108 protein-coding genes, 3 pseudogenes and 1 riboswitch (2 of these 112 only partly in view) are annotated in these 111,531 nt (G+C 73.0%); of the genes and pseudogenes, 63 read left to right on the plus strand and 48 right to left on the minus strand.

Translation table 11 applies throughout. From position 1 onward, the window contains the following. The 4 genes from ACQPYE_RS22420 to ACQPYE_RS22435 form a co-directional block, all read left to right on the plus strand. Positions 1 to 161, plus strand: partial view of a sigma-70 family RNA polymerase sigma factor gene (locus tag ACQPYE_RS22420; RefSeq protein ID WP_498714162.1) — the 3' portion only. Its footprint begins 730 nt before the window's first position; the window shows 161 of its 891 coding nt (coding positions 731-891); the start codon falls outside the window, past its left edge; the stop codon is at positions 159 to 161. 45 nt (positions 162 to 206) lie between these two features. Beyond that, complete coding sequence (locus ACQPYE_RS22425; RefSeq protein ID WP_498714163.1) at positions 207 to 1,595, plus strand: glycosyl hydrolase family 18 protein; 1,389 nt, start codon at positions 207 to 209, stop codon at positions 1,593 to 1,595. A gap of 102 nt (positions 1,596 to 1,697) precedes the next feature. Next, on the plus strand, positions 1,698 to 2,642 hold the full coding sequence (locus tag ACQPYE_RS22430) for a DNA polymerase domain-containing protein (RefSeq protein WP_498714164.1): 945 nt from the start codon (positions 1,698 to 1,700) through the stop codon (positions 2,640 to 2,642). Positions 2,643 to 2,826: 184 nt separating this feature from the next. Next, positions 2,827 to 4,125 (plus strand): M28 family peptidase, encoded by a 1,299-nt coding sequence (locus tag ACQPYE_RS22435; RefSeq protein WP_498714166.1) that lies wholly within the window; start codon positions 2,827 to 2,829, stop codon positions 4,123 to 4,125. Positions 4,126 to 4,173: 48 nt separating this feature from the next. Here the strand turns inward: ACQPYE_RS22435 and ACQPYE_RS22440 are convergent, their stop codons facing one another. Beyond that, a complete protein-coding gene (locus tag ACQPYE_RS22440; protein ID WP_498714167.1) occupies positions 4,174 to 4,578 on the minus strand; it encodes a VOC family protein in 405 nt (134 codons plus the stop codon). Between the two features lie 135 nt (positions 4,579 to 4,713). Between ACQPYE_RS22440 and ACQPYE_RS22445 the strand changes: the two genes are divergently transcribed. From ACQPYE_RS22445 to ACQPYE_RS22465, 5 genes are all read left to right on the plus strand, one after another. Further along, entirely contained in the window at positions 4,714 to 5,424 is a 711-nt protein-coding gene (locus ACQPYE_RS22445; protein WP_498714169.1) for a TetR/AcrR family transcriptional regulator, read from the plus strand. 86 nt (positions 5,425 to 5,510) lie between these two features. Beyond that, complete coding sequence (locus tag ACQPYE_RS22450; RefSeq protein ID WP_498714171.1) at positions 5,511 to 6,056, plus strand: PadR family transcriptional regulator; 546 nt, start codon at positions 5,511 to 5,513, stop codon at positions 6,054 to 6,056. Beyond that, positions 6,053 to 8,068: an FAD-dependent oxidoreductase gene (locus ACQPYE_RS22455; RefSeq protein WP_498714174.1), complete on the plus strand. Its 2,016-nt coding sequence runs from the start codon at positions 6,053 to 6,055 to the stop codon at positions 8,066 to 8,068. The genes ACQPYE_RS22450 and ACQPYE_RS22455 overlap by 4 nt, the downstream gene beginning before the upstream one ends. 13 nt (positions 8,069 to 8,081) lie before the next feature. Then, positions 8,082 to 8,468: a nuclear transport factor 2 family protein gene (locus ACQPYE_RS22460; protein ID WP_498714176.1), complete on the plus strand. Its 387-nt coding sequence runs from the start codon at positions 8,082 to 8,084 to the stop codon at positions 8,466 to 8,468. A gap of 38 nt (positions 8,469 to 8,506) precedes the next feature. Beyond that, positions 8,507 to 9,109, plus strand: coding sequence for an HD domain-containing protein (locus ACQPYE_RS22465; RefSeq protein ID WP_498714177.1), 603 nt, complete (start codon positions 8,507 to 8,509; stop codon positions 9,107 to 9,109). Between the two features lie 85 nt (positions 9,110 to 9,194). Here the strand turns inward: ACQPYE_RS22465 and ACQPYE_RS22470 are convergent, their stop codons facing one another. After that, positions 9,195 to 10,577 carry an alpha/beta hydrolase gene (locus tag ACQPYE_RS22470; protein ID WP_498714179.1) on the minus strand — a complete coding sequence of 461 codons (1,383 nt, stop codon included), beginning with the start codon at positions 10,575 to 10,577 and terminating at the stop codon, positions 9,195 to 9,197. 342 nt (positions 10,578 to 10,919) lie between these two features. Here ACQPYE_RS22470 and ACQPYE_RS22475 point away from each other — a divergent pair, with 342 nt between their 5' ends. After that, entirely contained in the window at positions 10,920 to 12,053 is a 1,134-nt protein-coding gene (locus ACQPYE_RS22475; RefSeq protein WP_498714181.1) for a hypothetical protein, read from the plus strand. On the opposite strand, the gene ACQPYE_RS22480 is transcribed toward ACQPYE_RS22475, so the two are convergent. Both ACQPYE_RS22480 and ACQPYE_RS22485 read right to left on the minus strand, forming a co-directional pair. Continuing rightward, entirely contained in the window at positions 12,054 to 12,734 is a 681-nt protein-coding gene (locus ACQPYE_RS22480) for a response regulator (RefSeq protein WP_498714185.1), read from the minus strand. Continuing rightward, positions 12,731 to 15,283 carry a DUF4118 domain-containing protein gene (locus ACQPYE_RS22485; RefSeq protein ID WP_498722965.1) on the minus strand — a complete coding sequence of 851 codons (2,553 nt, stop codon included), beginning with the start codon at positions 15,281 to 15,283 and terminating at the stop codon, positions 12,731 to 12,733. The genes ACQPYE_RS22480 and ACQPYE_RS22485 overlap by 4 nt, the downstream gene beginning before the upstream one ends. Before the next feature lie 197 nt (positions 15,284 to 15,480). Between ACQPYE_RS22485 and ACQPYE_RS22490 the strand changes: the two genes are divergently transcribed. After that, positions 15,481 to 17,172, plus strand: a complete 1,692-nt coding sequence (locus tag ACQPYE_RS22490; RefSeq protein WP_498714187.1) for a PHP domain-containing protein — start codon at positions 15,481 to 15,483, stop codon at positions 17,170 to 17,172. Then, the gene (locus ACQPYE_RS22495; protein ID WP_498714190.1) at positions 17,172 to 17,717 is read left to right on the plus strand and encodes a hypothetical protein; all 546 of its coding nucleotides are present in this window, start codon (positions 17,172 to 17,174) and stop codon (positions 17,715 to 17,717) included. The genes ACQPYE_RS22490 and ACQPYE_RS22495 overlap by 1 nt, the downstream gene beginning before the upstream one ends. On the opposite strand, the gene ACQPYE_RS22500 is transcribed toward ACQPYE_RS22495, so the two are convergent. The 3 genes from ACQPYE_RS22500 to ACQPYE_RS22510 form a co-directional block, all read right to left on the minus strand. Then, a complete protein-coding gene (locus tag ACQPYE_RS22500; protein WP_498714191.1) occupies positions 17,637 to 18,083 on the minus strand; it encodes a DUF6010 family protein in 447 nt (148 codons plus the stop codon). The two genes, ACQPYE_RS22495 and ACQPYE_RS22500, sit on opposite strands and share 81 nt — an antisense overlap. A gap of 172 nt (positions 18,084 to 18,255) precedes the next feature. After that, the gene (locus tag ACQPYE_RS22505; RefSeq protein WP_498714193.1) at positions 18,256 to 19,812 is read right to left on the minus strand and encodes an MDR family MFS transporter; all 1,557 of its coding nucleotides are present in this window, start codon (positions 19,810 to 19,812) and stop codon (positions 18,256 to 18,258) included. Beyond that, entirely contained in the window at positions 19,809 to 20,291 is a 483-nt protein-coding gene (locus tag ACQPYE_RS22510) for a MarR family winged helix-turn-helix transcriptional regulator (protein ID WP_498714195.1), read from the minus strand. The genes ACQPYE_RS22505 and ACQPYE_RS22510 overlap by 4 nt, the downstream gene beginning before the upstream one ends. 166 nt (positions 20,292 to 20,457) lie before the next feature. Between ACQPYE_RS22510 and ACQPYE_RS22515 the strand changes: the two genes are divergently transcribed. Both ACQPYE_RS22515 and ACQPYE_RS22520 read left to right on the plus strand, forming a co-directional pair. Next, positions 20,458 to 21,714, plus strand: a complete 1,257-nt coding sequence (locus ACQPYE_RS22515; protein ID WP_498714197.1) for a cytochrome P450 — start codon at positions 20,458 to 20,460, stop codon at positions 21,712 to 21,714. Positions 21,715 to 21,946: 232 nt separating this feature from the next. Further along, positions 21,947 to 22,735: an MBL fold metallo-hydrolase gene (locus ACQPYE_RS22520; RefSeq protein ID WP_498714198.1), complete on the plus strand. Its 789-nt coding sequence runs from the start codon at positions 21,947 to 21,949 to the stop codon at positions 22,733 to 22,735. Positions 22,736 to 22,792: 57 nt separating this feature from the next. Here ACQPYE_RS22520 and ACQPYE_RS22525 read toward each other — a convergent pair whose 3' ends face one another. From ACQPYE_RS22525 to ACQPYE_RS22540, 4 genes are all read right to left on the minus strand, one after another. Next, a complete protein-coding gene (locus ACQPYE_RS22525) occupies positions 22,793 to 25,210 on the minus strand; it encodes a DUF7617 domain-containing protein (protein ID WP_498714200.1) in 2,418 nt (805 codons plus the stop codon). A 226-nt stretch (positions 25,211 to 25,436) separates the two neighbouring features. Beyond that, a complete protein-coding gene (locus tag ACQPYE_RS22530) occupies positions 25,437 to 26,069 on the minus strand; it encodes a TetR/AcrR family transcriptional regulator (protein ID WP_498714201.1) in 633 nt (210 codons plus the stop codon). A gap of 100 nt (positions 26,070 to 26,169) precedes the next feature. Beyond that, positions 26,170 to 27,705, minus strand: a complete 1,536-nt coding sequence (locus tag ACQPYE_RS22535; RefSeq protein WP_498714202.1) for an MDR family MFS transporter — start codon at positions 27,703 to 27,705, stop codon at positions 26,170 to 26,172. 68 nt (positions 27,706 to 27,773) lie between these two features. Beyond that, positions 27,774 to 28,391 carry a TetR/AcrR family transcriptional regulator gene (locus tag ACQPYE_RS22540; protein ID WP_498714204.1) on the minus strand — a complete coding sequence of 206 codons (618 nt, stop codon included), beginning with the start codon at positions 28,389 to 28,391 and terminating at the stop codon, positions 27,774 to 27,776. A 230-nt stretch (positions 28,392 to 28,621) separates the two neighbouring features. Here ACQPYE_RS22540 and ACQPYE_RS22545 point away from each other — a divergent pair, with 230 nt between their 5' ends. Continuing rightward, a complete protein-coding gene (locus tag ACQPYE_RS22545) occupies positions 28,622 to 28,906 on the plus strand; it encodes an isoamylase early set domain-containing protein (RefSeq protein WP_498714206.1) in 285 nt (94 codons plus the stop codon). Here the strand turns inward: ACQPYE_RS22545 and ACQPYE_RS22550 are convergent. Together ACQPYE_RS22550 and ACQPYE_RS22555 are read right to left on the minus strand one after the other, a co-directional pair. Next, on the minus strand, positions 28,887 to 30,287 hold the full coding sequence (locus tag ACQPYE_RS22550; protein ID WP_498714207.1) for a carotenoid oxygenase family protein: 1,401 nt from the start codon (positions 30,285 to 30,287) through the stop codon (positions 28,887 to 28,889). The genes ACQPYE_RS22545 and ACQPYE_RS22550 overlap by 20 nt on opposite strands. A 57-nt stretch (positions 30,288 to 30,344) precedes the next feature. Then, positions 30,345 to 30,662 (minus strand): winged helix-turn-helix transcriptional regulator, encoded by a 318-nt coding sequence (locus tag ACQPYE_RS22555; protein WP_498714209.1) that lies wholly within the window; start codon positions 30,660 to 30,662, stop codon positions 30,345 to 30,347. A 90-nt stretch (positions 30,663 to 30,752) separates the two neighbouring features. Here ACQPYE_RS22555 and ACQPYE_RS22560 point away from each other — a divergent pair, with 90 nt between their 5' ends. The 3 genes from ACQPYE_RS22560 to ACQPYE_RS22570 all read left to right on the plus strand — a co-directional run bounded on the left by ACQPYE_RS22560 (position 30,753) and on the right by ACQPYE_RS22570 (position 33,204). Beyond that, a complete protein-coding gene (locus ACQPYE_RS22560) occupies positions 30,753 to 31,364 on the plus strand; it encodes an NADPH-dependent F420 reductase (protein ID WP_498714211.1) in 612 nt (203 codons plus the stop codon). 29 nt (positions 31,365 to 31,393) lie between these two features. Continuing rightward, positions 31,394 to 32,317, plus strand: coding sequence for a prolyl aminopeptidase (gene pip, locus ACQPYE_RS22565; RefSeq protein ID WP_498714212.1), 924 nt, complete (start codon positions 31,394 to 31,396; stop codon positions 32,315 to 32,317). 71 nt (positions 32,318 to 32,388) lie between these two features. Next, on the plus strand, positions 32,389 to 33,204 hold the full coding sequence (locus ACQPYE_RS22570) for a Clp protease N-terminal domain-containing protein (protein WP_498714214.1): 816 nt from the start codon (positions 32,389 to 32,391) through the stop codon (positions 33,202 to 33,204). Here the strand turns inward: ACQPYE_RS22570 and glyA are convergent. Beyond that, entirely contained in the window at positions 33,180 to 34,436 is a 1,257-nt protein-coding gene (glyA, locus tag ACQPYE_RS22575) for a serine hydroxymethyltransferase (protein WP_498714216.1), read from the minus strand. The genes ACQPYE_RS22570 and glyA overlap by 25 nt on opposite strands. 29 nt (positions 34,437 to 34,465) lie before the next feature. Continuing rightward, positions 34,466 to 34,552, minus strand: a riboswitch (ZMP/ZTP riboswitch). Positions 34,553 to 34,723: 171 nt separating this feature from the next. Between glyA and ACQPYE_RS22580 the strand changes: the two genes are divergently transcribed. Beyond that, positions 34,724 to 35,575: a hypothetical protein gene (locus ACQPYE_RS22580; protein WP_498714218.1), complete on the plus strand. Its 852-nt coding sequence runs from the start codon at positions 34,724 to 34,726 to the stop codon at positions 35,573 to 35,575. Continuing rightward, positions 35,572 to 36,231: a hypothetical protein gene (locus ACQPYE_RS22585; protein WP_498714220.1), complete on the plus strand. Its 660-nt coding sequence runs from the start codon at positions 35,572 to 35,574 to the stop codon at positions 36,229 to 36,231. Before ACQPYE_RS22580 ends, ACQPYE_RS22585 begins: the two co-directional genes overlap by 4 nt. Before the next feature lie 43 nt (positions 36,232 to 36,274). On the opposite strand, the gene ACQPYE_RS22590 is transcribed toward ACQPYE_RS22585, so the two are convergent. From ACQPYE_RS22590 to ACQPYE_RS22605, 4 genes are all read right to left on the minus strand, one after another. Further along, positions 36,275 to 37,360: a VanZ family protein gene (locus ACQPYE_RS22590; RefSeq protein WP_498714222.1), complete on the minus strand. Its 1,086-nt coding sequence runs from the start codon at positions 37,358 to 37,360 to the stop codon at positions 36,275 to 36,277. Between the two features lie 145 nt (positions 37,361 to 37,505). Continuing rightward, the gene (locus tag ACQPYE_RS22595) at positions 37,506 to 37,985 is read right to left on the minus strand and encodes a DinB family protein (RefSeq protein ID WP_498714224.1); all 480 of its coding nucleotides are present in this window, start codon (positions 37,983 to 37,985) and stop codon (positions 37,506 to 37,508) included. Between the two features lie 100 nt (positions 37,986 to 38,085). Continuing rightward, a complete protein-coding gene (locus tag ACQPYE_RS22600; protein ID WP_498714226.1) occupies positions 38,086 to 38,832 on the minus strand; it encodes an ATP-dependent DNA ligase in 747 nt (248 codons plus the stop codon). A gap of 162 nt (positions 38,833 to 38,994) precedes the next feature. After that, positions 38,995 to 39,840: a helix-turn-helix domain-containing GNAT family N-acetyltransferase gene (locus ACQPYE_RS22605; protein ID WP_498714228.1), complete on the minus strand. Its 846-nt coding sequence runs from the start codon at positions 39,838 to 39,840 to the stop codon at positions 38,995 to 38,997. Between the two features lie 101 nt (positions 39,841 to 39,941). Here ACQPYE_RS22605 and ACQPYE_RS22610 point away from each other — a divergent pair, with 101 nt between their 5' ends. From ACQPYE_RS22610 to ACQPYE_RS22620, 3 genes are all read left to right on the plus strand, one after another. Next, on the plus strand, positions 39,942 to 41,255 hold the full coding sequence (locus tag ACQPYE_RS22610) for an FAD-dependent oxidoreductase (RefSeq protein ID WP_498714230.1): 1,314 nt from the start codon (positions 39,942 to 39,944) through the stop codon (positions 41,253 to 41,255). Positions 41,256 to 41,281: 26 nt separating this feature from the next. After that, positions 41,282 to 41,410 (plus strand): hypothetical protein, encoded by a 129-nt coding sequence (locus tag ACQPYE_RS22615; RefSeq protein ID WP_498714232.1) that lies wholly within the window; start codon positions 41,282 to 41,284, stop codon positions 41,408 to 41,410. A gap of 156 nt (positions 41,411 to 41,566) precedes the next feature. Then, entirely contained in the window at positions 41,567 to 41,926 is a 360-nt protein-coding gene (locus ACQPYE_RS22620; RefSeq protein WP_498714234.1) for an MmcQ/YjbR family DNA-binding protein, read from the plus strand. Positions 41,927 to 41,975: 49 nt separating this feature from the next. Here the strand turns inward: ACQPYE_RS22620 and ACQPYE_RS22625 are convergent, their stop codons facing one another. Then, positions 41,976 to 43,586, minus strand: a complete 1,611-nt coding sequence (locus ACQPYE_RS22625) for a peptide chain release factor 3 (RefSeq protein WP_498714236.1) — start codon at positions 43,584 to 43,586, stop codon at positions 41,976 to 41,978. Between the two features lie 132 nt (positions 43,587 to 43,718). Between ACQPYE_RS22625 and ACQPYE_RS22630 the strand changes: the two genes are divergently transcribed. The 7 genes from ACQPYE_RS22630 (at position 43,719) to ACQPYE_RS22660 (ending at position 50,180) form a co-directional block, all read left to right on the plus strand. Then, on the plus strand, positions 43,719 to 44,090 hold the full coding sequence (locus tag ACQPYE_RS22630; RefSeq protein ID WP_498714238.1) for a MerR family transcriptional regulator: 372 nt from the start codon (positions 43,719 to 43,721) through the stop codon (positions 44,088 to 44,090). A 63-nt stretch (positions 44,091 to 44,153) separates the two neighbouring features. Continuing rightward, positions 44,154 to 45,830, plus strand: coding sequence for a ribonuclease J (locus ACQPYE_RS22635; protein ID WP_498714240.1), 1,677 nt, complete (start codon positions 44,154 to 44,156; stop codon positions 45,828 to 45,830). A 107-nt stretch (positions 45,831 to 45,937) separates the two neighbouring features. Continuing rightward, positions 45,938 to 46,615, plus strand: coding sequence for an arsenate reductase/protein-tyrosine-phosphatase family protein (locus ACQPYE_RS22640; RefSeq protein WP_498714242.1), 678 nt, complete (start codon positions 45,938 to 45,940; stop codon positions 46,613 to 46,615). 13 nt (positions 46,616 to 46,628) lie between these two features. Next, positions 46,629 to 47,342, plus strand: a complete 714-nt coding sequence (locus tag ACQPYE_RS22645) for an aquaporin (RefSeq protein ID WP_498714244.1) — start codon at positions 46,629 to 46,631, stop codon at positions 47,340 to 47,342. Further along, positions 47,339 to 47,752: an arsenate-mycothiol transferase ArsC gene (locus ACQPYE_RS22650; RefSeq protein WP_498714245.1), complete on the plus strand. Its 414-nt coding sequence runs from the start codon at positions 47,339 to 47,341 to the stop codon at positions 47,750 to 47,752. The genes ACQPYE_RS22645 and ACQPYE_RS22650 overlap by 4 nt, the downstream gene beginning before the upstream one ends. 73 nt (positions 47,753 to 47,825) lie before the next feature. After that, positions 47,826 to 48,548: a spermidine synthase gene (locus ACQPYE_RS22655; RefSeq protein ID WP_498714247.1), complete on the plus strand. Its 723-nt coding sequence runs from the start codon at positions 47,826 to 47,828 to the stop codon at positions 48,546 to 48,548. A gap of 75 nt (positions 48,549 to 48,623) precedes the next feature. Then, positions 48,624 to 50,180 (plus strand): serine/threonine-protein kinase, encoded by a 1,557-nt coding sequence (locus ACQPYE_RS22660; protein ID WP_498714249.1) that lies wholly within the window; start codon positions 48,624 to 48,626, stop codon positions 50,178 to 50,180. A gap of 24 nt (positions 50,181 to 50,204) precedes the next feature. Here the strand turns inward: ACQPYE_RS22660 and ACQPYE_RS22665 are convergent, their stop codons facing one another. From ACQPYE_RS22665 to ACQPYE_RS22680, 4 genes are all read right to left on the minus strand, one after another. Next, positions 50,205 to 50,600 carry an ATP-binding protein gene (locus ACQPYE_RS22665; RefSeq protein WP_498714251.1) on the minus strand — a complete coding sequence of 132 codons (396 nt, stop codon included), beginning with the start codon at positions 50,598 to 50,600 and terminating at the stop codon, positions 50,205 to 50,207. 92 nt (positions 50,601 to 50,692) lie between these two features. After that, entirely contained in the window at positions 50,693 to 51,055 is a 363-nt protein-coding gene (locus ACQPYE_RS22670) for an STAS domain-containing protein (protein WP_498714253.1), read from the minus strand. A 48-nt stretch (positions 51,056 to 51,103) separates the two neighbouring features. Continuing rightward, positions 51,104 to 51,499 (minus strand): ATP-binding protein, encoded by a 396-nt coding sequence (locus tag ACQPYE_RS22675; protein ID WP_498714255.1) that lies wholly within the window; start codon positions 51,497 to 51,499, stop codon positions 51,104 to 51,106. A gap of 83 nt (positions 51,500 to 51,582) precedes the next feature. Then, the gene (locus tag ACQPYE_RS22680) at positions 51,583 to 53,262 is read right to left on the minus strand and encodes a sigma-70 family RNA polymerase sigma factor (RefSeq protein WP_498714258.1); all 1,680 of its coding nucleotides are present in this window, start codon (positions 53,260 to 53,262) and stop codon (positions 51,583 to 51,585) included. Positions 53,263 to 53,488: 226 nt separating this feature from the next. On the opposite strand from ACQPYE_RS22680, the gene ACQPYE_RS22685 reads away from it, so the two are divergent. Next, complete coding sequence (locus ACQPYE_RS22685; protein WP_498714259.1) at positions 53,489 to 54,523, plus strand: LacI family DNA-binding transcriptional regulator; 1,035 nt, start codon at positions 53,489 to 53,491, stop codon at positions 54,521 to 54,523. Between the two features lie 125 nt (positions 54,524 to 54,648). Here ACQPYE_RS22685 and ACQPYE_RS22690 read toward each other — a convergent pair whose 3' ends face one another. Then, positions 54,649 to 55,806 carry a trans-sulfuration enzyme family protein gene (locus ACQPYE_RS22690; RefSeq protein ID WP_498714261.1) on the minus strand — a complete coding sequence of 386 codons (1,158 nt, stop codon included), beginning with the start codon at positions 55,804 to 55,806 and terminating at the stop codon, positions 54,649 to 54,651. Between the two features lie 63 nt (positions 55,807 to 55,869). On the opposite strand from ACQPYE_RS22690, the gene ACQPYE_RS22695 reads away from it, so the two are divergent. Then, positions 55,870 to 57,267 carry an aminotransferase-like domain-containing protein gene (locus ACQPYE_RS22695; RefSeq protein ID WP_498714263.1) on the plus strand — a complete coding sequence of 466 codons (1,398 nt, stop codon included), beginning with the start codon at positions 55,870 to 55,872 and terminating at the stop codon, positions 57,265 to 57,267. A gap of 79 nt (positions 57,268 to 57,346) precedes the next feature. Here ACQPYE_RS22695 and ACQPYE_RS22700 read toward each other — a convergent pair whose 3' ends face one another. The 3 genes from ACQPYE_RS22700 to ACQPYE_RS22710 form a co-directional block, all read right to left on the minus strand. After that, positions 57,347 to 57,589: a heavy-metal-associated domain-containing protein gene (locus ACQPYE_RS22700; protein ID WP_498714265.1), complete on the minus strand. Its 243-nt coding sequence runs from the start codon at positions 57,587 to 57,589 to the stop codon at positions 57,347 to 57,349. A 174-nt stretch (positions 57,590 to 57,763) separates the two neighbouring features. Next, positions 57,764 to 59,017, minus strand: a complete 1,254-nt coding sequence (locus ACQPYE_RS22705) for an SGNH/GDSL hydrolase family protein (RefSeq protein WP_498714266.1) — start codon at positions 59,015 to 59,017, stop codon at positions 57,764 to 57,766. A gap of 12 nt (positions 59,018 to 59,029) precedes the next feature. Beyond that, complete coding sequence (locus ACQPYE_RS22710) at positions 59,030 to 59,677, minus strand: polysaccharide deacetylase family protein (protein WP_498714268.1); 648 nt, start codon at positions 59,675 to 59,677, stop codon at positions 59,030 to 59,032. Between the two features lie 217 nt (positions 59,678 to 59,894). Here ACQPYE_RS22710 and ACQPYE_RS22715 point away from each other — a divergent pair, with 217 nt between their 5' ends. Then, the gene (locus ACQPYE_RS22715) at positions 59,895 to 60,422 is read left to right on the plus strand and encodes an MmcQ/YjbR family DNA-binding protein (protein WP_498714271.1); all 528 of its coding nucleotides are present in this window, start codon (positions 59,895 to 59,897) and stop codon (positions 60,420 to 60,422) included. A 4-nt stretch (positions 60,423 to 60,426) separates the two neighbouring features. Here the strand turns inward: ACQPYE_RS22715 and ACQPYE_RS22720 are convergent, their stop codons facing one another. After that, positions 60,427 to 61,206, minus strand: a complete 780-nt coding sequence (locus ACQPYE_RS22720; protein WP_498714273.1) for an endonuclease/exonuclease/phosphatase family protein — start codon at positions 61,204 to 61,206, stop codon at positions 60,427 to 60,429. A 55-nt stretch (positions 61,207 to 61,261) separates the two neighbouring features. On the opposite strand from ACQPYE_RS22720, the gene ACQPYE_RS22725 reads away from it, so the two are divergent. From ACQPYE_RS22725 to ACQPYE_RS22735, 3 genes are all read left to right on the plus strand, one after another. Next, a complete protein-coding gene (locus tag ACQPYE_RS22725; protein WP_498714275.1) occupies positions 61,262 to 62,155 on the plus strand; it encodes a LysR substrate-binding domain-containing protein in 894 nt (297 codons plus the stop codon). Between the two features lie 74 nt (positions 62,156 to 62,229). Continuing rightward, on the plus strand, positions 62,230 to 63,135 hold the full coding sequence (gene kdgD / locus ACQPYE_RS22730) for a 5-dehydro-4-deoxyglucarate dehydratase (protein ID WP_498714277.1): 906 nt from the start codon (positions 62,230 to 62,232) through the stop codon (positions 63,133 to 63,135). Positions 63,136 to 63,163: 28 nt separating this feature from the next. Continuing rightward, on the plus strand, positions 63,164 to 64,300 hold the full coding sequence (locus ACQPYE_RS22735) for an L-talarate/galactarate dehydratase (RefSeq protein ID WP_498714279.1): 1,137 nt from the start codon (positions 63,164 to 63,166) through the stop codon (positions 64,298 to 64,300). Positions 64,301 to 64,349: 49 nt separating this feature from the next. Here the strand turns inward: ACQPYE_RS22735 and ACQPYE_RS22740 are convergent, their stop codons facing one another. Continuing rightward, positions 64,350 to 65,861: an alpha/beta fold hydrolase gene (locus tag ACQPYE_RS22740; RefSeq protein WP_498714281.1), complete on the minus strand. Its 1,512-nt coding sequence runs from the start codon at positions 65,859 to 65,861 to the stop codon at positions 64,350 to 64,352. 151 nt (positions 65,862 to 66,012) lie between these two features. On the opposite strand from ACQPYE_RS22740, the gene ACQPYE_RS22745 reads away from it, so the two are divergent. Next, a complete protein-coding gene (locus ACQPYE_RS22745; RefSeq protein WP_498714283.1) occupies positions 66,013 to 66,732 on the plus strand; it encodes an alpha/beta fold hydrolase in 720 nt (239 codons plus the stop codon). A gap of 68 nt (positions 66,733 to 66,800) precedes the next feature. Here ACQPYE_RS22745 and ACQPYE_RS22750 read toward each other — a convergent pair whose 3' ends face one another. After that, a complete protein-coding gene (locus ACQPYE_RS22750; protein ID WP_498714285.1) occupies positions 66,801 to 68,360 on the minus strand; it encodes a pectate lyase family protein in 1,560 nt (519 codons plus the stop codon). Positions 68,361 to 68,685: 325 nt separating this feature from the next. Continuing rightward, positions 68,686 to 69,534, minus strand: a complete 849-nt coding sequence (locus ACQPYE_RS22755) for a PaaX family transcriptional regulator (protein ID WP_498714288.1) — start codon at positions 69,532 to 69,534, stop codon at positions 68,686 to 68,688. A 28-nt stretch (positions 69,535 to 69,562) separates the two neighbouring features. On the opposite strand from ACQPYE_RS22755, the gene ACQPYE_RS22760 reads away from it, so the two are divergent. Both ACQPYE_RS22760 and ACQPYE_RS22765 read left to right on the plus strand, forming a co-directional pair. Next, positions 69,563 to 70,930 (plus strand): endoglycosylceramidase, encoded by a 1,368-nt coding sequence (locus ACQPYE_RS22760; RefSeq protein WP_498714290.1) that lies wholly within the window; start codon positions 69,563 to 69,565, stop codon positions 70,928 to 70,930. 121 nt (positions 70,931 to 71,051) lie between these two features. Further along, positions 71,052 to 72,185: a hypothetical protein gene (locus ACQPYE_RS22765; protein WP_498714291.1), complete on the plus strand. Its 1,134-nt coding sequence runs from the start codon at positions 71,052 to 71,054 to the stop codon at positions 72,183 to 72,185. Between the two features lies 1 nt (position 72,186). Here the strand turns inward: ACQPYE_RS22765 and ACQPYE_RS22770 are convergent, their stop codons facing one another. The 3 genes from ACQPYE_RS22770 to ACQPYE_RS22780 form a co-directional block, all read right to left on the minus strand. Further along, positions 72,187 to 73,095, minus strand: a complete 909-nt coding sequence (locus tag ACQPYE_RS22770) for a bifunctional methylenetetrahydrofolate dehydrogenase/methenyltetrahydrofolate cyclohydrolase (protein WP_498714294.1) — start codon at positions 73,093 to 73,095, stop codon at positions 72,187 to 72,189. Further along, complete coding sequence (locus ACQPYE_RS22775; RefSeq protein WP_498714296.1) at positions 73,092 to 73,712, minus strand: cyclodeaminase/cyclohydrolase family protein; 621 nt, start codon at positions 73,710 to 73,712, stop codon at positions 73,092 to 73,094. Before ACQPYE_RS22775 ends, ACQPYE_RS22770 begins: the two co-directional genes overlap by 4 nt. An 86-nt stretch (positions 73,713 to 73,798) precedes the next feature. Further along, entirely contained in the window at positions 73,799 to 75,295 is a 1,497-nt protein-coding gene (locus ACQPYE_RS22780; protein ID WP_498714297.1) for a DUF8189 domain-containing protein, read from the minus strand. Positions 75,296 to 75,438: 143 nt separating this feature from the next. On the opposite strand from ACQPYE_RS22780, the gene ACQPYE_RS22785 reads away from it, so the two are divergent. Then, a complete protein-coding gene (locus tag ACQPYE_RS22785; RefSeq protein WP_498714298.1) occupies positions 75,439 to 76,395 on the plus strand; it encodes a LuxR C-terminal-related transcriptional regulator in 957 nt (318 codons plus the stop codon). Between the two features lie 4 nt (positions 76,396 to 76,399). Here the strand turns inward: ACQPYE_RS22785 and ACQPYE_RS22790 are convergent, their stop codons facing one another. After that, positions 76,400 to 76,618 (minus strand): hypothetical protein, encoded by a 219-nt coding sequence (locus ACQPYE_RS22790; protein WP_498714300.1) that lies wholly within the window; start codon positions 76,616 to 76,618, stop codon positions 76,400 to 76,402. Between the two features lie 217 nt (positions 76,619 to 76,835). Between ACQPYE_RS22790 and ACQPYE_RS22795 the strand changes: the two genes are divergently transcribed. Then, the gene (locus ACQPYE_RS22795) at positions 76,836 to 77,033 is read left to right on the plus strand and encodes a hypothetical protein (protein WP_498714302.1); all 198 of its coding nucleotides are present in this window, start codon (positions 76,836 to 76,838) and stop codon (positions 77,031 to 77,033) included. Positions 77,034 to 77,077: 44 nt separating this feature from the next. On the opposite strand, the gene ACQPYE_RS22800 is transcribed toward ACQPYE_RS22795, so the two are convergent. Beyond that, positions 77,078 to 78,145 carry a serine hydrolase domain-containing protein gene (locus ACQPYE_RS22800; protein WP_498714304.1) on the minus strand — a complete coding sequence of 356 codons (1,068 nt, stop codon included), beginning with the start codon at positions 78,143 to 78,145 and terminating at the stop codon, positions 77,078 to 77,080. 139 nt (positions 78,146 to 78,284) lie between these two features. On the opposite strand from ACQPYE_RS22800, the pseudogene ACQPYE_RS22805 reads away from it, so the two are divergent. Beyond that, positions 78,285 to 78,685 (plus strand): annotated as a pseudogene (locus tag ACQPYE_RS22805) (LuxR C-terminal-related transcriptional regulator); the annotation flags it as partial. A gap of 11 nt (positions 78,686 to 78,696) precedes the next feature. Here the strand turns inward: ACQPYE_RS22805 and ACQPYE_RS22810 are convergent. Both ACQPYE_RS22810 and ACQPYE_RS22815 read right to left on the minus strand, forming a co-directional pair. Beyond that, positions 78,697 to 79,869: an MFS transporter gene (locus ACQPYE_RS22810; RefSeq protein WP_498714306.1), complete on the minus strand. Its 1,173-nt coding sequence runs from the start codon at positions 79,867 to 79,869 to the stop codon at positions 78,697 to 78,699. Between the two features lie 153 nt (positions 79,870 to 80,022). Further along, positions 80,023 to 81,246: a YncE family protein gene (locus tag ACQPYE_RS22815; RefSeq protein ID WP_498722966.1), complete on the minus strand. Its 1,224-nt coding sequence runs from the start codon at positions 81,244 to 81,246 to the stop codon at positions 80,023 to 80,025. A gap of 267 nt (positions 81,247 to 81,513) precedes the next feature. Here ACQPYE_RS22815 and ACQPYE_RS22820 point away from each other — a divergent pair, with 267 nt between their 5' ends. The 3 genes and pseudogenes from ACQPYE_RS22820 to ACQPYE_RS22830 all read left to right on the plus strand — a co-directional run bounded on the left by ACQPYE_RS22820 (position 81,514) and on the right by ACQPYE_RS22830 (position 83,513). After that, the gene (locus ACQPYE_RS22820) at positions 81,514 to 82,677 is read left to right on the plus strand and encodes a PucR family transcriptional regulator (RefSeq protein WP_498714308.1); all 1,164 of its coding nucleotides are present in this window, start codon (positions 81,514 to 81,516) and stop codon (positions 82,675 to 82,677) included. A 271-nt stretch (positions 82,678 to 82,948) separates the two neighbouring features. Continuing rightward, positions 82,949 to 83,215 (plus strand): annotated as a pseudogene (locus tag ACQPYE_RS22825) (SDR family NAD(P)-dependent oxidoreductase); the annotation flags it as partial. Positions 83,216 to 83,303: 88 nt separating this feature from the next. Next, a complete protein-coding gene (locus ACQPYE_RS22830) occupies positions 83,304 to 83,513 on the plus strand; it encodes an SDR family oxidoreductase (RefSeq protein WP_498722967.1) in 210 nt (69 codons plus the stop codon). Positions 83,514 to 83,568: 55 nt separating this feature from the next. On the opposite strand, the gene ACQPYE_RS22835 is transcribed toward ACQPYE_RS22830, so the two are convergent. After that, positions 83,569 to 84,426, minus strand: coding sequence for an SDR family oxidoreductase (locus tag ACQPYE_RS22835; RefSeq protein WP_498714310.1), 858 nt, complete (start codon positions 84,424 to 84,426; stop codon positions 83,569 to 83,571). 91 nt (positions 84,427 to 84,517) lie between these two features. Here ACQPYE_RS22835 and ACQPYE_RS22840 point away from each other — a divergent pair, with 91 nt between their 5' ends. After that, entirely contained in the window at positions 84,518 to 85,351 is an 834-nt protein-coding gene (locus tag ACQPYE_RS22840; protein WP_498714312.1) for a LysR family transcriptional regulator, read from the plus strand. 75 nt (positions 85,352 to 85,426) lie between these two features. After that, positions 85,427 to 85,657, plus strand: a complete 231-nt coding sequence (locus tag ACQPYE_RS22845; protein ID WP_498714313.1) for a hypothetical protein — start codon at positions 85,427 to 85,429, stop codon at positions 85,655 to 85,657. 56 nt (positions 85,658 to 85,713) lie between these two features. Here the strand turns inward: ACQPYE_RS22845 and ACQPYE_RS22850 are convergent, their stop codons facing one another. Further along, the gene (locus ACQPYE_RS22850; RefSeq protein ID WP_498714314.1) at positions 85,714 to 86,430 is read right to left on the minus strand and encodes a zf-HC2 domain-containing protein; all 717 of its coding nucleotides are present in this window, start codon (positions 86,428 to 86,430) and stop codon (positions 85,714 to 85,716) included. Between the two features lie 63 nt (positions 86,431 to 86,493). Here ACQPYE_RS22850 and sigC point away from each other — a divergent pair, with 63 nt between their 5' ends. From sigC to ACQPYE_RS22865, 3 genes and pseudogenes are all read left to right on the plus strand, one after another. Then, a complete protein-coding gene (gene sigC / locus ACQPYE_RS22855; protein WP_498714315.1) occupies positions 86,494 to 87,063 on the plus strand; it encodes an RNA polymerase sigma factor SigC in 570 nt (189 codons plus the stop codon). Positions 87,064 to 87,065: 2 nt separating this feature from the next. After that, positions 87,066 to 88,265 carry an MFS transporter gene (locus ACQPYE_RS22860; protein WP_498714316.1) on the plus strand — a complete coding sequence of 400 codons (1,200 nt, stop codon included), beginning with the start codon at positions 87,066 to 87,068 and terminating at the stop codon, positions 88,263 to 88,265. A gap of 34 nt (positions 88,266 to 88,299) precedes the next feature. Continuing rightward, positions 88,300 to 88,431: pseudogene (locus tag ACQPYE_RS22865) on the plus strand (class A beta-lactamase); the annotation flags it as partial. Positions 88,432 to 88,463: 32 nt separating this feature from the next. On the opposite strand, the gene ACQPYE_RS22870 reads toward ACQPYE_RS22865, so the two are convergent. Next, the gene (locus ACQPYE_RS22870; RefSeq protein ID WP_498714318.1) at positions 88,464 to 88,829 is read right to left on the minus strand and encodes a DUF1330 domain-containing protein; all 366 of its coding nucleotides are present in this window, start codon (positions 88,827 to 88,829) and stop codon (positions 88,464 to 88,466) included. A 296-nt stretch (positions 88,830 to 89,125) separates the two neighbouring features. On the opposite strand from ACQPYE_RS22870, the gene ACQPYE_RS22875 reads away from it, so the two are divergent. The 4 genes from ACQPYE_RS22875 (at position 89,126) to ACQPYE_RS22890 (ending at position 93,082) form a co-directional block, all read left to right on the plus strand. Continuing rightward, positions 89,126 to 91,282 carry an amylo-alpha-1,6-glucosidase gene (locus tag ACQPYE_RS22875; RefSeq protein WP_498714319.1) on the plus strand — a complete coding sequence of 719 codons (2,157 nt, stop codon included), beginning with the start codon at positions 89,126 to 89,128 and terminating at the stop codon, positions 91,280 to 91,282. Further along, positions 91,279 to 92,358 (plus strand): glycosyltransferase family 4 protein, encoded by a 1,080-nt coding sequence (locus tag ACQPYE_RS22880; RefSeq protein ID WP_498714321.1) that lies wholly within the window; start codon positions 91,279 to 91,281, stop codon positions 92,356 to 92,358. Before ACQPYE_RS22875 ends, ACQPYE_RS22880 begins: the two co-directional genes overlap by 4 nt. Before the next feature lie 75 nt (positions 92,359 to 92,433). Beyond that, positions 92,434 to 92,685, plus strand: coding sequence for a putative antibiotic biosynthesis monooxygenase (locus ACQPYE_RS22885; RefSeq protein WP_498714323.1), 252 nt, complete (start codon positions 92,434 to 92,436; stop codon positions 92,683 to 92,685). A 271-nt stretch (positions 92,686 to 92,956) separates the two neighbouring features. Then, complete coding sequence (locus tag ACQPYE_RS22890) at positions 92,957 to 93,082, plus strand: hypothetical protein (RefSeq protein WP_498714324.1); 126 nt, start codon at positions 92,957 to 92,959, stop codon at positions 93,080 to 93,082. A gap of 40 nt (positions 93,083 to 93,122) precedes the next feature. Here ACQPYE_RS22890 and ACQPYE_RS22895 read toward each other — a convergent pair whose 3' ends face one another. Then, entirely contained in the window at positions 93,123 to 93,539 is a 417-nt protein-coding gene (locus tag ACQPYE_RS22895) for a cold-shock protein (RefSeq protein ID WP_498714325.1), read from the minus strand. Positions 93,540 to 93,663: 124 nt separating this feature from the next. Next, positions 93,664 to 94,470: an SAM-dependent methyltransferase gene (locus tag ACQPYE_RS22900; RefSeq protein WP_498714327.1), complete on the minus strand. Its 807-nt coding sequence runs from the start codon at positions 94,468 to 94,470 to the stop codon at positions 93,664 to 93,666. A gap of 182 nt (positions 94,471 to 94,652) precedes the next feature. Between ACQPYE_RS22900 and dacB the strand changes: the two genes are divergently transcribed. Then, positions 94,653 to 96,203, plus strand: a complete 1,551-nt coding sequence (dacB, locus tag ACQPYE_RS22905; protein WP_498714328.1) for a D-alanyl-D-alanine carboxypeptidase/D-alanyl-D-alanine endopeptidase — start codon at positions 94,653 to 94,655, stop codon at positions 96,201 to 96,203. Between the two features lie 114 nt (positions 96,204 to 96,317). Here the strand turns inward: dacB and ACQPYE_RS22910 are convergent, their stop codons facing one another. Further along, the gene (locus ACQPYE_RS22910; protein ID WP_498714330.1) at positions 96,318 to 97,055 is read right to left on the minus strand and encodes a FadR/GntR family transcriptional regulator; all 738 of its coding nucleotides are present in this window, start codon (positions 97,053 to 97,055) and stop codon (positions 96,318 to 96,320) included. A 111-nt stretch (positions 97,056 to 97,166) separates the two neighbouring features. Between ACQPYE_RS22910 and ACQPYE_RS22915 the strand changes: the two genes are divergently transcribed. The 4 genes from ACQPYE_RS22915 (at position 97,167) to ilvD (ending at position 101,767) form a co-directional block, all read left to right on the plus strand. Further along, positions 97,167 to 97,706 carry a gluconokinase gene (locus ACQPYE_RS22915; protein ID WP_498714331.1) on the plus strand — a complete coding sequence of 180 codons (540 nt, stop codon included), beginning with the start codon at positions 97,167 to 97,169 and terminating at the stop codon, positions 97,704 to 97,706. Positions 97,707 to 97,741: 35 nt separating this feature from the next. Next, entirely contained in the window at positions 97,742 to 99,127 is a 1,386-nt protein-coding gene (locus tag ACQPYE_RS22920; protein WP_498714332.1) for a GntP family permease, read from the plus strand. 88 nt (positions 99,128 to 99,215) lie between these two features. Then, positions 99,216 to 99,977, plus strand: coding sequence for a hypothetical protein (locus tag ACQPYE_RS22925; RefSeq protein ID WP_498714334.1), 762 nt, complete (start codon positions 99,216 to 99,218; stop codon positions 99,975 to 99,977). 92 nt (positions 99,978 to 100,069) lie between these two features. Then, on the plus strand, positions 100,070 to 101,767 hold the full coding sequence (ilvD, locus tag ACQPYE_RS22930; RefSeq protein WP_498714336.1) for a dihydroxy-acid dehydratase: 1,698 nt from the start codon (positions 100,070 to 100,072) through the stop codon (positions 101,765 to 101,767). A gap of 71 nt (positions 101,768 to 101,838) precedes the next feature. Here the strand turns inward: ilvD and ACQPYE_RS22935 are convergent, their stop codons facing one another. From ACQPYE_RS22935 to ACQPYE_RS22950, 4 genes are all read right to left on the minus strand, one after another. Further along, positions 101,839 to 103,713: a pectate lyase-like domain-containing protein gene (locus ACQPYE_RS22935; protein WP_498714338.1), complete on the minus strand. Its 1,875-nt coding sequence runs from the start codon at positions 103,711 to 103,713 to the stop codon at positions 101,839 to 101,841. Positions 103,714 to 104,144: 431 nt separating this feature from the next. Continuing rightward, entirely contained in the window at positions 104,145 to 105,176 is a 1,032-nt protein-coding gene (gene sigJ / locus ACQPYE_RS22940) for an RNA polymerase sigma factor SigJ (protein ID WP_498714340.1), read from the minus strand. Further along, complete coding sequence (locus tag ACQPYE_RS22945; protein WP_498714342.1) at positions 105,173 to 105,910, minus strand: SDR family oxidoreductase; 738 nt, start codon at positions 105,908 to 105,910, stop codon at positions 105,173 to 105,175. The genes sigJ and ACQPYE_RS22945 overlap by 4 nt, the downstream gene beginning before the upstream one ends. Before the next feature lie 83 nt (positions 105,911 to 105,993). After that, on the minus strand, positions 105,994 to 108,009 hold the full coding sequence (locus ACQPYE_RS22950; protein ID WP_498714343.1) for an MMPL family transporter: 2,016 nt from the start codon (positions 108,007 to 108,009) through the stop codon (positions 105,994 to 105,996). A gap of 74 nt (positions 108,010 to 108,083) precedes the next feature. Between ACQPYE_RS22950 and ACQPYE_RS22955 the strand changes: the two genes are divergently transcribed. From ACQPYE_RS22955 to ACQPYE_RS22970, 4 genes are all read left to right on the plus strand, one after another. Continuing rightward, a complete protein-coding gene (locus tag ACQPYE_RS22955) occupies positions 108,084 to 108,575 on the plus strand; it encodes a MarR family winged helix-turn-helix transcriptional regulator (protein ID WP_498714345.1) in 492 nt (163 codons plus the stop codon). A 49-nt stretch (positions 108,576 to 108,624) separates the two neighbouring features. Further along, positions 108,625 to 109,770, plus strand: coding sequence for a glycosyltransferase (locus ACQPYE_RS22960; RefSeq protein WP_498714347.1), 1,146 nt, complete (start codon positions 108,625 to 108,627; stop codon positions 109,768 to 109,770). A gap of 122 nt (positions 109,771 to 109,892) precedes the next feature. Beyond that, positions 109,893 to 111,038: a glycosyltransferase gene (locus tag ACQPYE_RS22965; protein ID WP_498714349.1), complete on the plus strand. Its 1,146-nt coding sequence runs from the start codon at positions 109,893 to 109,895 to the stop codon at positions 111,036 to 111,038. Between the two features lie 224 nt (positions 111,039 to 111,262). Next, positions 111,263 to 111,531, plus strand: partial view of an SGNH/GDSL hydrolase family protein gene (locus ACQPYE_RS22970; protein ID WP_498714350.1) — the 5' portion only. The gene runs 949 nt beyond the window's last position; the window shows 269 of its 1,218 coding nt (coding positions 1-269); its start codon is at positions 111,263 to 111,265; the stop codon falls past the right edge of the window.

The raw sequence follows: 111,531 nt of genomic DNA on the forward strand, positions 1-111,531 counted from the left end.
TCGTCGTCGCACCGGCCGGGCGGCTCCGGCTCGTCCTCGTCGTCACGGTCCGGGCCGACCGGATCGCCGCCTACGACGTCATCGCCGACCCCTCCCGCCTGCGGCGACTCACGATCGCGATGCCGGCCGACTTTTATCGTGACTTGAATCAAGTGCGCTAGTAAGGTCGGCCCCGGCTGCCAGACCGGTGAAAGGACCCCACGTCCATGCCGTCCCCCGCACCATCACGACACGCGTCCACCCGGTGGGGCGCCGCAGGCCTCGCCCTCGCCACGGTGGCGGCCGGCCTCGCGGTGGCCGTCGCCACCGCGCCGGCGGCACAGGCCACCGCCCTGCCCAACGGCTTCAAGAGCGTCGGCTACCTGCCGTCGTGGGCAGGCAGCGTCAACGCCGTCCAGTACACCAAGCTCACCCACGTCAACTACGCGTTCGCCCTGCCCAACGCCAACGGCACGCTCCAGGCCATCCCCGACCCGGGCAAGCTCTCGTCCCTGGTCACCCTGGCGCACGACAACGGCGTGCGCGTCTCCCTCGCCATCGGCGGCTGGAACGACGGCAACGACTCGGCGTTCGAGGCCCTGGCCGCCAACGCCACCAGCCGCACCACGTTCGTCAACGCCGTCGTCACCGCGGTCAACCAGTACAACCTCGACGGCGTCGACATCGACTGGGAGTACCCCGACCCCGGCGCGTCGGCGACCAACTTCACCGCCCTCATGGGACAGCTCAGCACCGCCATGCACAGCCGGGGCAAGCTCCTCACCGCCGCGGTCGTGTCCGGCGGCGGCACCGCGGAAGGCGTCCAGACCGCCGTGTTCGGCCAGGTCGACTGGCTCAACATCATGGCCTACGACGGCGGCAGCCCGCACGCCAACTACGACTGGTCCATCGGCGCCGTCAACTACTGGAAGTCGCGCGGCCTGCCCGCCGCCAAGGCCGTGCTCGGCGTGCCGTTCTACAGCAGGCCGAACTACTACACCTACGCGCAGCTGGTCGCCATGGACCCGGCCAACGCCAACCGCGACTGCGTCACCGTCAGCGGCGTGCAGCAGTGCTACAACGGCGTGCCCACGATCAAGCGCAAGACCCAGTGGGCCACGGCCAACGCCGGCGGCGTGATGAACTGGGAGCTGTCGCAGGACACCACCGGCGCCACCTCCCTGGTCAGCGCCATCTACGACACCGTCATGGGCGGCACGACCCCACCCGGCCGCACCGGTCCCATCACCGGCATCGCGGGCAAGTGCGTCGACGTGGCCGGCGCGTCGTCCGCCAACGGCACCGCGATCCAGCTCTGGACGTGCAACAGCACGACCGCGCAGAGCTGGACCGTCGCCGGCGACGGCTCGCTGCGCGCCCTGGGCAAGTGCCTGGACGTGACCGGCGCCGCCACCGCCAACGGCACCACCACCCAGCTGTGGGACTGCAACGGCACGGGCGCGCAGAAGTGGCAGGCCGCCTCCGACGGCACGCTGCGCAACCCCGCCTCGGGCCGCTGCCTCGACGCCACCGGCCCCAGTTCGGCCGACGGCACCCGGCTCCAGCTCTGGGACTGCTTCGCGGCCACCAACCAGGTCTGGCGACTCCCCGCCTGATCCGACGCGGACACGGCCCGTTCCCCTGCGGAGCGGGCCGTGTCCCGTGGAGCGGGCCGTGTCCCGCTTGCCTGCGGCACGGTCAACCGCAAGGGTGGTGCGATGGGTGAAGAGCGGGACGGCGTGGCGCTGACCAACCTCGACCAGCCGTTGTTCGACGGCGCCGACGCGACCAAGGGCGACCTCGTCGACTACCTCGACGCGGTGCGCGACCGGATCATCCCGGCCCTGGCCGGGCGACCGCTGTCGGTGGTGCGGGTGCGGCCGGGCCAGGAGCCGTTCACCCAGAAGAACCTGCCGAAGTACACGCCGCCGTGGGTGCGGACCGTGGCGCTGTGGGCGGAGACGTCCAAGCGGGAGATCCGGTACGCGCTGTGCGAGGACCGGCGCACGCTGCTGTGGTTCGCCAACCAGCGCGCGGTCGAGTACCACGTCACGCCGGCGCCCGCCGGCGCGTTCGAGCGGCCCGACTTCCTGGTGCTCGACCTCGACCCGCCGGAGGGTGCGGGCTTCGACGTGGTGGTGGCGGCGGCGAAGCTCGTGCGGCGGGCGTTGGCCGACGACGGGCTGTCCGGTCTGGTGAAGACCAGCGGGTCCAAGGGCGTGCACGTGTTCGTGCCCGTGACGGGCGTCGACCACGACGTGGCCGCCGCGACCCGGGCGTTGGCGGCGCGGGCCGAACGGCTGGACCCGGAGCTGGCCACCACCGCGTTCATCAAGGACGACCGGGGCGGGCGGGTGTTCCTCGACTCCACGCGGGCCTACGGCTCGACCGTGGCCGCCGCGTACAGCCCCCGGATCCGGCCGGGCGCCACCGTGTCGTTCCCGGTGGACTGGGACGACCTCGACGCCGTGACGCCCGCCGACTTCACCGTGAAGACCGCGCCCGCGTTGCTGGGCGACGACGACCCGTGGCACTCGCGGATGCCCGCGCCGCAGAAGCTCCCGGACGACCTCGTCGCCGAGGGGCGCACCATCCCGGTGGCCCGCGTCCAGGCGATGCACGAGGGCAAGCGGCGGGCTCGCGCTCAACGCGCTCAGCAGTAGCCCGTAGTCCCGGCTTGCCGCACGTCCGGGTCTTGTCGACTAAATTCTGTCCACACTGAAGTAATCGAGTAGCCAGAGATCAACTGGTCTGCGTCCGAACGTGCCACGACGAAAGGCGCTGGCGCGGGGATGGCACAGCCCGCACGCTCGTGCGTGGCCATCCCTATACCCTGCGGAGGCAGCCATGTCCTTGAGAAGGACGACCCCGGTGGCGAGCGCGCTGTTGCTCGCCGCCGCCCTGTTGAGCCCACCCGTCGCCACCGCCGCCCCGGTGAGCACGTCGGCCGTGCCGGACATCCCGGTGGCCAACGTCCAGGCGCACCTGACCGACCTCCAGACCATCGCCACCAACAACGGCGGCAACCGGGCGCACGGCAGGCCCGGCTACCTGGCTTCGGTCAACCACCTCAAGGCGAAGCTCGACGCGGCCGGGTACCAGACGTCCGTGCAGCAGTTCACCAGCAGCGGCGCGACCGGGTACAACCTGATCGCGGACTGGCCGGGCGGCGACCCGAACGACGTGCTGATGCTCGGCGGCCACCTGGACAGCGTGAGCGCCGGTCCGGGCATCAACGACAACGGCACCGGGTCGGCGGGCCTCCTCGAGGTCGCGCTGACCGTGGCCCGGGAGGGCCTCGCGCCGACCAAGCACATCCGGTTCGGCTGGTGGGGCGCGGAGGAACTGGGCCTGGTCGGCTCCACGTACTACGTGAACAACCTGCCGACGACCGAGCGGTCGAGGATCAAGGCGTACCTGAACTTCGACATGATCGGCTCGCCGAACCCGGGCTACTTCGTCTACAGCGCCTCCGGCCAACCGACCGGGTCGTTGCTGTTGCAGCAGACGTTGCAGGCCGCGTTCAGCGTGCCGACCGAGTTGACGTCGGTCGGCGGGCGGTCCGACCACGCGGCGTTCGCCAGGGCGGGCATCCCCGTCGGCGGCACGTTCACCGGCGCCGAGGTCACCAAGACCTCCGCGCAGGCGCAGAAGTGGGGCGGCACCGCGGGCGTCGCCTTCGACCGCTGCTACCACCGCTCGTGCGACACGATCACCAACGTCGACGTGACCGCGTTGGACCGCAACAGCGACGCCATCGCCCACACCCTGTGGACGCTGGCCGGCTCCGGCGGCAACCCGCCCGGACCGCGGTTCGAGAACCCGGCGGACGTGACCATCCCCGACCTGACCACGGTCGAGAGCCCGATCACCGTGTCCGGGGTCGCGGGCAACGCGCCGTCGGCGCTGGCGGTGGGCGTGGACATCACCCACACCTACCGGGGCGACCTGGTGATCGACCTGGTCGCGCCGGACGGCACGGCGTACCGGGTGAAGACGTCGAGCAACGACAGCGCGAACGACCTCGTGACGACGTACACCGTGAACGCGTCCACCGAGCTCGCCGACGGCACGTGGAAGCTGCGCGTGCAGGACGTCGCGTCCGCGGACACCGGCCGGATCAACGGCTGGTCCTTGCAGTTCTGAGAGACGAGGGTGCCGGCGACCGGCCGGCACCCTCCCCTGCGCCCCGGCTCAGCCCTGCGCCGCGGACTCGTCCATCCAGAACAGGTTCCACACGTGGCCGTCGAGGTCCTCGAAGCTGCGGCCGTACATGAAGCCGTGGTCCTCGGCCTCCTTCACGAACCCGCCGCCCGCGGCCAGCGCCTTGTCCGCCACCTCGTCGACCTGCTCGCGGCTGTCCAGCGACAGCGCCACGATCGCCTCCGTGGTGGTGGCGGAGTCGGCGATCTCCTTGGTGGTGAACGTCGTGAAGAACGGCTTGGTCACCAGCATCGCGTGGACGGTGTCGCTGAACACGACGCAAGAGGCGTTCTCGTCGGTGAACCGGGGGTTGTGCGCGAAGCCGAGTGCGGCGAAGAACTCGATCGACTTGGTCAGGTCGGTCACCGGCAGGTTCACGAAGATCTTCACGGACATGGCCTTGAGCCCCCATTGCGAGACGAGCGGACACCGGCGTGTCCAGTGGATACTTGAGTGTCCGTCGGACACTGGGTGTACGTTAGACACAGATCGACAACGTGAGCAACCCCCGATTTCGGAAGCCGGTGAGCGATGGCGAGCGAGGACCAGGGCGTGGACCTGCTGTGGGGTTCGCGGGACAAGCCCGCCCGGCCACCCAGGCTCGCGCTCACCGTCGACCGCATCGCCGCCGCCGCGATCGAGGTGGCCGACGCGGAAGGCCTGGCGGCGGTGTCGATGCAGCAGGTCGCGGCCAGGCTGGACGTCACGAAGATGGCGTTGTACCGGCACGTGGCGAGCAAGGCCGAACTGGTCGCGGTGATGACCGAGTCGGCCGTCGGCGAGCCGCCGGACCTGCGCGCGGTGCCCGGCGGGTGGCGGCCGAGCCTCGTCCGGTGGTCCGACCTGATGCGGGAGACGTGGCGACGCCACCCGTGGCTGCCCGCCGCCACGACCGGTGAGCGCGTGACCGGTCCGCGCGAGGTGGGCTGGACGGAGGCCGCGGTGGCCGCGCTCGACGGCACCGGGCTCGACGGCGGCGAGCGGATGGACGCGGTGTTCCTGCTCAGCGGGCACATCCGCAACACGCAGTCGGGTGCGACGGCCGGCACGCAGCCGTCGACCGCGGAGAAGCGGCTGCGAACGGTCCTGCACGAGCACCGCGACCGCTTCCCGGCGCTGCACGAGGCGGCGCGGTCGACCGGTGACGCGCCCCGGGACAACGGCTGGGCGTTCGGCCTGGGCCGGATCCTGGACGGCATCGAAGTGCTGATCGAGAGCCGCCGCACCGGCACGACGGGCTGACCGGAGCCGGTTCGGCCGCTCGCACGTGGCCGGTCACCTATGCAACTAGTTGCACTGCACCTCGTTGCACAGCTACGGTCACCGCCATGGCGTTGGAGCACGCGATCCTCGTGTCGCTGGACGAGCGCTCGGGCTCGGGCTACGAGTTGGCCCAGCGGTTCGAGAAGTCCATCGGCTTCTTCTGGGCCGCCACCCACCAGCAGATCTACCGCACGCTCAAGCGCATGGTGGAGCTGGGCTGGGTGTCGTGCGACGAGGTCGCCCAGGACGGCCGCCCGGACAAGAAGGTCTACGAGGTCGCCGACGCCGGTCGCGCGGAGCTCGCCCGCTGGCTGGCCGCGCCCGGCGAGCCGGAGACGATCCGGCACGACCTGTCGGTCAAGGTCCGCGGCGCGTCGTCGGGCGACGCGGGGGCGTTGGTCGCCGAGGTCGCCCGGCACCGCGACCTGCACACCGAGCGCCTCGACGTCTACCTCGCCATCGAGAAGAAGGACTTCCCGGACCCGTCGGCCCTGTCCGGCCGGCGGCTGCACCAGTACCTGGTCCTGCGCGGCGGCATCCGGGCGGAGCGGGCGCTGGTGGAGTGGTGCGACGAGGTGCTGGCCGCGATGCGAGAGGACGACCGGCGATGACCGCCTACCCCACCCTGCTCAAGCCCTTGGACCTGGGCTTCACGACCCTGCGCAACCGGGTCCTCATGGGCTCGATGCACACCGGCAACGAGGACCGCGCCAAGGACTTCGACGCGCTGGCCGCCTACTTCGCCGAACGGGCCCGCGGCGGCGTCGGCCTCATCGTCACCGGCGGCTTCTCGCCCAACCGTGCGGGCTCGCTCTACCCGTTCGCCTCCAAGCTCACCACGCACCGCGAAGCGCGCGACCACCGCGTCATCACGCAGGCCGTGCACGAGCACGACGGCAAGATCGCCCTCCAGCTGCTGCACGCCGGCCGGTACTCCTACCACCCGTTCAGCGTGTCCGCGTCCGCCCTCAAGGCCCCGATCGCCAAGTTCCGCCCCCGCGCGTTGTCCGACCGGGGCGTGCGGGCGCAGGTCGACGCCTTCGCCCGGGCCACCGCGCTGGCCCGGGAGGCGGGCTACGACGGCATCGAGATCATGGGCTCCGAGGGCTACTTCATCAACCAGTTCCTCGCGCCGCGCACGAACAAGCGCACCGACCGCTGGGGTGGCAGCGCGGAGAACCGGCGGCGCGTCGCGGTCGAGGTCGTGCGCCGCTGCCGTGAGGCGGCGGGTCCGGACTTCGTCATCGTCTACCGGCTGTCGATGATCGACCTGGTGGAGGACGGCCAGACGTGGGACGAGGTGGTCGCGCTCGGCCAGGAGGTCGAGGCGGCGGGCGCGACGATCATCAACACCGGCATCGGCTGGCACGAGGCACGGGTGCCGACCATCGTCACGTCCGTGCCGCGCGCGGCGTTCACGAACGTCACCGCCAAGCTGCGCCCGCACGTCGGCATCCCGGTGGTCACGTCGAACCGGATCAACATGCCGGAGGTCGCCGAGGAGGTGCTGGCGCGCGGTGACGCGGACATGGTGTCGATGGCGCGGCCGTTCCTGGCCGACCCGGACTGGGTGCGCAAGGCCGAGACCGGCCGCGCCGACGAGATCAACACCTGCGTCGCGTGCAACCAGGCGTGCCTGGACCACACGTTCTCGCTGAAGAAGGCGACCTGCATGGTCAACCCGCGTGCGGGCAACGAGACCACGCTCCGGCTGCTGCCGACCCGCCGCGTCAAGCGGGTCGCGGTGGTCGGCGCGGGTCCGGCGGGGCTCGCGGCGGCGACCTCGCTGGCCGAGCGCGGCCACGAGGTGGAGCTGTTCGAGGCCGACGACGACATCGGCGGCCAGTTCGCCATCGCCCGCCGCATCCCGGGCAAGGAGGAGTTCGCCGAGACGATCCGCTACTACCGGCGGCGGATCGAGCTGACCGGCGTGACGCTGCACCTCGGCGCCAAGGTCACCGCCGACGACGTGGCGGGCTTCGACGAGGTCGTGGTCGCCACCGGCGTCGCGCCGCGCCTGCCCGCCATCCCGGGCGTGGAACGCGCCCTGTCCTACGTGGACGTCGTCCGCCACGGCGCGCCGGTCGGCGACCGGGTCGCGGTGATCGGCGCGGGCGGGATCGGCGTGGACGTGACCGAGTTCCTGACCCACGCCTCCTCCCCCGCCCTCGACGTGGCCGAGTGGCGTGCCGAGTGGGGCGTCACCGACCCCGAACTGGTGCGCGGCGGCGTCACCGCGCCGAAGCCCGCCAAGCCCGCGCGCCAGGTGTACCTCTTGCAGCGCAAGGCGTCCCGGATCGGCAAGGGCCTCGGCAAGACCACCGGGTGGGTGCACCGGGCGGCGCTCGCGGCCAAGGGCGTCGAGCAGCTGACCGGGGTGAACTACGAGCGGATCGACGACGCCGGCCTGCACATCACGTTCGGGCCCAAGCGCGAACGACCGCAGGTGCTGGACGTCGACACGGTCGTCGTGTGCGCGGGCCAGGAACCGGTGCGCGACCTCGTGGACGCGCTCGCCGGGCGCGGTGTCGTCACGCACGTCATCGGCGGCGCGGACGTCGCCGCCGAGCTCGACGCGAAGCGCGCCATCGACCAGGGCACGCGGCTCGCGGCCACGATCTGACCAGGAGGCACGGGTGAACGCGGCACTGCGGTTCAAGGCGGCGGTCGAGGCGGGCGACGTCGTCGGCGCGACGGAGTTCTTCAGCGACGACATCACGTTGCACAGCCCCGTGAAGTTCCGGCCGTTCGAGGGGATCGACACCGTGCGCGCCCTGTTCGGCGTGCTCCAGCGGACGTTCGAGGACTTCCGGTACGTCGGCCAGTACGACGGGCCGACCGGCCACGTCCTGCACTTCCGCACGGTGGTGAACGGCAAGCAGGTCGAGGGCATCGACCTGATCGAGCTGGACGAGGACGGCCGGATCGGCACGTTCACCGTGATGATCCGGCCCCAGTCGGCGGTGACCGCGGTCGGCGAAGCCATCTGGGCGGGTCTGGTCGCCGACGGCGTCGTGTCGTAGCGGCCCCGGCGGGCGCACCTGCTCGTAGGCTGCACGACGTGGACTTCATCTTCACCCGGCCGGACTCCAAGGCCGCCGCCGCCGCGCTCGAGGTCTGCCACGAGTACGCCGAGCCGTGGCTGCTGAACCACTCGTTGCGCGCCTACTCGCTGGCCGCCGCGTACGCGGCCGACGTGGACATCGCCCACGACGGCGAGCTGCTGTACGTCGCCGCGCTCCTGCACGACCTCGCGCTCACACCGCCGTTCGACAGCCACACGCTGCCGTTCGAGGAGGCGGGGGCGCACGTGGCGTGGGTGTTCGCGGCCGGAGCCGGGTGGGGACGGGTGCGGCGGGACCGGCTGGCGGAGGTCATCGTGCGGCACATGCGCACCGACGTGCCCGCCGAGCAGGACCCGGAGAGCCACCTGTTGCAGGTCGCGGTCGGCGCCGACGTGTCGGGGCGCGGGCTGGACCGGTTCGCCGAGCGGGTCAAGGACGGCGTCGTGACCCGCTACCCGCGGCTCGGGTTCGCCGACGCGTTCCTGGGCAGGGCCGAGGAGCAGGCCGAGCGCAAACCGCGCTGCGCCGCCGCCGAGCTGATGCGCGACGGCTGGGCTGGGCGGGTGGCGGGCAACCCGCTGGACGCCCCCGGCCGGTGACCGGGCGCGGCCGGCGGTCGATCACGTCGGCCCGCGGGCCCACAGGTCCGGGGGTCGGGTCGACACAGGTGTCCGGGACCGCACCCTAGGGAGCGATGCCCACTCGGCCGAGCCGGCCCCACAGCCACTCCTGCCGGGCCGTCATCGCCGGCCACCGGGTGCCGCCGGGCCGCGGGTACACGTGCGTCGAGTAGGGCGCGGGCCGGTAGGCGGGGTCGAAGAAGCAGCCCGTGGCGTGCACCGCGTCGGCGGCCGGGCAGTCGGCGGCGATCGACGCGGGCGTGGGCTTGCGGCCGGTGCCCTCCCACGTCACGAGCGCCCGTAGCGCGGCGGCGTACTCCGAGTCGCTGAGCGCGCTGTGCTCGTCCTCCCGGGTGAACGCCTGCACGAGGTTCGCCCCCGTCCCCGCGCCGACCCGGCTCGCCCGGTACGCGGCCTCGTGCTCCACGAACACCGTGGGGTCGCCGATCGCGTGCAGGGTGATCACCGGGATCGACACCGCGCCGGTCGGATCGCTGTCGTAGGACAGGTCCCGCGCGGCCGACGGCGTGGCGCTGAACCGCTCGACGCCCGCGTTCAACGCCTCGTCGTCGTGCGAACCGGTGTACCGCACTCCCCTGTTCCCGAACGGGTTCCGCCCGCCGAGCCGGTGGTGCACGATGTCGCGGAACGTGAACGTGGCGAAGGTGAGGTGCGACGCGAGCGCGCTCTCGGGGACCTTGGTGACGGCGAGGATGTCGTCCAGGTTGCGCTGTTGCGGCGCGCTGCGCTCGGCGGACGGCGACTGGTGGCCCGTGCACTCCTGCAACCGGGCGCGCAGCTCGGCGGTGGTCATGGTGGAGTCGGCGCGCAGCCCCATCCACAACGGGTACCGCGGCTCGTCCGGCCGCGGGTGGTTGCCGCAGTAGTACTGGTAGACCACGCGCAGGTCGACCCGGTGGTCGTAGCCGCGCGACCCGCCCGCGAGCACGCCGCTGGTGAGCAGGGCGGCGTCGTAGGAGTCGTGGACCTCGATGGTCTTCGCGGCCACGTTCCCACCCCACGACTGGCCGTGCAGGAACGTCTTGTGCGGCCGGCCGAACCGCTGCCCGAACAACTTCCGCGCGTTCTCGGTGTCCTCGGCGGCCATCCGGGCGCCGTAGCCGCCGCGCCGGTAGGACGAGCCGGCCAACGCGAACCCCTCGCGCACCACCACCGCCCAGCGGTCCAGGTCCTCGACGGGGTGGTCGGCGGTCGGCGCGGCCAGGTTGGGTCCACCGTGCGCGTGCACGACCAGCGAGCCGTTCCAGTCGGCCGGGATCGCGAACGCGTGGAACGCGCCGGTGGCGTCCTGCCCGCCGTAACAGGTCGTGCCCGCCGGCAGCCGTGCGGGACAGGGGACCTGGCCGGTGCCGGCGGACGCGGGCGGGGCGGCGAGCGCCGCGGTCAGCGTCACGGCGAGCGCCGCGCTCAAGCCGGAGCGGTTCACGGACGACCTCCTCCGAAGAGCGGCGGCGCCTCGTCGCGCCACGGTGCACGTCGTGTGCGCGTCCCCCCAGGTGGGTCACGTCGGGGGAAACTTGGGGTTGCCCTGACATCGCGGGGCAAACGCCCCGGTGGAACGGGCGCGGGTGGTCCAGCGCACCCCGGCGGTCGAGCGGGCGAACCTCGCGGCAGGCGTCGAAGAGCCGGACGGCGTTCTCGCTCAACCGGGCCAGGACTTCCGGTGCGGTCAACGGTCCCCCTGATTCCGCTGTCCGGCCGACGCCGGCGGTCCCGCCCGGGACTAGCGTTCGAATCGATTCAGCGGACATCTCGCACTGGAGCGACCATGCCCAAGTTACGCACGCCCGCAGCCGCCCTCGCGCTGGCCGTGGCCCTGCCGCTGGTGATCGCGCCCGCCGCGCGGGCAGCCGTCCTGGTCACCGAACTCCCGGGCCTGCCCGGCTACCCCACCCACCGGACCGTCGCGGTCAACGACCTCGGCCAGGTCATCGGCTTCACCAGCGGGAACGGCGCGCCGCACACGGTGCACTGGTCACCCGGCGGCGCGCACACCGACCTCGGCCTCGGCATCCCGTCCGGGCTCAACCAGGCCGGCCAGGTGCTGATCCAGGAGGCCGTCAACGGTGCGGGCCCTTACGTCCAACGGCCGCGGATCTGGCACGCGGGCAAGGTCACCGACATCTCGCCGGGCGGCGGCTGGGTCATCGCGTCGGCGATCAACGCCAAGGGCTCGGTGCCGATGACGTACTCCACGTCGTCGTCGGGCTACCACCAGGAGCGGGCCGTCGTGTGGCAGGACGGCAAGCACACGGCGTTGCCGTTGACGGGGCCCCACCTGTGGCTGAGCGCGATCAACGACGCCGGTGTGGTCGCGGGCAACAAGCTGCCCATGTTCAGCGGCGACGCGTACGCGTTCCGCTGCGTGGACACCACCAGGTGCGAGCCGCTGGCCACCGTGCCCGGCTCCGGCATGTACTCCGTCGAAGCGGTCAACGAGGCCGGGGTGATCGTCGGCAACGAGGGCGCGCAGGCGTTGCGCTGGGAGGGGTCGGAGGTGACGGTGCTGAGCAAGTCCGGCGGCGTGGCGAACGGCCCGCAGGCGATCAACGAGCGCGGCGACGTCGTCGGCTGGACCACCGAGTTCAACGGCGACCGCAAGGCCGTGCTGTGGCCCGGTGGCGGCAAGCCGGTGGACCTGGGCGTGCCCAGCCCGTCCGAGGCGGTCGCGGTCAACGAGCGCGGTGACGTGATCGGCTGGAGCTCGGCGGACAACCCCGACGCGCCCCGCGCGTTCCTGTGGCGCAACGGGAGGGTGACCTACCTCGGGTCGCTCGGCGGCGCGCACAGCCTCCCCACCGCGTTGAACGACCGCGGCACGATCGTCGGCGAGAGCACCACCGCCGACGGCACGCTCAAGGCCGTGAAGTGGAACCTGATCACCACCACGCCGAGGCGCTGATCACGGCTGGAAGCGGTAGCCCCGGCCCGGTTCGGTGACCAGGTGCCGCGGGTGGGCGGGGTCCGGTTCGAGCTTGCGGCGCAGCTGGACCAGGTAGACGCGCAGGTAGTGGGTGGCCGACGTGTGGTTCGGCCCCCACACCTGCGCGAGCAGCCGTTGCGCGCTGAGCACCTCTCCGCCCGCCCGCACCAGGGCCTCCAGCAGACCCCACTCGGTCGGCGTCAGGTGCACCTCGGCGCCGTCGCGGTGGATCTTCTTCGCGGTCAGGTCGACGGTGAACGACGCCGCGCGCACCGGCGGCTCGTCGGCCTCGGCCCGCCGCCTGCCCGACCGGCGCACGGCCGCCCGCAGCCGGGCCAGTAACTCGTCCATCCCGAACGGCTTGGTCACGTAGTCGTCGGCGCCCGCGTCCAGCGCGCGGACCTTGTCCGCCGGGTCGAGCCGGGCGGACAGCACGACGATCGGCGCGGACGTGACCCGGCGCAGGCCGGTGATCACGGCGAGGCCGTCCAGGTCCGGCAGGCCGAGGTCGAGCACCACCACGTCGGGCCCGTCCTCGGCCGCGCGTAACGCCGACGCGCCGTCCGACGCGGTGAGCACCTGGTAGCCGTGGGCGTGGAGGCTGATCCGCAGCGCGCGCACGATCTGCGGGTCGTCGTCGACGACCAGGACCGTGGTCATGCCGTCGTCACCCCGGCGATCGGCAGCGAGATGACGAGCGTCAGGCCGCCGCCGGGTGTGTCCTCGGCCGTGATCGCGCCGCCCATGGCGTCCACGAACCCCTTCGCCACGCTCAGCCCGAGGCCGACGCCCGGCGTGGCGTCCCGGTCGCCGAGTCGCTGGAACGGCGCGAACACCGCGTTCGCCGTGTTCTTCGGCAGCCCTTGCCCGTGGTCGACCACCCGCAGCTCCACCCGGTCGCCGTACGCGCTGGCACGCACCGCGACCTCCGGCTCGTCGGCCTCGATCCGGCCGTCGCCGTCCACGTCGACCAGGCGGCGCGGGCTGAGCCTGCCGTGCCGCAGGGCGTTGTCGATCACGTTGGCCACCACGCGTTCGAGCAGGCCGAGGTCGGCGAGCACGGGCGGCAGGTGCTCGGCCACGTCCACGGACACCGTGCGGCGCTCGTCGATGCCGGCCAGAGCGCGCGCTACCACCTCGTCGTACGTCACCGCGCGCAGTTGCGGCACGACCGCGCCGGTGGCCAGCCGGGACGAGTCGAGCAGGTTGTCGATCAGGCCGGTCAGCCGGTCCGCGGACACCTCGACGGTCTCCAGCAGCTCGGCGGTGTCCTCGTCGGACAGCCGCAGGTCGGTGTCGCGCAGGCTGCCGATCGCGGCCTTGATGGACGTCAGCGGCGTGCGCAGGTCGTGGCCGACGGCGGACAGCAACGCGGTGCGCAGCTCCGTGGTCTCCGCGCGGCGCTGCGCCTCGGCCGTCTCGACGGCCATCCGCTGCTGCCGCAACGCCATCAACGCCTGACCGGCCGCCGCCTCCAGCGCGCGCTGGTCGGCCGCGGGCAGCGTCCGGCCGCGCAGCGCCAGGTGCACGTCCGCCGTCACGGGCACGTCCACGTCCGCCTCGTCCGGCTCGGCGCACGGCCGCGGCCCGACGCACGCCACCCGTTCCCAGTCCCCGTCGCGCCGCTCCAGCAAGGCCACCGACTCCAGCGCGAAGTTCTCCCGCACCTTCTCCAACAGCCGGGCCAGCGGGAACGGGCTGGTCAGCACCGTGCGCGCGTAGGAGGCGAGCAGCGCGGCCTCGGTGCGGGCCCGCGCGCCCTGCACGGCCAGCCGCGCCGCGTGGTCCACCACGAACGCGACCAGCACCGCCACCACCAGCATCGCGACGAGCGTGACCAGGTTCGCCGGCGTCGCCACCGCCAGGGTGTAGTAGGGCGGGGTGAAGAAGAAGTTCAGCAGCCCCGCGCCGAGGAACGCCGCCACGACCGCCGGACCTTGCCCGCCGACCAGCGCGACCACGACCGTGGCCAGGAAGAACCCGACCAGGTCGGTGGAGAACGCCAGGCGGTCGCCCAGCAGCAGCCCGATCCCGGTCACCGCGGCGGGCAGCAGCACCGCCAGGACCCAGCCGAGCGTCCTGCGGTGCCGGGGGTGCGCGGCGGGCGCCCACCGCCGGCGCGGGCCACGACGTGCCTCGTCGTGGGTGACCATGTGCACGTCGATCGGTCCGGACGCCTGGACCGTCGCCGCGCCGATGCCCTCGTCGAACACCCTGGCCAGCCGTGATCGGCGGGACGTGCCGAGCACGAGCTGGGTGGCGTTCACGCCGCGGGCGAAGTCGAGCAGCGCGGTCGGCACGTCGTCGCCGACCACGGTGTGGAACGTCGCGCCGACGTCCTCGGTCACCCGTCGGAACCCGGCCACCAGCTGCGGCGGCACGCCTGCCAGCCCGTCACCGCGCATGATGTGCACGACCAGCAGCTCCGCGCCCGCGCGGGCCGCGACGCGCCGGGCGCGGCGGATCAGCGTCTCGCTCTCCGGACCGCCGCTGATCGCGACCACGACCCGTTCCCTGGTCTCCCAGGTGTCGGTGATGCTCTGCTCCGAGCGGTAGCGCTGCAACGCCACGTCGACCTGGTCGGCCAGCCACAGCAGCGCCAGCTCGCGCAACGCGGTGAGGTTGCCGACCCGGAAGTAGTTGCCCAGCGCCGCGTCGATCTTGTGGGCGGCGTAGACGTTGCCGTGGGCGAGGCGGCGGCGCAGCGCCTCCGGCGTGAGGTCGACCAGCTCGACCTGCTCGGCGCGCCGCACGACCTCGTCCGGCACGGTCTCGCGCTGCCGCACGCCGGTGATGCGCTCGACCACGTCGTTGAGGGATTCGAGGTGCTGCACGTTGACCGTGGACAGCACGTCGATGCCCGCTTCCAGCAGCTCTTCGACGTCCTGCCACCGCTTGGCGTTGCGGGAGCCGGCCGCGTTGGTGTGCGCGAGCTCGTCGACCACCGCCACCTCGGGCCTGCGCGCCAGGAGCCCGGCGAGGTCCAGGTCGTCGTCGACGTCCCGGCGGGGCAGCTGTGCCAAGCCGTCGAGCAGGGCCGCGGTGTTCTCGCGGCCGTGCGTCTCGACCAGGCCGACCACGACGTCCGTGCCCCGGTCCTGACGCCGGTGCGCCTCGCCGAGCATGGCGAACGTCTTGCCGACACCGGGCGCCGCGCCGAGGTAGATCCGCAGCTCGCCGCGCTTGCGCTTGCCTTCCACGGGTCCCAGTGTGCGCGCGCCCCGCCTGCCCGCGTGGCCCAACCCCGGTCCTTTACGCGGCCTTGACGGTCCGGCGGCCCGCCCCGGGACCCGCCGGCGGCAGTGCCGAAGTGTTCACCCGGAGTTCGACTCCGCGCACCACCCGGCGCACGCCCCGAAAACGATACTTCGGCCTGCCGCCGTTCGGGTCATGATCGGAGTACCGCATGTCGCACGACCACCGCCACGGCCACACCCACGAGCACCACGAGGAGGTGGAGGGCAGCTGGCGCGACGCGCAGGACGACCGGCCGCTCTCGGTGGCGCGACGGCGGTTCCTGGCCGGTCTGGGCGCGGCCGGTGTGGCGACCACCATGGGCGCGCTCCCGGCGCACGCGCACGGCGACCGGCCGGCCACGCCGGTGAACCCGTGGGACGGACGCGGGCGCTGGTACGCGGGCGACCACCACATCCACACCAAGTACTCCAACGACGCCCAGTACGAGGTCGCGCAGCAGGTCGCCAAGGCGCGCGAGCACGGGCTGGACTGGGTCGTGATCACCGACCACGGCGGCGTCGCGCACGAGAAGTTCTCCATCGACCAGGTCGCGCCCGACATCGAGCGCGCCCGCAGGTCGCACCGGGACGTGCTGGTCTACCAGGGTCTGGAGTGGAACATCCCGGGCGCCGAGCACGCCACCGTGTTCCTGCCGCCCGGCCGGTCCACCGTGGACATCCTGCGCGCGTTCGAGGCCGCCTACGACGGCGGTGTCCTGGCCACGCCGGTCGCGAGCGGCGGCAAGGGCCTGCTCGCCCGCTCCACGTCGGCCGACGGCGAGCCGTACGCGTTGGCGGCACTGCGGTACCTGGAGGCGCAGGTGCTCGCCGGCCGCACGGAGATCGCGCTGATGTTCGCCAACCACCCGGCCCGGCGCGGGGTGGACAGCCCGCACGAGTTCCGCGGCTGGCGCGACGCGGCGCCCGGCGTTGCGGTGGGCATGGAGGGCGCGCCCGGCCACCAGGCGTCGGGCATCCCGGCCGCGAACGGCGGCCGGGGCGCCGCGCGCGGGCTGTACGACGCATCGCCGAACCAGGACAGCTTCCCGGGCTTCGCGCCGACCGCGACCGAGAACCCCTACCGCACCTACGGCGGGTTCGACTGGATGACCGCCAAGGTCGGCGGCCTGTGGGACTCGCTGCTGGCCGAGGGCAGGCCGTGGTGGGTCACCGCCACGTCCGACTCGCACCGGGTGCACCTGGACACGCACAAGCAGGGCGCAGGCGACCACGACACGACCGGCAGCCGGGGTGCGCCCGTCGACACCGGCGTGCCGCAGGTCGAGAGCGACTACTGGCCGGGCTTCTACAGCTCCACGCTCGTCGGCGCGGCCTCCAAGTCCTATGTGGACGTGATGCGCGGCATGCAGGGCGGCAAGGTCGTCGCGGTGCACGGGCGGATCGTCGACGGGCTGAACCTGCGGGTGCGCTCGCTCGGCGAGGGCGACAACCGGGGCGTCACGATCGGCGGTCGCACGTTCGTCCGGCGCGGCCAGGACGTCGAGGTGGTGGTCGAGGTCGACCTGGCGCGTGGCGCGAACTTCGCGGGTGTCGTGCCGCGCCTGGCGAAGGTGGACCTGATCGCCGGCCCGGTCACCGGCCCGGCGGCGGACCGCGACGCGTTCTCCGCGCCCGCCACGGCGGTGGTGAAGTCGTTCGAGGTCGCTCGTGCCGCGCGCGGCACGGTGAAGTTCACGCACACGTTCCGCCGCGTGGAAGGCGCGTTCTACCTGCGGCTGCGCGGTTCGGACGGCAACCGGCTGACCTCGGACGGCCACCCGGTGATGGACGTCCTCGGTGACGCCGACCCGTGGGCGGACCTGTGGTTCTACGCGAACCCGGTGTTCGTGGACGTCATCTGATGACCTGGCTCGGCGCCGTGCCCGCCCTGCCCGGCGAGCACGGCGCGGCGCACGTGGACGCGCTGCTGCTGGCGGCGTTCGACGGCGTGGCGGCGGACTTCGTGTGCACGCACACCGACCGGTCCGGCGAGGTCGCCGTCACCGCGTTGTCCGCCCACGTGACCGGCGAGGTGGACGTGGACCGGTTGGCGGCGGCGCTGGGCGGGCCGGTGGTCGTGCTCGACGACTCCGACACGGCCGACACGGCCGCTGTCCGCGCCGCCCGGGCCGGTCGTGACCGCGCCGAGGGCCGTTGTGTCCGGTTCCCGGGCCAGTCGGCGCTCACCGGCACGCACCCCGCCGCCGAAGTGGTGGCCGTGTCGGCGATCGACCGCGTGGTCGGCATCGGAGTCCAGGTCGCGCCGACCGACCCGGTGCGGACGCTCGGCTTCCTGCGTCCCGTCCACCACGACGGCGAGCTGCTGCTACTCGTGGAGCCCGCCGTCGGCGGCGTGCTGCGTCCGGCGGAGTCGGAGAGCCCGCACCAGTGCCGCGGGGGCCATTGACCGGAAGCCGGGTCCGCCCGCGAACGCCCACAGGGCGATCACCGGGTCGCAGACCGCGCAGCCCAGCGACGAGTGCTCGGCGAACGGCACGATCGGGTTGCCGTACAGGTGGTGCGCCACGTCGGCGGCCGTGTGCACGAGCCACCCGATGCCGATGAACGTCCAGGACGTCAGGCCGCGGTAGGCGCAGAACGTGATGACGGCGGTGATGGCGAACTCCCACGCGCCCAGCCCGCCGCCGCTGAGGTACGCCGCGCCGGCGCCGCCGACCATGACCGCGTTGAGCGGTCGGCGGTGCCGGTCGGGGATGAGGGAGTTCAGGAGCACGTACAGCACGCCGATGAGCAGTGCCGAGACCACGACCATGGTTGGCGGTCCTTGTCGTCGCAGGTGATCGTTCCACCTGGACGCTAAGAGCACGGCGGCCGGCGCGGCAGTGGCCGGCGTGCCACACCCCGACGGGTTCTCGCCAACACCGCGCGTGGCGCGACGGGGCCGGTGGCGCTGATCGCACCACCGGCCCCGGTTCCCCTCGGCGTCAGACGCCCGTCTCGACCTTGGGCTTCTCCTCGGCCAGGTCCAGGCTGGTGCGCAGCGTGATCGGCTTGAGCAGCAGGGCCGCGACCACACCGATCACCGCGATGGCCGACGAGATCAGGAAGATGTGGCCGGTGGCGTCGCCGTACGCGTTGCGGACGATGTGCTGCACCGCCTCCGGCAGCACGTTCAGGTTGAGGCTGCCGCCGCCCCCGCCGCTGACGGGGATGCCCGCCGCGGTCAGGTCGCGGGTGATGGCGTCCTCGACCCGCCGCGCCAGCACCGCGCCCAGCACCGACACGCCGATCGTGCCGCCGAGCGACCGGAAGAACGCGATGGTGGAGCTGGCCGCGCCGATGTCCTTCAGCGGCACCGTGTTCTGCACCGCGAGCACCAGGTTCTGCATGCTCAGGCCGACCCCGGCGCCCACCAGCAGCATCGCGCCGCCGACCAGCACCAGCGACGTGTCGTGGTCGACCTGCCCCAGCGCGAGGAACCCGAGCACCAGGGTGGCCGCGCCGGCCACGATGTAGGGCTTGACCCGGCCGGTCTTGGTGATCAGCCGCCCGGACACGATGGACGCGCCGAGCACGCCGACCATCATCGGGATGGTCAGCAGGCCGGCCTCGGTCGGGCTGTAGCCGCGGCCGATCTGGAAGTACTGGCCGAGGAACACCGCGCCGCCGAACATCGCCATGCCCACCGCCACGCTGGCCAGGATCGCCAACGCCGTCGTGCGCTGCTTGACGATCCCCAGCGGCACCACCGGCTCCGCGGCACGCGCCTCGACCGCGACCGCGCCGCCCAGCAGGACCACCGACGCGCCGACCATGGCGAAGCTCTGCCACGACAGCCACGCGAACGAGCTGTCCACGAACGAGATCCAGACCAGCAGCACGCTCACGCCGACCGCGATCAGGCTCGCGCCCAGGTAGTCGATCTTCACGTTGTCCCGCCGGACCGTCTTCACCTTCAACGTGGCCTGGAGCACGAACAGCGCGATCACCGCGACCGGCACGCCGATGAAGAAGCACCAGCGCCAGCCCAGCCACGAGGTGTCCACGATGAGGCCGCCCAGCAGCGGGCCGCCGACCGTGGCCAGCGCCATCACGCCGCCGAGGTAGCCGTTGTACCGGCCGCGCTCGCGCGGCGGGATCATCGCCGCGATCACCACCTGCACCAGCGCCTGCAGACCGCCGACGCCGATGCCCTGGAACGCGCGGGCCGCGATGAGCTGGCCCGCGCTCTGCGCGAAGCCGCTGACCACCGAGCCGACCACGAAGATCACGATGGCGACCTGGACCAGGGTCTTCTTGTCGAACAGGTCCGCGAGCTTGCCCCACACGGGCGTGGTGGCGGTCGCGGTCAACAAGGTCGCGGTGACCACCCAGGTGTACTGGGTCTGCGAGCCGTTGAGCGCGCCGATGATCTGCGGCAGCGCCGTCGAGACGACGGTGCCGCTGAGCATCGCGACGAACAGCACCAACAGCAGACCGCTCAGAGCCTCCAGGACCTGGCGGTGGCTCATCGTGCCGTTGGTGGTGGCGGGTGCGCTCATCGCGCGGCCTCCAAGGTGGAGCCGAGGGCTCCTTCGACGTCAATGGTCAGGCGCCCCAGGGAGCTGGTCAGCGCCTCGACCTCTTCAGGGCTCCAGTCGGCAAGCGCGCGGCTCAGGAGCTGGTCGTACCAGTCACGGGCGACGGCCAGCTCGGCGTGACCGCGTTCGGTCACCACGAGGATGCTGGCGCGGCCGTCGTCGGGGTCGGCACGTCGTTCGACCAGGCCGTTGGCGACCAGCGCGGCCACCGCGCGGCTCACCGTGGACGGGTCGAGACCGGCGTGGACGGCCAGCTCCTTGGCGTGGCACCCGGTGGGGTTCGCGCCGGCCCGGGCGATCAGGGCGAGCGTCCCGATCAGGCCGGGAGGCAGCGCGTGGTGTCGCTGCTTGACCATCCGCACGACCCTCAGCAGGTCGCGCACCCGGTCTTCGAGCTCCCGCGCGACGGCGTCCATGCCGTCCCCCCATCTCTCCCGCATTGCTTGCCACATACAACTATCACCCAAACTTGCACGACGTGCAAGTTTTCGCGGTGTGCGGTGAGTTACACCAAAAAGCTGCACAGCGTGCATGTTTTGGTACCGTGGGTCATCTCCACCACGCCGAGCAGCGGCCCGGTCACGCCGGGTCGGGAACGGACCGTCGATGACCACCGCTTCCCGGGGGAAACGACCCCCCACCGGCCGACCGACCGTCCCCCTGCCGCCCGAGCTCACCCGCCGCGACGCCGGCCCGTTCAACCCACCGGACGCCCTCACCCGCCTCGTCGAGCAGGGGCCGGTGCACCGGATGACCATGCTCGACGGCGACCCGGTGTGGATCGTCACCAGCCACGAGCTGGCCCGCACCCTGCTCGGCGACCCGCGGCTGAGCTCGGACCGGTTCCGCAGCCGCCGCGTGCTGGAGAAGCTGCCCCAGCCGGTCCGCGCCCGGTTGACCGACGCGCGGGCGCGGGCGGGCAACTTCATCACCATGGACCCGCCCGAACACACCCGGTACCGCAAGCTGTTGACCGGCCAGTTCACCGTGCGCCGGATGCGGCAGCTCGAACCGCGCGTCCAGCGGATCGTCGACGACCACCTCGACGCGATGATCGCCGCCGGACCGGGCGCCGACCTGGTGCGGGCGTTCGCGCTGCCGGTGCCGTCACTGGTCATCTGCGAGCTGCTCGGCGTCGAGTACGCCGACCGCGACGAGTTCCAGGAGCGCACCGGGCAGCTGCTGCGCCTGGACCAGCCCGTGGCCGAGGTGATGCGGCTCGCCGACGAACTGCGGGCGTTCATGCACGGCTTGGTGCTCGGCAAGCGCGCCGAGCCGACCGACGACATGCTGTCCGGCCTGATCGAGGCCGACCCGACGCTCACCGACGACGAGCTGATCGGCATGGCGACCCTGCTGCTGGTCGCGGGTCACGAGACGACGGCCAACATGCTGGCGCTGGGCACGTTCGCGCTGCTGGAGCACCCCGAGCAGCTCGCCGCCCTGCGCGCGGACCCGGCGATGACCGGCGGCGCGGTCGAGGAGCTGCTGCGCTACCTGTCGATCGTCCACCTCGGCGTCGTGCGCACCACGCTGGCGGAGGTGGAGATCGCGGGCGAGGTCGTCCCGGCCGACTCGACGGTGCTGGTCTCCGTGCCCGCGGGCAACCGCGACCCGTACCACTACCCCCGGCCGGACGTGCTGGACGTGACCCGCGCCCGCGGGCCGCACCTGGCGTTCGGGCACGGCGTGCACCAATGCCTCGGCCAGCAGTTGGCGCGGGTGGAGATGACGATCGGGTTGACCGGACTGCTGACCAGGCTGCCCGGCCTGCGGCTGGCCGTGCCGGCGGCGGAGGTCCCGATGCGCGACGACATGCTGGTGTACGGCGTGCACGCGCTCCCGGTCACCTGGGACGCCTGAGACCCCCGAACCGACGGCCGGTGAGCGCACACCGACCGCGCCCCGATCGGCGGCGTTTGGCCGACTTTCGCCACGGGCACTCCGAGATGGGCTGCCCGCCGGTGTCGACTTCACCCGCCGATGGGGCCGAAATCCGGGCGGTGACCACAAAGGACACTCCGGGTCGTGGCTCCGCCCTGCCCGAGAGGGTCGGCGGAGCCACGACCGCCACTCCCATGAATCGAGGTCATCCGTGACGACCGACATCCACGTGACCACCCTGGGCCACTGGTCGAATTCGAGCGCCGGCCCGACCACGTCGTTCCACTTAGCCGTGGACGACGCCGAGGTGATGCTCGACGTCGGCGTCGACCCCGTCGGCAGGCTCCAGGCCGCCGGGCTGTCACCGACCGACGTCACGCACGTGTACGTGTCGCACCTGCACTCCGATCACGTCGGTGGGTTCGCCAACTTCGTGTTCACCCGCAGCCTGCTCAACCGGGAGGGTGACGTCCCGCTGCTCAAGCTCACGGTCGTGGGACACCCGTCGGTCCTGGCCGGGCTCAAGGAGCTGCTGCGGGTCCAGTACCCGGAACGGGCGTTCGACCTCGCGTGGGTCGAGTGCGCCGAGGAGCCCGTGGCCCTGGGCGGGCAGCTGAAGATGCGCCTCGTGCCGACGGACCACCCGGTGCCGTGCTACGGCGTCGTGGTCGAAACCGGTCGGGCGAAGATCGGGTTCACCGCCGACACCGGCCCGGTGCCCTCGCACCAGCACGACTTCGCCGGCTGCGACGTCCTGATCGGTGAGGCGTTCGGCTTGACGAGCGACGTGGGCGAGAGCATCCACCGCCGCGGCCACATGACGGCCGAGGACCTCGGCGAACTGGTGGCGGCCATCCGGCCGAAGTTCGTGCTGCCGTTCCACTTCGGCCAGGAGTACGCGGACGCGGCCAAGCGCGCCGAGCTGCTGAGCGCCTGCGGCGCGGCGGACGTCACCACGGTCGACCCGGTCGACGCCAAGCCCATCACCATCGGCGACTGACCACACGCGCCCCGGCCGGTGGGGACGGACGTCCCCACCGGCCGGCGTGTCCCGCGCTCAGCCCAGCAGGCAGAGCAGGGAGCAGGCGGTCGCCGACGACCACGCCGAGTACGACGGCGGGGTGGCGGCGGGCGAGTTGCGCGGCGTGTACTTCGCCTTCGCCTGGTTGGTCAGCGGGTACAGGGTCAGGAGGGCGTACGTCGAGCAGTAGAAGGTCTTGGTCTCACCCGGTTGGAGGGTGAACGTGCCGGCTGCCGCCTCGCACGCGGGCTCTTCGTAGTCCACGACACGCGCGTCGGTGACCGCCACCGGACCCTGGTTGGTCACCGTGATCCGCCAGTACGCGGTGGCGTTGAGCAGCCCCAGCACGCCCACGGGCGCCTTCTTGGCCCACGGCCCCGACCCGCCGGGTCCGCAGTGGGACGCCGTCTTCGAGGCGCAGATCTCCTTGTTCACCGTCACCACCGGCTGGCACGCCGCGCCGGGCGCGACCGGGACGGTGACGGTGTTGGAGGTGAACGCGCCGGTCGTGTCCGTGCCCGTGGCGGTGTTGGCGACGTCGGCCACGGCGCAGGCGGCGCTGATCGTGGTGCGGAAGCACACCTGCGGCGGGTCGCCGGTGAAGTCGACCACCAACCGGGGTTGGTTGCCGCCGCCGAAGTCGGCTCCGCTGGTCAGCACCAGCATGGTGGTGACGGCGATGGTCGGGTGCGCGGTCGGTGACACGCCGCTGAGGTCGACCGAGCCGTCCGGCGCGAAGCCGGGCGTGGCCACGGTGGCGCCGTCCTGGTCCACCACGGTCACCCGGGATGCGCCGAAGTCGACGTTGCCGGGCGTGACGCCGACGAGCCGCGCGGAGCCGTAACCCGTCACGTGGTCGGTGTCGCCGTCGCAGTAGAACTCGCCCGGGGTGAGCGAGACCTGACCACCGGAGCGCACGCACGGCGAGCTGCCCGTGAGCGGGTCCATCGAGAACAGCACGCCCGCGTCACCCAGACCGATCAGGCAGCCCGTCGGGGTGTCGTAGGCGTACCCGTAGTCGCGGGTGGCGCCGCCGTTGACGCCGGGGTGGGTGATCGGGTTGGGCAGTCCCGCGCACGCCGCCGCGGTCGTCCAGTCGTGGCAGACCGCCGCGCCCTGGTACGGGCCGCCCCAGATCGCCAGGTAGCTGCGGAGGTGGCCGTTCGGGTCGGTGATCACCTCGGGGTTGAACGCGATCACGCCGGCGGGCAGCGCGGCCACCGAGGACGGCGCGGGCAGCGCCGAGCCGTCCAGGGCGTAGCAGGTGGTCACGTCGGGCGACCCGGTCGTGGTGGAGCAGGCGCCGACCTGCGCGCCCGTCGTGCCGTACGCGGTGTAGGCGTTGTAGGTGTAGTTGCCGGCCGCGCCGAGGGGCCGGGGTGAGGCCCACCCGGCGCACGCGGCGGCGGTGGCCGGGTCGAAGCAGCCCATGGCCGCCTGGAGGCCGGTGTTGGGCCGGGACGACGAGGCGAACACCTTGCCGGCCACGACCGTCATCGCGCCGTAGAAGTACAGGCTGCTGGGCGTGTCGCCGCTGGGCGGGACGATCGGCGCGTACGGCTGGCCGGGGCAGGCCGCGCGGGTGGCGACGGTCCAGCAGGTGACCGCGCCCGTGCTGGCCACGCCGTAGAGGTTGCCGCCGACCTCGACCAGGCCGGCGAGGCTGTACACCCCCGAGGGCGAGCCGCCGGCGGCCACCAGGGGCCAGTAGCCGCAGTTCGCGGCGGCGGCCAGGTCCAGGCAGCCGACTCCGACCGACGAGGGGGTCACGGCGGCGTAGAGGACCTGCGAGGTGTTGGCCGGGTCGCGGAAGTACTGCTGCGCCATCCCGCTGCCGATGTCGCCGGTCGCGCCGCTGCCGAGCGGTCCGGGGGTGGTGTTGAGCGGTCGGGGCCACGGCCCGCCCGCGCAGGGCTGCCCGGTGGCCAGGTCGCTGCACACCACCTTCGCCACGTTGGGGGCCGCGTGGTGGTAGATGTTCCACGCCTGGAGGGCTCCGGTGGGCGTGCGGTGCAGCAGCGGGGTGAACCCGTCGCCGCCGGTCGCCGTGGTGGTCGCCTGGACGGGCGGGGTGAGCAGGCCGGACAGCGCCGTGCCGCCGGGTCGGGCGTCGGGGTTCTGCGCGCGCACCGCGACCACGCCCGAGGCGGGCTCGGTCGCCTGGAAGGTGCTCCCGTCCGCGGACCAGGACGGCGACCACCCGGGCGGCACGTCCAGCGAGCCGGCGACGTAGGACTGCCCGGCGCCGACCGCGTCGGTGATCGTCGCCTGCCCGGCGGCGGCGGCGTTGTTGTCGTAGTCGACGACCCAGGTGGCCGTGGCGCCGTGATCGGCGGGCGAGGAAACCCCTCGGACGGATTTCGTCAACGTCGACACGGCTGCCGCGGCGGGGTCGGCCGCCGCGCCGGGCACCGCGATGGCGAAGGCCACGAGCGCGCCCGTCGTCAAAACCATGACCACACGTCTTCGCATGACGGTTCTTCTTTCCCACAGCCGGAACTCGGGTCGTCCGGGACCCCAGGCACGCTAGGGACCTGCACCGATGCCGAGGCCGCGGGTCACCCGGCTGCGGCGCACGAGCATCCCGACAGCGCAGCGCCCGCGCCGTCCGCCCCTACCGGGACACGTCATTCCACGCGGGCGGTGCGCGCCGGTTCACCCGGGTGCGCCCGAATTCGGCCTACCGCGCCCCGGGCGGGAGCGATAGGGGGTCCCGGTCCCCGCTCGGGTGGACGGCGGCGAAACCCGCGTCCAGCCGGTCGATCATCACGCCGATCAGCTCCGACAGCTCGGGGCGTTCGGTGGCGTCCAGCCACCAGCCGACGACCACCCGCAGGGTGGCCATCACGGTGGCCGCGAACATCGCCGGGTAGAGGTCGGTGGCCGGGTCGACGCCGACCCGTGCGGCGACGACGGCGGCGAGCTCCCGTTCCTGCACGGCGAACGCCGCGATCTGGTGCGGCAGCAGGGCGGGCGTGCGGCGCAACGCGCGCAGCTGCGCCACCCGTTCCGGGTCGATGCGGTCGGGCACGACGTCCACCAGGGCCGCCCGCAACGCCGGCAGCACCGGCTCGTCCTCGGGCCGGGCGGCGAAGGCTTGGACGAACGCGGCGGCCGTGGCGACGTCACCCGCGACCACGGCCTCCTCCTTGGAGGAGAAGTAGTTGAAGAAGGTGCGCAGCGAGACGCCCGCCTCGTTCGCCACTTGCTCGACGGTCACGCCGTCGAGGCCGTGCTCCACGCACAGCCGCAGGGCGGCGTCGGCCAACGCCGTCCGGGTGGCGAGCTTCTTGCGTTCACGCAGTCCTGACACGCGCGAAAGTGTCGCACCTGTCCGACCGTGGGCCGGACAGGTGCGACACCGTGTCTTCCCGCCGTCGAGCCGCGGGGCGGCTGGTGCCGCCGGTGGCCCGCTAGTGGCCGGCGGCCGTCTCCGCCGCCAGCCGCTCGTCACCGCTGAGCGTCTTGAGCGGCTTCTCCTTGATGAACAGCACCGCCACCAGCGCCAGCACCGCGATCGGCGCGCCGATCAGGAACAGCTCGGCGGTGGCCGTGGCGTAGATCTCGCGCACGATCACCCGCACCGGCTCGGGCAGCAGCGACAGGTCGGGCACGGTGGCCTCGCCGCCGGTGGGCGCCGGGCCGAACTTCTCCTCGCTCAACGCGGTCACCCGGTTCGCCAGCACCGCGCCCAACGCGCTCACGCCGATCGCGCCGCCGAGGCTGCGGAAGAACGTGAGGGTCGAGGTCGTGGCGCCGAGGTCGCGGGCGGGCACGTCGTTCTGCGCGGCCAGCACCAGGTTCTGCATCAGCATGCCGACGCCGACGCCCAGCACGGCCATGTGCACGCTGACCAGGAACACGCTCGTGTTCGCGTCGATCGTGGCCAGCAGCAGCATCCCGCCGACCATGATCACGCCGCCGGCGACGAGGAACGCCTTCCACCTGCCCCACTTGGTGATCAGCTGGCCGGCGACGGTCGACGAGACCAGCAGGCCGAAGATCATCGGCAGGCTCATCAGGCCCGCCTGCGTCGGCGTCTTGCCCAGGCCGATCTGGAAGTACTGCGACAGGAACACCGTGCCGCCGAACATCGCCACCCCGACCAGCGCGCTGGCCAACGTCGTCAACGCGACCGTGCGGTTGGAGAAGATCGTCAGCGGCACGATCGGGTCGGTCGCCCGCGACTCGACCCACACGGCCAGGCCCAGCAGCACCACGCCGACCGCCACGAGCACCGCGGTCCACGCCGAGGCCCACTCGAACTGGTGACCGGCCAGCGTCGACCACACCAGCAGCGTGGAGACACCGCCGACGATCAGCACCGCGCCCAGGTAGTCGATCTTGACTTCCTTGCGCACGACCGGCAGGTGCAGCGTGCGCTGGAGCAGGAGGATCGAGGCGAGGGTGAACGGGACTCCGATGAAGAAGCACCAGCGCCAGCCCAGCCACGAGGTGTCCACCATGACACCGCCGATGAGCGGGCCGGCGACCGTGCCGACGCCGAACACCGCGCCGAAGATGCCCGCGTAGCGGCCCATCTCGCGCGGCGGGATCATCGCCGCCATCACGATCGTGGCCAACGCCGTCATGCCGCCCGCGCCGAGGCCCTGCACGACGCGGCTCGCGATGAGCACCTCGACGTTCGGGGAGAAGCCCGCGATGAGCGAGCCGACCACGAACAGGCCGAGCGAGAGCTGGATCAGCAGCTTGCGGCTGTAGAGGTCGGCGAGCTTGCCCCACAGCGGCACGGTCGCCGTCATGGCCAGCAGCTCGGTCGTGACGACCCAGGTGTAGACGGACTGCGAGCCGTGCAGGTCCGCGATGATGCGCGGCAACGCGTTCGACACGATGGTCGACGCGAGGATGGCCATGAACATGCCCAGCATGAGGCCGGACATCGCTTGCACGACGTCCCGGCGCGAAGTCGTGCCGGTTTCGGTGGACATCGGATCCCCCAGTTTGTCTTCGACTTTGACGCGGTGTTGCGGATCGGTGGTGCGCCGCGGCCCGTGATTCAGCCGCGGTGGCCGCGAGGCGGGTCGGCGAGCCCCGCGGCGATCAGGTCGAGCGTCTCGGCGAGCAGGTCGTGCAGCGGCGCGTCGGTGCTCGACCAGCGGGCCACCGCCACCCGGAACGCCGCGCCCGCCGCCGCGCCGAGCAGCAGCGGGTAGGTGTCGTCGGCGGGCAGGCCCACCCGTTCGGCGATGCCGGCGACCAGCTCGCGCTCCAGTGCCTCGCCGCCGGAGAACAGCCGGGCCAGCAGCACGGGGTGCTGCTGGACCACCCGCATCCGCCGCGACCAGAACTCCCGGTCGTCCGCCAGTTCCGCCGCGATCTCCGCCAGCAGCGCCTCGCGCACCGCCGCGCCGGCGGACAGGTCCGCCGGTTGGGCGAGCACCCTGGCGCGGACGCGCGGGCCGGCGTCCGGGTCGGGGCCCAGGACGGCGTCTTCCTTGCTGGCGAAGTAGTTGAAGAAGGTGCGCGGCGAGACGTCGGCGGCGGCGCTGATGTCCTCGACGGTCACGTGGTCGAGGCCGTGCTCGGCGACCAGGCGCACGGCGGCGTGGCCCAGAGCCGTGCGGGTCTGCCGCTTCTTGCGGTCGCGGAGCCCCTCGGCCGCCTGCGTGGTCACTCGATCAGGGTAGGGAAAAATCTGCACTTACTGCAACTTTGCAGAGACTGCACAGTTTGTGATCCCGCTCTCGCGAGCGGTCCGACCAGTCCATCCCGCACCCTGGGCGTTCACGTCACACCGACGGGTGACCATCGGCTCCGAACAGGTGCGCCGGCTTGAAACGCCGCCACCGCACCGCGACGCTGGTGGCCCGAAGGCATGGCAAGATCGACTCGCGAGGGAGAACGATGCTCCGCAGCACTCGCCTGTTCGGCCCGAAGCGCCGCGTGACCTTCTCGCTGCCCCTCGATCAGCCGCGCGGGCCGGTGAGCGTGGTCGGCACGTTCAACGACTGGACCCCCGGCGTCCACGAACTGGTCCCCCGCCGCGACGGCACGCGCACGGTGACCGTGATCCTCTCCCCCGGCACGCACCGGTTCCGCTACCTCGGCGACGGCGGGCTCTGGTTCGACGAGCCCGACGTGCCCACCGTCGACCCCGACGGCTGCGTGCTCACGGTCGACGCGACGTGAACTGACCGTGGAAGCCGAACGGGATGGCGTGCGGCACGTCGGCCCGCGCGATCTCCGCGAACGTGGCCGCGTCGAGCACCAGCAGCCCGGACCGCCCCGCCCCGGGGTCGAGCACCACTGACAGCAGCACGCCGTCGTCCTCCGCCCGGGCTCCCGGCGCGGGCACGAACACCGGTTCGCCCGGGTACCGGCCGGGCTCGTGCCACACGGTCGTCCGCCCGCTGGAGACGTCCAGCTTGACCAGCTGGTTGAGGAAGTCGCGCGTGCCGTTGTCCCGGGAGCCGACGCCGTAGGCGTACCGGTAGTCGCGGCCGTTGTGCGTCCCGTACGCGATGCGCGGCAGCTCGAAGGAGTCCGACGCCAGCCGCCGCGACCGGATGCCGCCGCCCGAGAGGTCGACCTCGTACCGCGTCGGGAACGCCGACGGCAGCTCCCCGTCACCCCGCACCTCGTCCAGGTACAACGCGTCGACCACCGTGGAGTCCGGGTAGGCGGCGATGTCCACGACGACCCGGCCGTCCTCGTCGTAGGCGTTGATGTGGTGGAAGGCGAAGAACGCGTCGGTGCGCTCGTCGGCGACCACCGAGCCGTCCCGCTGGTCGAACACCACGAACCGGGTGCCCAGCTCCGGTCGCCACCGGTAGTTCTCGATGAACGGCTTGGCGCGCAGCAGCAGCGACAGCGGGTTGACCACGAGCGGGAACACGGCCAGCACCACGTGCCGCTCGGTGACGGCGAAGCTGTGCATGTAGCCGGGGCGGTCGACGGGCAGGGAGGCGAGCAGCTCCCGGGTGAGGCCGCGTTGCCGGTAGATCCGGTAGACGCTGCGCCGGCCGAACTTCAGCACGTAGTTGACCAGGTCGCCGGTGAGCGGCGCCCGGTGCGGGTGCGCGGTGGTGACGTGGCCGGTGATCGCGTCGTCGTAGTCGGCGAGGCCCACGGTCGCCAGCGTCTCGCGGTCGAACTCCACCGCGAGGGGCGTCTCGGTGAGCGCGAAGTCCCGGTCGCCGTCGGACGTCACGTTGACGTTGGCGTTCGACGTGCGGCGCAGCCGGGGGTGGGTGAAGAAGCGGCTGAAGATGGAGCGGCACGGGTCCGTGGCGAACTCGCCGAACGCGATGTGGCCGTCGTCGCGCGCCGCGCGGAAGCTCGGCGTCTCCAGGTAGCGGTTGCGGTAGGTGACGGCGCCGTCGGCGAAGCCGAAGCGGTGCAGCATCGCCAGGCCGTCGAACCAGTGGCGGAACGACCCCTTCTCGGTCTCGAACTTGGCCGGGCCGTTGCGCACCAACGTGCCGGCCAGCCAGTGCGGCAGCTCGCCGCGCACCTCCAGGTCGACGACGACTTCCCGGTCGAGGGTCTCGAACCCGGCCCGCACACCCATCACGAACCACCTTCCGGAACAGTGTTACACAACAACGTTATAAAACACCGTTTTGCTTCAGCCGTCAAGCGTGACCTCGTCACCCCGCTCGTGCGCCCAGCGGCCGAGCGCGTCGATCGGCTCCAGCAGGCTGCGCCCGAGGTCGGTGAGCCCGTACTCGACCCGGTCGCGCGACACCGTCCGCACCACCAGCCCGGAGCCCGCCAACCGGCGCACGGTCTCGGTGAGCACCTTCGGCCGGATGCCGCCGATCACGCGCCGCAGCTCGGCGGGCCGGCGCGGGCCGTGCCGCAGCGCGTGCAGCACCACCGGGTTCCAGGTGTTGGCCAGCAGGTCGAACGCCTGCCTGGCACGGCAGTCGGCGAGGAAGTCCACGAGCGGTCCCCTGGGTCGTGGACACCGTTCGGTGCCCGTCGGGCTCTCTAGCGTCGGTTCCAGCCAATCACTTCGGTCGAGGAGGAGAACGTGCGGATCGGTGTGCTGGGTTCGGGTGGGATGGCCGACGCGCTGGGTGGCCGGTGGGTCGGGGCGGGGCACGAGGTGGTGATCGGCGGGCGTTCGCCGGAGCGTTCGAGGGAGGTGGCGACCAGGATCGGCGCGGTCGCCGGGTCGCCGGCGGAGGCGGTCGCGTTCGGGGACGCGGTGCTGCTCGCGGTGCCGGCGGCGGTGGCGGCCGAGGTGCTCGGGCACGCCCCGGGACAGGTGGTGGTCGACTGCACCAACTCGGTGGTGCCCGGCCGGTTCGTGCTGGACGAGCCGCGTGCCGCCGCACGGCTCGCGGCCGTCTCGGGGGCGCACGTGGTGAAGGGGTTCAACCTGTGCCACGTCGACGTGTGGCGGCGGCCGTCGTTGACGTTCGAGGGACGGCCGCTCGGGGTGCCGCTGTGCGGCGATTCGGCCGACGCCCTGGACGTCGTGCGGGACCTGGCATGGTCGATCGGGTGCGTGCCGGTGGACGGCGGACCGCTGGAGCGGGCCGAGTTGCTGGAGGCGATGACCGCGTTCGCCATCGGGCTCTGGGTGGGCGGCGCGGACGTGCGGTCGATGTTCCCCACCGTTCCGCGAGGACTAATATAACAGCACTGTTGTATTCCGAGGGAGGAACCGTGCTGTACCCGGAGATCGAGCCGTACGACCACGGCATGCTCGACGTCGGCGACGGGCACCACGTGTACTGGGAGGTGTGCGGCAACCCGGACGGGAAACCGGCCGTGGTGCTGCACGGCGGGCCGGGCTCGGGCTGCACGCCCCGCGCCCGGCGGTACTTCGACCCGGCCGCCTACCGGGTGGTGCTGTTCGACCAGCGCGGGTGCGGCCGGAGCACGCCGCACGCCGGCCGACCGGTCGTGGACCTGTCCACCAACACCACCGATCACCTGATCGGCGACCTGGAACGGCTGCGCGAGCACCTGGGCGTCGACCGGTGGCTGGTGTTCGCCGCGTCGTGGGGCTCGGTGCTCGGGCTCGTGTACGCGGAGCGGTTCCCGCACCGGGTCTCGGAGATGGTGCACGCGGGCGTGGCCACCGGCCGCCGGTCGGAGACGGACCTGCTGACCACGGGGTTGGCGCCGATGTTCCCGGAGGCGCACGCGCGGTTCCGGGAACTGGCGCCCACCGGCGACCCGGCCGCCGGGTACCGGGAGCTGCTCCTCTCCCCCGATCCCGCCGTGCACCTCCGGGCGGCCGACGAGTGGTGCACGTGGGAGGACGCGTTGCAACCGCTGTCAACCGGTGGGATGCGCTTCGAGAACCCGGAGCACGGGCTGGCGTTCGCCCGGCTCGTGACGCACTACTGGGCGCACGGGTCGTGGCTGCCGGAGGGGATCGTGCTGGCGGAGGCGTGGAAGCTCGCGGGCATCCCGGGCGTGATCGTTCAAGGAACGCTCGACCTGGGCAATCTCATCGGCACGCCGTTCGACCTCGCGCACGCGTGGCCGGACGCGGAGCTCGTCCTGATCTCCCAGACCGCGCACGGCGGCAGTGACGCGATGACCGAGATGAGGCGCGCGGCTGCTGACAAATTCCGGTAACACCCGGAAACTCGGTGCGATGCACTGGTTGCAGCCTGGTCCCGGGGCTGGTCGACGGTGGCGAAGGATTGATGTTGGAACGGTTCACCGAGAGCGCGCGCCGGGTCTCCGTGATGGCTCTGCAGGAGGCGCGGGGGTTCGCCCACACCGCGATCGGCACCGAGCACCTGCTGCTCGGGCTGATCGGTGAGGGCGGCGCGGCGGCGTCGGTGCTGTCGTCGGTCGGGGTGTCGCTGACCGGGTGCCGGGCGCGGGTGCTGGAGGTGTCCCGGTGGGGAGCCGCGCCCGTGTCCGGCCGCCTGCCGTTCACGCCCGGCGCGAAGCGGGCGTTGGCGTCGTCCGTGCGGGAGTCGCTGGCGTTGGGGCACCGGCACGTGGGCACCGAGCACCTGCTGCTGGGCGTGCTCGCGGAGGACGAGGGCGTGGCACTCGACGTGCTGGCCCGGTGCGGGGTGGACCCGGCCGAGGTGCGCGACCGGGCGTTCGCGGCGTTGGCCGGGATCGAGCTGTCCCCGGCGGCACGGGCCGCGCGGCTGTTCCTCAGCTACCGGCGCCCGCACGACGTGCACCTCGCCGGGCGCATCGCGGACCGGCTGGACGACTTCGGCCGGGCGGTGGTGGGCGACGTCGGCGAGTGCGACGTGCTGCTCGCGGTCGTCGGGCCCGGTTGGACGCCGACGGACCTGATGCGCACCGAGGTCGCACGGGCGGCGGAGCGCGCGGTGCCGGTGATCCCGGTGCTGGTCGACGGGGCGGTGCTGCCCGTCGACCAGCTGCCGGGGACCGGTCACGTCGCCGACCACGTCACCGTCCGGCACGAGACGTTCCGGGCGGACGTGGCGCGGTTGGCCGACGCGGTCCGCTACGCCCAGCCGGGCATCGGGTAGCCCGCCATCAGGTCGGCGACCTCGGCGGCGATCCGGTCGAGCGCCCGCGGGTCGTCCGCCGCCCGGACCGCCCGGTCGATCCAGTCCGCGACCTGCGGCATGTGCTCCTCGGTGAGGCCGCGGGTGGTGACGGCGGCCGTGCCGAGGCGGACGCCGGACGGGTCGAACGGCTTGCGCGGGTCGAACGGGACGGTGTTGTAGTTGGCCTCGATGCCCGCCCGGTCCAGGGCCTTGGCGGCGGGCTTGCCGCCGATGCCCTTGCCGGTCAGGTCGACCAGGACCAGGTGGTTGTCGGTGCCGCCGGAGACCAGGTCGAAGCCGCGGTCGAGCAGGGCGGTGGCCAGCGCGCGTGCGTTCTGCACGACGGCGTGCGCGTAGAGGCCGAACGACGGCTCCGCCGCTTCGCCGAGCGCGACCGCGATGGCCGCCGTGGTGTGGTTGTGCGGCCCGCCCTGCAAACCCGGGAACACCGCCCTGTCGATCGCCTTCGCGTGCTCGGCGTCGGTGAGGATCATCGCGCCGCGCGGGCCGCGCAACGTCTTGTGGGTGGTCGTGGTGATCACCTGGGCGTGCCCGACCGGTGACGGGTGCGCCCCACCCGCCACCAGACCCGCGATGTGCGCGATGTCGGCCGCGAGGACCGCCCCGACCTCGTTCGCGATCTCGGCGAACGCCGGGAAGTCGATGGTGCGCGGGATGGCCGTGCCGCCGCAGAAGATCACCTTGGGGCGTTCGGCGCGGGCCAGGTCGCGGACCTGGTCCAGGTCGACCACGCCGGTCTCCTTGGTCACGCCGTACTGGACGCCGCGGAACCACTTGCCGGTGGCCGAGACGCCCCAGCCGTGGGTCAGGTGCCCGCCGGCGGGCAGGGCCATGCCCATCACGGTGTCGCCGGGGTCCAGGAACGCCAGGTACACGGCGAGGTTGGCCGGTGAGCCGGAGTAGGGCTGGACGTTGGCGTGGTCGACGCCGAACAACGCCTCGGCCCTACCGACGGCCAGTTCCTCGACCGGGTCGACGACCTGCTGGCCCTCGTAGTAGCGGCGGCCGGCGTAGCCCTCGGAGTACTTGTTGGTCAGCACCGAGCCGGTGGCTTCGAGGACGGCGGTCGAGACGTAGTTCTCCGAGGCGATCAGGCGGACCTTCTCGAACTGGCGGCGTGCCTCGGCTTGGACCAGGCGGGCGACTTCGGGGTCCGCTCCGGTCAACGACGGGATCGCGGGTTCGTGCATGGGGAACCTCCACGCGCGCGGGAGCGCTGCCGCAGCACCCAGGCGCGCGGTGCATCTCGGCTCAACGCTCCCCGGTGGTCGTTCCCACCCTCGGCACGCCAGTCGCGAACACCGGGATCGTACCCCAGCCGTCCTCGGTGACCGGCCGCTTTCCCGGTCGGCGGCAACGCTTTGGGCGGAACGGGCCATTGCCGCGACGGGCTGGTCACCCATACTTTGTGGGTTGGAAAACTTCCAACCGGCCATGCGCCACGTCAGCACTTCCCCCTGCCCCCGAAAGGACTGACGTGCTCGATCGGCGAACGTTCGTGCTGGGTGCCGCCGCGACCGCGGCGCTCACCAGCGCACTACCGGCCCACGCGGCTGCCCCGGCGCCCGCGTCGGGCGCAGCGGCGAACCCGCGCAAAGCCGCGGGCGTGTTCCTCGCGCCCGACGGCACCCCCCTCATGTTGACCGAACAGGACGGCCGGTGGGTCGTCGCGGACGAAGGCGGTTCGGTCCGCATCACCACCGGCCTCGCCGGCGCGGACCTGGTCGACGTCACCCGCGACGGCTCCACCTGCCACGCGGTCGGCGCCCTGGGCGGCGACCCGATCGCCACGATCTGGGAGTCCGCCGACGGCGTCACGTGGCGCGAGGCACGCCGCCTGCACGGCGTGCGCTCGGAGTTCACCGCGGTCGGCGGCGGCCTGGCGTTCGGCTCCGTGCTCAAGCACGAGCGCGCCTCGGTGGTCCGCATCGCCGCCCGCCGCACCGCGTCGGGCTGGAACACCGTGCCCGTCCGGGGATTGGAGTGGACCGACGGCCTGTCGGCCACCGCCGTCGCCGCGACGCCCGACGGCTGGGTCGTGGCGGCCGTCGACATCTCCGGCACGGTCCTGCACACCTCGCGCGACGGCGTCACCTGGACGACCCGTCCCCGGCTGGACGGTGTCGCCGTGCGGGGTCTGACCTCGGTCGCCGGCCGCGTGCACTGGGTCGGCAACGAGCTGGTCGACGCCACCCCGCTCACCGGCGTGCTCGACGCGGACCGGACCAGTCCGGCCGTGCCGCGCGACGCGAAGGCGCTGGGCGTCGCCGGCACCCGTTCCGGCTGGCTCACCGCCGGCCGGCTGATCACCGCGGAGGCGACCCGATGATCACGTTCCAGCGGATCGACGGCACCCCCGTCTACTACTGGCGGTCCAGCCGCGGCAACACGACGCTGCGCAACTGGCAGGCCACGCAGGCGTTCTACGACTCCCTGGTGCTGTGGGTCCGGGACCTGCGGTCGCTGTCGTCGGCGTACGGCAGCATCACGTACCTGGTGTCGGCGGGCTTCTACGTGAACAAGCCCGGCGAGCACGGCGCGGGCACCGCGATGGACCTCGACCACGTGCGGTGGAGCGGCGGGCAGGTGTCGTCGCCGCTGGACCGCGACCACGCCTCCGGCACGCTGGCCACGCGCCGTCGTTACCTGGCCGTGGACGCGGTGTGCCGTCGCCGGTTCCGGTACGCGTTGGACGGTTGGTACAACGCCGACCACGCCGACCACATCCACTCCGACTTCGGCGGCCTGCCGGTGCGGTGCGTGACGGGGTCGGAGAGCGACACGAAGTTCGTGCAGGCGCTGTGCAACAACTTCCTGAGCTCCGGTCTGGTGGTGGACGGCATCTGGGGTCCGAAGACGCAGAGCGCGTTCGACACCGCGAAGTCGCGGCTGGGCACCACCGGCGACCCGCACACCAGCAGCGCGGCGTGGCAGTCGTTCCTGTCGGCGGCGGCGCGGAAGGGCTTCGCGAACCAGTCGTTCTGATCGGTCGTTCCGGTCGTGACGGGCCCGTGGGTCGATTGCCGGCTCACGGGCCCCCTGAACGCAGGACACGCGCGGTGGTGGTGCCGGTGGTCGAGACCAGGCCCGGCAGGCTGCGGCGGTCGGCGCGCGAGCGGGCCGCGAGGCCGACCACGACGGCCGCGAAGAGCACGACGCCGCTGTGCCCGGTGGAGATCAGCAGCAGGACCGGCAGCCACCAGACCAGGAACCGCAGCACGACCGCGCGTGCCGGCGCCGTGCCGCCCGTGCGCGCGTCGGTCAGGGCCAGGTCGAACGCGATCTGGCCCGGTGTGGCGCGGTCGGCGCGGAGCAGCGGCACGACGACCGTGGCGACCACCGGCACCAGGACGCCCAGCGCGGCGCCGAACCAGTCCGACACCGCGAGCTCGGTCAGCCCCGGTGTTCCGGTTCCTCCGCCGACGAGCACGAGCACCGCCCGGCACGCGAACTGGACGAGCGCCATGGTGAGCAGGTCGCCCGCGAACGCGAACCCCCGCCGGAGCAGGCCGGGTGGCGCGGTGTCGGCCACCGGTCCCGGCACGGCCACGGGCAGCCGGGGCCCGACCCAGCGCCCGAGCAGCCACCCGACGAGCGTGCCCGCCGTGTTCGTCATCAGGTCGTCCACGTCCGCGATCCGGTACGGGCACGGGTAGAGGCCGAACACCGCCGTGCCCTGCGTCGTCTCCACCGCGAGCGACACCAGCAGCCCGATCGCGGTCGCCACCACCGCACCGCGCCGGAACCGGTAGCGCAGCAGGAAACCCAGCGGCGCGAACAGCACCACGTTCAACGCCACCTGGAGGAACGCCGGGCTCGTCGGCGAGTAGCCGGCGGCGGCGATGTCGTCCAGGGACGCGAACGGGCGCGGCTGCCAGTAGTCGCGCAGGGACCGGCCGGTGCAGAACTCCCCCGTCACGTCCGGCAGCGGGAACAGCGTGAAGGCGATCAGCGCGCACCCGTACAGCGCGCCGGCCGTCGCCACGACCGCGGACCACCCGCGCAGCCGACCGTGACGGCGGTACTGCCAGTGCACCCAGGGCAGCACCGCCACCGGCACCAGCAGCGCGAACAGCACCAGCGTGATGATCGACTCGCTCATCCGCACCGACACGGCGGCCACGCTAGGCCGTGCCCTCGGCCCCTGCCCGACGGTCACCTGATCGAGTGGCCGAACCGAACCGACCACCCACTCCGCCCACAACTGGCCCCCACCCGCCGGCGCGGCCTGTCCCGCCGGCGGGTGGGGGCCGGGTGCGTCAACGCAGGCCCAATCCCGTCTTGCCGTCGAACAGCTCCCGCCACGCGTCGAGGTGGCCGGCGTGGCGCGCGGTCTCCTCGATCATGTGCAGCACGATCCGGCGCAGGTCGGTGGTCTCGTCGCCCAGCGCGTCGGGGTGCCGTCCCACCGGGCGCGTGTCCAGCGGCGTGTCGGCGAGGACGGCGTTCGACCGCCCGCACTGGTCCCGGTAGAAGGCGAAGACCTCGGCCGACGTTCGCGGCGTGGTGAAGGGCGCGGGGTCGTCCGGCCACGGCAACGGGTCGGCGTGGCCCCGGAGGAGCTCCTGGAACCAGTACCGCTCGGCGTAGCCGAGGTGTTCGACCAAGGCGAGCGGCGTCCACCCGGACGGCAGGGCCGAGGTCGTCAGCGCTTCCTCGTCGAGGCCCTCCAGGATCGCCCACACCACTCCCCGCTGCGCGTCCAAGAACGTCGACAGCGCCGCCTTCTCCTCGTCCACCGGCCCTTCCCCCCGTTGATCGGCTCCGCGGACGTTAACAAGAGGCACCGACAATCCGCCGTGCCCGCCGCACGATGATGTCGTCGCACAGCGGGCATCGTCATCGCGCCGGCCGAGCAGATCGAGTGACCCCGGGCCAGGTGAGGTCGTCGGGACCCCCGTCCGGCCGCACCCAGTGCGCACGGCGACCGCCACCGGGCCGCCGACCGCCGATCAGCACTCCCCGCGTGCGCGGCAACGGCACCTCCACCCACCCCGCCGAACGCCGTCCCGGCTCGTAGCGCGAGGTGACCCGCTTGGCGATCACGCCTTCGAGCCCGTAGTCCTCGGCCACCGCGAGCACGTCCTCACCGCGCACCTCGGTGAACGTCGGCGGCACGCGCACCTCCGGCCGGCCGCCCAGCCCGAGCGCCGCCAGCTCCAGCCGCCGTTCCCCGTAGGAGGCGCCGAGCAGCGACCGGCCGTCCACGTGCAGCAGGTCGAACACGTAGTACACGACGGGCACGCGGGCCGGCAGGTCGTCACCCGGTCGGGCCACGGTCATCCGGGACCGCAACCGGCCGGGGTCCGGCTGCTTCCGTTCGTCCAGGGCGACGGTCTCACCGTCCAGCACGGCGTCGCGATCACCCAGGAGTTCGGCCACCGCGCGCACCTCCGGGTACGTCGCGGACACCTCCAGGTCGTGGCGGGTCATCGTCCGCACGTGCCCGCAGCGCGCGTAGGTGACCGCGCGGACACCGTCCCACTTGAACTCGAAGGCCCACCCGGACCCCGGCGGGACCTGTCCCGACGAGGCCAGCATGGGCCGGATCAACCCCGGGAACCCCGACTCGGCGCGCAACGGCATGCGACCGTCCCTTGTAGACGGATCATGTCGCGAACAGTGTCACCCGGCCGGCCGGAGGCCGCACATCGGCGGCCCCGATCGTGGCACCAGGACGTTCCGAGCGTTCAACTCGGGGGTCCTGAACGTAGGACTCGCGCGTTCTGAACGTAGGACTCGCGCGGGTCAGCAGGTGGGGGTGGTGGTGGCGCGGCGTTCGAGCATGACGGTGTCGCGCCAGACGCCGTGGTGTTGGGCGATGCGCTCGCGGACGCCGACGGTGCGGTAGCCGGCCGAGTGGTGCAGGGCGATGCTGGCGCGGTTCTCCGGGAAGATCGCGGTCTGGAGGGTCCACAGGCCGCCCTCGTCGGCGGCGGTGACCTGCTGGTGCAGCAGCGACTTGCCCACGCCCCGGCCGCGGAAGCCGTCGCCGACGTAGACGGAGGTCTCGGCGACGCCGGAGTAGCAGTCGCGAGTGGAGACGGGGGTGGCTGCGGCCCAGCCGGCGACGCGGCCGTCGACCACGGCGACCCAGCGGTGCTCGGGGAGCCACTTGGCTTCGAGGGTGCGGCGGCTGGGGGTCTCGGTCTCGAAGGTGGCGTTGCCGGTGGCGATGCCCTCGGCGTAGACGCGGCGCACGTCGGACCAGTCGTCCTCGGTCAGGGGGCGGACGGTGACGTCGGCGGGCAGGTCGGTCGGGCAGCACGGTCGCGTGACGATGGTGCCCATGACGGCGTCGGCGGCGTGCGGCAGGCCCGTGCAGCACGCCGGGTTGACCGACACCAGGGTGGCGGTGCCCTCCTTGCGCAGCCGCACGAACCCCACGTCGGCGAGCTTGCGCAGGTGGTGCGAGCAGGTCGACTGGCTGACGCCGACGGCCTCGGTCAGCGCGCCCACGGTGATCTCGCCGGGCTGGGTGGCGACGGTGTGCAGCAGGCGCACCCGGGTCGGGTCGGCCAGGCAGGCGAACCACTCGGCGTAGGTCGAGGCGTCCTCGGGCGCGAGGCCCGCCACGGGCAGCGTCGTCGTCATGCGCCCCAGAGTATCGACAAGCACCGATGGTTGCATCAATCTATGGTCCTCGATACATTGCTCCTCGTTCGATCGAGAAACATCGATGAAAGAGGTGTCCAGTGGACGAACTCCCCGTGGTCGTGGTCGGAGCGGGACCGGTCGGGCTGGCGGCGGCGGCCCACCTGCTGGAACGCGGGCTGCGACCGCTGGTGCTGGAAGCGGGTCCGCGGGCCGGCGCGGCGGTGGCGCGGTGGCGGCACGTGCGGCTGTTCTCGCAGTGGTCCGAACTCGTCGACCCGGCCGCGCGCCGGCTGCTGGAGCCGACCGGGTGGCGTTCGCCCGACCCCGACGGCTACCCGACCGGCGAGCAGTGGGCGGCCGAGTACCTGGTGCCGCTGGCCGACGCGCTGGGCGACCACGTCCGGGTGGACGCCCGCGTGGTCGGCGTGGCCCGTCGCGGACGTGACCGCGTCGTGGACGCCGGCCGCGAGACCGAGCCGCTGACCGTGCACGTCGAGAGCGGCGAGCGGATCACCGCGCGCGCCGTGGTCGACGCCTCGGGCACGTGGGGCGGGCCGAACCCGCTGGGCGGCGACGGGCTGCCGGCCGCGGGTGAGCGGGAGGCGGCGGACCGGATCGGCTACCGCGTGCCGGACGTCGTCGGCGAGCGGGCCCGGTACGCGGGCAGGCGGATCGCGGTGGCGGGCAGCGGGCACTCCGCGCTCACCGCGCTGGTCGCGCTGGCGGACCTGGCCGAACGGCACCCCGGCACGAACGTGACGTGGCTGCTGCGTCGGGGCGCGGTCGGCGCGGTGTTCGGCGGCGGCGAGGCCGACCAGCTGCCGGCGCGCGGGGCGCTGGGGCTGAGGGCGCGGGGCGCGGTGGCGGCCGGGCACGTCGAGGTGGTCACCGGTTTCCGCACCGCCGCCGTCGAGCGCGACGGCGAGCGCCTGGTGCTGGTGTCGGAGGACGGGCGCCGCCTCGCCCCGGTGGACGAGGTCGTGTCGCTCACCGGGTTCCGGCCGGACCACTCGTGGCTGTCGGAGGTGCGGCTCGACCTGGACCCGGTGTTGGAGGCGCCCACCAGGCTCGCGCCGCTGGTCGACCCGAACGTCCACTCCTGCGGCTCCGTCCACCCGCACGGCGCGGATGAGCTGCGGCACCCGGAGCCCGGCGTGTACCTCGTGGGCATGAAGAGTTACGGCCGCGCGCCCACGTTCCTCGCGTTGACCGGCTACGAGCAGGTCCGCAGCGTGGCCGCCGAGATCGCGGGCGACCACGAGTCGGCGGCCCGGGTCGAGCTGACGCTGCCCGAGACCGGCGTCTGCGGCGGGTCTGGCGTGTTCGACGTCGAGCCGGCCTCCTCCGGCGGGTGCTGCGCCACGCCGCGGGTGGCGGAGCTGACGCTCACCGCCCGAGGTGCCCGAGCCTGACCCGGCGCGGACCGGCGCGGACCGGCGTGCCGAGGGGACACGCCGGGCCGCGCCGGGTGCTGGCGGTGCTGTGCCTGACCCGGATCACCGGCTGGGGCGTGCTGTTCCACGGCTTCCCGGTGCTCGCGCCGGCCATCGGCGCGGACGCGGGCTGATCGCCGCCGCCGTGCCGCCGTGGGCCGCGACCGCGCTCGCCGGGACGTTGGGCGGTTGTCCGGCGGTGTTCACCGCGCTGGGGGTGGTCGCGGCGGCGGTCTGCCTCAAGTCCGTGCCGCCCTACACTGTGGGCCGGAACTTCCGTGGGGGCCGCAGTGGCAGTGAGCAGTGATGGTTTCATCCGGATCGTGGACGCGCTCGTCGACGTCGAGCGCGCGGAGGGCGGGGACTACAGCACGTTCAGGGTGCGCGGCAAGAGGTTCGGCTACTACTGGCCGCGCACGCAGACCGTCGGCTTGAAGCAGTTGCTGTCCGAGCAGCGGGCGCTGGTCGCCGAACGGCCGGACGTCTTCGAGGAGCAGTACACGTCCGGGGGATTCGGCTGGGTGGTGGTCTACCTGGCCGGCGTCGAGGCCGACGAGCTGGCCGAGCTGGTCTTCGAGGCCTGGCGCCTGTCCGCGCCCGGGGAACTGCTGGACCAGGTGCCCGACCCGGCCCGGCAAGCACACCGCTGACGGTCGCCGCACCACGCCACGACCGCGGGCCACCACCAGGCCCCTCCGGTCAGTCGGTGCCCGCGACGAGCGGCTCCAGCACCACTTCCGGGTGCAGGCGGCGCACCACGGCCAGCGCCGTGGCGTCGGTGAACAGCGCCAGGTGGGTGCCGTCGGCGCGGGTCAGCACCTCGTGGCCCCGGCTGTCGATGACGGCCTGGTGGGCGGGGTCGGGCAGCCGCCGCACCACGGTGTAGGGCAACCGTTCCAGGCGCACGGGCGACTTGAACTCGGCGTCCAGGCGGTGGGCGGCGACCTCGAACTGCATCGGCCCGACGGCGGCGAACACCGGCGCGCCGTCACCCCGGCGCGCCGAGCGCAGGATCTGCACGACCCCTTCGGCGCCGAGCTGCTCGATGCCCTTGCGGAACTGCTTGGACCGGCTCAGGTCGGCCGGGCGGACCGCGGCGAAGTGCGCGGGCGCGAAACTGGGCAGGCCGGGGTACCGCACCGCCGGCTTGTCGGCGTAGAGCGTGTCGCCCACCCGCAGCGCGTGCGCGTTGACGAGCCCGATCACGTCGCCCGGGTACGCGATGTCCAGTGTGGAGCGCTGCTGCCCGAAGACCTGCTGGACGTACTTGGTGGCGAACGGCTTGCCGGTGGTCGCGTTGGTGACCACCATGCCCCGTTCGAACACGCCCGAGCAGACGCGGGCGAACGCGACCTGGTCCCGGTGCGAGGGGTCCATGCCGGTCTGGACCTTGAACACGAACGCGGAGAACGGCGCGTCCAGCGCACGGGGCCGCGCGTCGGCGTCCGGGCGCGGGGTGGGCCGCGGCGCGAGGTCGACCAGCAGGTCCAGCAGGTGCTTCACGCCGAAGTTGAGCACGGCCGAGCCGAACAGCACCGGCGTGGCCGACGCGTTCTGGAAGCGCTCCAGGTCGAACGTCCCGCCCGAGGCCGCCAGCAGGTCGAGCTCCTCCACCGCGCGCGTCCACTCGGCGCCTTCCTCGGCTTCCGCCCGCGCGGGGTCGAGGCGTTCCTGGCCGGCGGCCGTCGCGCCGCCGGCGGTGCGCGAGTAGCGGATGAACTGCCCGTCACGGCGGTCCACCACGCCCCGGAAGTGACCGGCTTCGCCGACCGGCCAGGTCAGCGGCATGGGCTGCAACCCGATGCGCTCCACGAGCTCGTCGCACAGCTCCAGCGCGTCGCGGCCGGGCCGGTCCCACTTGTTGACGAACGTGATCACCGGGATGCCCCGGTGGCGGCACACGTCGAACAGCTTGAGCGTCTGCGGCTCCAGGCCCTTGGCCGCGTCCAGCAGCATCACCGCCGAGTCGACGGCCGCGAGCACCCGGTAGGTGTCCTCGGAGAAGTCGGCGTGACCGGGCGTGTCGAGCAGGTTGACGACGGCGTCGCCGTAGGCGAACTGCAACGCCGCCGACGTGATGGAGATGCCCCGCGCCTTCTCCATCTCCATCCAGTCCGACACCACGCCGCGCCGGCCGGACTTGCCGTGCACCGCGCCCGCCTCGGAGATCACCCGCGCGTGCAGCGCGAGCGCCTCGGTCAACGTGGACTTGCCCGCGTCGGGGTGGCTGATCACCGCGAACGTGCGCCGTCGATCCGCCTCCCGCAGCACATCGGCGGGTGAGGCCGTCACCGAACCTGCGGTGGTCATTCGCTGTTTCTCCCGGACTCGACGGAACCACGAAAATCTACCCTTACGTTACGGTAGCCTCCAGCCGTGCCGCACCGGGTGCCACAATGGTCGAACGTATTGGGCGTTGGAAGGGATCTTGTGGGCGGGCACATGCAGATCGGCGAGGTGGCCGACCGGACAGGCCTGTCGCTGCGCACGATCCGCTACTACGAGGAGGTCGGGCTGGTCGTGCCCAGCGCCCGCAGCCAGGGCGGGTTCCGCCTCTACACCGAGCCCGACGTCGACCGCCTCCAGGTGGTCAAGCGGATGAAGCCGCTCGGTTTCCAGCTGGAGGAGATGCGCGAGCTGCTGGCCATCCTCGACGCCCTCTCCGCCCTCGACGACGACGACCGCGACAAGCACCTCGACCGCCTCGCCCAGTTCCACACCACCGCCGAGGAGCGCTGCGAGGAACTGCGGGCCCAGTTGCGGATCGCCGAGGACTTCGCCGGCGGCCTGCGGGCCCGCCTGCCGCGCGGCTGAGCGCCTCGAACCCGGGGCGGCTGTTCACGCGCGAACACCCTCACGTAACGTGAGGGTGTGACCATGGCTCGAACCTCCACCCCTCCACCGGCCCTCACCCCCGGCGCGCTGCGCGTCATCGCCCTCGGCGGGCTCGGTGAGATCGGCCGGAACATGACCGTGTTCGAGCACGACGGCAAGCTGCTCGTCGTCGACTGCGGTGTGCTGTTCCCCGAGGAGCACCAGCCCGGGGTGGACGTGATCCTGCCGGACTGGACCTGGATGCGCGACCGGCTGGACGACGTGGTCGCCGTCGTGCTGACCCACGGGCACGAGGACCACATCGGCGGCGTGCCGTACCTGCTGCGCGAGCGGCCCGACATCCCCGTCATCGGCTCGCGCCTGACGCTGAGCCTGCTCGCCGCCAAGCTCGTCGAGCACCGCATCACGCCGGTCACGGTGGAGGTGAAGGAGGGGCAGCGGCTCGCGCGCGGCCCGTTCGACCTGGAGTTCCTGGCGGTCAACCACTCCATCCCGGACAGCCTCGCCGTCGCCATCCGCACCGCCGCCGGCCTCGTGCTGCACACCGGCGACTTCAAGATGGACCAGTTCCCGCTCGACGGCCGCATCACCGACCTGCGCGGTTTCGCCCGCCTCGGCGAGGAGGGCGTCGACCTGTTCCTGGTCGACTCCACCAACGCCGACGTGCCCGGCTTCACCACCTCCGAGCGCGACCTGGCCCCCGCCATCGACGAGGTGTTCCGCACCACGCCGCGCCGGGTCATCGTGTCCAGCTTCGCCAGCCACGTGCACCGCATCCAGCAGGTCCTCGACGCCGCCCACGCCCACGGCCGCAAGGTCGCCTTCGTGGGGCGCTCCATGGTCCGCAACATGGGCGTGGCCACCGAGCTGGGCTACCTCAAGGTGCCCGACGGCCTGGTCGTCGACATCAAGCGCATGGACCGGATGCCGGCCCAGCAGGTGACCCTGGTCTGCACCGGCTCCCAGGGCGAGCCGATGGCCGCGCTGTCCCGCATGGCGGGCGGCGACCACTCGATCCAGGTCGAGGAGGGCGACACCGTGCTGCTGGCCAGCTCGCTCATCCCCGGCAACGAGAACGCCATCTACCGGGTCATCAACGGCCTGACCGACCGCGGCGCGAACGTCGTGCACAAGGGCAACGCGAAGGTCCACGTCTCCGGCCACGCCAGCGCCGGCGAACTCGTCTACTGCTACAACATCGTGCAGCCGTCCAACGTGCTGCCGGTGCACGGCGAGGCACGGCACCTGCGCGCCAACGCCGAGCTCGCCGTGCGCACCGGCGTGGACCGCGACCGCGTGCCGATCGCCGCCAACGGCCACGTCGTCGACCTCCAGGACGGCCGGGCCCGCATTACCGGCAAGGTCGAGATCCACAACGTCTACGTCGACGGGCAGACCGTCGGCGGCGTCACCGAGGCCTCGCTGGCCCAGCGCCGCACCCTGGGCGAGGAAGGCGTCATCACCGTCGTGGCGATCGTCGACCTCGACTCGCGCCGGCTGGCCGAACCGCCGGACTTCATCGCGCACGGCTTCGAGCACGACGCCTCCACCTTCCGGCCCGCGATCCCCGCCATCGAGAAGGCCCTGGTCGGCGCGAGCGAACGCGGCGTCACCGACTTCGAGGAACTCGAACGGCTGATCGCCCGCGAGGTGCAGAACTGGGCGTACCGGACCCACCGGCGGCGTCCCGTGGTCATCCCCGTGGTCATCGAGGCCTGAGGCAGTGGCCGTAGCCGGCCCCGAACCTACCGTGACGTCAGGGTAGGTTCGGGGCCGGAGCGCCGCCGGGTTGACTTCCGGCTATTCGCTCAAGCAGCATTGAGTCAATGAGCACTGACTGGCCTTCCGGCACGGTGGCGCGCGCACGCGTGCACGCGGCCCTGGGCGAACCCGCCCGGCTCGCCCTGGTGGACCTGCTCGTGCTCGGCGACGCCTCGCCCGGCGAGATCGGTCGCGAGCTCGGGCTGCCCAGCAACCTGCTCGCCCACCACGTGAAGCTGCTCGAACGGGCCGGCATCGTGCAGCGGTCCCGGTCGGAGGGCGACCACCGGCGCACCTACCTGCGCCTGCGCACCGCCGCGCTCACCGACCTCGTGCCCGGGAGCCTGCGCCAGGCGCCGCGGGTGGTGTTCGTGTGCAGCCACAACTCCGCGCGCTCGCAGCTGGCCGCCGCGCTGTGGCAGCGGCGCAGTCCGGTGCCGACGGCGAGCGCGGGCACCCGTCCCGCCGAGCGCGTGCACCCGCTGGCCGTCGCCGTCGCCCGCGCGCACGGGCTGCCGCTGGCCCGTGCCCGCACCCGCCACCTGGACGACGTGCTGCGTTCCGACGACCTCGTGGTCGCGGTGTGCGACAACGCCCACGAAGAGCTCACCGACCGCGGAGACCGGCTGCACTGGTCCGTGCCCGACCCGGCCGCCGTCGGCACGCCGACCGCGTTCGACGCCGCCTACCGCGACCTCGCCGACCGCGTCGACCGCCTCGCGCCCGCCGTCCGCCCCGCCTGAAGAGGGATCGCCCATGCCCCGCCCGCTCCCTCACCGGCTGCTGGCCGAGTACCTCGGCAGCCTGCTGCTCGCCGCCCTGGTGGTCGGCTCCGGCATCGCCGCCCAACGCCTCTCACCCCACGACGTCGGGCTGCAACTGCTGGAGAACGCCGCCGCCACCGCGGTCGGCCTCTACGCCATCATCCTGATCTTCGGACCGGTCAGCGGCGGCCACTTCAACCCCGTCGTGTCCGTGGTCGACGCCGTGTTCCGCGGCCTGCCCTGGCGGGACGTGCCGTCGTACGCGCTGGCGCAGGTGCTCGGCTGCGTCAGCGGCGCGGTGACGGCCAACGTCATGTTCGAAGCGGCGCCGATCACCATCAGCACCACCGAGCGCGCCACGGTCGCGCACGGGTTGTCGGAGGTCGTGGCCACCACCGGCCTGCTGCTGGTGATCTTCTCGCTCGCCCGGTCGGGTCGGGCCGCCCTCGCGCCGGCCGCCGTCGGCGCCTACATCGGCGCGGCGTACTTCTTCACCAGCTCCACCAGCTTCGCCAACCCCGCCATCACCGTCGGCCGGGTGTTCAGCGACACCTTCGCCGGGATCGCGCCCTCGTCCGTGCCGGTCTTCGTGCTGGCGCAGGTCGTCGCCGCGGCGGTCGCCGTGCCGCTGCTGCGGACGCTCCACCCCGCCCCACCCACCACCCGGGCGACCACCGCGCCCGTCACCGAAGGACAGGTCCGTTGACCCGCGAGCACCCCGAAGTCCTGTTCGTCTGCGTCCACAACGCCGGTCGCTCCCAGATGGCCGCCGCGCTCCTGCGGCACTACGCGCTGGGCCGCGTCACGGTCCGCTCCGCCGGCTCCGCCCCCGCCGACGAGGTCAACCCGGCCGCCGCCGCCGCGGTGGCCGAACTGGGCCTGGACATCACCGCCGAGGTGCCGTCCAAGCTCACCAGCGAGGACGTCGAGGCCTCCGACGTCGTCATCACCATGGGCTGCGGCGACACCTGCCCCGTCTTCCCCGGCAAGCGCTACCTCGACTGGGAGCTCGACGACCCGGCGGGTCGAGGCGTGGACGCCGTGCGCCCCATCCGCGACGACATCGACCGCCGCGTCCGGGGGCTGCTCGCCGAACTCCTCGACGCGCCCGCCTAGTCCCAGCGCGGCCCGCCGTCACCCCGGTCCCAGGCGTGCTGCGACGATGGGCGGCCGAACCGGAGGTAAACCGATGAGCGCGCGTTTCCAGGAGCTCGACTGGTGTCAGACCCCGTTGGGCGAACTCGTCCTTCGCCGCCGTTGGGACCCCGTGTTCGACCGCGAGGTCCACGAGATCAAGCTCAACGACGAGTTCCTGATGTCGAGCCTGTTCACCGTGTCCGAGGTGGAGCTGGCACGCCTGGCGCTCGCCGGCCTGCCCGCGCCGCTGGACGTCCTCGTGGGCGGGCTCGGCCTCGGCTACACCGCGCGGACCGTGCTGGCGAACCCGGCCGTGCGGTCGGTGGTCGTCGTCGACGCGCTCGGCGAGGTCATCGAGTGGCACCGGCGCGGCCTGCTGCCCGGCGGGCAGGAGTTGGCCTCCGACCCGCGCTGCCGACTCGTCCACGACGACTTCTTCGCGTTGGCGCGCTCGGACGGCGGGCTCGACCCGACCGACCCCGACCGCCTGTTCCACGCGATCGTGGTCGACATCGACCACTCGCCCCGGCACCTGCTGCACCCCGGCAACGCCGACTTCTACGAGCCCGAGGGCCTGCGCCGCCTGGCCGCCCGCCTGCACCCCGGCGGCGTGTTCGCCCTGTGGTCCAACGACCCGCCGGACGACGACTACACCGCGGCTCTCGCCGACCGGTTCGCCGAGGTCGCCGCCGAGGTCGTCCGGTTCGACAACCCGCTGCAGCAGCGCGAGGCGACCGCCACCGTGTACCTGGCGAAGACGGCGGGCGATCACTGACGCGACCTCGGATCGAACCGGCCGGGGGACGTAAGGTTGTCCGGTTGGCGCCGGGAAAAGCGGGGTTCGCTGGTGATGGACGTGGGGCGCTTGGTGGCCGGGCGGTACCGGCTGCGCGGGCGAGTGGGCGCGGGCGCGATGGGCGTGGTGTGGCAGGCGGTGGACGAGCGCCTCGACCGCGTGGTGGCGCTCAAGCAACTCGTGGTGCCCGAGGGCTCCGACCCGGTCGCGGCAGTGGGTCGGGCGGCGCGGGAAGCGCGGATCGCCGCGCGGTTGCAGCACCCGAACGCGGTGACGGTGCACGACGTCGTGGAGGACGACGGCAAGCCGGTGCTCGTCATGGAGTACCTGCCCGCGCGGACCCTGGCCGAGCTGATCGCGCGCGGACCGCTGCCCGCGGCACGGGTGGTGTCCATCGGCGGCCAGATCGCCGGCGCGCTGGCGGCGGCGCACGCGGCCGGCATCGTGCACCGGGACGTCAAGCCGGGCAACGTCCTGCTGACCGACGACGGCACCGCGAAGATCACGGACTTCGGCATCGCCCGCGCGGTCGGGGACGTCACCGTCACCAGGACCGGGTTGCTGGCCGGCACACCCGCGTTCCTCTCGCCGGAGGTCGCGCGCGGCGGCGAGCCGGCGCACGCCTCCGACGTGTTCGCCCTCGGCGGCACGTTGTACGCGGCGGTGGAGGGCCGTCCGCCGTTCGGCGACGGTGACAACGCGATCGCCCTGCTGCACGCCGTCGCCGCGGGCCGCTTCGCACCGCCGACGCAGGCCGGGCCGCTGACCGACGTGCTGATGGACCTGCTGCGCACCGATCCGGCCGCTCGCCCGACGATGGCGCAGGCCGCCGACCGGTTGCGCGCGCTGGACGTGACGCGGCCTGCCGCGACCCGGCTGGACCTGAACCCGGCCGACCTCCCACCACGAGCGACCGGCCACGTCCCCGCAGCGCGCCCGACCGACCAGGACCACGTCGGACCGCAACCGCGACCGACCGGTCTGCTCCCGGCGGACCCGGTGGACCCGGCGGGTGTGCGGACGACGTCATCGACACCGCACCCGACTGCCCTGGCACCACGACCGGCGCGCGGTGGGCGGATGGCGCTCGTCGCGGTGGCCGCGGCGGCTGTGGTCGGGCTCGTCGTGCTGGTTCTGGTGGTGGCGAACGGCGCTCGGCCGGCTGACGACGCCGCGGGCGCGGTCACGCCCACGTCGTCGTCCGGCGACACGCCCGCTCCCGCCCGGCTGGAGCAGGCGGTCGCGGAGTACTACGCGTTGCTGCCGAAGAACACCGCCCAAGCCTGGGAACGGCTCGGGCCCGGCCTGCGCGCGCCGGGTCGCCAGCAGTACGAGAGGACCTGGCGCGACGTCCAAGAACTCGTCGTCAGCTCACCGCCCACGGTTGCCGGACCCGACACCGTCACCGTCGGCATCGACCTCACCGGCCCCGGGGGCAGGAAAACGCGCGAGTCGCACCGCCTGCGGCTCGTGGTCCAGGACGGCACACCGCTGATCGACGCGGACGAAGTCCTGTCCTCGCAACGCCTCGACGAAGCGGACGACGACGAGGACCACAAGAAGAAGGACGACGACAGGAAACGCGGTGGCGGCAAGAACGGCGAAGGCTGACCGCCCTCGGTCGTCGTGCCCCGGTCACGCGGCGACTTCGCCCCACACGACCTTGCAAGCGCTCTGCGGGTCCACACCCCACCGCGAGGCCAACCGGTTCACCAGCAGCAGGCCCCGGTCGTGCGGCTCCCACCCGTCCGGCCTGCCCAGCACGGGCAGCAGTTCGGGGCTGGCGTCGTACACCTCCACCCGCACGACGTGCCCGTCGGACCGGTGGCTCAACCGCAACCACCGCGGGGCCGTGGCGTGCTCGAACGCGTTGGTGAGCAACGCGTCGGCGATCAGCAGCAGGTCGAGCAGCGTCGACCCGTCCAGTTCCGGGACGTTCTCGGTGATCCACCTCCGCGCGCGGCGCACCGGTGGAACGGTGTCCTCCAGATCGAAGTCGACGTGGTCACCGGACCGTTCGACTACGTCCACCACACAAGCCTTCCAGCACTAGGCACTCCCCTCGGGGCAGGGCACAGGTGCCGGGTTCCCCCAGCCCCCACCCGCAAACAGTGAGCCCGACCTCAGCGCGGGTCCACCGCCACGGGGATCAGGTGGTCGACCAGCCCGGCGGTCGCGTCGATCAGCCCGACCACCCGCGTGACCTCGGGTGACGCCACCAGCGTCAGGTCCATGCCCTGGTCGCGGCACAGGTCTGCCGCGTGCAGCAGCACCGCCAGACCCGCGACGCCCATGAACGTCACACCGGCCAGGTCGAGCCGGATCCCGTCCGGTCCCACTTCGTCGCGCACGAGGTGCTCCTGGATCCGGTCCGCCGCCACGATGTCCACCTCGCCGGACACCGTGATCACCGTCGTGCCCTCACCCGTCCGGCAGTCGCAGGAGAAACCCGCGCGCGGACCACGCCTGCCTGGTGTGGGTGTCACCGAATCGCCTCCCGTAACCGCCTTGCGCGACCCCGCGTGCGGAACGATTCAGGCCAGTCGAACCTCGGCCCAGACCGTCTTGTGGTCGGCACGGGGCCGATGACCCCAGTTGACCGACAGCCGGTTCACCATGAGCAGGCCGCGACCGTGTGCGGGGGTGTCGAGCCGCCCCAGTACCGGGAGTCGGCTCGGGCTGCCGTCCTCGACCTCGATCCGCACGAGGTCGGCGTCGGGCCCTCGGCGCAGTCGCAGCCGTCGCGGCCCGGTGGCGTGGAGGTAGGAGTTGCCGACCAGCTGCGCGACGACCACCTGGATGTCCACGAGTCGGTCCCCGCCGACGTCCGGCAGCGTGCGGGCAACCAGGGCGAGAAGTTCCTCCGGCGCGGGAGGGGTGTCCGGGAGAAAGGTCTCGACGCCGTCCCGGGGCAGTTCGACGGTGCTCATGGTCCAGCCTCCAGCCGCCCTGTTTTTTCAAGGCAAGAACAAGGCTGGGGGTACCCGGCGCACGGACGGGCCAAACCCGCGGTCTACTTCGGCGTGACCACGACGGACAGCTGGACCGGAACAGGCTGACCGGAGCCGGCCGTGACCGTGCCGCTGATCGTGCCACCGACGGATTTCGGGCCGGCGAGCAGCCGCAGGACGAACGTCACCGAGTCACCGGCGGACAGCTCGCCCTCGGCCACGCAGGTGACCGTGCCCTTGCCCGCCGGGCACCCGACCGTCCCCGCCGCCGCGCCTTCCCGTCGCACGAGCGGCCCGCCCAGCAGGTTCTTGCCCCGACCCACCACCTGGACACCGTCGGGCAGCGACAGCACCAGCGTGGTGGGAGACAGGGGCGTCGGGCCGGTGTTGCGGATGATGACGGGGAGGTCGACGGGCGGTCCGCCGGTGGACATGGTGAAACCGTCCGGCACGACGGGGACCAGCGGCTGCCGCGGCCCGGGTTCGGCGGTCGGGGTGATGTCGGACGCGACCGGCGCGGACGGCTGGTCGGCAGGGCGGCCGGACGGTTGGTCGGACGGTCCGGTCGTGGTCACCGGCGCGGCGGAGTCCGCGGGGCGCACGGACGTCCCCGCGATGACCCCGGACGTCCGGTGGTCGGCCGTCACGGTGGGCGCCTGCGCCTCCACCGCGGGCAAGGCCGCGGGCGGCCCGATGTTCAGGCCCATCGCCACGGCCGCGGCCATCGCGGTGGCGGAGGCCGCCACACCGAGCCACTGCGCCGTCGTGACCGAGTGGGCCGCCGCGCCCGCTCCCGCCACCACCGCGCCCGCCTCCGCGGCGCCGGCGGTCGTGGCCAGGTAACCCGAGACACCGGCGCCGAGCACCAGCGGGGCGACGACGGCGCGCAACGTGCCGTTGACGTCGGCCAGCTCGGCGGCCATCGCGGGGCAGGTCGGGCACTCGTCCAGGTGCGCCTCCACCTGGGCGGTCTCCCGCTTGGTGAGGCCGCCCCTGGTCCAGGCGGCCAGCTTCGCGACGGTGGCGCGGCAGCGGTCCGTGGGGCTGTGCGCGAGGTGCGCCTGGAGGTAGGCGGTCTTGAGCCCCTCGCGCGCCCGGTAGGCCAACGCCGAGGCGCCGTTCGCGGTCAACCCCAGCAGCTTCGCCAGCTCGGCGGCGGACTGGCCCTCGATCTCGGTCTGCCACAACACCGTCTGCCACCGCTCGGGCAGGCTGGCGAACGCCCTGGTGGCCAGCGCCCGCTCCAGCGTCGCCACGGCCGGGTCGTGGAACGGCACCGTGGTGACCTTCTCCACGCCCGTCACGGCTTCGACGTCGTCGGCCAGCTTGAGCTTCTTGTCCCGCCGCGTCTTGTCGTACGCGGTGTGGCGCAACGCGGTCAGCAGGTAGGCGCGGAACGCGGAATCCGGTCCCCCTCCCGCGCGCAGCGTGTCGAGCACCTTGGCGAACGCGTCCGACACCAGGTCGTCGGCCTCCGCGTTCGACCAGGCCAGGTGCCGGGCCAGGTTGCGGGCGGCCCGCACGTGCCGTTCGAACAGCTGCCCGTACGCCTGGATCTCCCCGCCGCGCACGGCGTCGATCAGCTCCGCGTCCGACGGCGGCCGGGACGATCGCGGCACGCCGGACGAGCCGTACGTCGAACTCGCGTCGGCGTTGAGGGCGTGGTCCAGGTCGTCGCGCAGTGCCGTCAGGTCCGCCCGCGCCCACCGCTCCAGCGCGCGCTCGTCGGGATGCCCGATCACCGGACGTCTTCCTCCCAGCACGGTAGGTGAGCGATTCAGGTCGGACCATATCCAACTGGCGGATGCGGGATTCACCCCACCGCCCCCGCGGACAAGGGGCCTGCATCCACAACGCGCGGGACCGCCAGAGGGAACGGACGGCACTTCGGTACTCCGAACGGTCGGCACGTGCGGGCGTTGCGCGATCACGAACGGTCCGTGACGGCCGGCTACGTACACTTCGGCCGTGACGGGGAGCATCGCGGACGGCCGGCGGGGGCGGCGGCGCGGCGAGCTGACGGTCGGGACGATCGCCCGGCTCGCCGGGGTGTCCAAGCCGACCGTGTCGAAGGTGCTGAACGGCCGGGCGGGCGTGGCGTCGGAGACGCGGCAACGGGTCGAGGCCCTGCTGCGCGAGCACGGCTACCGGCGCCCGGACGCCATCGCGCCCTCGGCCATCCTCGAAGTGGTGTTCTACGGGCTCGAACGCCACATGGCGGTCGAGATCATGCGCGGTGTCGAACCGGTGGCGCGGGAGCACGAGCTGGCCGTCGCGTTCACCGAGGTGGTCGAGCCGACCTCGCCCGGTCGGTCGTGGGCCGAGAAACTGCTGGCCAGACACCCTCTCGGGGTGATCGCGGTGTACTCGGCGTTCACGCCGGAGCAGCACGCGCTGCTGGCCGCGAGCGCGATCCCGCTGGTGGCGCTCGACCCGTCCGGCGAACCGCTGCACGCCATCCCGTCGGTCGGCGCGACGAACTGGAGCGGTGGCATCACGGCCGCGCGGCACCTGCTCGACCTCGGGCACCGGCGGATCGGCGTGGTCGGCGGGCCGACCGACTCCCTGGGCGCCCGCGCCCGCCTGGAAGGCTGCCGCGCCGCGATGGACGCCGCGGGCACGGCGCTGGACGACCGGCTCGTGCGCACCGGCGAGTTCACCTTCGAGCAGGGCCGCGAACTGGGCCGCGAGCTGCTGGCCCGACCGGACCGGCCGACCGCCGTGCTGTGCGGCAACGACCTCCAGGCGCTCGGCGTCTACACCGCGGCGTGGCGGCTCGGCCTGCGCATACCGCACGACCTCAGCGTGGTCGGCTTCGACGACATCGACAACACCCGCTGGTGCTGCCCGCCGATGACGACCGTGCGGCAGCCGTTGGCCGAGATGGGCGCGACGGCGGCCCGGATGCTGCTCACCCTCGCCGCGGGCGGACCACTCCCCCAGCCCCGCGTCGAACTGGCCACCACGCTCGTCGTCCGCGAGAGCACCGCGCCGCCCGCCTGAGCCCCGGAGCGCGTCGCGCCCGGTCGCCGGGCTTCCGTCCGCCTGCCGGCCCTTGTCCTCCGAACTGCCGTTCGAGGCGTCCAGCGTCTACGAGGTCGCGGGCGAGGACCAGTACCTGCCGCCCGTCAGCGGTCCAGGGCCTGGGCGATGTCCCGCCACAGGTCGTCGGCGTCCTCGATGCCCACCGACAGCCGGATCGTGCCGCCGGTGATGCCGCTCGCGGTGAGCTGCTCGTCGTCCAACTGCCGGTGCGAGGTGCTGGCGGGGTGCAGCACCAACGTCTCCGTGCCGCCCAGGGACGGCGCGAGCCGGATCAGCTCGACGCCGGTGACGAACCTCCGGCCCGCCGCCACGTCCGCCACGTCGAACGAGAAGGTGCTCCCGAAGCCGTCGACGAACCGGGTCGCGACGGCGTGGCTGGGGTGCGTGTCGAGCCCGGGCCAGTGCACCACGCGCACCGCCGGGTGCCCGGCCAGGCGGCGGGCCAGGATCCCGGCGTTCTCCTCGTGCTTGCGCACGCGCAGCGCCAGGGTCCGCAGGCCGCGGATCGTGAGCCAGGCCGCGAACGGGTCCGGGGTGACGCCCAGTTCGACCGAGTGCTGCCAGGTCGAGCGGTAGCGGGCGTCGTCGGCGAACACCGCGACGCCGCCGGTCACGTCGCTGTGCCCGCCGAGGTACTTGGTGGTCGAGTGGACGACCACGTCCGCGCCGTGCTCGATCGGCCGGCACAGCAGCGGCGACGCGAACGTGTTGTCCACGACCACCAGGACGCCGTCCGGCACGGCGGCGCCGAGCGCGGGCAGGTCGCTGACGTGGCCGGTGGGGTTGGCGATGGTCTCCAGGTAGAGCACCTTCGTCTCGGGCCGCAGCGCCGCGCGCACCTCGTCCGGGTCGTGGCCGCCGACGTAGGTGACCGCGACGCCCCAGCGCTCCTCCAGGTCGCGCAGCAGGGCGAGCGTGCCGCCGTAGAGCGCGCTCTGGGCGATCATGTGGTCGCCCGACCGGAGGTTCGCGAGCAGCACCGCGTTGATCGCGCCCATGCCCGACGAGGTGGCCAACGCCGCCGTGCCGCCTTCGAGCGACGCCACCGCGTCCTCCAGCGCCCGGACGGTCGGGTTGCCGAACCTCGTGTAGACGAACGCGCCGTCGGGTCGGGTCATCCCGTCGGCGAGGGCGTCGAGGTCGTCGAACGCGAAGCTGGAGGTCTGGTAGAGCGGCACGGACAGGGGCGTGCTGGTCAACGCGGGCACCGCGGTGCGGGCGACGCGGGTCTCGGCTTGCATGAGGTGAGCATCGGTCATGAAGCGGTGTGGGGTGAGAGCCAATTCGCCTAGATTGGTCTCATCATGAAACCACTCTCCGTGGACGACCTGGCGGGCCGCCTCGGGCGCTGGTCCGCCGGTCGGGGTTCGCTGTACCTGCTGCTGGCGGCACGGCTGCGCGAGTTGATCGACGAGGGGCTGCTGCCGTCGGGGACCGTGCTGCCGCCGGACCGGACGCTGGCCTCGGGTCTCGCGGTCGGCCGGACGACCGTGATCGCGGCGTACGACCTGCTCCGGCAGGAGGGCCGGTTGGCCCGGCGGCGCGGCAGCGGCACGTGGGTGTCGTCGGGTGGACGCGCGGCGGCCCGCGAGGAGACCGCCAACCCGATGTTCGTGAACCTGCTGGAACCGCCCGACGGCGTGCTCCAGTTCGCCTGCGCCGGGCCGATGGCGCCGCCCGGTCGGCTGGTCGAGGCCCAACGGCGGGCGGTGGACCGGTTGGCGGGCGAGGGCCTGGGCTACCACCCGTCCGGGCACCCGGCGTTGCGCGCGGCGCTCGCCGCCCGGTACCGCGACCTCGGCGTGCCGACGACTGCGGGGCAGATCCTGGTGACGACGGGGGCGCAGCAGGCGTTGGCGCTGCTGACGCGCGCGCTCGTGCGGCCGGGTGACGAGGTGCTGGTGCAGGCGCCGACGTACCCCGGCGCGCTGGACCTGTTCCGGGAGGTCGGCGCGGTGGTCCGCGCGGACGACGACCTCGTGGGCGCGCTGGGCCGCCGCACGCCGGCGCTGGTGTACGCGATGCCCGCGTTCCGCAATCCCACCGGTTCGTCCATGAGCCCGTTGGCACGCGCGCGCCTGACCCGGTCGGCCGGCGACGTGCCGCTGGTGTTCGACGAGGCGCTGGCCGACCTGGACCTGAGCGGGGCGCCGGCGCCGCCCCCCGCGGCCGGCGCGATCACGGTGGGGTCGTTGAGCAAGGTGGTGTGGGGCGGGCTGCGGGTCGGCTGGGTGCGGGCCGACGCGGCGCTCGTCGCCCGGCTGGCCCGGTTCAAGGCGGTGCACGACCTGGGCAGCGCGGTGCTGGACCAGTGGGCGGCGGTGGAGCTGCTGGCGGACTTCGCCGCCGTGCGGTCGGAGCGCGTGACGGCGTTGCGGCGGCAGCACGACCACCTGTGCGCGCGGGTGCGGGAGGAGCTGCCGGAGTGGGAGTTCGCGCCCGCCGAGGGCGGTCAGACGCTGTGGGTGCGGCTGCCCGACGCGGACGCCGCCTCGTACGCCCAGGTGGCGTTGCGGCACGGGGTGGCCGTGCTGCCGGGCGGCTCGCTCGACCCGACGGGCGGCAGCGCCGACCGGCTGCGGCTGCCGTTCGCCGCCGAACCACCGGTGATCAGCGCCGCCGTGGCCGCGCTGGCCACCGCGTGGCGCGCCTTCGGCGTCGAGTCGACCCGCCGACCGCTCGTGCCGTCGATGTCGGTCTAGTGCCGCGTCCGGCGGGGACCCGCGGCACACGGATGGGAATGGCCGGCGCCGCCGTGGCCGCGGCGGCGCCGGCCTGGCATCACGCGCGTTCGAGCACGTAGCCCGCGTTCTTGACGGCCGCGGTGACCGCTTCGACGTCGGTCGTGCCCACGACGCGCAGCGTGGCGGCGTCGAGGTCGAGCTTGACCCGGGTGACACCGGGCACCCGGCGGGCCGCGTTGGTCACGCTGGCGGCGCACCCCTCGCAGCTCATGCCCTTGACCACGAAGTCGAGCCCGGTCTGCTGCGCCTCGTCGGAGAGGGCGCCATTCTCCTCGGACATGCGGTTCAACCTCCGGTTCCATACCCACCAGGGGTATGACCTGAGCCTACCTCCGCGCATCCCGGTCGGACCTCTCCCAGATTGCCTATTCCCGGCGACCGGTCATATCCGGTCCCCGGCGCACCTGGGCGCGGGTGCGGGGCCGCCCGGTGTCGTGGGCGGCCCCGCACCGCGTCACCGGAACAGGCGCAGTGGCACGGCCTCCGCCATCGCGGCCATGCCGGCGTCGTTCGGGTGCAGGTGGTCGCCGCTGTCGTAGGCGGGCAGCAGGCGATCGGGTTGGCGGGGGTCGCGGACGGCGCGGTCGAAGTCGATCACGCCGTCGTACTCGCCGCTGGTGCGGATCCAGTGGTTGACGGTCTGGCGAGCGGCCTCGTTCTCGGGGCTGAAGAAGCCGAACGCGTCGTCGCGGAACGGCGTGATGGTGCCGCCGTGGATGCGCAGGCCCTGGTCGTGGGCACGGGCGATCAGCTGCCGGTGCGCGCCGATGATGTCCTGCGCCGTGACCTTCTCCGACAGCGGCGCGCTCGTGCCGGGGTGGCCGAGGTCGTTGACGCCGAGCAGCACCACCACGTGCCCGACACCGGGCTGGGCCAGCACGTCCCGGTCGAAGCGGCGCAGCGCGGCCTGCCCGAAGTACGCCGCGTAGCCCTCCGCCGGGTGGCCGACGGGCGGGTTGGGGTCGTGCAGCAGCCGGTTGCCGCTGATGCCCTCGTTGACCACGCCCAGGTGCCGCAGGCCCCGCTCGCCCTGGAAGCGGCGGGCGAGGACGTCGGGCCAGCGGCGGTTCGCGCCGCGCGTGGTCTCCGCGCCGTCGGTGATGGAGTCGCCGAACGCCACCACGGTCGACCCGCGCTTGCCGCCCGACACGCTGACGCCGGTGAGGAAGTGCCACTTGCCGAGCACGGCGGTCGGCGTGATCTCCGCGCGGCCGGTGACGTTGCCCGCCGCGACGTACCCGTCCTGGAACGGGAACGCGTGCACGGTGTTCCCGGGCGTGCGCAGCGGCAGGTGGATGCTGACCACGAGGTCGGAGTCGGCTTCGACGGGCAGCGCCACGGGGTCGCTGAGCAGCGGTGTGCCGGGCGGCAGGGTCGCGGACGCGCGACCGCCGAACGTCAGCCGCCGGTCGCTGCCGGGCTGGACCGCCGAACCCGTGCCCGCACGCCGTGCGACGCGCGCCTCCCCGATCACCAGCGGCTGGGCGCCGAACTCGTTGGACAGCCGCACGCGGACCGCGCTGCCGCCGACGCCGAGGTGCACGACCTGGCGCAGCGTCTGGTCCTCGAACGCCGTGGTGTCCGAGGCGGGGACGGTGGTGGGCGAGGTCGCCCACGCGCCCACCCAGGTCGGTCGCGGCGACGCGGAGGCCGCGGTCGGCAGCAGGAGCAGCAGGGCGGCCAACGCCGCCGTCGTGGCACGCTTCACGGTCGGCACTCCTCAGCGACGGGCGGGGCGGTCGAAGCGCCAGCCGTCGGCGCGCAGTTCGGGGATCAGGCGGGCCACCGCGTCCACGGTCTGGCCGCGCTCAGCCGGGCCGTCGTGCATCAGGACGACGGCGCCGTCGGTGAGGCCGTCCTTGACCCGGCGCACCAGCTCGTCGACGCCCGGCGGCTCCCAGTCGCCGATGGCGAGCTTCCAGCCGAGCGGGGTCATGCCGAGCTTGGCCGCGACCTGCGGGCTCTGGCCCCAACTGCCGTAGGGCGCGCGGAAGTAGCGGATCGGCGCACCGGGCGCGGCGCGGTGGATCGCGGCGCTGGTCTGCCTCAGGTCGGCCTCGACCTGCTCGGGCGTCCACTGGCCCATGTCGTCGTGGTGCATGCTGTGGTTGCAGAGGGTGTGCCCGCCCGCGACGATCTTGCGCACCAGCTGCGGGTTGGCCTCGACGTAGTCGCCCCAGAGGCAGAACACGGCCTTGACGTGGTGGCGGCGCAGGACTTCGAGCAGGCGCGGCGTGTCGGCAGGGTTGGGCCCGTCGTCGAAGGTGAACGCGACCGTGCGGCCACCGTGCCTGGTCGAGTCGACGATCACCGGCTCGGCCGCGCTCGCCGGCGCCGAGCTCAAGCCGAGCACCAGGCCAGTGGTCACCAGCACCGTTCTCCACCGCATCGTGAAACCCCTTCCGTCGGGCGAGCGCTGTCACTATCAGGTCGCGATCAACCCACCTACCAGACGTTTCGCGGAAGTTTCGAGTCTCAACTGGCCGTCACCGCGAACGGCGGATCCCGGGCTGCGGCGGACCCCGGTGTCACCACGACGGAGGTGGGACGGGTGGCGGCCGGCGCCGGCGTGGTGGAATCCCCGCGTGACGACGATCGCCCGACTGCGCAAGACCGCGCTGTCCCTGCCCGAGGCGGTGCGGGACGACTCCACGCCCGCCCGGACCGCGTTCACCGTGCGCGGCAAGCGGTTCGCCTCGGTGGACGAGCACGGCTTCGTCCACCTCGCCCTCCCGGAGGCGGAGGCGGAGCAGGTCCTCGCGGCGCACCCGACCGCCGAGCGGCTGACCCGCGGCGCGACGTCGATCGGCGTGCGCGTCCCACTCGGGGACGTCGACGGTCAGCAGCTCGACCACTGGGTCCGACGGGCGTGGCTCTGGCGGGCGCCGGAGCGCCTCGCCGCACCGGTCTCGGCCGCGGGGTCCGCCGCCGCCGGTGAGGTCGGCGACCTGCCCAAGGGCATCGGCCGACCCGCCACGCAAGCGCTCACCGGCGCAGGCGTGACCACGTTGGCCCAGGTCGCCGGCCTGACCGACGCGGAGCTGCTGGCGGTGCACGGCGTCGGCCCGAAAGCCGTCCGCCTGCTCCGAGCAGCCCTCGACCCGGCCGACTGACCTGTCAGAAGGTGTAGTTCACGACGAACGCCGAGTGGTCCGTGCGGTACATCGCGTATTCCTGGGTCGACACGAACGTCAGGGTGCGGGCGATGACGTGCTGCACGTCGCCGTCCCCCTTGCGGAACCAGCCCGACGGCACGCAGTTCTGGGCGTTCGTCGCCGAACCGGGGTTGTACCTCAGGTTCAGGTCGCCCGAGACCACGTGCCTGGTCGTGGCCGAACCGGTCGGGTCGTAGGACAGCACCGTCGCGGGCACGAGCTCCGCGCACTGCGCCGACGCCGTCGTGCCGGTCGTGCTCAGGTGGGTGGTGCAGGCGGTGAAGCCGCGCACCTCGCTCAGCGCGCAAGCCCAGGCGCGGACCTCGTCGCCGCTGTCCTGCGCGGTGTAGGTGTTCTGGCCGCTGGTCCTGATGCCCTCCTTGACGATGATCCCGCTGCCGTAGGCGCCCCTGCCCTCCGTGCACTCGATGTTCGTGCCCGTGGACTTCCGGCGCGCGAACGCGAACTGGTACTCGGCGGCGGCGCCCACGGCGGCGGTCAGCCGGGGCAGGTCGGACAGGCACACCTCGTTCACCGACACGACGTCCGGCACGCGGCGCTGGATCATCGTCACGGCTTCGGCCACGGCCAGCCCGCCCTGGTAGCACCCGGCGACGCCGCTGTTGCAGAGGTTCATCTGCACCACCTTGAACGCCGTCGCGGCGGAGGCGGGCGCCGTCACCAGCCCGCAGAGCAGCAACACGGCCAGGACGGGACCGGCGGTACGGCGTGGGAGGCCCATGCGACCCATCCTCTCCCGTCGCACGCGGTGTGACCAGGGTTGATACCTTCCCCGCATGGCGTTCACGCTGGAGCAGCTACGGGGTTTCGTAGCCGTCGCCGAGGAGCTGCACTTCAGCCGGGCCGCCTCCCGGCTGGCGATGACCCAGCCGCCGCTGAGCAGGCAGATCCAGAAGCTGGAACGGGCAGTCGGCGCGCAGCTGCTGATCCGGGACAACCGGCGGGTCACCCTCACCGCGGCGGGCGAGGTGTTCCTGGTCGAGGCGCGGCGGCTGCTGTCGCTGGCCGAGACCGCGCCGGAGCTGGCCCGGCGGGTGTCGTCCGGGTCGAGCGGCGTGGTGCGGGTCGGGTTCACCGCGGCGGCGACCTACGGCATCCTCGGCCGGCTGCTGGACGAGCTCGCCGCGCAGCTGCCGGACGTGGACGTGGAGCTGGTCGAGCTGGTCACCCGGGAGCAGGTCTCCGGGCTGGTGAACGAGGAGATCGACCTCGGGCTCGGCCGGCCCCCGTTCGACGACTCGACCTTCGGTTCCCGGCTGCTGCACCGGGAAGGGCTGCTGGTCGCCGTGCCCGGCGGCCATCCCCTGGCGGCGCTGGGACGGGCCGCGACGGCCGCCGACGTCGTCCGCGAGCCGGTCGTCATGCACTCGCCCACCGACGCGCGGTACTTCTACGACCTGGTCGTGCGCACGGTGCCGATCGCGCCGGAGAACACCGTGCACACGGTCAGCCAGGTGCTCACCATGCTCTGGCTGGTCGCGGCCGGCCGGGGTGTCGCGTTCGTGCCGGAGTCGGCGGCGCGGCTGCGCATCGACGGCGTCGAGTTCGCCCGGCTGGAGACGGCGGTGGCCGAGCCGGTGGAACTGCACCTGCTGTGGTTGAAGGCCTCGGCGAATCCCGCGCTGTGGCGGACGTTGAGCGTCCTGGAGGGCCGCACGCCGTTCGAGTGATGCCCTTCAGGTATCGCGCAATGCTGAACAGCTCTTGGACAAGCATCACTCCTGCTCCATACGGTGGAGGGGTGATGAACCCAGCCGCACTCGCCGACCGCCTCGCCTCCGGGCTGCTCTCCTTCCCGGTCACCCACTTCGACGCCGACCTGCGGTTCGCCGAGGACCGCTACCGCGAGCACCTGGCCTGGCAGGCGAGCTTCGACGTGGCCGGCCTGTTCGCCGCGGGCGGCACGGGCGAGGGGTTCTCGCTGACGCCGGCCGAGGTGGACCGGGTGGTCCGCGTCGCGGTGGACGAGGTGGGCGGCAAGGTGCCCGTCGTCGCGCCCGCGACCGGCGCCACCGCCGTGTCGGTCGCCCAGGCGCGGGCCGCCGAGGCCGCCGGCGCGGACGGTGTGCTGCTGTTCCCGCCCTACCTCACCGAGGCCGGCCAGCGGGGCCTGGTCGAGCACGTCTCCGCGGTGTGCCGGGCCACCGGGCTCGGCGTGATCGTCTACAGCCGGGCCAACGCCGTGCTGACCGACGTGGCCGTCGCCGAGCTGGCCGACCGCAACCCCAACCTGATCGGGCTCAAGGACGGCGTCGGCGACGTCGAGCAGCTGACCCGCACCTACGCCCGCGTCGGCGACCGGCTGATCTACATCGGCGGCCTGCCGACCGCGGAGACGTTCGCCCTGCCGCTGCTCCAGCTCGGCGTCACCACGTACTCCTCGGCGCTGTTCAACTTCGTGCCCGAGTTCGCGCTGCGGTTCTACGCCGCCGTCCGCGCCCAGGACCGGACCGCCGTCTACGGGATGCTGCGCGAGTTCGTCATCCCCTACCTCGACATCCGCGACCGGGAGCGCGGGTACGCGGTGTCGATCGTCAAGGCCGGGCTCACCGCCGTGGGCCGGGACGGCGGCCCGGTCCGCCCGCCGCTGACCGACCTGACCGACGAGGAGCTCGCCCGCCTCACCGCCCTGGTCGGGCGGATCGCCTGACCGCCCGCACCCGAGGAGAAGGAGCCCGATGTCCACCAGTGCCGACCGGATCCGCGCCGTGACGTTGTCGTCGGTGACCCTGCCCCTGCCGAACCCGATCAGCGACGCCAAGGTGTTCACCGGCAGGCAGCGGCCGATGACCGAGGTCGCCGTGCTGTTCGCCGAGATCCGCACCGAGGCCGGGCTGGAGGGCATCGGGTTCTCCTACTCCAAGCGCGCCGGCGGACCCGCCCAGTTCGCCCACGCCCGCGAGGTCGCGCCCGACCTGGTCGGCGAGGACCCCAACGACATCGGCAGGCTGTGGACCAAGCTCGTCTGGGCCGGGGCGTCGGTCGGGCGCAGCGGCGCGGCCACGCAGGCGCTGGCCGCGTTCGACATCGCGCTGTGGGACCTCAAGGCCAAGCGGGCGGACCTGCCGCTGGCGAAGCTGCTCGGCGCGCACCGCGACTCCGTGCGCTGCTACAACACCTCCGGCGGGTTCCTGCACGAGACCATCGGGCAGATCAAGGACAACGCCACCCGCACCCTGGACGCCGGCGTCGGCGGCATCAAGATCAAGGTGGGCCTGCCGGACCGGGCGGAGGACCTGCGCCGGGTCGCGGCCGTCCGCGAGCACCTCGGCGACGGCGTGCCGCTGATGGTCGACGCCAACCAGCAGTGGGACCGCCCCACCGCCCTGCGCACCGGCCGGGCGCTGGAGGAGTTCGACCTGGTCTGGATCGAGGAGCCCCTCGACGCCCACGACGTCGAGGGGCACGCCGAACTGGCCCGGTCGCTGACCACCGCCGTGGCCTCCGGCGAGATGCTCACCAGCGTCGCCGAGCACTACGAGCTGATCCGCGCCGGCGCGGTGGACGTCCTGCAACCCGATGCGCCCCGCGTCGGCGGGATCACCCAGTTCCTCAAGCTCGCCACCCTCGCCGACCACCACCACCTCCAACTCGCACCCCACTTCGCCATGGAGATCCACGTCCACCTCGCCGCCGCCTACCCGCGCGAGCCCTGGGTCGAGCACTTCGACTGGCTGCACCCGCTGTTCAACGAGCGGCTGGAAACCCGCGGCGGCCGGATGCACCTCTCCGACCGGCCGGGACTGGGCATCACCCTCACCGACCAGACCCGCGCCTGGACCGTCGAGACGGCCACGGTCGACGCGCCGGGGTAACGCGCCCGGCGGGCGAACTCCTCCGTCGCGGTCGGCCGCGCCGGCCGGCTCACGGGGTCGTGCGGCCGAACCGTTCCAGCACGGGCAGGCGCACGGTGACGTCCCGCAGCACCATCACGCCCGGCGTGCGGCTGCCGTGCAGGGGGAACATGTCCGAGATCGGCGTGACGGTGAGGAACAGCGACTGGCCGGCCGGGACGGTCGCGGCGACCGCCGGCAGCTCGATCGTCCGCCGGACGCCCGGGTTCAGGCCCCGCTCGCGGTGCGGCAGCACGTTGTGCTGGATCACCTTGGCGGTCAGGGGTGACGTGCCGACGCTGAGCGCGAAGAAGGCGCGGCTGTCCAGGCCGAGCGTGCTGACGACGGCGTCGAGCGCGGGCGACCCGGCGACGGTGAGCGGCCCGTCCGCGATCCTGATCGCCTGGGGCAGCCCGAGGCCGGCCGTGGTCACGACGTCCGGCAGGGCGGCGGTGGTGGTCGGCGCGACGGAGTCGACGGTGACGCAGCCGCCCTCGGCGGTCATGAGCTGGTAGCGGCCGTGGCCGGTGGTGGTGCGTGGCGCGCCTTGGAGGTTCTCGGCCAGGAACCGCAGTTCGAGGTCGTCGTAGCCGCCCTGCCGCGCGGAGCACTCGTCACCCGCGACGGCGTACCCGGCGGGGATGGCGTTGGGCAGCGCGTGACCGCCGTTGTAGCCGATGAGCAGGCTGTTCGCGCGGGCACGAGGGGTCAGCGCGCGGTCGAAGTTGTCGATCGCCTGGTCCAGCGGGAACAGGTTGTCGCTGATGCCCTGGCGCAGCAGCACCGGGATGTCCAGCCGGCGGCCGGCGGCGGCGTGGTGCGCCGGGCCGTTGTCGCGGAAGAACTCGTCCATGGTGGCGGGCCAGTCGCCGGTGAGCAGGCCCTCGGCGTAGCCGGCGTGCATCGTGGAGGTGTGCGCGTCGAGCGCGGCGGCGTACAGGCCGGTGACCCACGTGGTGCGGACGACTTCGCGCGGGGCGAGGCTGTCGTTCAGCGAGTGCCAGGTGATCTGCGGCGCGAGCGCGTCGAACCGGGTGCGGCCGGTCTTCGAGACCTCGGTGAACGCGCCGGCGAACTGGAAGCCGCCGCCGTAGGAACCGCCGATGGCGCCCAGAACCGGGTCGCCCGGGCCGTTCTCCCGGACCCAGTCCAGCGAGGCGACGTGGTCGATCACCCGGATGACGTCCTCGCCCTCGAACGCCGGGTCCTGCACGTGCGCCTTGCCGCCGCTCTCGCCGAAACCGCGCTGGTCGATGCTGACCACGCCGAACCCCGCGTCGAGGTACCGCCGGAACGAGCCGGGCGCGGACGTGCGGCTGCCGCCCCAGCCGTGGCTGTGCAGGAGCACCGGCGCGGGGTTGCCCGGGGAGGCGTCGGCCGGCTTGAAGACGCTGACGCAGATGCTCACCGGTCCCGGTCGCAGCGGATCGGTCTCCGGCACGCTCGCGACGCAGACGTGGTCCGGCGCGGGGTGATCGGCGCTCGCGGCGGCGGGCGGGGTCAGGGCGAAGGCCGCGACCACGAGTGGGAGCACCAGGCGCATCGGGTTCCTCCGGTCGGTCAGGGCGCGTCGGTCGCGCGGTTGGTCCAACGACCCGACGTGAAGATCGTCACGGTCATCATTACCTTGTACACAACTCAATCGTGCACTAGGTTTATGTCATCGCATCGCACGACGAACCGAGGAGCACACGATGACCGGCCAGACCCCCACCGTCGTCCTGGTACACGGCGCGTTCGCCGACGGTTCGAGCTGGGCCCGGGTGATCGACCTGCTGCGGGCGCGGGGCGTCGAGGCGCTCGCGGTGAGCAACCCGTTGCGCGGACTGGCGCACGACGGCGACTACGTGGCGAGCGTCGCCGGCCAGGTGGACGGGCCGGTCGTGCTGGTCGGCCACTCGTACGGCGGCCCGGTGATCACGCACGCCGCCGCCAAGACGCCGAACGCCAAGGCCCTCGTGTACGTGGCGTCGTTCGGCGTCGACCGCGGCCAGAGCGCGTTGAGCTCGGTCGAGGACTTCCCGCCGGTGGAGCTGAACACGTCCCTCGTGCCGCGGCGGTTCCCCGATGGGGACGGCAGCGACACGGAGTTCACGATCCGCCGCGACGCCTTCCCGAGCGTGTTCGCCGCCGACCTGCCGGACTCGGTCACCGCCACCGCCGCGGTCAGCCAGCGCCCGATCGCGGCCCGCGCCCTCGGTGAGCCGCTGTCCGTCGAGCCCGCCTGGAAGACCCTGCCGTCGTGGTTCGTGGTGGCGACGGCGGACAACGCCATCAACCCGGACTCGCAGCGCGCCGCCGCCGACCGGCTGGGCTCGACCACCGTCGAGGTGGAGGCCTCGCACGCCATCGCCCTCTCCCGCCCGACCGAGGTGGCCGACCAGATCCTCGCCGCCGTCGCCGCCGTCTCCTGACCCTCGCGCGTGTCGAACCCCCGGGGCCTGAGGGTTCGACACGCGCGGTCGTCGGGAGGGCGGGTCGATCAGCCGATCTTGCCGACGCCCGCGCCGGCCATGACGGTGGCCTTCACGGTGTTCGGGTCGTCCAGCGTGTAGGGGTAGTAGTCGCGCGGCTCCTGCACGCTGCCGCTGCAATCAGGCTGACCCGACTCGCCGACGAACACGTTGTTCCGCGCCACGCACCGCCCGCCCGGACCGGCGTAGCTGTTGCTCACCGGCTCCTCGACGTCCTCGAAGTAGTTGCCCTCGACGACGCAGCCCGAGTCCGCCTGGCACGCCACGCCGACGTCGGTGTTGTAGAGGTAGTAGTTGTTGAACATGTGCACCGGCTCGCCGAACCGGACCCGCGGGTTGCGCTGCGGCGTCTTGTCGAACCAGTTGTGGTGGTAGGTCACCTTCAGCCGGCCGACGTCCTGCGCGCCGTTGCCGTCGTCGTGGCCGAGCAGCATGTTCTTGGTGTGGTTGTGGGTGTGGTTCCAGGAGACGGTGACGTAGCTGGAGCCGCGCTTGATGTCGATCGCGCCGTCGTAACCGTTCGACAGGTCGTTGTGGTCGATCCACACGTGGTGCGAGAACATCTGCACGTTGATCGCGTCGTCGGCCCAGTCGCGGAACACCAGGTTGCGGACGATGACGTTGCGCACCGCGTCGGCGGGCGGCGAGGTGACGTCGGAGACCGGCAGGCCGATGTTCAGCCCGCCGCCGGTGAGGCCGGAGGCCGACCCGATGCCGACGATCGTCTTGTCCGAGGTGACGTTGTGCATGGGACCGGGCAGCGCGATCATGCCGCGCACGCAGATGTTCAGCGGTCCGGCCTGCGCGATCGCGCCCAGGAACTCCGCCGCCGTGTCGACCTCGATCGTGGGACCGCCCGCGCCGCCGGTCGTGCCGCTCTGGCCCCACGCGGTGACGGAGGCGAACCCGGCCGGGCGGCCGGAGGTGGCGCAGGTGCCGGGCTGCTGCGACGTGGTGGTCGTGGTGGTGGTGCTCGTCGGCCCGCCGGGACCCGCCACGTCGGTCACCAGCACGTCGTCGAACGTCGCCGCCGCGTAGTAGGTCGCCACACCGATCCGGCCGCTGCCGAACGTGGCGTCGGTCGCCGTCACGACCTGCGCGCCGTCCACGAAGCCGCGCAGCGTGCTGCCGAACACCTCCAGCCGCACGGTGTGCCAGCTGCCGACGGTCACCGACGCGGGCGCGGTGGCCAGGGTGGTGTGCCCGCCGCCGACGCGCTTGCCGAGCACCGCGGCGCCCGCGTTGGACAGGGCCAGGTAGTAGTAGTTGCCGGTGTTCTGCACCCGGGCGGTCACGGCGACGTGCCGGTTCGTGCCGTTGAACGCGGTCGGCTTGACCCGGGCCTGCACCGACTGGCCGGACCAGACCACGCCCGCCGACGCCCGGGCGTCCGTGCTGGTGCCGGACTGGCGCCAGGCCCGCGACCCGTCGGCGACGACCGTCCAGCTGCCGCCGCTGGAGCTCCAGCCGGTCGAGTCGCCGTCCTCGAAGTCGTCGCCGAACAACGTCGCGGCCGATGCCGAGGGCACCAGCAGAACCGCCACCGCGACCACGAATGCGCTCGCCACCGCGGCGAGCGACGCTAATCTCCTGCGCTTGCCCACAAGAGCCTCCTGTGCTGAACGGGCGTTGTCCACCCGATTCCGCCGACCCTTCCGCGTTCACGGTGGTGAATGCGTTCACGCTGGTGAACGCCGGTGTGACGCGTTCGGGCGACGGCTGCCGACAAACGGAGGCGGCGGTTGGCGGCATGCTCTCGATAATGTTCCGAATCCCTTGCCGCGAAGGTAGGGCTTGGTTACCGGGACGTCAACGGCAGGTCACTCGGCGCGTGCGGAAACATTCGCGGGAACGTTCGCGGAACCGTTCCGGGAATCGACCGGGAACCGGTTCTCAGGGGCCGTCGACCGGGATCGTGTCGAGGACCGAACCGGCGATCGACGCGGCCGTCTCCGCGTAGGCGCCGGCGAGGGTGCGGAAGACCTGCTCGGCGCGGATCGCCGGCCAGTCGTCGGGCAGGTGCTCGGCGGGCAGCCGCGGGTCCTGGCGGACGAGCTGCAACCACTCGGTGTGCAGCAGCAGCTGCCTGGCCAGGTCGTCCGGTGCGTCGGCCAGCGGGCGGTCGTGGTCCCAGCGGCGCAGGAACACCTGGTAGCGCTCGGCGATCGCGGGCACGTCGAACGCGGTCCGCGCGATCTGCTCGGCCTCCGTGGGCTTCGCCGTGTGCGCGGTGAACACCTTGAGGTGGTCGTCCAGGTCGAGGTCCTCGACCAGGGCGGGCACGTCGACCACACCGGGCGCGATCCACAGGCCGTTCTGCAACGGCCCGAACCCGCCCCAGATCAGCCGCGAGCGCAAGTCGTGCCGCTGGCTGCGCCAGGACTCGGGCACGGAGAAGCCCACCATCGTCCAGGTGCCGTCCCAGTCGCCGTTGACCGCGCCGCTGCGCCAGACCCGGTGCTCGCCGTCCTCCAGCACCGCCGCCGAACGCGCGGTCAGCCCGAAGTACATGCGCCTGCCGTCGCGGTGGCGCGCCAGCAGGTCCCGCTTGACCATCCGGGTCAACGTCGAGCGCACCGCGTCCTCCGACACCCCGACCCGGGCGAAGACGTCGATGACGCTGCCGGAGAAGACCGCCACGCCCCGGTTGAGCACGTGGATGCCCAGGAAGCTGAGCATCAGCGACTGCGGCCGGACCGATGCCTCCTGCTCACGGGCCTGCGGGTCGTCGTGCGGAATCACCGGGCGAGCGTAACCCCGGCTCCGCGCCGTGCGCGCGGGCGGCTACCCGAAGGAGTCGTGCGGGACCTGCGTGCACTGGGGCCAGAACATGAAGAGCAACAACGCGGTCACCGCCGCGGTGCACGACTTCTGGCACAACCGCGAGGTCGCCACGTCCGCCGGGCCGATCCGGCTCCGCGACGAGTTCCTGCACCAGGCGGGCGAGGCGATGCGGCACGTCAAGTCGTCGCTGTCGACCGAGGCGTTCCGGCTCGTGCTCGGCGTGAACCCGATCAACGAGCCCTACGCCGGGCGGTACGACCGGGGCCAGGACGGCGTGACGTGGGAACGCGACCTGCTCGTGCCGTTCTACCGGCAGTTCCGGCAGCGGATGGACGACGCGGGGTGGGCCGACAAACCCGCGTTCGTGGAGCCGCTGGTGTTCTGGAACCAGAACGTGGACTTCTTCGCCGAACCTGCTGGCCTCCCGGCGGTGCCGTCGCTGGGCGACCGCTTCGTGTTCAACTCCCACTTCTACGACGGCAAGGCGCAGTCCGGTCTGCTCAAACCGGGCAAGGCGGCCGACGGTGAGTACGCGGCGGACCTCAACCGGATCCGGGACCGGGCGGACGCGCTCGGCACGGCCGGGATCGTGTCGGAGTTCGGGCACCCGGTCGCCGGTTTCACCTCCGACAAGAACCCGAGCGTGCTCAAGGCGATGTACCAGGCGCTGGACTCCCGGCTGTCCGGCGCGCGGTGGTGGGCGGGCGCGGCGGGGTCCGGGCCGGTGCTGTCGGGCAGCCAGTGGCACTGGGACGTCAACTACGGCCGGCACCACGAGCTGATGAACGACAACCCGGACAAGGTCCGCACCGAGGGCGACGCGATGAACGACGAGCACTTCTCCGCGGTGCGCGTCGACGACGGCGGCAACCCCGTGCTGACGGTGGAGGGCCGGGTGGTCGACCGGCTGTTCCCGCGGGCCGTGGCGGGCCGGACGGCGGCGTTCGCCTACGAGGACCGCGCCCGGGACGGTGACGCGGTGCTGTCGTGGAACCGGGTCCCCGGCACGATGCCCGCGGTGCGCGCCCTGGTCGGCGCCGGGCAGTTCGGCGTGCTCGTGTGGCGTGGCAACGGCGTCGCCGCGCCCACGGAACTGCACCTGCCGTCGTCGTTCGCACCCGCGTCGACCACGGTGGTGAGCGACCTCGCGACCGTCACCGGCCTGCCCGCGCACACCGGCGCCGAACCGGTGGCCGTCGCGCCGGAGCCGGGCGCGCCCGGCGTGAACCGGCTGCTGCTGTCCACGAGGGACACCGGACTGCACTTCGCGCTCGTGGTGAACGGCGTGCCGACCGGGTCGACGGCCGCCGCACGGGCCGAGCTGTCCGCGTGGGCGACCGCGACCTTCCGCTAGCCGCGACGCGCCGGGGTCGCGCGGGTGGTTGCGCTGTCCGGGGGACGCCGGGTCGGGCGGCGCGGGGTTACCGTTTGATCGATCCAGTGCCCCTGGAGGACATCCTCGCAACGGAGCGATCATGCCCGAGTTACGCGCCGCGCTGGCCGTGTTGGCGCTCGCCACCGCCCTGCCGCTCGTGTCCGCGCCGTCGGCGGTCGCCGACACCACGATGGTCGCCACCGTGCTGGCCGGCCTGCCCGGCTACCCGGACCACCACGTCACCGGCCTCAACGACCTCGGCCAGGTGGTGGGCAGCGCGCAAGGCCCCGACTCGCCGGCGCGCGCCGTGCTGTGGTCACCGCGCGGCGGCGCCACCGACCTCGGTCCCGGGCTGGCGGTGGAGGTCAACCAGCGCGGCCAGGTGCTCGGGATCGAGACCCGCGCCACCACCGCGCCCTACCGGGACAAGCCGTGGATCTGGTCCGCCGGCGCGCGGACGGTCGTCGCGCCGAGCGCGGCGTGGGCGTCCGCGCCCGCGATGAACGAGCACGGCGCCGTGCCGGTGCGCTACTCGACGTCCCTGTTCCGGCAGGAGCACAACCGCGTCGGCGTGTGGGGCGGCGGCCGGCTCACCGAGCTGTCGCTGTCCGGGCCGGACCTGTGGGTGTACGGCATCAACGACGCCGGGGTCGTGGTCGGCGGCTACGCGGCGTTCGCCACCCAGGACTTCGCCGCCGTCCGCTGCGTCGACGGCGCCTGCACGCGGCTGGGCGGCTCGCCGGGCTACGGCACCTACACCCCGGAGGGGATCACCGAGGCCGGGGTGGTCTTCGGCAACCGGGGCACGGTCGCGGTGCGCTGGGAGGGCGTCGAAGCCACCGTGCTGTCCGAGAACGGCCGCGTCGCGCACGGCGAACAGGCGTTCAACGAACGCGGTGACGCGGTCGGCTGGGCGGCCGACGGGAACGGGACCCCGCACGCCGTGCTGTGGCCCGCGGACGGCAAGCAGGTCGACCTGGGCGTGCCCGCGCCGGCCGAAGCCGTCGCGATCAACGAGCGCGGCGACGTCGTCGGGTGGACGGCGGCCACCGAGTCCTCGACGCCGCGCGCGTTCCTGTGGCGCGCGGGCCGGGTCACCTACCTCGACCCTCCCACCGGCCACTACAGCCTGCCGGTCGCGATCAACAACCACGGCGTCGTCGTCGGTCACACCACCGGCACCGACAGCACCAACAGGGCGACCCTCTGGACGCCGGTCCCGACGACCCACTGACTCACGCCGGGTTGGCGTTGCGGTACAGGCGGACCGCGTTGCGCATCGCCATGGTCACGGTCATCGAGCCCACGCGGGGCACGAAGACCGAGGCGCGTTCGACCACGTCGTCGGCGAAGTTCTTCATGGTGGAGAAGTTCAGGCACACCGCGCCCGGTTTGACCTCCTCCGCCCGGACCAGCGGGAAGTCGCGTGACGGCACGCCGGTGACCACGACGTCCGCCTCGGCCAGGGCGGTGGCCCGGTCGGTGGCCACGGCGTCCACGTGGTGGCCCTGGATGCCCGCCGCGTGCCGGAACGCCAGCGAGCCCGAGAGGTCGAACGACGTCACCTCGGCGCCGTCGTTGGCCAGCATGGCGGCCAACGGCCGGCCGACGATCTCGCTGCGGTTGAAGACGCACGCCTTCACCGAGGCCAGCGGGGTGTCGCCGTCGCCGCGGAACGCGCCCGCCTCCCCCAGCAGCTTCATCACGGCCAGCGGGGTGCAGGGCAGGACGGCCCGGCGGGTGCCGGCGTCGTCGATGAACCGCCGGTTCTCGTAGAGGCACCGGCTCCAGAACGAGTGCAGGCCCTCGACGTCCTTGCGCGGGTCGACCAGCTCGCGCAGCCAGCGGTCGCGTTCGGGGTCGCGGACCGGGTAGTAGACGAACACGCCGTGCACACCGTCGTCCGCGCCGGCGTCGCGGACGGCGGTCTCGATGTCGTCGGCGCGGGGCGTGCGGAGGTCGAAGTCGATGCCGACCTCGGCGCACGCGCGCCGGGTGTACTCGGCGTAGGTCCGCGCCGGCCGGTCGCCGTCGACCAGGAAGCCGACGACAGTGAGGCGTTCCGGGATCGCCGCCAGGTCGGCGCGGATCTCCGCGCGGATGGACTCGGCGAGGACGGCCGGGTCGATGGTGCGGGCGGTCATTCTGCTTCCTCCGGGGTGCTCTCGAAACGGGTGTGCGCGGCCACCGCGGCGCGGCGGACGGCGTCCAGTCGCGCGGTGAGCACCGCCGCGTCGTCGCCGAGCCCCGCCACGTTGGCCTCGGCTCCGCGCAAGGTGGCCAGCACGGACCCGAGCAGCAGGTCGGCGCCCGCGCGGACGTCGCTCACGACCGTGCCGGCGACGACCGGCAGCACCGAGAACGCCCACTCCAATGCTTCCACCGCGTCCGCGGCGGCGGTCAGCGGGCCTTCCGTGGCGGCGACCGAGGCCGCCGCCACGGCCGCTTCCCGGGTGGCCCGCTCCTCGTCGGTGGAGCGCGGCAGCCGCCGTGCCCGGAGGTAGTCCTCGAACAGCTCCACGTCGCGGTCGGCGGCGGAACCGAGGCGGTCGAGCAGGGCCTTGCCGGCGGTGATCTCGTCACCGACCGAGGGGTCGCGCCGGGCGGTGATCTCCAAGGCCATGAGCACCAGCGCGCAGCCGAACGCGGCCGTCACCGCCGCCACCGACCCGCCGCCGGGCGTCGGGCTCGGACCGGCCGTCCGCGCGCGCAGGTCGGCCAGGCTCACGTCCCACAGGCTGTCCGCCACGCTGTCCGTCACGCGACGATCTTCGCCTGCCCCGGCGTCGGCTGCCACCGCGCGTGGTCCCGCCCACCGTGGCGGGCGGGACCTCCCGGACGCGCCGGTCAGCAGGCGGGTGCGCCCACCGCGCCGTGACCTGCCCACTCGTACCAGCCGTTCGTGCCGGTCCACGTCTTGCGGATCAGGTCGGCGCCGCTGTTGCGGGTGAACACGTCGATCCGCTGGCCGCTCATCGAGACGGCGGTGGGGCTGGTGAGGACGTACCCGCCGAAGTCACTGGCCGGGTACGTGGTCCAGTCCGCGCCGTTGGGGCTGTAGCGGTGGACGAAGCTGTTGTCGTGGTCGCGCACGAAGATGTCCACGCTGTCGCCGCCACGCGTGGAGGCGGCGGGGCGGCCGACGAAGTTGCCGCCGCGATCGGCCCAGCTGTACCAGCCGGCGTCACGCGTCCACATCAGCGACAGCAGGCTGCCGTCGTTCGCCCGGGCGAAGACGTTCATCCGGGAGCCGTCCGCGTTGGCGACCGCCGCCGGCGCGCCGGTGGCGGTGACGGTCGAGGCGTTCAACCCGATGTTCGACCAGCTCGTGGTCCAGCCCTGCACGGTGTCGTAGTGCCGGTAGACGATCTTGTCGGCCGCGTTCTTCGCGAACACGTCGATGCCCGTCGCCGAGCGGCTGGTCACCGCCGGGGAGGACGTGACGACGTAGTCGCCCATGTCCGCCCACTGGTACCACCCGTAGGCCGACGTCCAGGTGATCTTCTTCAGCCGGTTGTCGATGCCCTGGGCGAACACGTCGATCCGGCCGGCCGAGAAGATCGCGGCGGGGTCGCCCTTGATCTTCGCGTTGTACGGCAGGGTGGCCCAGCAGCCCCACACGCCGTCGTTCATGTTGCGGTGCTTGAGGTGGCCGTCCGACGTCGCGGCGAACACGTCGAGGTCGCCGGCGGACCGCGAGATGGTCGACAGGCCGGGCAGCGCGGTCACCTCGCCGTCGTCCTCGATGACGTTGTCGTAGCGGTAGGGCAGGTAGGTGTCGCTGTAGTACGGGTACGGGATCTTGCGGTACACGGCCCTGGGCGGGGTCTGCTCGAACTCGTAGTACTCGGTGCGCGCGGTGTCCGCCCACTTCTCGAAGATCACCACGTGGTTGTCGTAGCTGAGCAGGATGTCGCCCGCCTTGAGGTCGTCCTTGTCGACGCGGTGGGCCACCTGGTCCAGGTTGCGGGTGGTCAGCGACTCGCTGAGCTTCCACGCCATCGACACGAAGCCGGAGCAGTCGGTGCGGTACCCGCCGTAGTAGTCGCTCTGGCTGTAGGGCACACCGGCCGTCGTCCACGTCCGGGCCCGGGTGATGATCTCCGACCTGGTGATGGGCGGGGTGGCGACCTCGGCGGTCACCGTCGCGCCGGACACCCCGGTCGACGTGACGGTGGTCGTGGGCGTGCCGGGCGCGGCCTGGTAGCCGGTGACGGCGGCGCGCTGCCCCTCGCCGCCGGTCGGGTCCGCCGCGGGCGCGGCGGTGGCGACGCCGCCGCCGAGCACACCGGCCGCGATCACCACCGAGAGCAGCACCCTGGCCGCTCGCTGGTCGAGTCTCATCGTCGTGCCTTTCCGTCGTGGCTGGTCGACCACGAGCCTGGGGCCGGCGAAGGGCGGGGCGTAGGTGGCAGATCGGCCATTGGCCGCCACTGGACACGTCCGTACGCTGGGGCTCCGGTTTGGGGAGAACCCGGGGGTGGGACATGCTCGAAGGGCTGCTTTCCATGGGCGCGGGAGCGCTGTACGACTCGTTGGTGCGCGGGGGGCCGATCGCCGTGGACGACCCGCGGGCGGACGGCGCGGACATGGCCGAGTTGTTCGAGAAGGGATTCGTGCGCCGCGACTACCGGGGCGACCCGACCATCGCGCCGGTCGAGCCGGTGCGCGCGGTCGACCACGCCATCCTCGCCGCGCAGCAGCAGGTGCTCGACCAGCAGCGGGCGATCGTGGCGGCGCGGCACCAGCTCGACGTGCTGCAGGCCGCCTACCGGATGGCGAACTCCTCGGGCGACACCGCCGACATCGAGATCCTGACCGACCCGCAGCGCATCGGCCAGGTCTCGTTCGAGCTGTGCCTGTCCGCCCGGGAGGAGTTCGTGACGTTCTCCACGCGGCACTTCCGCAAGGCGCCCAGCGCGCAGACCGTGATGACGCTGCCCGCCGTCGTGGCCGAGCGCGGCGTGGTGCTGCGCAACGTGTGCGAACGGGCGGTGCTGGAGTTCGAGAGCTCGCGCGACATGGTCGAGGGCAACATCAAGGCGGGCTGGCAGATGCGCGCGGTGCCGGAGCTGCCGATGAAGATGGTGATCGCCGACCGGCACTCGGCGCTGGTGCCGCTGGACCCGACCGGCATGGAGGGCGCGCTGCTGATCCGGACGCCGACGATCATCGCCGCGCTGCGGATGCTGTTCGAGCTGGTGTGGAGCCAGGCGGTGCCGGTCGGCGCGCAGGAGACCGGCTCGCGCAACGGGCTCACCCCGACCCAGGCCAAGGTGCTGGACCTGCTGGCCACGGGCATGACCGACGGCGCCATCGCCCGGCACATGAAGATCAGCGAGCGCACGGTGCGCCGGTACGTCTCGGGGCTGTTGGAGGCCCTGCAAGCGGACAACCGGGTGGCCGCGGTGTACGCGGCCACCCGGTTGGGTTGGCTGAACTGACGGCTCAGTCGCCCGGCAGGGTCCAGCCGTAGTCGTCGTCGTCGCAGTGCACGGTCGGGTCCGGGCAAGGGCTCGGCGGCTCGGTCGGTCCGGTCGGGTCGCCCCCGGCCGCCACCGCGGTGCTCGTGGCGGCGGCGCTCACGGCGGCGGTCGCCACCGCGGCGGTGCCGAGAGTCGCGGCGAAGACCGCGGCGAGCACGGCGCCGATGATGCGCTTGGACATTGTTTCCTCCTGGTCACTGCTGGTCCCCCGACCGGCTCTGGCCAAATCCTGACCGCTCGCGGTGGTCGGCGGCAGTGGCGGGTCCGGCCACCGTCCTCAATAGGTCACCCCGGCCTCCGATGGCCTGGAGCGGCCGTTGGCCGGAGCCGACCGCTGTGCGGTCCGCGGCACGTCCCTAGCGTCGGAGGCGCAAGTGCTCGACGTCGGGAGGTGATGAGTGGAATGCGAACCGATCGCTGAGCCCCCCGGGCCGACCCTGCCGGTGCCGACCGGGTGGTGGCCCGAGCCGGACACGATCGGCTGGGTGGTGCGACCCGCCGAACCGGACGGTCCGACCGGTCCGGACGGTCCGGACGGCCCGACCGGTCCGGACGGCACGGACGACACGGACGACACGGACGACACGGACGACTGACGTGGGCCTGGGTGTTCTCCGCTGCGGGAACACCCAGGGCCGGGTCAGCGGGCCGACACCCGTCTCCGGGCCAGCGCGACGAGCCTCGCCGCGAGGACGGCGGCGCAGCCGAGAGCCGCCACCGACAGCAGGACCATGGAGGTCGGGTACAGGTACGGCACCTGGAGCCACGCCACGTCACGCCCCCGGTACAGGTAGCCGACGACCCGGTGGACCGTGACCACGAGCAGGAGCGGCAGGACCGGCGGCAGCAGGCGCGCCACCGTCCACGCGGTCGACCGCCGGCGGGCGGCCCACCGCCGTGAGCCGACCGCACCGCGAACGGCCAGCCCCGCGACCACCAGGGCGAGGACGAGCAACACCGCGTCCGCGACGGGGTACGGGTCGTCCACGGGCGGCGGTTGCCTGCCTTCGACCAGGGCGACGAGGCGGGCCCCGATCGCCTGGGCGTCGCCGTGCCGCATCCCGGTGTTGGCCAGCACGGCGATGCCGTAGCCGGACGCGGGCAGCAGCGCCTGGTACGCGGTCGAGGTGAACAGGTCACCGCCGTGGTCGACCAGCGGCGCGCCGGAGGCCGTGACGTCCACGAACCAGCCGAGGCCGTAGGACTCCGACACGGCGGACGGGGTGTGCGTCGCGGTGATGGTCCGCGGGGTGGCGATCGACGTGCCGTCGGGTCCGCGCCCGCCGTTGTTCTGCGCGATCAGCCACGCCGCCAGGTCGTGGGCGGAGGTGAGCACGCCGCCCGAGCCGTTGCCGAAGGCCGGTGGTTCGGGCAGCGCCACGGGCAGGCCGAGGACCTTGACGTGGCCCTCGGCGCTCGGCGGCAGGTCGCGCGCGGTGTCGGCGGTGCGGCTGTCGGCCATGCCGAGCGGTTCGAACACCTCGCGGCGCAGGTGGTCGGCGAACGGCAGGCCGCCGACGACCTCGACCAGCCGGGCGGCCACCTGGAAGTTCGGGTTGTGGTACTCCCAGCGCGTGCCGGGCGCGGCGGTCAGCGCCGAGTCGCGCATCGCCGCCACGGCCTCCGCCAGGGTGTGCGCCGGCGGCTCGCTGAACGACCGGTTGGTCGTGTCCGACAGGCCCGAGGTCTGGTCGAGCAGGTGGCGCACCGCGCGGCTACGGTGCCATCATGGTGTGACTCGGCCCGAAAGGGCTGCTGGTGGTGGACGTGGTGGCCGCGGGCGTGGTCGTGGCGTGAGCGGTCTTCCGCGCGCCCGCGGTCGACCTGATCGCCGTGGTCTCGGCCGTACGTTCGACCTCGACGGCGCCGTGCACGAGACGTTGCGCGCGGGTGCGAGCGGGTTCCTGCTCAAGGACGCCCCACCGCACCGGCTGCTCGACGCCGCCCGGACGGTCGCGGCGGGCGAAGCGCTGCTCGCGCCCACCGTCACGCGCAGGCTCATCGCGGACTTCCTCCGCTCCCCCACGCCACCCCGCGCACGCTCGACCACGTGACCCCGCGGGAGCGCGAAGTGCTCCGGCTGATCACCCGGGGACTGTCCAACACCGAGATCGAGCAGGCCCCGCACCTGAGCCGGCACACGGTCAAGACGCACATCGGACACCTCATGGCGAAGCCGGCCGCCCGCGACCGGGCCCGACTGGTGATCGCGGGCTGCGAAGCCGGCCTCACCGACACCCGGCACTGACACCCGCGCGGTCACGTCGGCGGGTCGTTCGGCGGGCGTCGGCCGGCCGCGACACCGGCGGCGGTCAGGCTCGCGGCCGTCAGGACGAGGACGCCGGCGGCGCCCGTGCCCGCCGCGAGCAGACCCGCCGCACCGGGCACGACGACCTGGCCGAGGCGGTTCCCGGTGAGGCGCAACGACATCGCCCGGCCGCGCAGCCCCGGCGGCGTCGCCTCCGCCAGCCACGACATCGTCAACGGCTGGCCGACGCCGAGGCCGAGGCCCACCACCAGGACGACCAGGCCGAGCAGCCACACCGGCATCGGCACGGCCGCCGCCGCGAGCCCCACCGCGGCCAACGCCACGCTGCCCAGCAGCAGCCGGCGACGGCCCAGCCACGCGGCCAGCCGTCCGAGGAACAGCCGTGACGTCATCGACGCCGCCGCGCGCACCGCGAGCAGCACACCGACCACACCGGACGGGATGCCGCGCTCGGCGCCCAGCGCGGGCAGGTACACCAGCGTGATGTCCACCGCCGCGATCACCACGCAGCTGACCGCCAGCGTCCGCACCAGACCGGGCCGGCGCAGCAGGTCGCGCACGCCCGTCGGCCCACCGTCCGCTGTGGCCGCGCGGTGGACGGCGGGCGGGCGCGTCGCCACCGTGACACCGACCAGGACGACGGTGATCACGAACGCCACCAGGAACACCGCGTCCGTGCGCGGGATCGGCCGATCACCGCCGAACAGCAGGATCAGGCCCGGTCCGACCGCCTGCCCCAACGACGCCGCGAACGTGTAGTAGCCGAACGCCGCGTCGTAGCGCGACGCCTCCGCCGTGTTCGCCACCAGCGCCTGCTGCGCGACCACCGAGCACAGGTGACCGGTGCCGAGCAGCACGCTGCCGGCCACCAGCCCCGCCACCCCGCCGTCGACGAACGCGAACGTCGCGGCCGCGGCGCACATCAGGACCGCGCCGGCGAGCATGACCCGCCGTTCGCCCAGCCGGTCGACGGCCTGCCCGGACGGGATCGCCAGCACCAGCGGCGCGATCGCGAAGCCCGCCGAGAGCAGGCCGAGCCACCCCGTCGGCACGCCGAGCTCCAGCGCGCGGTACGTGGACGTGGGCCGCAGCACGAACGTGACGAGCTGGACCAGCACGGTGTGCGCCAGCAGCACCGCGAACAGGCTCTTCCTACCCCGCATGCGGTTCCGCCACGGCTGCGGGCTCGACACGTCCAGGCACTCCGCACCCCCTCACTTGTAGGTTATAACCTACAGCCTCGGTCCTGAGGTGCGCGGGAGCGGTGGCCGGACGCTCCGCCGACCACCGCTCCCCGGTTGTCCCAGCCGGTCGTCTCAGCCGGCGGAAGGGCCGGTCCAGCCGGCCGGGACGTGGCCGACGCGCACCCGCTGCGGGTGGTCGCCGACCGGCACCGAGACCAGCTTGCGCCCGGTGGCGAAGTCGATCGCGGTCACCTGGTCCGCGCCGCTCTCCGAGATCACGCAGCTGCGACCGTCACCGCTGACGGTCGCCCAGTAGGGCTTGGACGCGGGCACGAGCGCGCCCTCGCGCAGGGTCGCCCGGTCGACGACCACGGCGTAGTCGTCCATGGTCCCGGCGATGCACAGCTTGTCGCCACCGGGACTCATCGACATGCCGTGGTGGCGCGAGTCGTTGACCCAGGTCGTGCGGTCCGCGCTGGTGGCCGGGTTCTTGGGCAGCTCCTTGAGGCGGGTGACGCGGTCGGTGGCGACGTCGTACTCCAGGAAGCCGTTGAAGAACGACACCTGGAAGTACAGCTTCGACTCGTCCGGCGTGAACGCCACCGGCCGCACCGAGTCGGAGAGGTCGGAGCGGCCGAACGCGTCCAGCCGCGACCTCATGTCGATCACCTCGACCTGCCGGAACGTCGCCGCGTCCACCACCGTGATCCGCCGGTCGCCCTTGGTGAAGTCGAACGCCGGGTCGTCCAGCGCGGTGTTGACCTCGCCGATGGACATGTTCCACAAATACCGGCCGTCCTCGGTGAACACGTTCTCGTGCGGCTTGTCGCCGGTCGCGAACGAGCCGACCTGGCGACCGGTCACGATGTCGAGCACGTGCACGGTGTTGGACGTCGAGGCGGACACCGCGACCCGGCGGCCGTCGGGCGAGACGGCCATGTGGTCGGAGCGGAAGCCCGAGACCGGGAAGCGCCAGTTGACCCGGCCGGTGACCAGGTCGATGGACACCACGTCGGCGAAGCTCGGCCGGGACGCGACCACCGCGCGACCGTCGGGCGTGGTGTACATGTCGTCCACGAACTGGTCGTGCCCCTCCCCCGGGCCGGACCGGATGCCGAGGAAGAACGCGAGCTTGATCGGGTTGAGGTAGATCTCCCACAGCCGCTCCTGGCGGTCGGGGATGATGTCCACCCGGCCGATCCGCGCGAAGTCGCCACTGGCGGCGATCACGTCGGCGGTGCCGTCCCAGTTGTTCCCGACGAACATCACCTCGCGCAGCGCCGTGCCCGCGGCGGGGGTGGCGGCGGCGGGTGCGGTGGTCGCGACCAGCACGCAGGTGGCCAGGAGGCCGAGCAGGCGCGTGCGGGGTGCGGGCTTCCGTCCTTCCGATCCGGGTTTCTTGTCCACGAGAGCTCCAAACGGGATGCGGAGTTGTCACATCCGTGCAGGGTTTTCCGGTCGTCCACGCCGATTCCCGAACCCGTGACCCCGAGTCCGGCCAGACTGTTACCGTTCAGTAGGCAATAGGTACCGGCTCGCGGCACGACCGCGGTAGGGGCCGATGCCCAACGAGCCGGGTGCTCGTTATGCCACTGCCACAACGTCGCGGCGGGAGGTGGGCCGGTGCCGGCAGCGCACGACCGCGGTCGCCTGCTCGGGCAGGTGCTCAGGGGCATGGCGACCGATCGCGGCGTCGTCGAGGAGCTGGTCCGGGCGGCGCGTGGCCAGTCGCCGGAGGTGGCGCGGCTGCCGGAGGCGGAGAACCGCCGGCACGTCGAGGTGCTGCTGGCGACCGGGCTCGACTTCTTCGAGCGGTCCGCCGAGCCGGAGGCGCAGGACTTCGAGGCCGCGGCGGCGTTGGGCGCCGATCGCGCGGCCCAGGGGATCTCCATCGACGGGTTGCTGCGCGGCGTCCAGGCGGCTCGCACCGCGGCGATGAACGTCGCCATCGCCCGCAGCCGGGCGGCCGGCGTGCCCGACGAGGTGCTGTTGGAAGGGCTGGTCGACCTCGACCGCTACACCGGGGCGTTGGAGCGGCACGTCATCAACGGCTACCACACGGCCGAGCTCGAACTGTCCCGGACGAACCGGGACGCGAACACCCACTTGCTGCGCCGGCTGCTCGTGCACGGCGACGACACACCACCGGAACCGGCGGAACTGCGGCGCGCGGGTCTGTCGTCGGACGGGCGGTACCACTGCCTGGTCTCCGAGGTGACCCTGCCGGGCGAGGCGCGCGCGCTGGAACAGCGACTGCTGGCGTTCGGCGGCGTGTACGGGTTGGTGGAGGGCCGGCTGACCGGGTTGTCCGCCCGACCACCGGCCGACCTCGCGCCGGACGTGCTGCTGGTGGTGGCGCCCGCGACGGGGCTCGCGGTCATGCGCGACATCCACCCGTTGTGCGTGGCGGCGCTGCGGATCGCCGGGCGGACGGGGCTGCGCGGGGTGCACGACCTCACCGACCTGGCGGGCGAGGTGGCGCTCGCCGGGCAACCGGTGCTCGCCGACCTGCTGCGCGGCACGCTCGCCGGGCTCGACCACGACGACGACTTCCACCGCGAGCTGGTCTGCACCGCCCTGGTCTACCTCGACCACGGCCAACGCCTCGGCCACGCCGCCGCCGCGCTGCACGTGCACCCCAACACCGTCCGGTACCGGCTCGACCGGTTGGCCGAGATCACCGGCACGCCGTGGGACGACAGCGGTGCGGACGACCCGTCGACCGTGCTGGGCACCCTGCGCCACTGGTGGGCGCTGCGCAGCTGGCTCGACCGCGGACCGTCCTAACCCTCCGACCTGCCCCACTCACACCGCCGCCACAGGCCCGGCAGCCGTTCACCCCACCCCGAACCGCGCCGGTGCCCGCATCGCCGGCAGCCGCGTGCCCGCACTCACAACCGCGCCGCAGCCCGCTCTCCGCGCGACACGCATCACGTCCGGCAGCCCGTGTCCCGCACATCCAGCCGCACAGCAGCCGCCGTGCACCCGCGCACTTCGAGCTGCCCTTCGCCGCCGTGCCCGAACCACAGCACATCCGTTGCGCACGAAAGGAAATCCCATGTCCGAGAACACAACCACCCCCAACAGCACCGGCGCCCGGGTCGCCCTCGTCACCGGCGGCAGCGGGGGGATCGGGCGGGCGGTGGTGGAGCGGCTCGTGGCCGACGGGTTCGCCGTGGGCGTGCACTACGCCGGTAACCGGGACAAGGCCGCCTCGACCGTCGCCGACATCACCGCCCGCGGCGGACAGGCCATCGCGGTGGGCGGTGATGTGGCCGACGAGCACGACATGATCGCCGCCTTCGACGCCGTCGAGGCCGCGTTCGGCGGCATCGACGTGGTCGTGCACACCGCCGGGATCATGGTCCTGGCGCCGATCGCCGATCCTCGCCCGCGAACTGCGCGGCAAGGACATCACCGTCAACGCGGTCGCACCCGGTCCCACCGCGACCCCGTTGTTCCTGAGCGGCAAGGACGACTCCCTCATCGCCGACTTCGCCACGGCCACCCCGCTCGAACGGCTCGGGCAGCCCGAGGACATCGCCGGCACCGTCTCCTTCCTCGCCGGTCCCGCCCGCTGGGTCAACGGCCAGGTCCTCTTCGCCAACGGCGGTCTCGTCTGAACCACACCGAGCCGAGCCGCCAGCCTGAATTCAGTCAACACTGAAGCTATGGAGACTATGAAATCACCGCACTCCTCAGGACGTGGCGCAGCGGCACGGTCGGCCGTCCCAGCAGGTCGGCGAGGGTGGGGTCGACCTCCGCGAACTGCCCCTGACGACTCGCCGCGAACATCCCCACCAGCAGGTCCGCCACGTGACCGGGCAGGCCGTGGGCGAGGAGGCCGGCCCGGTAGTCGTCGTCCGACACGACGACCCGCCGGATCTGCCGGCCCGTCACCTCCGAGGCGATCGCCGCGACTCCCGCCAGATCGATCGCCGCCGGACCGGTGAGAGGCGGCGTCACACCGTCGAAGACGTCCTCGGTCAACGCGATCGCCGCCGCCTCGGCCAAGTCGTCGTGGGACGTCCACGACACCGGACCGTCCTCCGGCGCGGCCAGTTCACCGCTCTCCACCGCCCCGCCGAGCAGCATGACCGCCGACGACGCGTAGAAACCGTTGCGCAGCGACGTGAAAGCGACACCGGAATCCCGCAACAGCACCTCGGTGGCGGCGTGGTCGACCATCGGTGCGAAGAACGACGACGGGCTCGCGCCCATGTGGCTGGTGTAGACGACGCGTTCCGCGCCGGCCTTCCCGGCCGCGTCGACCGCCGCCTCGTGCAGGCGCACCCCCGCCTCGCCGCTGGTGTCCACCGACACGACCAACACCCGCGACGCGCCCTCGAACGCGTGCGACAGGCCCGCCTCGTCGGCGAAGTCACCCCGCCTGACCCGGACGCCCCGCTCGACCAACCCCCGCGCCCTCTCCGGGTCGCGGACGCACACACCGATCCGACCCGGCTCGACCCGGCGCAGCAACCGTTCCACCACCGCTCGACCGAGCTTTCCGTTGGCACCACTGACGATGATCACGCGATCACCCTGCCCGCGACGCCGCCGGGCCGGAAGGATCACCGAGCGCAGGGTTGTTACCCTCAGGGACATACCGATCGGAGGTGCGCGCGTGGAGTCACGCCCCCTGCGTTGTTTCGTCGCCGTCGCCGAAGAGCTCAACTTCGCCCGTGCGGCCGAGCGGCTGGGCATCTCGCCCCCTCCCTTGTCCCGCACGATCCGCAAGCTCGAAGCGGAACTGGGGGTCACGCTGTTCGAGCGGACCACCCACAGCGTCGCGCTGACCCCCGCCGGGACGGTGCTCCTCGACCAGGCCCGGATCGCCCTGGAGGCGTTGGGGGCAGCCGGCAGGCGGGCACAACGCGCCGCCGAGCCGAAGCTCGTCCTGGCGGTGAAGGCCGACAGCGACGCGGGCCTGCTGGAGGGCACCCTCGCCCGGTACGCGGCCGACCCGGCGTCGTCCCTGCCGGTCGCGGTCCGCCTGTGCCGGTGGGGCGAGCAACCGCGGCTGCTGCGCGAAGGCGAAGCCGACGCCGCCCTGGTCTACGAGCCGTTCGACCGCACCGGGCTCGACGTCGAGACCGTGACCGTCGAGCGGCACGTCGCCGCCGTCCCCACCGGACACCCGCTCGTGGCGCGCGGGCGGGCCACCCTCGCCGACCTCGGGCTGCCCATCGACGACGCGACGCGGCTCGACCAGCTCCACCACCACCTCGACGGGATCGTCGCCCGGCACGACGTCCGAGACCTGCCCCAGCTGCTCAAGCTGGTGGAACTGGGCGAGTTCGTCACCCTGCTGCCCGAGTCCGTCATCGACCGCTACCCGCGGCCGGGCATCGCCTACCTCGTCGTGCCGGACGCGCCGCCCGCGACCCTCTCGATCGCCTGGCCCCGGCAGTCCCGGTCGAAGGCCACCGCCGCGCTCGTCCGCGCGGCCGTCCCGTGACGACTCGCCGACCGCCCGGAACCGGACGGGGGTTGCGACCGACCACTGGGTGACACCGGCAACTGGGAGGTCACCGTGGAACGTCGCGCGTTCTTGCGTGCGTCGGCGCTGTCCGTGGGCACGGTGGGTGCGGTGTCGGGCGCCGCGGCCACCGCGACGGCATCGACACCGCTGCGGGTGCGGGTCTTGGTGTTCGACGGGGTGGAGGAGCAGGACTTCATCGCGCCCGTGGAGGTGCTGGGACTCGCCCAGCGAGTGGAGACGGTGCTGGAGTACGAACGGCGGGGCACGGTGTGGCGCGCGTGAGCGTCTCGTCCGGTGACGTGGCCGAGCGCCTGACCGACCCGCGGTCGGTCAGGCGCTCAGGCGGCACGCCGGTGGGCGGTCGGCCGCAGACCGCCCCGGCCCCGCTTCTCCGCGCGCGCCGGCCGGCGGTCGTCCCATTCGCCCGAACCGTCGTGCTCGTCGTGGTCGTACTCGGCCGGCGTGCCGGGGGTCGGCTGGTTCCGGTGCACGCGGTGGACCAGGTACAGCAGCGCCAGTCCGGCCAGGACCGGCAGGTGCGTCAGCACGCGTGCGGCCGTCGTGGCGCCGGTGAGCAGGTCGTGCGCGGAGAACGCGGCGAGCACCGCGACGAAACCGCCGAGCGTGGGCAGCAACCCGGCGGCGCGGTGCGCGTGCACGGCGGCGACCAGCAGACCGATGCCCAGCGCCAGGTTCCACGCCGCGCCCTCGTTGAACAGGTGCCCGGAGATGCCGTGCGCGGGCGGGGACGTGGCGCCGGCGAGCAGTTGCGCCAACGCCAGCCACAGCTGGACGATCGCGACCGCGGCCAGCGCCAGGCGCGGTGTCAGGGCGAGGTGGCGCGGCGGCGCGTCCGCCAGCACGGCGGCGACCAGGTCCGGCCCGGGTTGCGCCGGGCGCACGCGGATCGCCCTGGTCAGCGCCTGCGCCCGGACCAGCCACGTAGAGCAGTCCGCGCACTGCTCGGCGTGCGCGTCGACCTCGGCGGCGGGCACGGGTTCGGCTTCGCCGTCGAGGCGGGCGGACAACGCTTCACGGCAGGTTCGGCAGTCCACGTCCCAGTAGTCGCTCCATTCGGCGCACGAGTTCCCGGCGACCTGTGGTTACGATTCGGAGTCGTGACCTTCCCCCACGTGACCAACCCCGACGACGAGGTGACGCGCTGGGCGTTGCGGGCACGTTCCGGTGACCGGGACGCGCTGGAGCGGTTCGTGCGTGCCACGCAACGGGACGTGTGGCGGTTCATCGCCCACCTCGCGGACGTCGGCGTGGCGGACGACCTCGCCCAGGAGACCTACGCGCGCGCCCTGGTGAGCCTGCCCCGGTTCGCCGGGCGTTCGTCGGCCCGCACCTGGCTGCTGTCGATCGCCCGCCGGGTGGTGATCGACCAGGTCCGGATGGCGCGGTCACGACCGCGGCTGTCGTCCGGCGCGGACTGGGAGCGCGAGGCGGACCGGCGGCCGGTCGAGTCCGGTTTCGAGGACACCGTCGAGCTGAACATGCTGCTGGACGCGCTGGACCCGGATCGCCGCGAGGCGCTGGTGCTCACCCAGGTGCTGGGACTGCCCTACGCGGAGGCGGCGGAGATCGCGGGCTGCCCGGTCGGCACGATCCGGTCCCGGGTCGCGCGGGCGCGCGACGACCTCCTGCGCGCGACCGGCCGGTCCGGCGCCACCGAGGTCGGCTGAGCGTGCGACCGGACGTCCGTCCCGGCGGGACGCTGGTGCGGGACGCGGCGTTCCTGCGGTTGTGGGTCGGGGCCACGGCGTCCGGCCTGGCCACGTGGGCGTTGCCGTTCGTGCTCGGGTTCGCGGTGCTGGAGCGCTCGATGACCGCGGTCGAGCTGGGGATCGTGCTGGCCGCCCGGACGGTCGGGTTCCTGGTCGCGGTGCCGGTCGCCGGGGTGCTGGCCGATCGGCACTCCCGGCGGCGGGTGGTGTTCTGGGCGGGGCTGGTCGCCGGGCTCACCTCGCCGTTGATCGCGGTCGGGCTGGGGCGTTCGGTCGTGGTGATGGCCGTGGCGGCGGCCGCGGTCGGCGCGGGGCAGGGCGCGTGCCGACCGGCTTTCCAGGCGCTCACGGCGGAAGTGGTGGCCGAGGACCGGCGGCGGCGGGCGAACGCGGCGATGACGTTGGCCGTGCGGGTCACCACGTTGGTCGCGCCGAGCCTGACGGCGTTGCTGGCGTTGGTGGTGGACACGCCGACGTTGGTCGTCGCGACGGCGGTGCTGTGGCTGGGCGCGGCGCTGATCCCGCCCTCGGGCGCGGTCGTCGTCGTCCCGGTGGCCCGTCGGCGTTTCGCGGCCGAGTTCGTCGACGGCATCCGGGAGGCGCGGCGGCACCCGTGGTTCGTGGCGGGCCTGGGTGCGTTGACCGCGGTGATCGCCACGGGGTACTCCACGACGGGCGTCGTGCTGCCGTTGGTGAGTCGCGACCGCTACGGGACGAGTGCGGTGCTCGCCGCCGCCATGACCGCGTACACGGTGGGCGCGCTGGGCGGCGCGATCATCGCCGGACGCCGCGCTTCCCGGGCGCAGGGCTGGACCGCGCTGGCGGGGCTGGCGTGCTACGGGTTCGTGCCGCTGAGCCTGCTGCTGCCGGTGCACGCGGTGTTCGTCATCGGCGCGTACGTGGTGGCGGGGGTGGGGATCGAGTTGTTCAACGTGCCGTGGTTCACGGCCACGCAGCGCGAGGTCGAGCCCTCGATGCTGGCCAGGGTGTCGTCCTTGGACTTCCTGCTGTCCTACGGCCTGGCGCCGATCGGCCTGGCCCTGATCGCGCCGGCGATCGACGGGTTCGGCGCGGACGTCGTCCTCGCGGTGTGCGCGGTGGTCTGCTTCACCGCGCCGGCCGCCGCCGCGCTCGTGCCGTCCGCACGGGACTTCCGCTGATCCTCGCGCCGAAGTGCTCCTCCAGTGCCGCGACCTCGGCGGCCCGGCCGGGCTGACCGCGTACGCGCGCGGCCTCGGCGACACCGTCACGCGGTCCGACCGGTTCGAGCCGGACGTCACCACCGCCGTGCCCGGCGACCTCCGCGACACGACCTCGCCCCGCGCGAGCGGCTCCTGAACACCCAGGCCCACCCCCGCTCAGCCCCACGGGACCGTCGCCTGGAGCACCGCCTCGGTCAGCGCCCGCGTGCGCAGGCGCGTGACCCGCTGGTACTCCGGATCGGCGACCATCCGGCTGAACGCCGCCCGGTCGGGGTAGCGGACGACCACCACGGCGTCCCAGCTCTGCCCGTCCTCGGCGGCCAGCACGGTGGACCCGGCGCCCGCGTACAGGACCTCCGCGCCGTAGCGGGGCAGGAACGTCTCGCGCAGGTGCCGCGCGTACTCCTCGTACGACGCCGCACCGCCCTCGGCGAAGCGCAGCAGGTTGAGCATCACGACCGGCCCGCCGGGGTCCTCGGCCAGCAGTCGCTTCAGGTCGGCACCGCTCGGGTCGACAGCCATGCCCACAGCATGGGCGCACGTGATCACGTCCGCATCGGTGACTCCACCGGTCGCGAAACCACTCCCCGGAGGGGCCCCGAACCACCCGGCCGAGTGGTTCGGGGCCGAGCCGGTGGCGCCCAGTCGTGCTCGGCGCGGGCGGCCCACACACCCCTGCCGCCAAGCCCTCGACCGGAAGCTCACCGGGTCCGGCCGCCGGGGTTCCCCCGGTGGGATGGGTGTTGTTTGCCGGTCCCGGGGGGTGGCACCCGTGGTGGACCCGGTCGGCGGGAGGAAGCACCCGGCGGAGGAGGCTGATGATGACCGAGGGTGGTTGGGCCTACGACGGCGAACCCGTCGCGCTGTCACCCGACACCGTGACGCTCGTCCACGGCACCTCGTTCTGCGTGTGCGGCAGCGACGGCAACGTGGACGGCGCGGCCGCGCAGGGCGTGTTCTTCCAGGACACCCGGATCGTGTCCGGCTGGGCGTTGCGGGTGGACGGCGCGACCGTCGAGCACATCACCACGCTCACCCGCGACCCGTTCCGGATGACGTTCGTCGGCCGCGGCCGGTCCCGCTCCCACGACGCCGAGAGCACCCTGCTCGTGCGTCGCGAGCGGTACGTCGGCGCGGGCATGCGCGAGGACATCACGCTGCGCAACTTCGGCCGCGAGCCGGTCGCGCACGTCATCGCGGTGCACGTGGAGGCCGACTTCGCCGACCTGTTCGAGGTCAAGGAGGGCCGGGTCCGCGAGCGCGGGCGGCACCAGTGCGACGTCGAGCCGGACGAGCTGCGCCTGACCCGGCGCCTGGACGGCCAGAGCCGCGGCGTGCGGGTGCGGGCCGGCGGCGCCGACTACTCACCGTCCACCCTGACCTTCCGCGCCGTCATCCCGCCCAAGGGCGAGTGGTCGACGTGCGTGACCGTGCAGCCCGTCGTGGACGGCCGCACGACCGAGACGATGTTCCCGCCCGAACGCCCGATCGACGAGTCCGTCCCGGTGCAGCGCGCCCGCCGGTGGCGCGAGGACGTGCCCGTGCTGAGGAGGACGGGCAAGCCGTCGCTGGCCGCGACGCTGCAACGCAGCAGGCAGGACCTGGGCGCGCTGAGGATCTTCGACCCGGACCGGCCCTCGGACATCGCGGTCGCCGCCGGCGCGCCCTGGTTCATGACGCTGTTCGGCCGCGACTCGATCCTCGCCTCGCTGATGTCGCTGCCCATCGACCCCAACCTCGCCCTCGGCACGGTCCGGACCCTCGCCCACTACCAGGGCAAGCGGGTCGAGCCGAACAGCGAGGAGGAACCGGGACGCATCCTGCACGAGATGCGGTTCGGCGCGGACGCGTCGCTGGTGCTGGGCGGCAGCAACGTCTACTACGGCACCGCGGACGCCACGCCGCTGTTCGTGGTGCTGCTGGGCGAGCTGTCCCGCTGGGGCATCGACCGGGGCCAGGTCGAGGCGATGATCCCGCACGCCGACCGCGCGATGGAGTGGATCGAGCACCACGGCGACCGGGACGGCGACGGCTTCGTGGAGTACCGGCGCGCGACCGAGCGGGGGCTGGTCAACCAGGGGTGGAAGGACTCGTGGGACGGGGTGAACTTCGCCGACGGCCGGATCGCGACGGGGCCGATCGCGTTGTGCGAGGTCCAGGGCTACGTCTACGCCGCCTACCTGTCCCGGTCGTGCATGTGCGAGGACTTCGGCGACCCGGACGGCGCGCGGCGCTGGCGGGAGCGCGCCGCCGAGCTGAAGGCGCGGTTCAACGAGCGCTTCTGGCTGCCCGAGCGCGGCTACTTCGCCATCGCCCTGGACGGCGACAAGCGGCCCGTCGACGCCCTGACCTCCAACATCGGCCACTGCCTGTGGAGCGGCATCGTGGACGAGGACAAGGCCGGGCAGGTCGCCGAGGCCCTGCTCTCACCCGGCATGTTCACCGGGTGGGGCGTGCGGACCCTCGCCGCCGACATGGGCGCGTACAACCCGATGAGCTACCACAACGGATCGGTGTGGCCGCACGACAACGCGCTCATCGCCCACGGCCTGATGCGGTACGGCTTCGTGGACGCGGCGCGGCGGGTCGCGAAGGCGGTCCTGGACGCGGCCGACGCGTTCGGCGGCAGGCTGCCGGAACTGCTGTGCGGGTTCGACCGCGCCGAGTACCCGGACCCGATCCCGTACCCGACGTCGTGCTCGCCGCAGGCGTGGGCGTCGGCCACGCCCGTGCACCTGTTGCGCGTGCTGCTGCGGGTGGAGCCGTACGCGCCGCACCGGAAGATGTGGATCGCGCCCGTGCTGCCCAGGTCGTTCGAGCCCCTGGCCCTCGACGGCATCCCGATGATCGGCGCGCGGGTCACGATGGAGGTCGACGGCGACGACGTCCGGGTGACCGGCCTGCCCGACGACGTCGAGGTGGTCCACGGGCCCGTCGGCCTGCACCCCGACCTGGACGGGGGTCGGACGCGATGACACCGCTGCGCGTCGCGATGATCGCCCCGCCCTGGTTCGAACTGCCGCCGACGGCCTACGGCGGCATCGAGTCGATGTGCGCCGACCTGGTGGACCGGTTGGTCGCGCGCGGCAACCACGTCGTCCTCGTCGGGGTCGGCCGCAACGGCACGGCCGCCGAGTTCCGGTCCACCGCGGACCACCCCCAGCCGGACCGGTTGGGGCAGAGCGCGCCGGACGTGATGCACGCCGCCGCGCTGCCCGCCATCCTGGCCGAGCTGGACGTGGACGTGGTGCACGACCACAGCTTCGCCGGACCGCTGCTGGCCCGCGGTCGTTCGACGCCCACCGTGGTCACCGCGCACGGGCCCGTGACCGGCGAGCACGGCAGCTACTACCGGCGGCTGAACGGCAGCGTGCGCCTCGTGGCCATCTCGGACGCGCAACGCGGGCAGGCGCCGGACCTCGACTGGGCGGGCACCGTGCACAACGCCATCCCCGTCGACCTCTTCCCGTTCCGGCGGGACAAGGAGGACTTCGCGCTGTTCCTCGGTCGTGCCGCGGCGTGCAAGGGCATCCCCGAGGCGATCGCCGCTGCGGCGGACGCCGGTGTCCGGCTGCGCATCGCGGCCAAGTGCCGAGACCCGGCGGAGCAGGAGTACTTCGACCAGGTGGTCGAGCCCTTGCTCGGCCCCGGCGTCGAGTGGCTGGGCGAGGTGGACCGCGAGGAGAAGCTGCGGCTGCTGGCCGCCGCCCGGTGCCTGCTGTTCCCGATCACCTGGGACGAGCCGTTCGGGATGGTGATGGTCGAGGCGATGGCGTGCGGCACGCCCGTGGTCGCCAGCCGGCGCGGCTCCGTCCCGGAGGTGCTCGCGCACGGCGAGACCGGCTTCGTGTGCGACGACCACGCGTCGTTGGTGGCCGCGCTGCACCGGGTCGACCGGTTGTCGGCCGAGCGGTGCCGGGTCGAGGCGCTGCGCCGGTTCGACGTCGACCTGATGGCCGCCCGGTACGAGGACGTCTACCGCGCCGCCATCGCCGAGTCGCCGCACGTGGTCGAGGCGGTGACCACGACCCGCAGGGCCGCGGCGCGGTGACCGGGGGCCACGGCCTCGTCCCGGAAACGGCAACAGGAGTTGTCCGTTCGGGCGAACGTGACCGACGCTGACGCCATGACCGAACACGACGCGGCGGCGGTGACCCGGGTAGGGCCACCGCCCCGGCACCACCTCGCCCTGATGATCTGGCTGGCCGTCTTCCCGACGCTCACCGCGCTGCAACTGCTGCTCGGCGACCTCCTCGCCGGCGCGCCGACCGTCCTGCGAACCCTGGTCCTGGCGACGATCGCGGTGCCGATCGTCATCTACGGGCTCATGCCCCCGTTGCAACGGCTCCGGGTCCGGCTGCTCGCGCGGCGGCCGTGACGGTTAGCGGAGCCGGCGCGTCACCTCTTCGAGCAACCGGTCCCGGCCGTGCCCGGCGCGGTCGCGCTCGCTCGCGGCGGCGTGCCGCTGTTCCACCGTGACACCAGGAACGTCCGCCTCACCCGGGCCGGTGAGGCGTTCGTCGCGGACGCGCGCGCCGCGCTGTCCATGGTGGACACCGCGAAGCACCGGGCCCGTGCGGCGGGGCGGGGCGGGCTCGCTGTCCATCGGGATGGTTGGCTCGTCCGCCGCTCCACCGCGGCCGGAGGTCGTGTTCCTGTCGCTGAGCCCCGCGGTCCGGCTGGTCGACCTGGCGATCGCGCTGCCCGTCGCGGGCCGGTCCGCGGTGGCCGCCGACTTCGCCGCCCTGGCCCGCGACCTCACGCGGGTGCGCTGAGGGGGAGCCAGGGCACGCGCCCGCCCGGTCGACCCGGTGCTCAGTCCTCGAGCCAGTTGTACTTGCGCGCCATCCCGACCAGGCTCTTGCGCACGTTCAGGATCTGCTCGGCCGTCATGCCGGGCGCCGAGGACAGCAGCGTCTCGGTCACCTCCTGCAAGTAGCGCTTGGTCGACACGACCTCGCAGAACATGTCGTTGCCGTTGACGTCGTCACCCGAGTGGTACGACGGCGTCCCCGCCCGCACCGAGGCTTCCCGGACCAGGCTGACCCGGGAGGCCTTCGGCCCCCGGTCGCCCATCTCCACCAGGAACTCGACCAGGGCGCCGGGCGCCATCAGCCGCTTGTCGAAGTCGATGTCGTTGACGTGGATGAACACGTCCTCGCCACCCTCCTCGGGCGACACGAACCCGTACCCGCGCACCTCGTCGAACCGGACGACCTTGCCCTTCACCACCACCGCAACCCCTTACCAGCAGCACGCGCCACGCCCGTGGCGACATCACCACGATCCTATCCCGGACGCCATCGCGCGACTCGTGCCCACGACGACGCCCGGCCACCACCGCCCTCGGAGCGCCTCAGCCGATCTTGCGACCGACGGCCGCGAACGTCGACATCCGCTTCGGGTCCGGGTCCTCGTCGCCGGCTTCCGGCCGCCACTCGGTCAGGTAGACCACACCGGGATCGACCAGTTCCACGCCCGCGAGCAGGTCGGTGATCTCGGCCCGGGTGCGCATCGAGAAGTCCGTCACCCGGCTCCGGAACTGCTCGGTCGCCTCCTCCGCCCGGTCGGCCTCGCCCTCCAGGCTGGCGTGCGAGAGGGCGAGGTAGCTGCCCGGAGCGGTGGCGTCGAGGTACTCGCGGACGATCCCGGCGGGCTGGTCCTCGTCCGGCACGAAGTGCAGCACGGCGAACATCAGCACGCCGATCGGCCGGGTGAAGTCCAGCGTCCGCAGCGTCTCCGGGTGGGCCAGCACCTCGCGCGGCCGGCGCAGGTCGGCCCGCACCGCCGTCGCGTTGTCGTGCTCGCCGAGGATGGCCCGGCTGTGCGCGACCGCGACCGGGTCGACGTCCACGTAGACGATCCGGCAGACGGGGTCGGCGCTCCAGGCGACCTCGTGCACGTTGCCGGCGGTGGGGATGCCCGACCCGAGGTCGAGGAACTGGGTGACGCCCTGACCCACCAGGTAGCGCACCGCGCGGCGCAGGAACGCGCGGTTGGCCCGCAGGATCCCCGGTAACCCCGGCATGACCTCGGCGATGCGCCGAGCCGCCTCCCGGTCGACCTGGAAGTTGTGCGCGCCACCCAGGTGCACGTCGTAGACCCGCGCCGGGCTCGGTCGTGAGAGGTCGATGTCCGGGCCGACCCAAGCTGGTCTTTCCACGCTGCCACTCCTCGGTTCGCCGCCTGCGGTGCTCGATCGGGTGCACGCTACAACGGGCTGCCGGCCACGAGTGCCCGGTCGCGGCGGCGGTGGTCGACGTTCAGTGTCAGAACTTCACAAGGCATCCGGACAGGTGGAGAATCCTTCGCCAGAAGTGCCACCGGCGTCCTGGAGGAGCTCCCATGCCCAGATCACGGTCGTTCGCGCTCGTCCTGGCCGCCGTCGCGTTCGTCGCGGCGCCGGCCGCCGACCTGGCGACGCCCGCGTCCGCGCAGGCCGACGACGCGCTGAGCCGGGACCTCGACGCGATCATCGGCAGCACCGCCCTCGACGGCGCGGACGTCGGGCTCGTGGTCCGCCACGCCGACACCGGCGCCGTGGTGTTCGCCCGGGACGGCGACGAGCGCGGCCAGCCCGCGTCCAACGGCAAGCTGCTCAGCTCCGCCGCCGCGCTCGACGTCCTCGGTCCCGACCACCGGTTCCGCACCACCATCGCCGCGACCGGCCGCGAGCGCGGCGGGGTGCTGGCCGGCGACCTGCACCTGCGCGGCACCGGCGACCCGACCATGCTCGCCGCCGACTACGACGCGCTGGCCGCCGAGGTCGCCCGGAGCGGCGTCAGGGTGGTCCGCGGCAAGCTCGTGGCCGACGACACCTGGTTCGACTCCGTGCGCCTGGGCACCGGCTGGGCCTGGGACGACGAGCCGTACTACTACAACGCCCAGATCTCGGCGCTGACCGTCTCGCCGGACACCGACTACGACGCCGGGTCCGTCATCGTCCGGGTCGCGCCCGGCGAGCCTGGCCGACCGGCCGCGGTCACCACCGACCCGCCGACGGACTACGTCACGATCACCAGTACCGCAGTCACCGGCGCGCCCGGCTCGGCGTCGAGCGTGTCCGTCGAGCGGCAGCACGGCGCCAACGTGATCACCGTGCGCGGCAGCATCCCCGCCGGCGGCCCCGTCGAGAACGAGTGGAGCACGGTCTGGGAGCCCACCGGGCTGGTCACGTCCCTCTTCCACGACGCCCTGGCCAGGCACGGCGTGCACGTGCTCGGCGGCACGGGCGCCGGCGCGACCCCGGCCGACGCGCGGGTGCTCGGCGAGCACCAGTCGATGCCGCTGTCGCGCCTGATGGTCCCGTTCATGAAGCTCAGCAACAACATGCACGCCGAGATCCTGGTCAAGACGGTGGGCCGGGCCGTGTCCGGCGAGGGCAGCTGGGACGCGGGGCTGCGGGCGATGACGGCGAAGCTCGGCGAGCTGGGCGTGGACCCGACCGCGCTGTCGCTGCGGGACGGCTCCGGTCTGTCCAGGATGGACCAGGTCTCCCCGGACCAGCTGGCCGCGCTGCTGGTGGCCGCCAAGCGGGAGCCGTGGTTCCAGCCCTGGTACGACTCGCTGCCCGTGGCCGGGAAGAGCGACCGGCTGGTCGGCGGCACCCTGCGCAACCGGATGCGCGGAACCCCGGCCGAGGGCAACGTGCGGGCCAAGACCGGCTCCCTGACCGGCGTCAGCGCCCTGTCCGGCTACGTGACCACCGCCGACGGCACCCCGCTGGTGTTCGCCATGATCAGCAACGACACCCTCACGTCGGCGAAGCCGTTCGAGGACGCGGTCGCGATCCGGTTGGCCGGCCACCGGGACGGCGCGACCCCGCCCGCGGTGAGGGTGTCGACCGAGCCCGTCGCCGACCCCGGGGTGGAGTGCAGTTGGACCAAGTCCTGCTGACCCGGTGCGGCCGGGGACGAAGCGCGACGCCGGTCGGCTCGGCGGATCGGGGTCTCCACCGTGGACCGGAGCGACGGTGGACCGGCGCGGCGCCTCCGCTGCCGGTCGCCGCGATCAGAGAACCGCGCGCGGGCCGTTCACGGGCACCACGGCGTCGCGGACCTCGGCCACCAGCGCGCGCATGGCCAGTTCGGCGGCCTCCGGGCGCCGGGAGGCGACCGCCCGCGCCACCTCCTCGTGCAGGTCCAACGCGCTGGGCACGGGCTTCTCGGGCATCAGGCCCAGGCTCGTCCGCCCGCGCAGCACCACCGCCACCACCCCTTGGAGCGCGGCGAACATCTCGTTGCCGCCCGACTCCAGCAGCAGCGCGTGGAAGGCGACGTCCAGTTCGAGGAACGCCGCCAGCTCGCCCGCCTCGCCCAGCCGCCGCATCCGGGTGGCGAGGTCGAGCAGGCGGTCCCGCTCCTTCGCCGAGGCGTTCCACGCCGCCCGCGCCGCCGCCACCGGCTCGACCGCGATCCGCAGCTCGGTGAGCGCGCGCAACTGGGCGTCGCGGTGCGGCCCGGCCAGCCGCCACCAGATCAGCCGCGGGTCGTAGACCTGCCAGGACGACTGGGGCTGCACGGTGATCCCGACCCGGCGCCGCGACGTCACCAGGCCCAGCGACTCCAGCACCCGCATGGTCTCGCGGGCGACGGTCCGGGAGACCCCGAACCGCTCCTGGATGCCGTCGAGCGTCAGGACCCGCCCCTCGGCGAGGTCGCCGCTGGTGATCTGGAGCCCGAGGGTGTCGAGCACGGAGGTGTGCAGGGCGCCGCCGCCCGGCGCGCCCCCCTGGCGTTGTACCGGCACGGCAGCAGCGTAGCCCGGCCGGTCTTCCTCAGCGATGTCAAAGGTGCTACCTTTCGCCACCAAAGGTACTACTTTTGATCATCTCGTCGCCGCAGCCGAGAGGTGCGTCCCATGACCACGAGCGCCGAGCCGACCTGCGTGGTCGTGATGGGCGTGTCCGGATCGGGCAAGAGCACGGTCGCCCGGCTGCTGGCCGACCGGCTCGACGTGCCGATGGCCGAGGCCGACGAGTTCCACCCGGCCGCCAACATCGGGAAGATGTCCGCGGGCACCCCGCTCACCGACGCCGACCGCGCGCCCTGGCTCGCCGCGATCCGCGACTGGATCACCGGGTGCGCCGCCGCCGGCGAGAGCGCGGTCGTCACGTGCTCGGCGCTCAAGCGCGCCTACCGGGACGTGCTGCGCGCCGCCGACGCGCGGGTCCGCTTCCTCCACCTGCGCGGCACGCACGACGTGATCGGCGACCGGCTGCGGCACCGGTCCGGCCACTTCATGCCACCGTCCCTGCTCGGCTCCCAGTTCGACGCCCTCGAACCGCTGGAGCCCGACGAGGACGGCGTCGCGGTCGACGTGTCGCGGACGCCCGAGCTGATCGTCGAGGAAGCCGTGACCCGGCTCGACCTCGCCGCCGGGAACCCGGCCACCCCCTGACTCCCCCGGACCCTTCGAGAGCGACGGAGCTGCCGATGACCACCGACGACTGGGTGCAGACCCTCGGCCCGGGCGCCCTGCTCGGTATCGCCGGGGGCGCGATCGCCCTCCTGCTGTTCCTCATCATGTACCTGCGGGTGCACGCGTTCCTGGCGCTGGTGCTGATCAGCCTGCTCACCGCGTTCGCGGCGGGCATCCCGGCCGGTGCGGTGGTCCCCACCCTCACCACCGGCTTCGGCACCACCCTCGGCAGCGTCGCGCTGCTCGTCGGTCTCGGCGCGGTCCTCGGCAGGCTCGTCGAGGTGACCGGCGGCGCGCAGTCGTTGACCGACGCGCTGATCCGCCGGTTCGGCGAGCAGCGGGCGCCGCTCGCGCTCGGCGTCAGCTCGCTGGTCTTCGGCTTCCCCATCTTCTTCGACGCGGGCCTGGTCGTGATGCTGCCGATCGTGTTCGCGGTGGCCCGGCGGCTCGGCGGCGGCGTGCTGCGCTACGGCCTGCCCGCCGCCGGCGCGTTCTCCGTGATGCACGTGTTCGTCCCGCCCCACCCCGGTCCGGTCGCGGCGACCGAGCTGCTCGGCGCGGACGTCGGCCTGGTGATCGCGTTCGGCCTGCTGATCGCCATCCCCACCTGGTACCTGACCAGCTACCTGTACGGCCTGTGGATCGGCAAGCGGCTCGTCCTGCCCGTGCCGACCATCCTCAGCGGCGGTCCGCAGGCCGAGGACCACGAGAACCCGCCGAGTCCGGCGACCGTCGTCGCGCTCCTGCTGCTGCCGCTGCTCATGATCTTCACCAACACCGGGCTGGACGCCGCGCGCGCCGCCGGGTGGGTCGACGGCGACGCGTCCTGGTTCGGGGTCGCCCGCGCGCTCGGCTCGACGCCGGTGGCGCTGCTGGTGACCGTGCTCGTGGCCTCCTACGTCCTCGGCGTGCGGCGCGGTCAGGGCAAGGCGTCGGTCGAGAAGCTGGTCGACTCGGCCCTCGGCCCGGTGTGCGCGGTCATCCTGATCACCGGCGCGGGCGGCATGTTCGGCGCGGTGCTGCGGGCGGGCGGCATCGGGCAGGCCCTCTCCGACGGCCTGTCCGACCTCGGCCTGCCGGTGCTCGTGGCGGGCTTCGTGGTCGCCGCCGCGCTGCGCGTCGCGCAGGGTTCGGCCACGGTCGCGCTGACGACCGCGGCGGGTCTGGTGCAGCCCGTCGTGCAGGCCGGCGGGTTCAGCGCGGTGGAGCTGGCCGCGATCGTGCTCGCCCTGGCGGCCGGCTCGGTGATCGCGAGCCACGTCAACGACTCCGGCTTCTGGCTGGTCGGCAACCTGATGGGGATGGACGTGCGGACCACGTTGAAGACGTGGACGGTCATGGAGACCACGATCAGCCTGGTGGGCTTCGGCCTGTCCGCCGTGCTGTTCGCGCTCGGTTGACCCCTGCTCACGCCCCGGGGTCGTCTCCGGGGTGATACCGGGGATCCGCCGGATCATGGACGCGGCGCGGGGCGGCAGGCTCGGCGGCATGACGAAGACCTTCCGACGCGCCGCCGTCGCGGCACTGGCGAGCACGGCGTTGATCGGGTCGGCCGCGGCGGTTCCGGGGCAGGCCGCCGCACAACCCGCGGCGGTTCCCGGACAGGCCGCCGCGCAGCCAGCGCCGGTGCCGACGTTCGACTTCGCCGACTGCCCCGCGATCCCCGCCGGCGCGGACCCCGCGCAGTGGCGCTGCGAGGTGCTGGTGTCCAGCGGCACCATCGCGTTCGGCCGCCTCGGCGAGCAGAGCACCGGCGCGATGCGGCTGACGTTCGCGGAGGGGCGGTCGGACGGGCGGTTCGCCCAGGTCTTCGGCGCGCTGCGGGCCGAGCCGACCCGCGTGCCGGGCGGGCTGCTCGGCGTTCCCCGGCACCACCCGGCGCTGCGCGCGGACCTGCGCGTCGAGTACGCGGGGTTCGCCGACTTCCTCTCCGACGGCGACCGGATGGGCGTGCAGCACCTGAAGCTCCGCGTGCTCACCGGCCTGCTGCCCGACACGTGCGCGATCGGCGACGACTCGGACCCGCTCGTGTTCCGACCCGTCCGGACCAGCGGCCCGGACCGGATCTCCGCCGATCCGCCGGTGCTGCGGTTCACCATCGAGGACACCACGTTCGCCGTGCCCGCCGCGCACGGCTGCGGCAACCTGGACCGCTTGGTGGACAGGCGGTTCGGCCTGCCCTCCCCCGCCGGCTCGAACTCGATGAGGCTCACCACGCTGGTGGGGTTGAAGAGCTACACCGAACTCTGACGGCCACCCGCCGCCGGCGGTGGCGGAGCTTCCCGGTCGGACGATGGCCGGTCGCCGGTGCGACGCCCGGGCCGGGACGTTAGGTTTCGTGCATGAACGAAACCCCGGACATCAAGCCGCGCAGTCGCGACGTCACCGACGGCCTGGAGAGGACCGCCGCGCGCGGGATGCTGCGGGCGGTCGGGATGGGTGACGACGACTGGGTCAAGCCCCAGATCGGTGTCGCCTCGTCGTGGAACGAGATCACGCCGTGCAACCTGCCGCTGGACCGGCTCGCGAAGGCGAGCAAGGACGGCGTGCACGCGGCGGGCGGTTACCCGCTCGAGTTCGGCACCATCTCGGTGTCCGACGGCATCTCGATGGGCCACGAGGGCATGCACTTCTCCCTGGTCTCGCGCGAGGTCATCGCGGACAGCGTGGAGACGGTCATGCAGGCCGAGCGGCTGGACGGTTCGGTGCTGCTCGCGGGCTGCGACAAGTCGCTCCCGGGCATGCTCATGGCCGCCGCGCGGCTCGACCTGGCCAGCGTCTTCCTCTACGCGGGCTCCATCCTGCCCGGCCGGGTCACCCTGACCGACGGCACCGAGCGCGAGGTCACGATCATCGACGCGTTCGAGGCCGTCGGGGCGTGCGCCCGCGGCCTGATGAGCCGCGAGGACGTCGACCTCATCGAACGCGCCATCTGCCCCGGTGAGGGCGCGTGCGGCGGCATGTACACGGCGAACACGATGGCGAGCGCGGCCGAGGCGCTGGGCATGTCGCTGCCGGGCAGCGCCGCGCCGCCCGCCACGGACCGGCGGCGCGACGGGTTCGCCCGCAAGTCCGGTGAGGCCGTGGTCGGGATGCTGCGCAAGGGCATCACCGCGCGGCAGATCATGACCCGCGAGGCGTTCGAGAACGCGATCGCCGTGGTGATGGCGTTCGGCGGGTCGACCAACGCCGTGCTGCACCTGCTGGCCATCGCGCACGAGGCCGAGGTGGAGCTGAGCCTGGACGACTTCACCCGGATCGGCGCGCGGGTGCCGCACCTGGCCGACGTCAAGCCGTTCGGCAGGCACGTGATGACCGACGTCGACCGCATCGGCGGCGTGCCCGTGGTGATGAAGGCGCTGCTGGACGCGGGCCTGCTGCACGGCGACTGCCTGACCGTCACCGGCCGCACGGTCGCCGAGAACCTGGCCGACATCGCGCCCCCGGACCCCGACGGCACGGTGCTGCGCGCGATGAACGAGCCGATCCACCGCACCGGCGGCATCACGATCCTGCGCGGCTCGCTCGCGCCCGACGGCGCGGTGGTCAAGTCCGCCGGGTTCGACTCCGATGTGTTCACCGGCACCGCCCGCGTCTTCGACCGCGAGCGCACGGCCATGGACGCGCTGGAGGACGGCACGATCACCGCCGGCGACGTGGTCGTCATCCGCTACGAAGGCCCCAAGGGCGGGCCGGGCATGCGCGAGATGCTCGCCATCACCGCCGCGATCAAGGGCGCCGGGCTGGGCAAGGACGTCCTGCTGCTCACCGACGGCCGGTTCTCCGGCGGCACGACCGGCCTGTGCGTCGGCCACGTCGCGCCGGAAGCGGCGGACGGCGGTCCCATCGCGTTCATCCGCGACGGCGACCGGATCACGCTCGACGTCGCCAACGGCACGCTGGACGTCGACCTGGACGCGACCGAACTGGCTTCCCGCCGTGAGGGCTGGGCGCCGCTGCCCGCGCGCTACCAGCGCGGCGTGCTGGCGAAGTACGCCAAGCTCGTCGGCTCCGCCTCCGCCGGCGCGGTCTGCGGGTAGCCGACACGACGGGTAGCCGGCACAGCGGACGGCGCCCGACCTCGCGGCCGAGGTCGGGCGCCGTCCTGGTCTCACGGTGCCGGGTACTCCGCGACGTACACCGGCGCGCCGGTGTTCGTCATGTCCGCCGGGCCGCCCACGCCGTTGACGACGTGGTCGATCACGCCGGCGCTGAGGTTGACCGTCATGATGTGGTGCAGCTTCACGCCCGGCGTCACCGGGACCTCGAAGCCGTTCTCGGTGTGGATCGTCGGGTTGTTCTGGTTGAACACGTACACGCCCGCGCCGTGCAGGGTGTGCTCGCGCACGCGGTCGCCGACCTTGTAGCCGGCCCAGCCCTCGACCTCGCCCTTCATCCAGTCGGCCTGCGTCGGCGGGTCGTAGGGCAGCTCGTTCTGGTAGAGCACGACGGTGCCGCGCTCGCCGTTCCAGACGGTGTTGTGCCGCTGGAAGTGCTCGACGAACAGGCCGGTCGCGGTCACGTCGTCGCCGTTGACGACCACGCCGGTGAGCCCGGTGTTGGTGTTCCAGCGCTGCGTGTCGGTGAAGCCCTCCACGCCGTGGTCGGCCCGCCACACCCACGTGTGGTCGATGAGCACGTGGTCGCTGTTGACCTCCAGCGCGGTGTCGACCTTGCCGACGTGCGGCCCGCCGACGCGGAAGTACACGTCCGACAGCGTGGTCGGGTTGGCCGGGTCGGCCGGTCGGTTGCCGTGCTTCTTGCCCACGCGCAGCAGCACCGGCGAGAGCTCGGTGCCCGCGTCGATCGTGACACCGGCGATGACGACGCCCGGCACGTCCGCCACGTCGAGCGGGACCGAGCCGTTCACGGCGGTCAGCGTGGCGTGCCCGAGGCCGAGCACCACGGTGTCGGGCCGCTTGACCTCGATGCTGCGGGCGATGTCGTAGACGCCCGGCGTGAACAGCAGGTGCTTGCCGCGCGCGAGCTGGTTGTTGATGTCGCGCGCCGAGTCGCCGGGCTTGGCGACGAAGAACTCCGACAGCGGGATCGTGCGGCCCGGCGTCAGGCCGTTCGCCCACGACACGCCGCTGGTGTTCCGCTTGGCGGCCGGGACGCGGACCTGGTAGCGACCCTTGTCGTCGACGAACAGGTACGGCTTCTCGCGGCTCAGCGGCGTGGTGTCGAGCGTGGTGTAGGGCGGGTTCGGGAACGCCGCGTCGTCGGGAGCGCCCGCGACACCGGAGAACACCTGGTTCCACACGCCGTTCGACCAGCTGCCGAGCTCGCTGTTGCGGGTCAGCCACTGCTGCTGCGAGCCGTTGACGACGGCGGGCAGCCGGGAGTCGGCGATGAAGCCGCCGCTGGCGTACTGCGGGCCGGCGGTGCAGTAGTCCATCAGCGTGAACGTGCCGCTGGTGACGTTGAGCCGGCGCAGCGACACCGCCTGGGACACGGCCCAGAAGTTGGCGCCGGCCCGGCAGCCGTCCTGGCCCGCGCCGTCGATGTTGATCGTCAGGTTGCCGAGCGTGCGCCAGAAGTTGACCAGGGCCAGGCAGTTGCCGGCGCCGCCGTCGGCGAGGCAGCGGTTGTAGACCTCGACCTTGCCGTTGATCACGACGTCGGTCGGCGAGGCGCCCAGGCCCGCGATCTCGGTGTAGTAGCCGAGCTTGATCTGCAACGGCTGCTCGGCCGTGCCGTAGTGGCCCGGCTTGAACAGGTAGGCGTAGCGCTGCGCGCCCATCTCGTTGTCGACCTGGGCGGCGTGCGTGGCGTCGAGCGCGGCCTGGATCTCGGCGACCGGCGTGGACGGGTCGAACACCTTCACGTTCACGCCGAGGTCCTGCGTGCGCCGGGGCGGGTCGGCGTTCACGGCCGGTGCCGCGGCCGTCGTGGCGGCGGCCAGGGCGAGGCCGAGCACGAGCACCCGGCGCACTCTCGCGGGAGCGCTCTCACGTCTGGCGTGGCGCATGATCGTCATTGACATGCCTCTGGGGGTAGTGACGCCGATCCCCAACGTGAGAGCGCTCTCTCACATGCGGGGAAATCAGGCGTGGGCGGTGTGGAGTTGGCTATTTCTACTTCACGATCCGCTCCCGCGCCATGCCCGATCACCACGAATTCGTCCCGGTACGACCGGGAAACCCGGAGGCGGATCCCCTGCGCGGTGTGTTGGTCACTCATCGTGGAACGCCGGCGTCGGGGCGGCCTACGCCTTCGGCGAGCTGCTGCCCGCGCTCGCCCGCGTGGTCGCCGACGGCTGGACGCCCGTGCACGGCCACGCTCGCCGAGTGGGACGAGTACGAGTGGAGCTGGACCGGCTCGCTGTCCGCGTGGGCGCTGGACCACCCCCGACCACCCGGACCACGACCAGGTCCTGGCCACCTCCGCCGCACACCGCGACAGCCGGCTCAACGGCTACCGCGGCGTGCTCGGCTTCGTCACCCTCGTGCTCCGGCCGACGCCCTGGGGCGTGCGTGCCGGCAGGCCCGACCACCGGGGCAGCTTGTCCGGCGCGACCACCAGGTCCACCCGCCTGACCCGTCCCCCGTGGAGGGTGAGGGAGCAGACGAACCTGGTGGTCCCGCCGGCCAGCACGGCGAAACCCGGGCCGCCGTTCACGGTCAGCGGCGCGACGCGCTCGTCGGCGGCCATCTTGCGGCGCACGCCGACCAGGAACCGGGCCACCCGGTCCGCGCCGGACACCGGTCGGCGGGCTACACCGTGCAGGCCGCCCCCGTCGCTGGTCAGCACGACGTCCGGGTCGAGCACGGACAGCAGGCCGCCCAGGTCGCCGTGGCCGACGGCGCGCAGGAACGCGTCGACGGCGCGGCGGTGTTCGGCGGCGCCGACGTCGACCCGGGGCGCGCCCGCCGCGACGTGCGCCCGTGCCCGCACGGCCAGCTGCCGCACGGCGGCCGGGCTGCGGCCGACGACGGCCGCGATCTCCGGGAACGGCACGCCGAACACCTCGTGCAGCACCCACGTGGTGCGTTCGGCCGGGGTCAGCGTCTCCAGCACGACCATGAGCGCGAAGCTCACCGTGTCGTCCAGCGTCACCCGGTCCGCCGGGTCCTCGGCGACGACGTCCACGAGCGGTTCGGGCAGCCAGGGGCCGACGTACTCCTCCCGCCGCACCCGCGCCGACCGCAGCACGTCCACCGCGCGCCGCGCCACCGCCACCACCGACCACGCCTCGACGTCGCGCACGGTCTCCCGCGCGTCGGCTGCGGTCAGCCGCAACCAGCAGTCGGACACCACGTCCTGCGCCTCGGCCACGGTGCCGACCAGCGAGTACGCGACCCCGACCAGCCGGGGCCGGAGGCGGGTGTACTCGGCGGCCAGCTCGGCGAGCCGGTCCTCGGCGCGGGAGTCGGCGGGTCCGTCCGCGGGTCCGTCCGCGGGTCCGTCCGGGGGTGCGGTGGCGGATCCGGTGGCGCGGTCGGTCACGGGCGCACCGCGTCCAGGTACTCGGCGAACGTCCCCTTGCCCTCGACGTACTCGCCCTGCGGGCACAGCGCGCCGGTGGACAGCCCGGCCGGGCCCTCCGCCGCCTCCTCGACGCGCAGCGCGTCACCCCGCCGCGCCACGAGCCGCCGCGCCATGTCGACCACCCGGATCCGCTCCGGCCCCGCGATCGGCACGGCCAGCCCCTGCGGCTCACCCACCGCCAGCTCCACCAGCCGCGCCGCCACGTCGGAGGTCGACACCGGCTGCGACAGCATCGGCGGCACCTGCGCCGCCGGTCCCGTCGCGCCCGCCAGCACCTGCGAGGCGAACTCGAAGAACTGCGTGGCCCGCAGCACCGTCCACGGCACCGACCCGGCCGCCACCAGCGCCTCCTGACGCCGTTTGCCCAGGTAGTAGTCGAGGTCGACCACGTCCGAGCCCACGATCGACAGCACCACCACGTGCCGCGCGCCCGCCCTCCGCGCCGACTCCAGCAGGTGGCCGGTGCCCTCGGTGAAGAACCGCTCCACCTCGTCCGGGCGCTGCCAGTTCGCCGGGTTCGACACGTCGACCACCGCCTCGGACCCCGCCAGCGCCGCGTCGAGCCCGGCGCCGGTCAGCAGGTCGACCCCGTCGGAGCGGCTCAGCACGACCGGCTCGTGCCCGGCCCCCGTCACCGCTTCGACCACCCGACGCCCCACCGCGCCCGTACCGCCGACAACCGCGACCCTCATCGTCAACCGCCCTCGTGACCCCGCCGGAAAACCCTGTCACACACAGGACGACCCGGCCGGCGCGGATTGTGACACCACCCGGGTCAGTCACCCTCCCGGGCCAGCCGGGACGGCCACCAGATGCGCTTGCCCACGTCCACGCCCAGCGCCGGCACCAGCAGGGACCGCACCACGAACGTGTCCAGCAGCACGCCGAACGCCACGATGAACGCGATCTGCGCGAGGAACAGGATCGGCAGCACCGCCAACGCCGAGAACGTCGCCGCCAGCACCACCCCCGCCGACGTGATCACCCCGCCGGTGATGGTCAGCCCGCGCAGCACACCGGCCCGCGTGCCCAGCCCGGCGGACTCCTCGCGCACCCGCGTCATCAGGAAGATGTTGTAGTCGATCCCCAGCGCCACCAGGAACACGAACCCGAACAGCGGCACCACCGGGTCGGCGCCCGGGAAGCCGAAGACGCCGTTGAACACCAGCGCCGCCACGCCCATGGTCGCGGCGAACGACAGCACCACCGTGGCGATCAGCAGCAACGGCGCGAGCAGCGACCGCAGCAGCAGCGCCAGCACCAGGAAGATCACCAGCAGCACGATCGGGATGATGACCAGCCGGTCGCGCTCGGACGTGGTCTGCGTGTCCAGCTGGGTGGCGGTGGGCCCGCCGACCTTGGCGTCGGCGTCCGGCACCGCGCGCACGGCGTCGCGCAGCCGTTGCACGGTCGCCAGCGCCGCCTCGGAGTCGGCCGGGTCCTCCAGCACCACGTCGAGCCGCACCAGCCCCGACGCCTCACCCGCCTGCCGCACGTCCGACACGCCGTCGACGTCCGCCGCCCGGGCCACCGCCTCCGCCTGCCCGGCACGGGCCAGCACGACGGTCGGCGCGCCGCTGCCGCCCGGGAAGTGGCGGGACAGCACCTCCTGCCCGGCCACCGAGTCGACGTCGGTGAGGAACACGTCCGACTGGGCCGTGCCGGACGCCTTGAGCTGCGGCACGAACGCCACGCCCACCAGCAGCACCAGCGCGGTCAGCACCCACGTCGCCCGCGGCCGGGCGGAGATCATCCGGGCCACCCGCGCCCACAGCCCGCTCTCCTCGGGGTGCGGCGAGCCGAGCTTCGGGCGCAACGGCCAGAACGCCGACCGGCCCAGCAGCACCAGCACGGCGGGCAGGAACGTCACCGAGGCCAGCAGCGCCGCGCCGATCCCGATCGCGGCCACCGGACCGAGGCCCTTGTTCGAGTTGAGGTCGCTGAACAGCAGGCACAGGACGCCGAGCACGACCGTGCCCGCCGACGCGGCGATCGGCTCGACGGTGGCCCGCCAGGCCACCCGCATCGCCTGGTAGCGGTCCTCGGTGTCGCGCAGCTCCTCGCGGAACCGGGACACCAGCAGCAGCGCGTAGTCCGTGGCCGCGCCGAACACCAGGATGAACAGGATGCCCTGGCTCTGGCCGTTGAGGTCGATCACGTCGCCGTCCGCGAGCAGGTACACCGCGAGGCTGGCCACGCCGAGCGCGAACACGCCCGACAGCAGCACCACGAGCGGCAGCAGCGGGCTGCGGTAGACCAGCACGAGGATCAACGCCACCACCGCGCCCGCGACCAGGAGCAGCAGGCCGTCGATGCCGCCGAACGCCTCCTTCAGGTCGGCGACCTGCGCGGCGGGCCCCGTCACCAGCACGGTGAGCCCCTCGGGCGGGTCGGTCAGCTTCGCCCGGATGTCCTCCACCGCGCCGGCCGGGTCGCCCGGGTCCACCGCGATGACGACCTGCGCGGCCTGGTCGTCGCGCGGCGACGGGATCACCGGCGAAGCCTCGCCCGGGAACCCGCGACCGGCCAGGTAGTCGCGGTCGGCCGGGGTGAGGCCGGAGGCGCGTTCGGCCACCACGACCGCGGGCAGGCCGCGCGCGTCACCGAACGCCTTGATCCGCTCGGCCACCTCCGTGGCCTCGGCGGACGAGGGCAGGAACGCGGTGCTGTCGTTGACCGCGACCTCGCTCAGCTTGCCCGCGAACGGGCCGGAGAACCCGCCGAGCGCCAACCACGCGACCGCCACGAGGGCGGGCAACAACCAGCGCGTGCGGGAGCGGGTCGCGTCCACGGGACAATGACCTCCGAGACGATGTAGTTCGACGATCCAATAGTTCGGCCGTCGAAATAGTAACTGGAGGGCGCATGGCCGACCACTCGGCCCTGGTCAGGTTGCTCCGGCAGCTCACGGTCGAAACCGACCGGTTCGCGGAGATCTTCGGCGAGAAGCAGCGGATGCACCGCACGGACCTCAACGCACTCGCGGTGATCATGGACGCGCGGTGGGGCGGCGAGCCGATGTCGCCGACCCGGCTGGCCGAGGCCCTGCACCTGAGCGCGTCCGCGACCACGTCCGTGCTCGACCGGCTGGAGGCGTCCGGGCACGTCGAACGCGCGCGCAGCCCGCACGACCGGCGCAAGGTCGAGCTGCGCGCCTCGACCAAGGCGCTGGGTCTGGGCCGCGACTTCTTCGTGCCCCTCGACGAGGCGTTCACCCGTGCGTGGCAGCAGTTCGACGACGCGGACAAGGAGGTCATCGCCCGCTTCCTGACCGCGAGCATCGACGCGACCGTGGCGGTGCGGGCGGGGCTGACGCCGCCACCCGGCCCGAAGTCATCCTCCCCCGATCCGCAGTGACCCGCGGGTAACCCGACCGCGCCGGCGGCAAAGCGACAAACTCTCGCCTGTGGAGATCCTCTTCTCTAGCCTCGGCTCGCACGGGCACACGTTCCCGCTGGTGCCGCTGGCCATCGCCGCCCGCGAGCAGGGGCACGACGTCACCTTCGTGACCACGGGAACGTTCGCCGAGGCCCTGACCGCACGCGGCATCGAGCACGTCGTGGGCGGGATGGACATGCTCGACGCGTTCGAGCTCGGCAACGCGAGCCCGGCGGCGCGCAAGGCGGAGGACTTCGACCCCAGGCGCGTGTCGAGGGTGTTCGGCTCGATCCTGGCGCGCAGGCACGTCGCGGACCTGGTGCCGATCATCGTCGACCGCAAGCCCGACCTGGTCGTGCACGAGGTGGCCAACGTCGGCGTGGCGCTCGCGGCGAAGGTCACCGACGTGCCCGCGGTGTGCCACTCGTTCGGCAGGTACTGGCGGCCCAGCGGTCCCATGGAGGACATCCGCCTGCACCTGGCCGAGGTCGCCGCGGAGTACGGCGCGGACGTGCCGGACGGGGACGTCATGCGGTTCGACAACCCGTACCTCGACATCTGCCCGCCGTCGGTGCAGGACCCGGACTTCCTCGCCACCGCGACGGACCGCATCCCGTTGCGCCCGGTGCCGTTCGCCGAGCCCGGCGAGCTGCCGCCGTGGGTGCTCGAACACCGCGAGCCGCTGGTCTACCTGACGCTGGGCACGGCGTTCGCCACGGTGGACGTGCTGCGCACCGCCATCGAGGGCCTCCGCACGCTGAACGCGAAGGTGCTCGTGTCCACCGCCATGGTGGTGCGGGTGGGCGAGCTGGGCGACGTGCCGGACAACGTGGTCGTGCGGGAGTGGCTGCCGCAGGGCGATCTGCTGCCGTACGCGGACCTCGTGGTCCATCACGGCGGCGCCGGCACCACGATGGGCACGTTCAGCGCCGGCGTGCCCCAGCTGATCCTGCCGCAGGGCGCCGACCAGTTCGCCAACGCCGCGATGGTGACCGAGGCGGGCGCGGGCGACCGGGTGCTCGGCGCGGAGCTGACGGCCGAGGTGATCGCCGACAAGGCACGCCGCCTGCTCGCCGACGACGCCGTGCTCGACGTGACGCGGGCGATGGCCGCCGAGGTGGCCGCCATGCCGTCGCCGGCCGACGTGGCGAGCGTGCTGCCCGACTACGCCTGACCCCCCGTATCGGCGCGACCGCGCGGAGGAGTCGCCGTGAGGTGATCTTCACCTCACGGCGCGAAGAGCCCCAATCGGACGAAATTCACCCGACGTAGAAAAATCTCGCTACGCTCGAACCAGTGCGAATCCTCTTCTCCAGCCTCGGTTTACACGGACACACCTACCCCCTGCTGCCGCTGGCGATCGCCGCCCGCGAGCTGGGCCACGACGTCACCTACTTCACCGGCGCCGCGTTCGCCAACGCCCTGACCTCGCACGGCATCGAGCACGTCGTGGGCGGCATGGACCTGCGCGCGGCGTTCGAGATCGCGAACGAGGGCGCCCCCGTGGGGAAGCCGCAGGACGCCGACCCCGATCGGGTCGCGGCCGCCTTCACCTCGGTGCTGCCGCGCGCCTTCGCCGCCGACCTCGCGCCGGTCCTCGCCGACCTCAAGCCCGACCTGGTGGTGCACGAGCTGGGCAACCCCGGCGCGGGACTGGCCGCGAAGGTGGCGGGCGTGCCCGGGCTGTGCCACTCGTTCGGCCGGGCGTGGGAGGCGGACGAGTTCGCGAGCAGCGCGCGCGAGCACCTCCTCCGCGTCGCCGCCGACCTGGGTGTCGAAGTCCCCGAGGACGACGTCATGGGACTGGGCAACCCGTACCTCGACATCTGCCCGCCGTCGGTGCAGAACCCCGCTTTCCTGGCCGGTCCGACGCGCCGGATCCCGTTGCGGCCGGTGCCGTTCGCCGAGCCCGGCGAGCTGCCGCCGTGGGTGCTCGAACACCGCGAACCGCTCGTGTACCTGACGTTGGGCACGGCGTTCGGCGAGGCGGGCGTGCTGCGCACCGCCATCGACGGTCTGGCCGCGGTGGGCGCGAAGGTGCTCGTCGCCGCCGGACCCACGATCGACGTGGGCGGGTTCGGCGAGCTGCCGGACAACGTCGTCGTGCTCCCGTGGGTGCCGCAGGCCGACCTGCTGCCGCACGTGGACCTGGTGGTGCACCACGGTGGCAGTGGCACGACGATGGGCACGTTCGGCGCGGGCGTGCCGCAACTGGTGCTGCCGCAGGGCGCCGACCAGTTCAGCAACGCCGCGGTGGTGGCCGGGGCCGGGCTGGGCGACCAGCTGCTCGGCGCGGAGGTGACCGCCGAGGCGATCACGGCCAAGGCGCGGCGCCTGCTCACCGACGAGGCCGTGCTCGGCGCGGCGCGGGCCATCGCCGACGAGGTGGCCGCCATGCCGTCGCCGCACGACGTGGCCCGCACGCTGCCCGACTACGTCTGACACCGGACACCCGCCTGGCCGCGCCACCACGGGGGTCGCGGTCGGGCGGGACCGCTGCGGGCGGCGCGGCGCGTCGGTGCGACCACCCGCACCAGTGCTTAACACGTAAGTCCGGCCATTCATCGCAACTACCGCGCCGCTCGTCGTGATCTGCTTGACCGGTTAATCCGCCCACTGCCACGGTCGGCGACGCCATCAAAGACGACCGGCGTTGGGAGACCTTCATGGCAAGACACGTGGGGACACTGGCCGTGATAGCCGCGCTCGTGGCGACGGCGGTGCTGCCGTCGACCGCGACCGCGCACGGCAGGCCCTGGGTGGCCGGCTGGGCGGCGAGTCCCGTGGTGGGCAGCGAGATCCCGTGGAGCGACTGCCCGGCGGGTGCGGGGCTTCAGGACCAGACCGTGCGCAACGTGGTGTTCCTCAGCGCCGGCGGCGAGTCGGTGCGGGTGCGGCTGACCAACGCGTTCGGCACGACGCCGCTGCGGGTGGG

The organism is Actinosynnema sp. CA-299493 (assembly GCF_050946825.1).
Classification (GTDB): domain Bacteria; phylum Actinomycetota; class Actinomycetes; order Mycobacteriales; family Pseudonocardiaceae; genus Actinosynnema.

Excerpts from the sequence above, each read along its gene's own strand:
- ACQPYE_RS22880 (WP_498714321.1), top strand. The coding sequence starts at position 91,279 with ATGACACCGCTGCGCGTCGCGATGATCGCCCCGCCCTGGTTCGAACTG.
- ACQPYE_RS22780 (WP_498714297.1), bottom strand. The coding sequence starts at position 75,295 with ATGAGACTCGACCAGCGAGCGGCCAGGGTGCTGCTCTCGGTGGTGATC.
- ACQPYE_RS22450 (WP_498714171.1), top strand. The coding sequence starts at position 5,511 with ATGGCGTTGGAGCACGCGATCCTCGTGTCGCTGGACGAGCGCTCGGGC.
- ACQPYE_RS22720 (WP_498714273.1), bottom strand. The coding sequence starts at position 61,206 with ATGGGCCTCCCACGCCGTACCGCCGGTCCCGTCCTGGCCGTGTTGCTG.
- ACQPYE_RS22480 (WP_498714185.1), bottom strand. The coding sequence starts at position 12,734 with ATGACCACGGTCCTGGTCGTCGACGACGACCCGCAGATCGTGCGCGCG.
- ACQPYE_RS22700 (WP_498714265.1), bottom strand. The coding sequence starts at position 57,589 with ATGTCCGAGGAGAATGGCGCCCTCTCCGACGAGGCGCAGCAGACCGGG.
- ACQPYE_RS22945 (WP_498714342.1), bottom strand. The coding sequence starts at position 105,910 with ATGAGGGTCGCGGTTGTCGGCGGTACGGGCGCGGTGGGGCGTCGGGTG.
- ACQPYE_RS22870 (WP_498714318.1), bottom strand. The coding sequence starts at position 88,829 with ATGGCTGTCGACCCGAGCGGTGCCGACCTGAAGCGACTGCTGGCCGAG.
- ACQPYE_RS22785 (WP_498714298.1), top strand. The coding sequence starts at position 75,439 with ATGCTCGAAGGGCTGCTTTCCATGGGCGCGGGAGCGCTGTACGACTCG.
- ACQPYE_RS22810 (WP_498714306.1), bottom strand. The coding sequence starts at position 79,869 with ATGCGGGGTAGGAAGAGCCTGTTCGCGGTGCTGCTGGCGCACACCGTG.
- ACQPYE_RS22925 (WP_498714334.1), top strand. The coding sequence starts at position 99,216 with ATGACGAAGACCTTCCGACGCGCCGCCGTCGCGGCACTGGCGAGCACG.
- ACQPYE_RS22585 (WP_498714220.1), top strand. The coding sequence starts at position 35,572 with ATGATCACGTTCCAGCGGATCGACGGCACCCCCGTCTACTACTGGCGG.
- ACQPYE_RS22455 (WP_498714174.1), top strand. The coding sequence starts at position 6,053 with ATGACCGCCTACCCCACCCTGCTCAAGCCCTTGGACCTGGGCTTCACG.
- ACQPYE_RS22475 (WP_498714181.1), top strand. The coding sequence starts at position 10,920 with ATGCCCAAGTTACGCACGCCCGCAGCCGCCCTCGCGCTGGCCGTGGCC.
- ACQPYE_RS22490 (WP_498714187.1), top strand. The coding sequence starts at position 15,481 with ATGTCGCACGACCACCGCCACGGCCACACCCACGAGCACCACGAGGAG.
- ACQPYE_RS22600 (WP_498714226.1), bottom strand. The coding sequence starts at position 38,832 with ATGCCGTTGCGCGCCGAGTCGGGGTTCCCGGGGTTGATCCGGCCCATG.
- ACQPYE_RS22635 (WP_498714240.1), top strand. The coding sequence starts at position 44,154 with ATGGCTCGAACCTCCACCCCTCCACCGGCCCTCACCCCCGGCGCGCTG.
- ACQPYE_RS22435 (WP_498714166.1), top strand. The coding sequence starts at position 2,827 with ATGTCCTTGAGAAGGACGACCCCGGTGGCGAGCGCGCTGTTGCTCGCC.
- ACQPYE_RS22885 (WP_498714323.1), top strand. The coding sequence starts at position 92,434 with ATGACCGAACACGACGCGGCGGCGGTGACCCGGGTAGGGCCACCGCCC.
- ACQPYE_RS22505 (WP_498714193.1), bottom strand. The coding sequence starts at position 19,812 with ATGAGCGCACCCGCCACCACCAACGGCACGATGAGCCACCGCCAGGTC.
- ACQPYE_RS22655 (WP_498714247.1), top strand. The coding sequence starts at position 47,826 with ATGAGCGCGCGTTTCCAGGAGCTCGACTGGTGTCAGACCCCGTTGGGC.
- ACQPYE_RS22790 (WP_498714300.1), bottom strand. The coding sequence starts at position 76,618 with ATGTCCAAGCGCATCATCGGCGCCGTGCTCGCCGCGGTCTTCGCCGCG.
- ACQPYE_RS22875 (WP_498714319.1), top strand. The coding sequence starts at position 89,126 with ATGATGACCGAGGGTGGTTGGGCCTACGACGGCGAACCCGTCGCGCTG.
- ACQPYE_RS22495 (WP_498714190.1), top strand. The coding sequence starts at position 17,172 with ATGACCTGGCTCGGCGCCGTGCCCGCCCTGCCCGGCGAGCACGGCGCG.
- ACQPYE_RS22955 (WP_498714345.1), top strand. The coding sequence starts at position 108,084 with ATGGCCGACCACTCGGCCCTGGTCAGGTTGCTCCGGCAGCTCACGGTC.
- ACQPYE_RS22500 (WP_498714191.1), bottom strand. The coding sequence starts at position 18,083 with ATGGTCGTGGTCTCGGCACTGCTCATCGGCGTGCTGTACGTGCTCCTG.
- ACQPYE_RS22770 (WP_498714294.1), bottom strand. The coding sequence starts at position 73,095 with ATGACCGCCCGCACCATCGACCCGGCCGTCCTCGCCGAGTCCATCCGC.
- ACQPYE_RS22735 (WP_498714279.1), top strand. The coding sequence starts at position 63,164 with ATGTCCACCAGTGCCGACCGGATCCGCGCCGTGACGTTGTCGTCGGTG.
- ACQPYE_RS22570 (WP_498714214.1), top strand. The coding sequence starts at position 32,389 with ATGTTGGAACGGTTCACCGAGAGCGCGCGCCGGGTCTCCGTGATGGCT.
- dacB (WP_498714328.1), top strand. The coding sequence starts at position 94,653 with ATGCCCAGATCACGGTCGTTCGCGCTCGTCCTGGCCGCCGTCGCGTTC.
- ilvD (WP_498714336.1), top strand. The coding sequence starts at position 100,070 with ATGAACGAAACCCCGGACATCAAGCCGCGCAGTCGCGACGTCACCGAC.
- kdgD (WP_498714277.1), top strand. The coding sequence starts at position 62,230 with ATGAACCCAGCCGCACTCGCCGACCGCCTCGCCTCCGGGCTGCTCTCC.
- ACQPYE_RS22630 (WP_498714238.1), top strand. The coding sequence starts at position 43,719 with ATGCAGATCGGCGAGGTGGCCGACCGGACAGGCCTGTCGCTGCGCACG.
- ACQPYE_RS22525 (WP_498714200.1), bottom strand. The coding sequence starts at position 25,210 with ATGGTTTTGACGACGGGCGCGCTCGTGGCCTTCGCCATCGCGGTGCCC.
- ACQPYE_RS22545 (WP_498714206.1), top strand. The coding sequence starts at position 28,622 with ATGCTCCGCAGCACTCGCCTGTTCGGCCCGAAGCGCCGCGTGACCTTC.
- ACQPYE_RS22675 (WP_498714255.1), bottom strand. The coding sequence starts at position 51,499 with ATGAGCACCGTCGAACTGCCCCGGGACGGCGTCGAGACCTTTCTCCCG.
- ACQPYE_RS22920 (WP_498714332.1), top strand. The coding sequence starts at position 97,742 with ATGACCACCGACGACTGGGTGCAGACCCTCGGCCCGGGCGCCCTGCTC.
- ACQPYE_RS22445 (WP_498714169.1), top strand. The coding sequence starts at position 4,714 with ATGGCGAGCGAGGACCAGGGCGTGGACCTGCTGTGGGGTTCGCGGGAC.
- ACQPYE_RS22690 (WP_498714261.1), bottom strand. The coding sequence starts at position 55,806 with ATGCAAGCCGAGACCCGCGTCGCCCGCACCGCGGTGCCCGCGTTGACC.
- ACQPYE_RS22535 (WP_498714202.1), bottom strand. The coding sequence starts at position 27,705 with ATGTCCACCGAAACCGGCACGACTTCGCGCCGGGACGTCGTGCAAGCG.
- glyA (WP_498714216.1), bottom strand. The coding sequence starts at position 34,436 with ATGCACGAACCCGCGATCCCGTCGTTGACCGGAGCGGACCCCGAAGTC.
- ACQPYE_RS22440 (WP_498714167.1), bottom strand. The coding sequence starts at position 4,578 with ATGTCCGTGAAGATCTTCGTGAACCTGCCGGTGACCGACCTGACCAAG.
- ACQPYE_RS22425 (WP_498714163.1), top strand. The coding sequence starts at position 207 with ATGCCGTCCCCCGCACCATCACGACACGCGTCCACCCGGTGGGGCGCC.
- ACQPYE_RS22765 (WP_498714291.1), top strand. The coding sequence starts at position 71,052 with ATGCCCGAGTTACGCGCCGCGCTGGCCGTGTTGGCGCTCGCCACCGCC.
- ACQPYE_RS22625 (WP_498714236.1), bottom strand. The coding sequence starts at position 43,586 with ATGACCACCGCAGGTTCGGTGACGGCCTCACCCGCCGATGTGCTGCGG.
- ACQPYE_RS22510 (WP_498714195.1), bottom strand. The coding sequence starts at position 20,291 with ATGCGGGAGAGATGGGGGGACGGCATGGACGCCGTCGCGCGGGAGCTC.
- ACQPYE_RS22550 (WP_498714207.1), bottom strand. The coding sequence starts at position 30,287 with ATGGGTGTGCGGGCCGGGTTCGAGACCCTCGACCGGGAAGTCGTCGTC.
- ACQPYE_RS22740 (WP_498714281.1), bottom strand. The coding sequence starts at position 65,861 with ATGCGCCTGGTGCTCCCACTCGTGGTCGCGGCCTTCGCCCTGACCCCG.
- ACQPYE_RS22725 (WP_498714275.1), top strand. The coding sequence starts at position 61,262 with ATGGCGTTCACGCTGGAGCAGCTACGGGGTTTCGTAGCCGTCGCCGAG.
- ACQPYE_RS22645 (WP_498714244.1), top strand. The coding sequence starts at position 46,629 with ATGCCCCGCCCGCTCCCTCACCGGCTGCTGGCCGAGTACCTCGGCAGC.
- ACQPYE_RS22660 (WP_498714249.1), top strand. The coding sequence starts at position 48,624 with ATGGACGTGGGGCGCTTGGTGGCCGGGCGGTACCGGCTGCGCGGGCGA.
- ACQPYE_RS22935 (WP_498714338.1), bottom strand. The coding sequence starts at position 103,713 with ATGTCAATGACGATCATGCGCCACGCCAGACGTGAGAGCGCTCCCGCG.
- ACQPYE_RS22605 (WP_498714228.1), bottom strand. The coding sequence starts at position 39,840 with ATGACGACGACGCTGCCCGTGGCGGGCCTCGCGCCCGAGGACGCCTCG.
- ACQPYE_RS22915 (WP_498714331.1), top strand. The coding sequence starts at position 97,167 with ATGACCACGAGCGCCGAGCCGACCTGCGTGGTCGTGATGGGCGTGTCC.
- ACQPYE_RS22640 (WP_498714242.1), top strand. The coding sequence starts at position 45,938 with ATGAGCACTGACTGGCCTTCCGGCACGGTGGCGCGCGCACGCGTGCAC.
- ACQPYE_RS22515 (WP_498714197.1), top strand. The coding sequence starts at position 20,458 with ATGACCACCGCTTCCCGGGGGAAACGACCCCCCACCGGCCGACCGACC.
- ACQPYE_RS22745 (WP_498714283.1), top strand. The coding sequence starts at position 66,013 with ATGACCGGCCAGACCCCCACCGTCGTCCTGGTACACGGCGCGTTCGCC.
- ACQPYE_RS22695 (WP_498714263.1), top strand. The coding sequence starts at position 55,870 with ATGAAACCACTCTCCGTGGACGACCTGGCGGGCCGCCTCGGGCGCTGG.
- ACQPYE_RS22430 (WP_498714164.1), top strand. The coding sequence starts at position 1,698 with ATGGGTGAAGAGCGGGACGGCGTGGCGCTGACCAACCTCGACCAGCCG.